This window comes from Myroides odoratimimus, from assembly GCF_001485415.1.
GTDB lineage: Bacteria > Bacteroidota > Bacteroidia > Flavobacteriales > Flavobacteriaceae > Flavobacterium > Flavobacterium odoratimimum.
In genome coordinates this window covers 1-115343 of the sequence record NZ_BCMQ01000006.1, presented here as the reverse complement: position 1 = coordinate 115343, position 115343 = coordinate 1, and the positions used below count along the sequence as shown (strand labels likewise).

Below are 115343 nucleotides of genomic sequence, written 5' to 3'. Positions count from 1 at the left end.
GGATACGGTAAGGCTCTGTATATTGATCATCCTAATGGACAGACTACTGTTTATGGGCATTTAGACTCTTATGCTGGCGATATTGCTACTCTTGTGTTGAATAGACATTATTCAGAGAAGAACTTTGAGATAGAGATTTTTCCTCGTAAGAATGAAGTATTAGTAAAGAAAGGTCAAATCATTGCATATACCGGGAATACAGGTGGATCTGGTGGACCTCACCTTCACTATGAGATTCGTGACACAAAGACACAGAATATCATTAATCCTTTAAAAGAAGGAATGGATAAATTGTTAACAGATACTCAAGCACCTACCGTTAATGGGCTTTATGTATACCCTGTTGGTGTTGGAGCTATGGCTAATGATAATGAGACTCCGCAGCAGTTATCTTATGTGACACAGTCTGATGGTAGCTTTTTGACCTCTCCTGTCAAGGCAAGAGGAGATATTAGTTTTGGAATAGATATTCATGATACAGCTAATTTTAATGCAAATAAGAATGGGGTGTATATGGTAGAGACTTTTGTGAATGGCAAGGCTTTGTTTTCTTATAAATTTGATACTTTTTCTTTTTCTGAGACAGGTTATGTCAATGCTTTAATTGACTATGAACGCTATGTTTCAACAAAGAAAAAAGTACAAAAACTGTTTTATGAGAAACCTTACAGCTTATCAGTTTTAAAAGTAGATCCTACTAAAGGGATTATCTCTGTAAAGAGTGGACAGAACTATAACTATAGTATTGTGTTGTCAGATTATCATGGAAATAAGAAAACGATTAATATCCCTGTAGAATATACAGATGCTACTGCTAAAGTAAAGAAATCAGAAGCAAAAGGAGAATACAAGATAGTTACGGATAGAGACTATATTTTTGAGAAAAAGAATGTAACAGTGAGTTTTCCTATTAAGACATTCTATAATGACTTCTTGATGGATATGTCTGTAGAAGATGATGTATTAAAGTTGCACAAACCTGTTGTTCCTCTAGCTAAGAATATCCTTGTGTCATTTGATACGTCTTCTATGAATATCTCTAATCGTGATAAAGCATTTATTGCTAGAGTAGATGGAGGTAAAAGAGATTACTTTAAAACGGCTAAGAAAGGTAATCTGTGGTCGATTTATACCAAGAGCTTTGGAGACTATAAAATCTTAGTGGATGAAAAAGAGCCTGTTATAGAGAAACCAAGTTTCACAGAAGGGCAGTGGTTAACTAAAGAATCTCAGATCTCTTTCTTGATTAAAGATGATTTGTCAGGTATTAATACCATTACAGGTTTTATCAATGGCAATTGGATATTATTGGATTATGACTACAAGACACGTAAGATTGTTCACAAGTTTAGTGATGGCAAAGTAGTGACAGGTAGAAATGATGTAGTTATAAAAGTAAAGGACAATGTTGGAAACGAAGGAACCTTTGAATCACACTTCTTTAGAGGATAATGGATTTCGTATTATTGACTATAAAGCTTTGTTGAAAAAATGCCAAAGTAGTGTTGTGTACAGAAACACTAATTATGTATCTTTGAAGTATTAAATTTTCTATTATGAAAGTAAGAATAACCCTGTTTTTAAGCGCATTAGTTTTAGTAACAGCTTGTAAACAAGAAGGCGAAAAACCAAAAGTTATTTATAAAGATGACGGTACCTCTGCTGCTACGACTGAAGTGGTAAAAGAAAGAGACCGTTCAGAAGATATTCGCATTGCTGATCTTCCTATTCTGATGGGCAAATCAGATCACCTGATTCATCCTATAGGAGAGATTAGAGTATATAGCTATTCTTCTAAAAGTGGTATGAGTAAAGTAAACCAAACTTCTTATACCGTATCTAACTATGCGCCTTTTGAACTAACAGGGTATCTAGAGAACCTTATGTTCCAACATAAAGACTCTTTACAGATCAGACCATTAACAGATAAGAAAGTGCAGATACAGAATGTATCTTACCTTAATACAATAGCAGAGAAGACAAAGAAGAATATATTAGTATATAGCTTATTCGATGCAGATACGAATAGAGATGGTAAGGTAGACTCTAATGATATCAAGACCTTGTATATTAGTAGGGGAGATGGTACACACTTTAAAAAGTTAAGTGCTGATCTACATGAACTGTTAGATTGGACAGTTATTGATAGTCAGAATAGATTGTACTTTAGAACAATAGAAGATATCAATAAGAATGGTGCTTTTGACAAAGATGATAATGTAAACTACTACTATATTGACTTGTTGAGTAAAGATTGGGAAGTTATCAGTTATGACCCACTTCATATCAATGCAGAAATAGAAGTAGATAAATAAAAACAAAACTCGTGAATTGCTTCACGAGTTTTTTTATGCCTTCTCAGCTCTGTTCTTTAAAGCGATATTCATAGCTTCAAAGCCTTGTTGAGTTTCAGTTTGTAGTTTCTTTTTGAATAGGGGAACTAATATTCCACTGAAGTCCTCTCTATGTATAAATAAGCAATGTTGCTCATCTAGCTGTTGTATTTCGAATTGATGATATCCATCGAATATCCCTTTTATACCTAATTTTCCCTTCCAACTAAGGAGTTGTTCTTTTTGATTAGTTAGAATTATAGGCTTAAACTTCATCGTAGGCAGGCTAATCTTGATTTGTCTTCCTACTATTGGCTCACCTGTGATGGATAGTATAAAAGGATTCCATTCAGGATATTCAGAGAAGCTCATTAATACTTGCCATATTACTTCCTTCGTAGCTTTAATTGTGATACTCGTTTCTATTGTCATAAGATTGTAAATTAGATAGACAAAGGTTGTATATCTCTATTTATCACCTCTTGACATTTATCAAGAAAAGTAATCAGATAAGGGAGCTAAGCTTTCTGTAGAATAAAGTCATCCTGAGGAGTGGCTCCCAGATTAAAGTGAAAGACTTCATTATAATCTACAGGTACTTTAAAGGTGTTGTTGATTGGAGTTTGTAATAGGTAGTTCCACATACATCTTATCGGTCCTGCATGAGTGACTAGTAATACTTTTTTATACTCTGCTTTGCGCAAATCATCTAAGAAAGAAGCTACTCTATCTTGTACTATAGATAAGCTTTCTCCATAAGGAGGACAAGTTTGTGCGAGGTTGTCCATCCAGTTTTGTAAGTCATCTTTTGGTATTTCGTCCCATTTTTTCATCTCCCATTCTCCGAAGCTCATTTCTAAGAGTCTGTCATCCGTAGAGTACCATTGAGAGAAGTGATCGGCTATAAAAGTACACCTCTTTAGAGGACTAGAGATAACCGTGTCGATGTCATTTGGGATTCTATCTCTGAAGGTAGTTATTTCATCAGGATAGTCATTGAGTAGATTGACATCAGTCTGTCCATAACAGTGGCCAGGGGGAACGTCTACTTTCGTATGACGGATTACAAAAATTTCCATAGTGTTAGTGTTGTTAAGTAAAATAAGACTTCACATACTTGCTGTATCGTGCCAAGACAGTCACCAGTATATCCGCCTATATGTTTTTTAAAGTACATCGTCAGGTACATTTTACCAATGTAGCTAACAAAAAAAGCTATGATAAATAACCAGTTGTCAAATAGGATGTAAGGGATTATCGCTAGAATCAGAGAAAACAGTAAGGATGAATAAGACAGCTTTTGATTAGCCATCGGTTTAGACTTACTGTCATCTGTATCTCTTACATATCGATGAGTATATATAGCTGTAGCAGCGTGAAATCTACTCGTGGTATGCCCATTTAGCATCACTACAAGTAAAAAGGAAGTAGATAACTCGGCAATATTATGCAAGGCAAGAAACTTCAACAGAAGTAATAAAACAATACCGATGACACCATACGCTCCTATACGACTATCTTTCATAATCGTCATAATCTTCTCCTTGCCATATCCACCGCCAAAAGAATCACAGACATCTGTAAATCCATCTTCATGAAATGCCCCAGTCAGTAATACTGTGCTCACCATAGAGAGTACGATAGCTATATCTGCAGAGAATAAATAGGAGGTAGCCCAATAGACGAGTATTGCCATACTACCTACTAGATAACCTATCAGAGGGAAATATTTCTGAGACTTATTCATGATCTCATGGCTATAAGGTACTTTAAAAGGAATAGGTATTCTCGTAAAGAACATGACAGCCGTCAGAAAGTAAGTGAGCTCTTTTCGGATCATTTGTTAGAAACATTTGCAGATTCGAAACTAGCCATTTCGTTTAAGAATGCTACAGCACTCTGTATAAGAGGATATGCTAGAGCACACCCGGTACCTTCTCCTAGGCGTAAGTTCATATCTAGAAGTGCCTGTTCATTAAAAGAGCGAATCAATAGGTAATGACCTATCTCATCAGATTTATGGCAGAAGATTGCATTATCAGTTACCTTTGGCTCTAAGTTAGCCGCACATAAGAATGCACTCGATGCGATAAAGCCATCTACTAATATGATCATATTATGTTTGTAAGCTTCTAGCATAGCAGCACACATCTGAGCGATCTCGTATCCTCCATATTGTTCTAGAGCATCTTTTGCATTCGCAGGTTTGGGATGAGTATTGATAATATTGGTAAGGATATCTTTTTTTCTTTTTAACCCTTCATCATCTAGACCAGTTCCTCTCCCTACACATTTATCTATAGGTAGATCTAATAGAGAACTCATCAGCAGAGAAGCAGAAGAAGTATTCCCTATTCCCATTTCTCCGAATCCTATAATATTAGTTCCTGTAGCAGCGATATCTTTCACTATTTGCTCTCCAGAAGTGAAGCAGAAGGCTAGTTCTTCTTTAGTTATAGCTGGGCCAGAGATCATATTATGTGTACCATGACCTGCTTTAGCTTGGATTAAGTCAGGATGAGTGGCAAAGTCTTTACTCACACCAGCATCTACTACTTTTAGATTGATGTTGTGTTGCTTACAGAATACATTGATTGCAGCACCGTGATTTAGAAAGTTAAGTACCATCTGATAAGTTACTTCAGCAGGATAAGCACTCACACCTTCTTTTGCTAAGCCATGATCAGCTGCGAATACGATGATGGTAGGAGATACTAGACTAGGTGTAAGTGTCTGTTGTACCTTTCCTATTTTATAAGCTATCTTTTCTAATAGTCCTAGTGCTTGTAGAGGTTTTGTCTTTAAGTCTATCTTCGTTTGTAGTTGTTGTTCAAAATTCATTTTTATAGTGTTTTGGTTCACACAAATATAATAGAATTAGTATAGTTCCCACAACGAAGAGAATAGCAAGCTTGACTAACTTGATTATCGAAGTGTTACTGCTTTTTTTCTTATTCTGCTCAGTGTTTCGGGGGTCATATCTAGCATAGATGCGATATATTGATGAGGCACTTCATTAAATAAGAAACCCAGCTGCTCCATGAAGTGAAGGTAGCGCTGCTCTGCTGTTAACGAGATGAATTGAAATATTCTATTTTCCATCTGTATGAAACAATGTCCGATGAAACCTCTCTCTTTTTCTGTCCAATTAGGTATCTGTGTTGCTAATTCTTTATAGTCTGTAGGAGTGATGCATAGCGCTGTGACAGGTGTAAGCGCTTCTATTGTCCACTTAATAGGGGTGTCAAATAACCAATTAGACAGATCAGTCATAAAGTAGCCCGCTCCACTGATCCACTGTGTGACCTCTTTATCATCTACTAGAGCATAGATACGGATATACCCTTCTGTGATATAGTACAGAGGAGCACTCTTCTGAAGAGGAGTAATAATAGTCTCACCTCTATTGAATTGTATAGTATAGAATAGTTCTTCTGCTATAGAAGTTTCTTCTGTAGAGAGCTGTAAGGATTGTTGTAATTGAATAGCTAATGACATGGATAGTAAACATACAAAAAAAACGCCTATAAGGCGTTTTTTGATTATTCTTGAACTTCAGTAGTTGTATTCTGAGTAGTCGTCACTTGTGCTTCTGATTCTTTTCTCTCTTTGATATACTCATTCAGTTGCTTTCCGTATTTACGAGCAGTTACTTCAGGAGATAGAGAGTTATAGATCGTGTCTAATAACTTAGTATGAGCGTTGTACAAATCTGTCAATGCGATATAAGGACTCGCATCAGAGTCTTTATGATTAATAGCAAAGTTTACAGCATTAAGATACTTTCTGATGGTAAGTTTCTTAGATAAGTTATTAAGGCTGTCTTTTTTGGCAGCGTTTTGTTCTTTTTCAGCATTAAAGATGTCTACTAATAGACCATTCTGTTTATCTGTGATTAGCGAACGAGTTTTTAAGTATTCATCATACACCTCTTGAGATTTCGATCCAGTTACCTTAGCATCACTATAGAAATTCTTAAGTGTAGTATTGATTGTCATCTTACCTGGTTCAGCGAAGAACATAATCTGATTATCCTGAGAGTTAGAATGACCGCGGTCTAAGGTTAAATAGAATACTTCAGGAGAGTCAATATTTAAGTCAAACTTAAAGTTAGCATCTCCTTTTACATTTAATGAATCTATTGCTTTAAATATAGTATCTTGAATCTGAAATAGGTATAACTTACCTTGTTTAAATCCATCTACTTTTCCAGTAACAGTAAGGTTCCCCTTAGTTTCTTCTTTATTACAAGACACGAATAACGCTCCAGTAGCAAGTAAAAGAGCACAAACAATTTTTTTCATAATATTATTTAAATAGATCTAGTCCAGGGATATTCGGCATTCCATCTTTAGCTGCCGCAGCTAATTCTGCTTCATTGATAGCAGAAGCTTTTTCGATAGCACGGTTAAGTACCATGACTAAGTAATCTTCTAGTTGTTCTTTGTCCTCCATTAGTTCATCACTGATAGATAAAGAACGAATAGTTCTATTAGCAGTCATCGTCACTTGTAGTAACCCATCATTACTCTGATCATCTACTAATACGGTGTCTAGTCTCTTCTTTGTTTCTTCTATCTTAGCTTGGGTCTCTTGTAGTTTACCCATCATGCCCATTAAGTCTCCAAACATGTTTAATACATTTTAGTTAGTGGCGCAAAAATATTAAAATCTTTTTAAGATAAATGATTTTGTTATAGAATAGTTAATAACAACTGAAGGATATTCTATATTATAACAGTGTATGAGGGAATTTATGGCTATCAAAACGCAGTAGTCAATAGGATATAAAAAAAGTGACCTAGTTATTTGGGGGTAACCAGGTCACTTAAGAAAAAGAAAGTTTTGTTGTTTTTGTTGTGATATGTGTTTTACATATATCGTGCCAAAAAATATAAATACATGAAAATTTATGTTTTTTATTGAGATAAAAAGTTGGTTTTCTTTCTTTGAATAGTTAAAAAGTCTTTTAAACAAAGGGATTTCGACGGTATTAAAATTATATTAGTACGGGATAGATAGGTATGATCTTTGTGTAGAAAAGTACAATAAACTTAATCTAGGTCAAGTCTAGTAGAAGAGAATTAGTTCTAATTTTGTAATAGAGTAGAATTAACCACGTAAACGTATAGGATATGAAAGAAGAATTTGTAAATTTAGAAGTAAATAAAAATGCTGATACTAACCGTTTTGAATTAACAGTAGATGGGCATACTGCATTTATAGATTATGCTGAAGAAGGTAATATTATCAAACTTATTCATACAGAGAGCCCAGAAGAGCTAGCAGGTAGAGGAGTGGCTACTGCTCTGATCGAGAAGAGTCTGATGTATATAGAAGAGCATAATTATGAGTTGTACCCATTATGTCCGTTAGTATATGCTTATATTAAGCGTCATCCAGAATGGAAGAGAATAGTATCTAGAGCGTTTCCTGCATACGATAAACTATAACAATAAATAAGCTATGAGAATATTAGGATTTGCAGCAAGTACATCGAGTACTTCTATTAATAAAAAGTTAGTTGAGTATACCGTGCCTTTGTTCCCAGCAGGAGAAGTGGAAGTGATAGATCTGAATGACTATAAAGTACCTCCATTTTCTGTAGATCAAGAGAAACAAGGTTTTCCAGAAGGAGCGAAGTTATTCTTAGAAAAGATAAAGCAGTCTGATGCTATCATCTGTTCTATGTCAGAACACAATCGCAACTGGACAGCTTGTTTTAAAAACTTGTTTGATTGGTGTTCTAGAATAGAGTTAAAGCTATTCCAAGAGCGACCGATGTTCTTAATGTCTACTTCACCAGGAGGATATGGAGGTCAGAATTCATTAAACCTTGCTAAGACGGTGTTTCCTTCTTTTGGAGGACAAGTAAAGGACAGCTTTGCATTGCCTAAGTATTATGAAAATTTTGATGAGGTGAATGGTATTATAAATGGTGAGCTCGCAGCAGAACTAAAAGAGAAAATCGAAAAGTATAGAAGTGAATTAAATGAAGTAGCTGTATAAAGTAAGGATATATACTTAGTGAATAATATAAAAGGTCAAAGAGATAATCTTTGACCTTTTTTTTGTTTTTTAATTTCTTTTTTGGGCAATTTATATACTTAAAAGTCTTTTTAGAAGATACTTTTTTTTGTTTTTCAGCCTAATTTAATGGGTTTTGAACTATTTAATTGAAAAAAGATATCTGTTTTTTTTAAGCCTATTAACTACTGTTTTTAATTTAACTTATTGATTATTAGTTTGTTGTTTGTTTTGTGTGTGTTGTACCTCATTATGTATTATACCTGCTGACCGTAGTATTTATGGCACTTGGAGCGAATTCCTTCGACAATTCATGGACAATACCTCGAGATTAGTGGAGGGGAGGACTTGTTTGTCGAAGAATGCTTCTTTTGTATATCAACTATTCTCCTAGAATGTGCTGTAAACAAAAGAATAGGATAAGAATAGAATATTAAGTCATATAATAGAGGGCGGTAGAAGAGATAAAGGAGGATTTTAGCAGTGTAAGCATAGTAGTAAAGTTGCTTAAAAATCCTTTGTTAATCTAGGTTAAGTGGTTTTGGGAGAGGATGTGATAATTTTATACTTGTAATCAGAAAGGGAGTTAGACTATCATTTATTGAATTTATAAAAGGCCTTATAAATACAGTCTGTATTCTTTTTTTGTTACAGTGTATAACATTTCATTTTCTTCTAGCGAACACTGTTTTATCTCCAATAAAAGAGAGACTATAAGACAGAGAGACTAGAAGTGAATGCATCATGATTAAATAGTAAAAAAATAAAGTTATGGCAAGTTTACCAATTAGAGACAAAAAACAAGATCACTTATTAACAGGTGAGAACGCAGCATTAATCGTTATTGATTATCAACCAGTACAAGTAAATTCTATCGCTTCTATGGATAGACAGTTACTACTAAACAATATTAGAGGAACTGTAAATGCAGCTAAACTGTATGATATGCCTATTATTCTATCTACAGTGAATGTAAAAACAGGATTAAATAAAGAGACTGTTCCTCAACTAAGAAAACACTTAGAAGGCGTGCCTTCTTATGATAGAACGACGATTAACTCATGGGAAGATAAGGAGTTCGTAGAGGCTGTAAAAGCTACAGGTAGAAAAAAATTAATCATGACAGCACTGTGGACAGAAGCATGTCTTACATTCCCAGTGATGGATGCGTTACAAGAAGGATATGAGGTATATATCGTGGTAGATGCTGTAGGAGGTACATCTAAAGAGGCACATGATGCTGCGATTATGAGAATGGTACAGGCAGGTGCTAAACCAATTAGCGTAGTACAGTTATTCTGTGAATTACAACGTGACTGGAATCGTACAGAAACTGCAGAAGGATTCATGAAGTTATTTACAGAACTAGGAGGTACAGCAGGTATTCAGTTTGGATATGATCTAGCGGAGTAATCATTAGCTGTATATAGAGGTTAGAATACGCGTATTTATTTACTTTTTTATTAGCGTTATAAGTCAATAAAGCACGAGTTCTAATCGCTTTTAAAAAACGAGGTTTATACACACTGTAAGGTGTGAAGTTATTTAGTTATTCAGTTATTTTCGAAAAGGTCAGAGACGTATGTTTCTGACCTTTTCTATTTTATAGGTGGTTGATTGACAGTAAATAGCAAAGTTATTTTAGTGTTAATAGCTTAAAAGCTCTGTGGTGTTATCAATATATTTAGAACATAAAACATCTAATTAACGATATAATGAAGAAAATTTTTGCACTGTTTACACTATTGATTTGTACTGTTTCTTTTGCTCAGCAAAGAGAGTTGAAAGAGGTAAGTTCTGAAAGTCTAATACATGTATGGGGACTAGTCAAGTATAAACACCCTAATGTAAGTAGAGGTGGTTATGATATGGATCAAGAATTCTTAAAGGCATATACTACTCTAGAAACGATAAAGAGCGAAGAGGCTTTAAATACCTTCTTAAAGCAATGGATAAAACAGTTTGACTCTTCTAAACATCCTCTAAAAAAGGATGGTATAAAAGTAGTTGAAGATAAATTATTTACAGTTAATGCTAGATTTGAATGGATAGACAGTGACCTCTATGATAAGGAATTAAAGTCTATTTTGATAGACTTAAAAGACAATACTAATTATGGTAAGTATTATCTAACTAATCGTAAAATATCTTCTATCGTAAAATTTGATCACGAAAAGCCGTTGCCTAATTTTAGCAATGGGAATGAAAGCCACCGTATGTTGTTTTTATCTTCTTTTTGGAATAGTATCCGTTATGGCAACGTGAATATATATCTAGCTGATACGCCATGGGATGAGGTATTGACTGATTTCGTTCCGAGGTTTAAGACGAAAGAAGGAGTAGAATTTGAGTATCTAAAAGATGAGCTTTTCGTAAAGTTGAATGATTCACATAGTGACTATCAAGCAAGTTATTATCTCAATACTAAAGTTAAACGTTTTAGTACCTATGGGACCAAAAATATAAATGACTCCTTAGTGATAACGACTATTTATGACCCTATCGAGGCTAAAGAGAGTAATATAGAGCTAGGAGATGTGATTTTTAGAGTCGAAGGAAAGTCTGTAAAGGACTATAGAGAAAGTACAATAGGAAAATATGTAAGTGTATCTAATCCCAATTATTTAAAAAGATTTGAGAGTTTTTATTTTCCTGCTTTAGGAGATCAAGAATCAATGACAGTAAGTATAAAAAAGAAAAGTGGAGAGATTATAGAAAGAACGGTTCCTCTATTAAAGGGAGAAGAGTTTAAGAATTTTAAAACAATAAAGTCACTTTTTAAAGAACAGAAAGCTCCTGAGTTAGGTGATGATATAGGATATCTTCATCTAGGTAGAGCGACAAAGAAGAGACTGAAGAGTTTCTTTAAGGCTAATAGTAGTAAGCAGAGCATTATCTTAGATCTACGTAATTATCCTGAGAATATAAGCCCAGAGCTTATTACATCTTACCTATTACCTCATAGAACTACTTTTTTTAAAGCATTAGGTTGGTATGGGCCAGCGTTAGGAGAATGGGATAGTAAGGTGGGCATTGCTAAGATTATAGATCCTTTCAAGGTGGGCAATGAGAATAAAGATTATTATAAAGGAACTGTAGTCCTACTTGTGGATCATACTACGCTGAGTGCTGCTGAATATATGGGAATGGGGATTCAGCAGGCACCAAGATGTATTACTATAGGTAAGCAGACAGGAGGAGCTGTGACTAATCGTGTACGGGTACTTTTAAAAGATGATACTACAATAGACTTCTCAGGTTATGGAGCTTTCTACCCAAATGATAAAGAGTATAATGTGCACCGAAATGGTTTAAAGATAGATCATATAGTATCTGAATCAGCAAATGATTATAATGCGTATGGGATGATACAGTACGCAGTGGACTTAATTAATAAAAAGAGTTTAGGTAAGTAAGACAAACTGCTAAAGAGTGTTTTTTTAGATTAATTAAAAATATTCTTTAGATGAGGTTAGTTAAGTTATTATATTTGCTTTTTGATATTTAAATAAATAAAAACATGATAAAACTTCGAGGTATTATAGTAATAATGGTTTTATTTTTACAGGTTTTTGCATTTGGGTAGAAAAAAGTGAAAGACTTTACTAAAGATAATTACTTAGCTGATTTTGATTTTGTAGTTAAGGCAATAAAAGAACAGCATCCTAATCCATTTCGATTTATAACAGAAAAAGAATTTGATAAGAAGGTAAAGGAACTACGTCATACTTTAGAGCAAAAGCCAATTTTAGAGAATTTTGTCTTATGTAACCCTGTTGCATTAATACGTGATGCTCATTCAAGTATTGAGATGGATGATATTATTTATGAGGATTATATTAAGGTCAGTCATTTCTTTCCTATTGCGACTAGTGTATATGACAATAGAGTGTTCGTTAATCAGTACACTCTAGATATCCCGATGGGAGCTGAGATTATCAAAGTAAATAATGTAAGTATTGCTGACTTATTGAATAAAATACCGAATAAGGTAGATGGAGGAGTAGAGGCTAGTTCTAATAAGAATTTCTCTAATTATGCTTCTTTAATATTTCCAGAAGCCAAAGAGTTTATCATTGAGTATAAAGAAACTGTGGAGGCAACCCCTAAGACGATAACGCTGAAAGCAGTGAACTTTAATGACTATGAGTATCATGCTCAGAAGAGTGTTCTACCACTGAGTACTGTTGCCTTCTCTAAAGGGATCTATGGATATCCATTAAATGATGATACTTATATTTTGAAAATAACAACATTTAGTGTATCAGAGACATATGCTTATTATATCTTGAACAACGTATTTCAAGACATCAAAGACAAGAATATTAAAAAGCTAGTGGTTGATATTCGTGATAATGGAGGAGGTCTATTGTCTAATATTCCTTTGTTTTATTCTTTTATTAGTCCAGAGAAGAGTTTTAAAAATATTTATAAATATGCGACTAGAGTTCCTAAAGTGAATATGAAAGAGAATCTATTGGATGGAAATGGTAAGTTGGCAAATACAGCTGATATTATTAGCCAAGACAACTTTATGAGTCAGCGATTTGATTATAATGAAGAAGATCAGTTTTATTATGGAAACAGTCGTCTAGACGATTCTTATGTAGAGAATTACCCACAGGATAAAAATGCGTTTACAGGTAAAGTAGTTTTATTGTCAAATAATAATACTGTATCAGCAGCAGCTTATTTTGCACATTTGTTCCAATTGAATAAGCGTGGTGATATCGTAGGTCAGGAGACTAGAAGTTGTAGTGACTTTACAACGGCAGCCTGGTTTTTAAGTTATAAATTACCGAATACAGAATCTGTATTATCATTGCCTAGAAGTGAGGTATTCTTTAATGCAATAGCAAATAAAGATCGCACTTGTAGAGGAGTATTGCCTAATCATACTATTAAAGCAGATGATTTCCAAAAGGGATTACAGCAAGCACAAGATGCTGAGATGAATTTAGCATTAGAACTCTTGAAGAAATAGAGATTAATACAACGATATAGAAAAGCCAAAGATGGGAGTCTTTGGCTTTTTTGTTTCTACTCAGTTGAGTCAATAAATGGACGAGTAGGTCATTAGTATTCATTTAAACCATGCTAACATTTATTTAAATATTAAAACCTTACTTTTGTGTTTTAACATTTGAAAATGAATAAAGATATACAAGCGCCAATAGCTACAGTGAGACCTCACGAGTTAACAGCACACAATCATACACGTATCGATAACTACTTCTGGTTAAACAATAGAGAAGATCAAGAAGTGATCGATTACCTAAATGCTGAGAATGCATACTATGAAGGACAGACTGCACATACTAAGGCTTTCCAAGCAGACTTGTTTGAAGAGATGAAGAGCAGAATAAAAGAGGACGATAGTTCTGTACCTTATTTCTACAACGGATATTATTATATCACTCGATTTGAGAAAGGAAAAGATTACCCTATATTTTCTCGTAAACAAGGAAGCTTAGAGGCTGATGAAGAGATCATGTTTGACTGTAATGTGATGGCAGAAGGACACTCTTATTTTCATTTAAGAGGGATTAATGTATCAGAAGATAACCAATGGGTTGCTTTTGGGGTAGATACTGTATCTCGTAGAGAATACACACTGCAAGTAAAGAACTTAGTAACAGGTGAGATATCTCCTATCTCGATAGAGAAAACAACAGGTAGTTCTACTTGGGCTGCTGATAATAGGACTTTGTTTTACTCTCGTAAAGATGAGGTAACACTGCGTGCAGATAAAATCTATAAACACAAATTGGGAACTGCTATCACAGAGGATGTGATGGTGTACTTCGAAGAGGATGATACTTTTGATACTCATATCTTTAAAGAGAAATCGCGTAAGTATTTAGTGATAGGAAGTGAGAGTACGCTGACAAGTGAGTACAGAATCTTAGAGTCTCATAATCCTGATGGAGAGTTTAGAATATTCCAAGAGAGAGTGCGCGAGGTAGAGTATAATATCTCACACTATGATGGACATTTCTATATCATGACAAATCTAGATGAGGCAGATAACTTTAAGTTGATGCGTTGTCCTGAGGACAAGACTACTGTGGAGCATTGGGTAGAGCTTATCCCTCACAGAGAAGAGGTACTATTAGAAGGAGTGGACATCTTTAAAGATTATTTAGTGATCTCAGAGCGATCTAACGGATTAGTTCATTTGAAGATTCAACCTTGGGATGATAGCCAAGAGGCATATTATCTACCATTTGACAGTGAAACATATAATGCGTATACAGGTACGAATTTAGACTTTGATACAGAGATACTACGCTATGGATACCAGTCTATGAACACGCCTTCTTCTGTAATCGACTTTAATATGCGTACGCGTGAGAAAGAAGTGAAGAAGGAACAAGAAGTATTGGGGACTTTCGACAAGAATAATTATGTAGAAGAACGCATCTGGGCTACTGCAAAAGACGGAGTGAAAGTTCCGATGTCTATCGTGTATAAAAAGGGAATGAAGAAAGATGGTACTAACCCATTCTTACAATATGCATATGGATCATACGGATATTCGATGGAACCTTATTTCTCTACTACTCGTTTAAGTTTATTAGATAGAGGATTTATCTATGCGATAGCACATATTCGCGGAGGTGAAGATATGGGACGTCAGTGGTATGAAGATGGTAAGCTATTAGAGAAATGGAATACATTTGACGATTTTATCGCTTGTTCAGAGCACGTGATTGCTGAAGGGTATACTTCTCCAAAACATTTATATGCAGAAGGTGGCTCAGCAGGAGGTTTATTAATGGGAGTAGTGGTGAATAAACGCCCTGATTTATACAATGGAGTTATTGCTCAAGTACCTTTCGTAGATGTGATGACGACTATGCTGGATGATACAATACCATTGACAACAGGAGAGTATGACGAGTGGGGAAATCCGAATGAGAAAGAGTATTATGACTATATGCTGTCTTATTCTCCGATAGATAATGTAGTCGCTCAAGATTATCCGAATATGTATGTATCAACAGGGTTACACGATTCTCAAGTGCAATACTGGGAGCCAGCGAAGTGGGTAGCGAAGTTACGTGTGATGAAAACGAATGATAAACAACTGTATTTAGACACAAATATGGAGGCAGGACACGGAGGAGCTTCAGGACGTTTTGAGGCTTTAAAAGAGGTCGCAAAAGAGTTTGCTTTCATGTTCGATTTAGAAGGGATAAAAGAGTAGTCTCTTTGTTTTTTTAGTAAATTTGTTAGATAACAGTGGTAGATGAGATAAAGAACATCTATCCATAGTAAATAAGATATTATGAAAGAAGAAATTCAAGCGTATGATAATGTATTGGCTCTTGTAGGGAAAACGCCAATTGTAAAATTGAGTAAAGCAACAAAAGAGTTAAAAGGGAATTTCTATGGTAAAGTAGAAGCTTTCAGTGCTGGACAATCTGCAAAAGATAGAATAGCAATGCACATTATCGAGGCAGCTGAGAAAAAAGGAATATTAAAGCCAGGTAGTACTATCGTAGAGACTACATCAGGTAATACAGGATTTAGTATTGCGATGGTGAGTGCTATTAAGGGATATAAATGTATCTTATCTGTGAGTGATAAGTCTTCTCCAGATAAGATAGATATGCTACGTGCGATGGGAGCTACGGTATATGTATGTCCTGCTAATGTAGCGGCTGATGATCCTCGTTCATACTATGAGGTAGCGAAGACGGTGCAGAAAGAAACGCCAAACTCTATTTATATCAATCAATATTTTAATGAGCTAAATACAGAAGCACACTATCTATCTACAGGACCTGAGATATGGGAACAAACAGGAGGTAAGATTACACACTTCGTTTGTTGTTCTGGTACGGGAGGTACTATATCTGGTACAGCTCGTTTCTTAAAAGAGATGAATCCAAACATTCAAATCTTAGGTGTGGATGCTTATGGTTCTGTATTAAAGAAATATCACGAGACAGGAGAGCTTGATCCTAATGAGATAGCTCCTTATAAGATAGAAGGATTAGGAAAAAACTTAATCCCAACTGCTACAGACTTCTCTGTTATCGATAAGTTTATGAAGGTAACGGATAAAGATGCTGCACAAACAGCACGTGAGTTGGCACGCACAGAGGGATTATTCTTAGGATATACTTCAGGTGCTGTACTACAAGCTACAAGACAATATGCTGCAGAAGGAGCATTTGACGAGAATAGTGTAGTAGTTATGTTATTCCCAGACCATGGTTCGCGTTATATGAGTAAGATCTATAGTGATGCATGGATGGAGCAACAAGGCTTCTTAGATGGAGAACCTAAAAATGAGATTACTTATATCAAGTAATTCACTCTACTAAAATATAGAAAACACCTCTCTTTAGGATGAGGTGTTTTTTTATTTTTGGTAGCTCTGTAATTGTTTTCACATAGTTCAATGTCTATTTATTTTCTGTATCTTAGAGATGTAAATATTCTTTAAATCAGTTTATTATGAGAAAGTCTGTGTTTTTCGTTTTGTTAATTCTTGTTGGGGTGAGTTGTAAATCTAAGCAAGTATTAGAAAACAAGGTAACTACTGTGAATGAGATAGGAACTTTTGAGTATGGCTACACACCTGAGAATCCTATAAAAGTAGGAGGGGTAAAGACAAATGAAGGGCCTAAAAATCAGAGAGAGTACTTAGATGATCTAACTGATTTAGAAGGAAATAATTTATCTTTCTACAGAGTAGGTAGTTGTTGTCATTTTGACACTCCTAATGGACTGTTTAACGGTAGAGGAGTACTCGATATATATGCAGTTTATATAAAGGGAAAACAAGATACTGTTCGTCTTTATTTAAACCTATATGATGAGGATAAGTTATATGCACCACGAGGATTTAAATTTAAATTGTAATTTTTTTTATGAATGTTAATTTTTTGGTCTAATACTTGTATTAGTATCTTCAAAAGATTAAAAAAATGAATAAAGTAATCAGTTTTAGTGACTTTACAGAGGATGTAACTACTTATGTGGACTATGTAATGGACAGTGGTAATGAGTTAATCGTAAATGAAAACGAACATAATGGAATCGTAATTATTCCTATCGAAGAATATAATTCATTAAAAGGTATTGACTGCGAGTTATCACCAAATTAAAGAGATTAAGTAAACAGCTTGTAATAAGAAACGTTTTACACAAAAAAACACCTCATTAGAGGTGTTTTTTTATAGGTGATAGTATCATATGATACTATCAATGTCTATAATCTAGAATAGAAAAGGACAATAGATGAGGTAGTCCTTTATTTTTTGTCTTTAGGTAGATTAAATATAATAGCAATTATAAAGAATCCTATTCCTGTAATGGTTGGAGGTAACATATCATTGTTTAATCCTAAAAAAATAAGATAACCTCCTAGAATAGCAAGTAATACAGATAGTGATATTTTTAGCATAATAATAGTGTTTTTTAAAATTGTAGTGGTTTAAACTCAAATATAAAGAATTAACTCTGATAATAGGCTACTGGAATATATCAATCTAATTGTTTTCTAATAAGTTACTGTTGAAAAGCTTAGAATTGATTAACAATCTTTTGCTTTCAGCATTGACATTGATAAGTAAGATTTGTTTGTTTTGTTCTTGATATTTATCGATTAGTTTTTTCAAAGCTTCTATAGCAGACATATCTACTATTCTAGATTCTTTAAAATCTAAGTATACCACAGGAGTGTCTGTAAGAGGAGTAAATTTCTCAATAAAAGAAGTAGTACTCCCAAAGAATAATGGGCCATAAATAGCGTAGACTTTATTGCCGTGAGGGTCAAAAGATTTTCTAGCTCGTATACGTATGGCATTGTCCCAGGCAAATACTAAAGCAGAAACGATTACACCGATTAATACAGCTAAGGCTAAGTTATGTGTGATTACAATAATGATAGTAACTAGAAATAAAACAAAGATATCGGCTTTAGGCATTCTGGTCACTAACTGAAAGGATACCCACTTAAATGTAGTAATCGCGACAATCATCATCACTCCTACTAATGCAGCTAGAGGTATCTGTTCAATGATAGGAGCGCCAACTAATATAATGGCTAAGATGGTAAGCGAGCCAATAATAGCAGCTAGTCTACTTCTAGCTCCTGCATCTAAGTTAACTAAAGTCTGTGCTATCATGGCACAACCTCCCATACCTCCAAAGAATCCATTTGTGATATTAGCTATACCTTGGGCTATAGATTCTTTATTACTATTCCCTTTTGTATTGGTGATTTCGTCTACGATACTTAAGGTTAGTAAAGATTCTACTAAACCTACTCCTGCCATAACCAGAGAAAAGGGCAAGATGATCTGTAAAGTCTCTAGTGTAAAAGGGAGTGAAGGAATATGAAAGCTAGGTAAGCTACCACTGATATGAGCGATGTCCATAACTTTTCGAGTGTCTACTTGGAAGAAAAATACAACTGCTGTAGTCACAATTATAGCAACAAGAGTAGCAGGTACTTTCTTAGTGATTTTAGGAAAGATAGTTACAACTAGTATGGTTAATAGTGTTAATCCTATCATTATGTATAGAGCCATTCCGCTAAGCCATGTATTAACTCCCTCTATATCAATTTTGAATTGGGCTATTTGTGCAAAGAATATTACAATAGCTAATCCATTCAAGAACCCATACATGACAGGCTGAGGTATGAATCGTACAAACCTTCCTAACTTAAGCACTCCTACTAATACTTGTATAATACCAGCTAATACTACTGCTGCGAATAAGTACTCTATTCCATACATAGCAATAAGTGATATCATGACAATGATAGTAGCACCAGCTCCTCCTGAGACCATACCTGGTCTTCCTCCAAAAACAGCTGTTATAATCCCCATAAGAAAGGCAGCGTATAATCCTGTTAATGGATGTAAGCCAGCTAGTATGGCAAAAGACAGTGATTCTGGTATCATGGTCATAGCTACGGTTAGACCGGCTAGTATTTCACTTTGAATTCTGATGTTTTGATTTTGTAAACCAAATAAGCGTTGTAACATTTAATAGGTGTTTAGAAGGTGTAAAAGTAAGGTATAAATGATAAAGTTATATTTATTGAAACAATAGAAATTATGATTTAAAGTCAATGGAAGTGTGATATGCTTAGTATAATGTATGATTGTAAATTATGAATAAAAACACACTTGTTAAAAAAAGATTAAAAAATAATGTAACATAATTATACTTTTTGCTACTTATGATATAGAACCAAAAATGTGATTATGAAATTAGTTATTAAAAACTTGAACAAGACCTATAAAAATGGGGTTAAAGCAATAGATAATTTAGACTTAGAGATAGGAGCAGGGATGTTCGGTCTGTTAGGACCTAACGGAGCTGGTAAGTCATCTCTGATGCGTACCATCGCTACTCTTCAAAAACCAGATAGTGGAACAATTCACTTCGGCGATATTAATATATTAGAACAACAAAGTGAGTTCAGAAAACTGTTGGGGTACTTACCACAAGATTTCGGTGTATATCCTAATATGTCAGCAGTAGATCTATTAGATTATTTCGCTCGATTAAAAGGGATATCAAAAGCTGCTGAAAGAAAGGAAATAGTAACGAAAGTATTAGAAGTAACGAATCTTTATGAAGTTCGTCGTAAAAGTGTGAGTGGATATTCAGGAGGTATGAAACAACGCTTTGGGATTGCTCAGTTGTTATTAAATGATCCTAAGTTAATTATAGTAGACGAACCTACAGCTGGACTAGATCCTGCAGAGAGACACCGCTTCTTAAATGTACTTAGAGAGATCGGTAATAATAATACAGTGATATTCTCGACCCATATCGTAGATGATGTAAATGAGCTATGTCATGAGATGGCTATTCTAAATGGAGGAAATCTATTAGAAAGAAGTACACCTAAGCAAGCTGAACAGAAATTGGAAGGTAAGATCTGGACTAGAGAAACTACTCGTGAAGTAGCAGAAGAACTGAATAAGGAGCTTATGATACTGTCTGGAAAATATAATCAAGATAATAAGCTAAACATTAGAGTGTATTCAGAGGATTCGCTTACAGAAGCAGGTTTTGTATCAGTACAGCCAAGTTTAGAAGATGTTTATTTTGTGGCACTTAAAAACGGATAAACGATGTTTGGAACTATTTTTTCATTTGAAATAAAACGCTGGTTAAAGAATTGGGTATTTTATCTATACCTAGTGTTATTCTTTTTGCTAGGTTTTTTAAGTATGGCTAGTGCCGTTGGAGTTTTTGATGTAGTGAAAGTAACGTCTAGTTCTCTAATGAAGTTTAATTCACCTTATGTATTGGCTAATTTTATAGAAGGTTTTAATAATTTACTTTATTTCTTATTTCCTTCTATTATCGGGGCTTCTATTTATAGAGATTTTCGTTATGAAGTACATCATATTCTATTCTCGTATCCTTTTTCTAAAAGAGAATATTTAGCAGGAAAATTCTTAAGTTCATTTTTAGTAACCTTATTCATTAGTTTAACGATAGGTATTGGTATATTTCTTGCGACATTACTACCGTGGGCTAATCCTAATTTATTAGGAGAGAATGTGCTTTGGAGTTATGTACAGGTGTATTTATTGACTATTATTCCTAATATGTTATTCTTTGGTAGTATTGTATTTGTTGTAGTGACAATGTCTAGAAGCGTGTATATCGGTTTTGTCTCTATGGTTATATTATTGATTATACAAGGGGTATTAGGGGGCTTAGGAAAAGATATGGATAATAAAGAGTTAGTCGCTTTATTAGATCCATCAGGAAGTTCGGCTTTAAGATATTATACTGAATACTGGACAGTGGATGAGATAAACAATAATAATCTTCCTATAGAAAAGTGGTATCTATTAAATAGAGGAATTTGGTTAGCGGTATCTTTATTGTTCTTAGGGGGGCTTGCAAAGTTCTTTACGTTTACACAGCAAGCATTTACTTTTAGTAGAAAGTCTAAGAAATCAGAACGCGTGACGAAGAATAATTTCGGAGGAATAGTACGTATTGAATTACCTAAGGTTAGCTATAACTTTTCATTAGGAACACAGTGGAGTAATATATTTAGTTTCGCTAAAGGAGAGATAAAATATTTAGCTAAGAATAAAGTGTTTATGATCCTTGTGGGATTAGGTGTTTTAATGATGTTGTTAGTCTCTTCTTCAGCGACTTCCTTATATGGGACTACAGTATATCCAGTTACTCGCTTGATGTTAGGAATACCAGGATCTACATTTCAGTTGGTCATCATCATTATTACTTTCTTAGGAGCAGGGTTATTAGTACATAGAGGAAAGTTGTCAAGAATGGACTTATTAATAGATGCTACTCCAACTCCTAACTATGTATTCTTCTTTTCTAAGTTTATAAGTTTAATAGTAGTACAGTTATTCTTGTTATTAGTTATTATGATAGGAGGGATTATTGTACAAATACACAATGGTTATTACAACTTTGAGATAGGACTTTATTTTAAAGAGTTAATAGGAATAAGTTGGATATGGTATATGATTTGGGCAGGTTTAGCTATTGCGGTTCAAACTTATTTTAGAAACTATCTAGTAGGATTCTTTGTTTTATTTGTGTTCTTCTTATTTGGAGGACAATTGTCAAAGTTAGGTATTGAGCAACGTATCTTCTTTTTTAATAAACTACCAGGAACACCCTATTCTGATATGAATGGTTTTGGTTCTAACCTAAGTAGATATTATATCTATGCTCTTTATTGGGTAATGTTTATTACTTCATTAAGTGGATTGACATTATTGTTCTGGAGAAGAGGTATAGTGAATAATTTGAAAGAGAGATTATACTTTGCTAGAAAAAGAGCTAACAAAGGTATAGTAAGCGTTATTGTACTTTTTGGTATAGGATTCTTTAGTTTAGGTGGATATCTGTACTATGAAAATACTGTATTAAATAAGTATACTTCAGACAAAGAAAATGAGCTATTAGGGGTAGAGTACGAAAAGATTTATAAGAAATATGAGAATATGACTCTTCCGCGTATTATAGATATAAAAGTAGATTTTGATTTATATCCAGCACAAGGGGACTTTTTAGCAAAAGGACAGTATGTACTAGAGAACAAGAATGAGAAAGCAGTAGATAGCCTTTATGTAAACTATGTTAAAAGATATATTAATGTCATCACTGTTGATGGAGCAAAAGAAGTATTAAATGATACTGTAATTGGTATTAGATTATACAAATTAACTAAGCCTTTAGCTCATGGAGAAAAATTGGTATTTAAGTTTGAAGTAAAGAATAAAGAAAATACCGCTATTCGCAGTAATTCCTCTGTACTAGAGAATGGTACATTCATTAATAATGGTGAGTTGTTTCCTTCTTTTGGGTACATAAGTCGATTTGAGTTATCTGATGATGAGGTGCGTAAAAAGTATGGTCTAAAACCAAAAGAGCGCATGGCTGAGCAAACAGATAAGAAAGCATTACAAAATACATATATAAGTTCTGACTCAGATTGGGTAACATTTGAAACTACTGTAAGTACATCAGCAGATCAAATAGCGATAGCTCCTGGATACCTACAGAAAGAGTGGACAGAAGGGGATAGACGCTATTTCCATTATAAAATGGATCAGAAAATGCTGAATTTCTATGCTTATAATTCTGCTAGATATGAAGTGAAGCGCGATAAATGGAATGATATTAATATAGAGATATATTACCATAAAGGGCATGAATATAATATCGATCGCATGGTAAATGGGGTGAAGAAGTCCCTAGCATATTATGAGAAAGAATTTAGCCCATACCAACATAAACAAGTTCGTATTATTGAATTTCCTAGTTCAATGGGAGCTTTTGGACAGTCATTTGCGAATACAATACCCTTCTCAGAAGCTATTGGATTTATTGCTAAAGTAGATGAAGAAGCCGATAATAAGGTAGATTATCCATTCGCGGTAACTTCACATGAGGTAGCACACCAATGGTGGGGGCATCAAGTGATAGGGGCTAATGTCCAAGGTGCAACGATGTTGTCTGAGAGTTTAGCTGAATATAGTTCTTTAAAAGTATTAGAAGCAGAATATGGAAAAGGACAGATGCGTAAGTTCTTGAAAGAAGCATTAGATAGATACTTAGGAGGACGTAGTGGTGAGAGTAAAAAAGAAAAAGCATTGATGTATAATGAGAATCAACAGTATATCCATTATCAAAAGGGCTCTTTAGTATTCTATACGATGAGTGATTATCTGGGAGATAAGCAGCTTAATGATGTTTTAAAAGGATATATTAAAAAGGTAGCTTTTCAAGATGCTCCTTATACTACTGCATCTGAGTTAGTAGCGGATATTAAAGAGGCAACTCCAGACTCATTGAAGTACCTAGTTAAGGATATGTTTGAGACAATTACTTTATATGACAATTATATAGATAAAGCAGAAGTAAAAAAGTTAGACAATGGTAAGTATGAAGTGAAAATTAAAGCTATCGTAAGTAAATATAGAGCTGATGATAAAGGAGAAAAGAGCTATACGGATGCAACGACTAAAGCTGGTTCTGATCTGAATACACGTGTCTACAAATCGGATAAAGGAGTAGAAATTAAATCACTTCCATTAGCAGATTATATAGAAATAGGGATTTTTGCACAAGAAGATGTGAAAGAAAAGTCTAAAAACAGTAAAGAGAAAGTCTTATATCTGAAAAAAGTAAAAGTATCAGATATTATGAATGATTTTACTATTATAGTAGATGAGAAGCCAACAGAGGTTGGTATCGATCCATATAATAAGTTAATCGATACAAGATCTTATGATAATAGAAAAGGTGTAAATTAATATATAGGGAAGGGATTTAATTATCTCTTCCCTTTTTTTTTGACATAAAAAAAAGAGACTGTACATTGTACAATCTCTTTTTTTATAACTCTTAGAAAGTTGATTATCTTCTTCTTTCTTTGATTTTTGCTTTTTTACCAGTAAGCTCTCTGAAGTAGAAGATACGAGCTCTACGTACTTTACCTCTTTGATTAACTTCGATTTTTTCTAAAGCTGGCATGTTGATTGGGAAGATACGCTCTACACCTACGTTACCTGACATTTTACGGATAGTAAAAGTTTCAGTAGTACCTTGTCCTCTTCTTTGGATAACTACACCTTTAAAGAACTGAGTTCTTTTTTTGTCACCCTCTTTAATTTCGTAGTAAACAGTGATAGTATCTCCTGCGTTGAATTGAGGAAAATCTTTTTTTGCAACTAATTCGTCTTGAACGAATTTCATTAAATCTGCCATTGTAATAATGTATAAAAGTTATTTTTCAGAACAACATACACGGACCTCGCCAGAGGTTGGTCTAAAATCGAGTGCAAATATAAAAAATAAAACAGAATAATAACTAATTATTTTAAGTAAAAGCATAGTTGTTATTCTATTGATTTCTATTTCGTTATAATATAAATGTGCCTAATGTAAGAAGCTCTAGAGCTTCAAGTTTCTCTATAATGAATAAAGGTAATAAGTATATAGTGTGTGTGCTGTTATTATTTATGTTTTTAACTTTTTTTACATCACTAGGAGGATAACCATAAAATTTTTTAAAAACTGTACTAAAATGATTCTGTGATTTATAACCTAGATCTTCTGCTAGCTCCGAAATTGTAATATCTGAATTTTGTAATCGTTCTTTTGCTTTATTCATCTTGTGCTCATTTAGATACCCAAATACTGTTGAGCCAAAGAGTTCTTTAAAATACTTTTTCAATTTAAATTCATTTGTACCTACTTTTTTAGCAAGAGTTGATAGAGTATATGGATGTTTAATATTTTGAGTCAATAGTTTTCTAGCAGAGTGCATTCTTTCAATGTCTATATTGGATATATAAGATTTTGATTGGTCTTGATTGATGTATTCTAATTGTAGAAACAGTAACTCTATTATTTTATTTTCTAAATAAACTTGTTTGAATGAACCATCTCTTTGACAGGAGCATATATCCGTGATTACGGATTTCATTTCTGGAGAGATGATTTTGTTCTTTTTTATTAAATCGTCTAGTTTTAAAGTGCTAGGTAGTTCTTCAGCTTCAAAATCTATTAATAAATCTTGTTTTAGTTTTATTATAATCTCTTTAGGTATTAAAATGGAAATATAGCGAGTTTCTTGTTTTGAGGAATCTATTTTAAGCATATAGTTCTCTTTATTTACTTTTCTTATTAGATGATGAGAAAGTTGTTGTTCACCTTCAAGTAAGAACAGCATTAAAATACCTTTAGAGTTTGGAGATAGAGAAATGGTGATGGGGCTATTCAACATAAACTCATAGTAAGTTATAAAGTAACGCCCTACTTTTTGAGTTTTTTCTAGAAAGTAATCACCATCATTAACTGTGTACTCTATAATTGATTCTCCTTCTGTTTTCTTTGTTGTTTGTTGACCGCTTATTTTGTCTATATAGTTAGTAGTTAGTTGCATATAATAGAATGAAATTAAGATTGTAAATATAGATATTAATTAGATTTAATAAAAATAATCCTTGATGTGTATTTAATTATCCTTTTTTGAAAGATAAAAGGCTTAATGCTTAAAGTAATTTTGCATTACAGAATTAATAAGTGGTATACCTCTTATTAAAAATGGTTTTTATTAAAAAAAATATATTGAAAGGTGTTTAGAATCATTAGTATAAAAAAATATTGGGGTACAAAAAAGAGTGAAAAAGAAGTGCTAGGTAGTTATAGAAATAATACTTGGAGTAAATATGTTATTTATATTTTAATGCTACTTATACCTATGTTCATGGTTGCTCAAAAAGGAGTTTTATCAGGAGTAATAAAACTAAAAGATGGGAGACCTATAGCATATGCCGTTGTTAGCTTAGATAAAGGAAACTTGTATAGTGAGACAAATGATGAAGGAGAGTTCTCTATTCAAAATGTTGATTATGGTCAATATGTATTAGATGTGAAATCTATGGAAATAGTTGATTTTAAAGTAAAAATTGACTTTAAAGATTCTAAAAGTAATTTATTGGTTACAGTAGAAGAATCTAAAGGACACAATCTAGAAGAAATGCTTATTTCAGTCAAAACAGAGAAACGAGATCTTGAAACTAAAGGTTTTGCAGTGAGTGTTATAGAAATGAAAGAAGCATCTCTGATGTCTTTGCAAACGAATGAAATACTTGATAGAACTGCAGGAGTTAAAATAAGACAAGATGGAGGGTTAGGTTCTAGAGTAAATTATAATTTAAATGGTTTGTCTGGAAACGCGGTGAGGGTATTTATAGATGGAGTACCAGCAAGTAATTATGGTAGTTCATTTTCATTGAACAGTATTCCTCCAGCTTTGATAGAGCGTATAGAAGTATATAAGGGTGTAGTGCCTACTTATTTATCACAAGACGCTTTAGGAGGAGCTATCAATGTAGTATTAAAACAGAAAATGACTAATACTTTGAGTGCTAGTGGCTCTTTTGGCTCTTTTAATACACACCAGTATAATGTCAATGGAGGATATCGAAATGATAAAAATGGACTGACTGTTAGAGCTAATGCATTTTATAATTATAGTGATAATGATTATAAAGTCTATGGAGATCATATTAGGTATGTGGATTATCAAGGAAATGTAAGTTATCCAAAGAATGGAGCTAGGCGTTTTCACGATGGTTATAAATCTTATGGAACTAAAGTAGATGTAGGTTTCACAGATGTGAAATGGGCGGATAAATTTTTTATTGGAGGCATTGTTTCTGGAAATAGAAAAGAGATTCAGCATGGTATTACTATGGAGAATGTATACGGGGATAGAAATACTAAGAGAGAATCTTATGTAGCAACACTTAATTACGAAAAAAAGGATTTATTAGTAAAAGGATTAGAGGTAAAGCTAGATTTATCTTATAGTGATTTAACTAGACAAGTTATCGATACAGTTGGTAATATGTACGATTGGAGTGGAAATGTAATAAGAGATCCTTTAGGGAAACCACTGAAATATACAAGTGGTGCAGAAGTAGCGTCTCAAAAAACACTAGAAAAGAACAAAGATGAATCTTGGGTTGTTCGTGCAAATGTAGGGTATGAATTTATAACTAATCATAAGCTGAGTGTTAACTATTTCTATAACAGTTTTGAAAGAGGAATAACTGATGTTTTGCAACCAGTAGCTGTTATGAGATTAGTTAATACAAGAGATTTGACTAAGGATATACTCTCGTTTAGCTATGAGAATAAACTTTTTGACAATAGGCTTCAAACCAATTTATTTTATAAACTATATCATCAGAAGGCAGTCTCTAATGAACCTTATAAAGATACGAATAAGCCATTAGTTGGTGATTTATATAAGACTAAGAAAATAAATAATAGTATTGATCATAATGGAGTGGGGGTAAGTGTGTCTTACAAATTGTTAGAACCATTGTACTTATTAGGTTCTGCAGAAAAGGCAATTCGCTTGCCAGAAGAATCTGAGCTTTTTGGAAGTAATGCAGATAATCTATTGCCTTCATTTAGCCTTGATCCTGAGAAAAGCACAAACTATAATATAGGGTTTATAGCAGGGCCATTTAACTTTAAAGATCATTCAATGAGCTTAAATGCTACTTACTTTTATCGAAATGTAAAAGGAATGATTAGGGAGAGTATTGACTCAAAAGGAATCTTTACTAGGTATGAAAATTTAGATGATGTATTAAGTAGAGGTTTTGATATAGAGTTAAACTATTCTTTTAGACAACGTTTAGCGTTCAATCTAGCACTATCTAAGTTTGATGTATTATTTAATAAGCAATTTGATAAAGATGGCAATCCATATTTATACTACAAAACGCAGATAAGAAATGAGCCTTCATTTAAACTAAATGCTAATCTGAGTTATAAGTTTAATAATGTTTTATCGAAAGGAGATTTCTTTTCTGTGAATTACAATGTTTACTATGTAAAGAAATTTTTGAGGAACTGGTCTAATGTAGGAGGAACTAATTTAGATGAAATACCTTCTCAATATCCTAATGACATTGGAGTGATATATCAGTTCTCTAATAAAAAAGCAACAGTAAGTTTTGATATGAAGAATATTTTTAATCAAAGGATATATGACAATTTTGGTTTGCAGAAACCAGGAAGAGCTTTTTATGGAAAAGTAACTTATTCAATTTTTTAATATATAATAAATACTATGAAACGTAAATTTTTTAAAAGCACATTATTATTTGCAGGGCTAGCATTAATGACAATAGGATGTTCATCTGATGATAATTCTAACCCAGATACAGGAGAGGAATTTAAAGGTAAGCAATTTCAATTAGCTTATGCTAGTGGATCGGGATCACAGTCAGCTACTTATTTACAAGGGGTAGATAAACTAACGGAAGGAGAAATAAGTTTTAGTAAAAAAGGATTCCAAATGCCTTCATCCCGAACTTCTCGAATATATGTATCAAAAGATGGAAAGTATGTATATAATTTAAATTATACTGTGGGAGATTTACGAAAATATGAACATAAAGGTGGACAAAATTACACTCAAGTAGGTCATATTGAATCTGCTCCTGTATTAGGGACAAAAACAGGTAGATTTACTAAAATTAATGAAGATATGGGGTCTGTTCATTATATAACTGCAGCGCCTCAACATGCCGGAGAAAATGGAGAAGGTGCTTATTTAGGGCATAAAATTACTGCAAGTATTGCTCTTATAGATTTAAATAAATGGTCATTTTTGCCAGGAGCACAAAAAGAAATTAATGTTAAACTTAGTGACGAATTTACTAAAAAAGGATATTACATAAGTAGGATTGATTCGCCTGTATTAGTTGATAATAAACTTTATTATGGTGCTGCTGTTAGCCTTTATGATCCAAGTACTGGAAAAAGAAAACCTACAGATAAAACTTTTACTTTAGTTGTTGATAAAAATAATTTGTCTAAAACGGATGTAATCACAACAGAGCATGTTGTAGGAAGTACTAACGGATATCGTACACCAACTTTATATGTAAATAACCAAAAAGAAGTTCTTCAAATGGTAAATGGAACTGATAAGACATATATTGCAAAAATTAAAGATGGTAAATATGATACTACATTTAAATTCGATTTAGGTAGTGCCTTAGGTGGAAAGAAAGTTTCTAGTAATGGATGGTTTTATATAGGAGATGGTATAGGTTATATGCCTTATGAGAAACTTGATGCACCAGAGATCGAAATGGGAGTGGATCCTAATGGTAAACCAACAACTACTCATGCATGGGGATTAGCACGTATAGACTTAAATAATAAAACTGCGGTGGATTTAGAAGTGCCAGCTAACTTATGGTTGACACAATATCAGACATCAGTTGTAAGAGGAGGAAAGTTCTATATTGCTTTAGCACCTGTTTCAGGAAAAGGAAATGTTTACATTTATGATATTAAGTCAACAGCTAAAAAAGGACAATTAGGAGCAACAATAACAACTGGAGTAGATCAGTATTATATAGGTGTATATTAGGATAGAAAAGAATAAAATGTAAATCATTTTATCAATGAAAATAGGGATAATCAGTATGTGATTTATCCCTGTTTTTATTAAGTATTTTAAGAAGTGGAGAGATAATTTAGTCTTCTCTCTCTAATAAATCTGGTCTTCTTGTCTTTGTGTGTTCATAAGCCATATCTTCTCTCCACTTATCTATAGCAGCGAAGTTTCCACTTAGTAACACATCTGGAACTTTCCATCCCTTATATTCAGATGGTCTAGTGTATATAGGAGGGGCTAATAAGTTATCTTGAAAGCTATCAGTCAATGCTGAAGTTTCATTAGAAAGTACTCCTGGGATAAGACGGATAATAGCATCGCATAAAATAGCTGCCCCTAGCTCTCCACCAGATAAGACATAATCTCCTATAGAGATTTCCTTTGTGATGAAATGGTCACGTACACGTTGGTCTACTCCTTTATAGTGTCCACATAGAATGATAATGTTTTTAAGCATAGACATTCCATTGGCCATTTGTTGATTTAAGGTTTCGCCATCAGGAGTCATATAGATTATTTCATCATATTCTCTCTCGGCTTTTAATGCAGTAATACATTTATCTATCGGCTCTACACTCATAACCATTCCTGCTCCACCACCGAATTGGTAGTCATCTACATTCTTATGCTTATTAGTACTATAATCACGTAAGTTGTGAAAATGTACTTCTACTAGTCCCTTCTCTATTGCTCTTTTTAGGATAGAAGCTTGAAAAGGGCTCTCTATTAATTCTGGTAAAACGGAAATAATGTCTATGCGCATAATTACTTTTGATATTTTGGCAAATGTACAATTGTATTCTGTAACCTACAAAATTGTATTAGTGGGCTTGGCTTTTTGAAAAAAGCTGAATGATTAAGACTCCTGTAATTATAAATGCAATTCCTATTAAAGCAGCAGTATCGAGTTTTTGTTTGTATAAAAAGTAAGCCGCTATAGTGACCAACACAATTCCAATCCCTGACCATAAAGCATATGCAATTCCAATAGGTATAGTACGTAAGGTCAAACTCAATAAATAAAAAGCACCTACATAACCAAGTAAAGTTATAGTGGTAGGAACAAGTTTAGTAAATCCTTCACTAGCTTTAAGAGTAGTTGTAGCTATAGTCTCTAAGAGTATAGCAAGAAGTAAGAATAGTATATTCTTCATTTTTTAATGCAAAAGTAGCTTTTTATTAGGTCTATTAAAATTGTGTAAGGCAAAATACTTTATGATATATGATTTGAAAATTACTTTCTTAGAAGTAATGGATATAGATTATTGAAGCTAATAATGAATATTAGAAAAGAAGTTATTTGATAGTTATGAATTTAAATTAAAGAGATAGGCTATTGTAGTACTTCTAATTTTACTGTAATTATTATAATTTCTTATGTTATCTTAAGATTTCTACATCTGAATTAGTTTAAATTTGTATCTATGAGTTTATCAAAATCAAATGTGCTATTTATGGCAGCGATTACAGGTTTAATCGTTGCTAATTTATATTATTGTCAACCATTAATTCCTTTGATATCAGAAGAGTTTGGTGTGTCTGAAGCTTCAGCAGGAACACTTACCTATCTGACTCAGGCAGGGTATGCTGTAGGGATGTTTTTAATGATTCCTTTAGGAGACATGCTCGAAAGGAAAAAACAAATTATTATAACAACAATATTTGCTACTATTGCTTTAGCCCTAACTGCAATTGTACAAAATTTCTTTTTATTACAGATTATTAGCTTTGTCTTAGGAGCGACTTCTATTGTCCCTCAGTTAGTCTTGCCATTAGCTGCTAGTTTATCTTCTGATGAGCAACGCGGAAAAGTAATCGGAACAGTAGTGAGTGGATTACTTATAGGGATATTGTTTTCTAGAACGCTTAGTGGCTTTGTAGGTGTATGGTTAGGATGGCGAGGTATGTTTTGGATAGCTACTATAGTAAGTATTATTATCGTAATCATGATTCAAATTAGACTACCCTATAATAAACCTACCTTTAATGGAAAGGTCAAAGACTTATATAAATCTCTTTTTGTCTTAATAAAAGAACAACCTGTATTAAGGGAATCAACAGGAGTAACAGCTTTAGCTTTTGCTCAGTTTGGAACTTTTTGGACTACGATGGTATTACTTTTACACAATGAACCTTTCGGATATGACTCTGCTGTAATTGGGGCGTTCGGATTGATAGGTGCATGTGGTGCTTTTGCAGCTCCTTTAGTAGGAAAAATAGGGGGAGCAGGAGGAGCTAGAAAGTTGATACTATATGGCATATTCATGACATTCATAAGTTTTGTAATATTTTATTTTTCAAGTGCTTCAGTGATAGGGCTTATTATAGGTATTATTTTGATAGACTTAGGATTACAGACTATACATGTATCTAATCAAACGCGTATTTATTCTCTTTTACCTGAAGCTCGCAATAGATTAAATACTGTCTATATGTCATTTAGTTTCCTTGGAACTGCTTTTGGCTCGGCTTTTGGACTATATTTGTGGAAGTTTTTTGGATGGAGTGGAGTATGTATAGGAGGTATGTGTTTAGCATTATTATCTCTAGTAGTGTATCTTGCTGCAAATAAGAAATCATAAAAGAAAGAATTAGTCTTAAGACTAAGTGAAGTAATTCAAAAACGATAAAAATTAGAACAATGGAAAACGGTATTTACGCTAAGTTCAACACATCAAAAGGAGCAATATTAGTAAAGCTTACAGAAGAATTAACACCTGGTACAGTTGGTAACTTCGTAGCTTTAGCAGAAGGTAATTTAGAAAATAGTGCACGTCCACAAGGAAAACCATACTATGACGGTCTTAAGTTTCACAGAGTTATTCCTGACTTTATGATCCAAGGAGGTTGTCCATTAGGTCAAGGTTCTGGAGGTCCAGGTTATAAATTTGATGATGAGTTCCACCCAGCTTTAAGACATGATGGTCCTGGTGTATTATCTATGGCTAATGCAGGTCCAGGTACTAACGGGTCTCAATTCTTTATTACGCATGTTGCTACACCTTGGTTAGATGGTAAACATACTGTTTTTGGTAAAGTTGTTGAAGGACAAGATATTGTAGATGCAGTAGCACAAGGAGATATTTTAGAGTCTGTAGAGATTGTAAGAGTAGGAGAGACTGCTGAGAAATGGAATGCTATTGAAGCTTTCAGAACTTTTGAAGGAGCTAGAGAGAAAAGAGAAGCTGAAGCTAAAAAAGCTGCTTTAGTAGAAGTAGAGAAATTATCTGCTGGTTTTGAAGAAACTCCAAGCGGATTAAGATATCAAATGATTGTTAAAGGTACAGGTAAGAAAGCAGAGAAAGGTAAAACTGTTTCTGTACACTACAAAGGTGCTTTAGCAAATGGACAAGAGTTTGATAGTTCTTATAAAAGAAAAAAACCTATTGAATTCCCATTAGGACAAGGTTATGTAATCGAAGGATGGGACGAAGGAATTGCTTTATTAAACGTTGGTGATAAAGCTAGATTCGTTATCCCTTCTTATTTAGGATATGGAGAAGCTGGTGCAGGTGGGGTTATTCCTCCAAATGCAACTTTAGTATTTGACGTAGAGTTAATGGACGTAAAATAATAAGTTATATAAAAACTCTCAACTTACAGTTGGGAGTTTTTTGTTTAAATGATTACATTTTATGAAAGAGGATTTCTTAGCTTGTTTAGAACGTATTCGACCATATGCACGTTATACTCCAATTATGGAGTCTGGTCAAATAGAAAACTTTTTAGGTAACGATTTGTACTTTAAGTGTGAAAATTTTCAACGTGCAGGTGCATTTAAGATGAGAGGTGCAGCCAATGCTATTCTTCAGTTGACAGAAGATCAGAGAGCAAAGGGAGTGATCACTCACTCTTCTGGTAATTTTGCGCAGGCTTTAGCTCTTGCTGCTAAATATCTTGGAGTGAAATGTTATATCGTAATGCCAAAAGATGCTCCTGATGTTAAGCGTAATGCAGTAATGGCTTATGGAGGAGAGATTATAGACTGCATTGCTACATTAGAGTCTAGAGAACGTATTTGCAATCAAGTGATAGAGGACACAGGAGCAACATTTATACATGCATCTAATAATATAGATGTTATTATGGGGCAAGGTACTGCCGCTATGGAATTGTTAGAAGCGTACCCTGACCTAGATGTTATTATCACTCCAGTAGGTGGAGGAGGCTTAATTGCAGGCACTGCATTAGCAGCAAAAGCTTTTGGTAAGGATACTATTGAAGTAATAGGAGGTGAACCTTTAGAAGCAGATGATGCCTATCGTTCTTTAATGAGTGGGCAGATTGAGTGTAATGAGACTACAGATACTATAGCTGATGGTTTGCGTACCCAATTAGGGGATATTACTTTTCCTATTATCAAAGACCATGTATCTAAAATTATACGTGTACGAGAAAATGAAATTATTAGTTCGATGCGATTGATATGGGAACGTATGAAGATTGTTGTAGAACCAAGTAGTGCTGTTGCTTTAGCAGTATTGATAAAAGAAAGACCTTCTTTTGCAGGAAAGAAAGTAGGGATTATTCTTTCTGGAGGTAATGTTGATTTGAATAATTTACCTTTTGAATAGATTATTACAAAAGGGTGTCAAACTAATGACACCCTTTTTTATATCGGTTTCTTTTTTAGTACAGGCAGTTTTATTTCTTTTCTACCGAAGTAAAGTCCAGCTACGATTAGTATACCTCCTAATATCTGTAAGAACCCTAATACTTCATCATCTAATAATCCCCAACAGAAAGCTACTAAAGGCATTAGTAGAGATACAGACGAGGCAAAACTAGCATTGGTCTCATGGATAAGTTTATAGTAATAGATATTAGCTAATGCACTACCAAATAAAGCCAATAAGAAGACAAAACCAAGTCCTTTCAATGCTTCAGGATGTTCACCGATAGTTTGAAAGAAGCCTGATGATGTTAATACAATTAAGGCAGGTATAAGTAAGACTAGTTCTATAAATGCTGTCCAGACAATAGGAGGAATATTACCCATGTATTTCTGAGTTAATAATCCACTATAAGCATACATTAAGGAAGCGATTACTAATAATAAATGATAGAACCACTCATCCGATACAAGACCTGTAGATTCAGGAGACTGTAATAATAAAATGACTCCAATAAAAGAGAGGATAACTCCTGTGACTTCTCCAAGGTGAGTTTTGTACTTAAAGAATAAAACACCTAATACAATTACGAATATCGACATTAAGGCATTTAATATTCCGGCTATAGAACTATCTAGGTGTACTTCTGCTATTGGGAATAAAAACATAGGAATAAAGCTTCCTACTAGAGCAGTAAGAAATAACCAGTGAAATGTTTTCTTAGGTAACTTTTTAATATGCTTTAGAGAAATAGGCAATAAGAATAAACCTGCAAAAGTAATTCTAAGTGCACCTACTTGTATAGGAGTAAAATATTCTAAACCTCGTTTGATAAGGATGAAAGACGATCCCCATATTAAGGAAAGGATAATGAGTGTTACCCAGTGTTTTGGTTTAAGTTTCAAGGCGTTTATTATTATGTTGTTTTGATAGGGCTAATATAAAAAAAGACCACAATAACTTTGTGGTCTTTTATATAAACGAAGCTTAGTCAGCTTATTATTTTACTTTTCTAGTATCTAAGTTACCGAAGTACATTTCTTGGAAACTTTTAATCACTCCGTGATCGATACGTTTGTAGAATGTTTTAGGATTAACTTCTTGAGTATTCTCATATCCACAAGCACTGATGAACTCTCCTAAAGCTTTCATTGTGTTTTTATGGAAGTTAGCAACACGCATTCTCTTATCTGTTACATCTAATCCTTTGTATAATGTCTCATCTTGAGTTGCAATACCTACTGGACAGTGACCACTATCACATTGTAAAGCTTGGATACATCCTAAAGCGAACATCATACCACGAGCACTATAACAAGCATCTGCACCTAAAGCCATTGTTTTAGCAATGTCAAAAGCAGAAATGATACGTCCTGATGCTAGTATTTTTATTTTATCTCTTAATCCGTTTTCGATTAATGTTTTATTAGCGAATACTAAAGCATCATTTAATGCCATACCCATGTAGTCAATAAACTCTAATGGCGCAGCTCCTGTTCCTCCTTCAGCCCCATCGATAGTGATAAAGTCAGGGTGAATACCAGTTTCTACCATTGCAGCTACGATATCTAAGAACTCATCTTTCTTACCAATACAGATTTTAAAACCAATTGGTTTACCATTTGATAGTTTTCTTAATCTAGCGATGAAGTGAACTAATTCAGTAGGGTTAGAGAAAGCTGTGTGTCCTGATGGAGAGTGTACTGTAGTGTGAGGAGTAATACTACGGATTTTAGAAATCTCTAGTGTATTTTTCTCAGCAGGTAAAAGACCTCCGTGACCAGGTTTAGCTCCTTGAGATAGTTTTAACTCAATCATTTTTACCTCTGGGTAGTTAGAACGCTCTTCGAATAAAGTATCGTCAAAGAAACCTTTTTCATTACGACATCCAAAGTATCCAGTACCGATTTGCCAAATTAAATCTCCTCCAGAACGGTGGTATTGACTAATACCTCCTTCTCCTGTATTGTGTGCAAAACCACCTATCTTAGCTCCTTCATTAAGAGCAGTAATAGCTTTTTTACTTAATGCACCATAACTCATCGCACTAATGTTGTAAACACTTGCACTATAAGGTTGGCTACATAAGTCGCTACCGATAGTAGTTCTAAAGTTTGTATCTGATATATGTTTAGGGTATACTGAGTGAGAAGCCCATTCGTAACCGATACGGTTAGGGTCATCTTGCATACCGAAAGAAACAGTTTGTTTCTCGTTTTTTGCTCTTTGATAAACAATAGAACGCTCACGTCTATTGAATGGTTTACCGTCTAATTCTCCTTCCCAAAAGTACTGACGCATCTCTGGTCTGATTGATTCAAACATATATCTGAATCGTGCAAAAATTGGGTAGTTTTTACGAATTGTATGTTTGTTTTGTATTTTGTCGATTATAGCAAGTGTTGCAAGAAAACCTGAAATAACGATATTTACTATACTAGCAGTTGATTGGTATAATACAAATGAAGTAATTGCGTAAATAAGGTAAAGGAAAACGACAGCCATCGTTAATTGTCCAAATGTAAACCGATTTAAAAATTTTTTGTGAAACATAAAATAGAATTTTAATGCAATCTTTTGTTGTTTAGTTTGTAATAGAATTAGCGTTTATTTTGTTATTCTTTTTCATAAGTTATTTTATGAAGATTGCCCTAATTTCTTAGTCTCAAATCAATCAATACCTTATGAAATTTACGAAGCAAAGGTAGCAAAGATTTTGAATTTACCTCGTTTTTGTAATTATAATTTTGTGAATATAAAGCCTTGAAAATATCATATTGATAATTTAATACTAAATTACTAGTAGTACTTTGAAAATATGCTATTTATCCTTTGATTATATACGCTTATTTCAATTTTAGATCTATTATCTTGTTCTTGTTTTTGAACTGTTCACTATATATACTTTGTTTCCCTGATGTAAAATAGGCTACAAAGCATACTACCGCTAGTAATATAGCATATTCTATGCCAAAAAGTTCTATGCCCATAAATGTACAAGCAAGCGGCGTTTTAGTAGCTCCAGCGAAAACAGCTACAAAACCTAATGCAGCCATTAGGCTTATTGGTAATCCTACATAAAGAGAGAGGTAACTACCTAGTGTCGCCCCTATAAAGAATAGAGGTGTAACTTCACCTCCTTTAAAGCCTGCCCCTAAGATTAATGTGGTGAAGACTATTTTTAGTATAAATACTTCCCAGTTCATTTGTATAGTGAAGGAGTCTACGATAGTTGGAACACCTAGTCCTAAGTAGCTTTCATTACCTATCGTATGGATTAAGAGTATAAAGAGTAGCGCTCCTATAAAAGGTCTTAGGGGAGGGTAGGTGATAGTTGTGGTAAATAGCTTTCCCCATTTTTGTAAAAACAGGATGAATAGATAAGCTGTTAGACCAAATACTACTCCTATTACTCCACATTTCAGTAACGTAGTTATAGTATGTGAGATAGGTATATCTACAGTGTATATGGTATGATGTATTCCCCAAGCGATACAAGTGTAATGACTTATATAAGCTGTCAGAATAACAGGTAATAGACTATTAAGTTTAAAATTTCTTAGGAGCATTAATTCGAATGCAAAGAAAATACCTGCTATTGGAGTTCCAAACACAGAGGCAAATCCAGCACTAACTCCCATCAGAAGAATAGTCTTTCTAGCTTCAGCACCTAGATGTAAGTATTTATTAAGTTGATCTGCTATAGTACCTCCCATTTGTACAGCAGTACCTTCACGACCAGCAGATCCTCCAAATAGATGAGTAACCCAAGTTCCTAATAGAACTAAAGGGAACATTCTAAATGGTATTGTCTTAGAAGGAGTGTGGTATTCTGATATGATTAGGTTATTCCCTTGATTAGCTTCTTTGCCATAGTAGTGATATAATAATCCTATTAAAAAACCACCAAGAGGTAAAACATATAATAAGTAAGTATGAGAGATTCTTAACTCTGTTACTTCTTCTAAGATATAAAGGAATAGGGCAGATATGCTACCTATTATTGTCCCAGAAAGGAGAATAGCAATGAACCATCTTATCAGTAGAGAAAAAGAAATATTTTTTGGATTAAAAGCTTGTTTAAAGCTTGAGAAATTTAAATGCATAGTCTATCATTCAGTTTTACGTTAGTATACTATTATGTTAGACGTCATCAGCATTCTATAGAGAAGCGGTTCGAGGCAGACATCATTGCCTATGATTTATAAGTCAAAGATATAAAAAAAGTCCGAGTTGAATAACTCGGACCTATTTTATTTTGTGTGTTTCTATTAAATATCGTCAAAACTAACATCAGTAAATGAACTTACCTCATTCTCTGACTGATATTCTTTTTTGAAATCTTTTTGATGTCTCTCAGAAATAACTTCTTCTCCCTTGTGATCTACTACGAATTGAGTCATCTCATCTAATATCTCTCTAAAAGCACCGAAATCCTCTTTGTATAAATAGATTTTGTGTTTTTTAAAGTGAAAAGATCCATCTTCTTCCGTGAACTTTTTACTCTCAGTAATTGTTATGTAATAGTCATCTGCCTTTGTAGATCTAACATCAAAGAAATAAGTTCTTCTACCCGCTCTTAGTACTTTTGAAAAAATTTCTTCTTTTTCTAACATTTCGTTATCTCTCATAATTCCTTCTTATCAATTAATTGATTTGTTCATATAGCATTCAAAAGTCTAAAAAAAAACTTAATAAACCAACTATTTATAATAATTCTTTTTCATTTAATTGTTTTTGGTATAACTCTCTATAGTATCCTTCAGTATGAATAAGTTCGTTGTGTGTACCCTGTTCTACGATTTGACCGTGGTCTAGTACGATTATTTGGTCTGCATTCTTAGCAGAAGAAACTCTGTGTGTGACAATTAGTGTCGTGATTTCTTTGCTGTGTTCTTCTAGATTTTGCAATATTTTCTCTTCAGTTTCTGTATCTACAGCAGATAATGCATCGTCTAAAATTAGAATAGGAGCATCCTTTATCAGTGCTCTAGCGATAGAAACACGTTGTTTCTGACCTCCGGATAGCGTAAGCCCTCTTTCTCCTAGCGTAGTGTTATATCCCTCATTGAATTGAGTGATATTATCGTGTACAACAGCCTTTTTAGCTACTTCGATGATTTCTTCTTCAGTAGCATCTTCTTTACCAAATCTAATATTGTTACTGATGGTATCAGAGAATAAGAAAGCATCTTGAGGTACTACAGCGATACTGTTTCTCAGATCCTTTAGATTACAGTCTTTGATAGGTGTGTTATCTATATAGATATTTCCGCTAGTGACATCGTACATTCTACTGATTAGCGTAAGTAGAGTAGACTTACCAGACCCCGTTTTACCTAATATAGCAAGTGTCTTTCCTTTTTCTAAAGTAAAAGAGACGTCTTTTAGAGCCTGTATACCTGTATCTTCATAAGTGTATGACACTTTGTCAAAGGTGATATTCCCTTCTACGTTAGTTGGGTTAGGATTCGTATTGTATATCTCAGGTTGTTCGTTTAAGAATTCATTGATACGCTTCTGAGAAGCTTCTGCTTCTTGGATCATTGAAGATACCCAGCCAATAGAAGCAATAGGCCATGTCAGCATATTAATGTACAGGATAAACTGAGCGATAATACCGATGTCTGGTATACTACCATTGAAGAACATTAAGGCTCCGACAGCGATCACTACTAAGTTACTTAACCCGATTAAGAAGATCATCAGAGGAGCTATTAAAGCACTAGACTTCGCTAAGTTTAAGTACTTGTCTTTACTCTCTTGTGTTAGTGTTCTAAACTCGTCTTGCTTTTCTTGTTCTATAGAATAAGCTTTGATTACTCTTATTCCAGAGAACATCTCTTGTGAGAAAGTAGTTAGTTTAGATAGATTAGCTTGGAAGATAGAACTTCTCTCATTGATCTGTTTACTTAATTTGTAGATAAAATATCCTAGCAATGGAAGTGGTACTAACGAATACAGGGTTAACTGTGGAGAGATTAAGTACATCTGTGTCAGTACTACAGCAAAACGGATTAATGTATTGATAGAGTACATTACAGCAGGTCCCACATACTGCCTTACCTTACCGACATCTTCACTGATGCGGTTCATTAAGTCTCCAGTTCTATTTCTTTTATAGAAACTCTGAGATAGCACCTCATAATGTTTAAAGACATCATTCTTTAAGTCAAACTCGATATGACGTGACATCACGATCAGTGTTTGTCTCATTAAGAAGGTTAGGAATCCTGCTATTAATGTAGTGATTAGTATCCACAGAATATTATTTAGTAGGATAGAGGTCACTTCCTCTTTGTCGAAGACAGTCATCTGTTCTAATGTACGGATAGAGTCCCCGACTAGTTTAGGGGTGTATAATGTAAATATCTGTGCTACTATAGTAATAATAACACCTATTAAGAAACGATATTTATATTTATAGAAATACTTATTTAATTGACTTAATGCGCTCATACTTGGGATAAATGCTATATAGAAGCATTTTTAATAATTGATAAAACTAGGCAAAAAAAGCTTGTCTAGCTTTGCAAAGATAAAGGATTATTAGAGATCCTAAATTTTAGAGTTTTAAATAAATTATTAAAATTCAAGTTAAATTATATAGTTCTATTAAATTTCTGATTTGATTAAAAGTATATTTTTATACCTTTGCCCTCGTTATACAAACAACATATAATTTATTTTTTTTAAAGTTCTTAAGTAGCATGTTAAACAGAAGACACATTCGTATAAAGGTTATGCAAACGCTTTATGCAATGCAACAAAGTAATTCTGAACAAATTCAGTCAGGAGAAAAGTTTCTAATCAATAGTATAGAGAATATACAAGATCTATACTTATTAATGATTACAACCTTAGTAGAGATTAGAAAAAAAGAAGTCGAGTATATCTCCTTAGCACAAAAAAAACATTTAGCTACTGCCGCAGAACGAAACCCAAGCAAGCGTTTTATCGAGAACAGAGTTCTAGACCTATTAGAAAGCTCTACTTCTATATCGAATAAGATAGAGGAGAAGAAGATAACTACATGGCAAGTACACGATAACTATATCCAAATGTTATTGGACGAAGTGAAAGAGAGTACTTTCTTTAAAGCTTATATGGCTAAGAGTGAAGTAACTTTTGAAGACGATCGTCAGTTCGTATGTGACATCTTTACAGAAGTTATCGCTCCTAATGAGAAAATCTATGAGTTCTTAGAAGATAGTAAGTTAACTTGGTTAGACGATATTCCTGTGGTGAATACCATGATCCAAAAACAACTTCGCAAGTTAAAAGAAAGAGATGTACAGTTCATCGTACCTAAGGTTTATAAAGATTCTGAAGACCAAGAGTTTGCTATTAATCTTTATAGAAAGACGATTTTGAACTTTGCAGAGTTAACAAAAGAGTTTGAAGATAAAACACCTAATTGGGACCCTGAGCGTATTGCAGAATTAGACACGATTATCTTGAGAATGGCTATCTGTGAATTCTTAAAATTCAGCTCTATTCCAGTAAAAGTGACAATTAATGAATATTTAGAGATTGCAAAAGAGTATTCTACAGCAAAAAGTAGTATTTTTATCAATGGAGTATTAGATAATATTTCTAAAGTTTATAACGAGGAGAATAGACTTAATAAAATCGGTAAAGGATTGCTATAACCTTTCTAAACTAAGTAAAGAACTATGAGAAAAATTTTATTATTAACATTAGGGTTAGCTTTTACAGTAGTTTCTTGTAAAGAGAACAATGCTGCTTCTAGCTTGATTGACAGAGAGAATGCAGCTAAAGTAGAAGGTACTAGAACTAATGGAGAGTATCCTGAGATTGTTTTTGACAGAACAGTACATGATTTCGGTAATATTGCAAATAATGAATCTGTAACTACTGAGATCGAATTAAAGAATACAGGTAAGGCTGATTTAGTTATTATTAATGCTACAGCATCTTGTGGATGTACAGTTCCAGAATATCAAAAAACACCTATTAAGCCAGGAGAAACTTCAAAATTAACTGTTAAGTTTCAAACAGGGGCAGAAGGACAACAACAAAAAACAGTAACTTTGGTTACGAATACAAAAAAAGGAAATGAGACACTTACGATTAAAGCTAACGTAGGTCTTCGTAGTAATTAATAATCTATAAATAATACCAAATGGAAAATTTACAACAATTTTTACCTATAGTTTTAATGTTTGTGGTAATCTATTTCTTAATGATTCGCCCACAACAAAAGAAAATGAAACAAGAGAAAGCTTATGAAGCTAGTATTAAAGTAGGTGATCGTATTGTTACTAAGTCTGGAATTCACGGTAGAATCAATGAGTTACACGAAACTACAGTAATTATCGAGACGATGGCTGGTAAGCTACAAATGGAGCGCTCTGCGATCTCTATGGAAATGAGTCAAAAATTAAATGAGAAGAAGTAATTCTCATTGCACTATAAAAAAAGCGTTATCAATATATTGATAACGCTTTTTTTATGTCTTTTTTTAGATGAAAATTACTTCTTAATCTTTTCGAAATAAGTAATCAAGTCTATCAACCTAGAAGAATAACCGATTTCGTTGTCATACCATCCTACTACTTTTACCATTTTGTCTAAGACAGAAGTGAGTTGAGAGTCGAATAGACACGAGTTTGTATTCCCTAAGATATCTACAGAGACTATAGGATCTGTAGTATAGGCTAAGATTCCTTTTAACTCTCCTTCTGCTGCTTTTTTGAATGCAGCATTGATTTCCTCTATTTCTACTTTTCTTTTGACGATACAGGTTATGTCTGTCAATGATCCATCCGGTACAGGTACGCGTATACCACCCCCACCAATATTGCCTTCGTATTCAGGAAATATTTTAGTCAGTGCCTTCGCTGCTCCTGTAGTAGTAGGGACTATAGACTGAGCAGCCCCTCTAGCTCTTCTCAGATCTTTATGAGGTTGATCGTGTAGACTCTGGTCAGTAGTATAAGAGTGTACTGTAGTGATATAAGCATGTTCTATACCACATAGTTCTTTAATTACTTTGACCATAGGAGCAGCATTGTTAGTCGTACAGCTCGCATTAGATATGATAAGTTCCTCTCCTGTCAAGATATTGTGATTTACACCGAGTACGATAGTCTTGATAACATTGTCTTCTGGTGGTACAGATAAGATGACACGTTTAGCTCCTTGCTGGATATGTTGCTCTAATAGGGGATAGGTTTTTCTACGTCCAGTAGCTTCTATGACATAGTCTATATCTAACGTTTTCCAGTCTAGACCAGATATCTCACTTTCTCTAAAGAATGCTATTTTCTTACCAGCTACGATGATATGGTCCTTGTCATAACTTACCTCTTTATTCAGTATACCATGTATACTGTCATATTTTAGTAGATGTGACATAGTCTGCGTATCAGCCAGATCATTTATAGCGACTACCTCTATGGTAGGATGATCTAAAAGGAGTTTAAAAAGGTTGCGGCCTATACGACCAAAACCATTTATTGCTATTTTTATTTTACTCATAAGTGTAAAAAGAAGAAGGTCGCGAAGAACGCGACCTTATTTATATTATAAAAGGTGTTTTTGCGCTCGGTAAGATGAGCGAACTAAGGCACCACTTTCTACGTGTCTGAATCCTAATTCTAGCCCTATCTTTTCGTATTTCTCGAATTGCTCAGGAGTGATAAACTCCTTCACAGGTAAGTGCTTTTTACTAGGCTGTAGATACTGTCCGATAGTTAATACGTCAAGGTTAACAGCTCTTAGATCATGCATAGTTTGGATTACTTCTTCTTCCGTTTCTCCTAGTCCTAGCATGATACCAGATTTAGTTCTATTCACTCCTTTTTCTTTTAAGTATCTCAGTACTTCTAGGCTTCGATCATATTTAGCCTGAATACGTACCTCACGAGTCAGTCTTCTAACCGTCTCCATATTGTGAGAGACAATCTCTGGAGCTACTTCTATGATTCTATCTATATTTCTCTCTATTCCTTGGAAGTCTGGTATCAGGGTTTCCATTGTAGTACCAGGGCTGATTCTTCTCACTGCTTGTACAGTTTCTGCCCAGATAATAGATCCTCCATCTTTAATGTCATCTCTATCCACACTAGTGATTACAGCGTGTTTGATAGACATTAATTTGATCGAGCGCGCTACTTTCTCTGGTTCATCCCAGTCCACCGTCTCAGGACGTCCTGTCTTTACACCACAGAATCCACAAGAACGCGTACAGATATTTCCTAATATCATAAATGTAGCAGTTCCTTCTCCCCAGCATTCTCCCATATTAGGACAACTACCTGAAGTACAGATTGTGTTCAGTTTATATTTATCTACTAAACCTCTAAGTTCAGTGTACTTCTTTCCAGTGGGAAGTTTTACACGAAGCCACTTTGGTTTAGCTTTAGGTTCTATATTTGAGTCTAAGATTGTATCCATAGTATGAGTTTATGAAAGTACAAATATACTTAATCTTAAGAGTTATACATTATTAATATATGCTAAAAGTTATCATGTTGTCACTGATTCATAATCTGTGACTTTACACTAGTGTATTTCTGTTCGCTATGTCCTTCTGTGTATGTGAAGAATCCCACCGTACACATTTGTTCTCATTGTCTTTCTCAGCTTTCGAAGAATCCATCCTACACATCCGCTCTTATTGTCCTTCTGAGTCTGCGAAGAACCCCATCCGATACATCTGATCCCGATGTCATTTGGCTTGCACTTTCTAGGGGTTTGCTAGGAGTATCCTTGGGGTTTGCTTGCCTAGAAGGCCATTTTGTCGAAGGAATGTGCAAGAATACCCCTAGCAATGTGCTAGTATAGTAAGACGAAATAGAAAAATTAGCTAGTGAGGGCTATAAGGTGATGATGAGTATTTACTAACGGTAGTTTTATTGGCGAAAATAACAAACTTTAAGACAAAAAAAATAAAAGTAGTGTTTGTATAATTTTGGCTGTTATTCCTTTGAAAAATAACAAGACAGGCTAGAATATGATAGCCGTAGAGTTTCTTTATTTTTTAAACAGTCTACGAAAAGGTTAGGAGATATTTTTTGGATTGATAAAAAAAGTAATGTTTTTTTGTATTAAGAGCAAGGAGTTTAAGGAACAATTCTATTTTATTGTTAAATGTGAATTATTTAAAATAAAAAGTTTATTGCTGATGTAAATTTAGTTATTTTTAAAAAACGCAGTATAAATTTGTGTAAAATGCGGAGAAAATATATATTCGCTATTATTTATTTTACAACATAATGGAAGATCAAATTAGAGAGACACCTGCAGACAAGTGGATTGCAAAACCCATGAGTAGATTCATGAGCAAATCTACATCTGGTGGGGTAGTATTATTTTTAGCTGCTGTATTTGCTATTTTTATGGCAAATTCACAATGGGCAGATGCTTACATGAGTTTTTGGGATGATAACCATATTGGGTTTTCATTAAATGATATGACTTTAAACCACTCTTTAAAACATTGGGTGAATGATGGTCTGATGGCTATTTTCTTCTTTGTGGTTGGTTTAGAATTAAAACGTGAGTTAACTACTGGAGAATTATCATCACCTAAGAAGGCGATGTTACCTATTATCGCTGCTATCGGTGGTATGGCTGTACCAGCTCTAGTATATATTGTGTTTAACGGAGGTACTGATGCAGCACATGGATGGGGAATCCCGATGGCTACAGATATTGCCTTTGCATTAGGAGTATTATATTTATTAGGTGATAAAGTGCCTACTTCGTTAAAAGTGTTTTTGACAGCGTTAGCGATTGCAGATGATTTAGGAGCAGTATTAGTTATCGCAATGTTCTATACAAGTGATTTATCTTTAGCTAATCTAGGTATGGGATTAGGATTCTTCGGATTATTAGTAATCAGTAATCTAGTGGGAATTAGAAACACGATATACTACGCGATCATCGGTATCGGTGGAGTGTGGTTATGCTTCTTATTATCAGGAGTACACGCTACTATCGCAGCAGTATTAGCGGCATTCGCTATACCGAGTACAGCGAGAGTACACGAGTCATACTTCGTAGCAAAATTAAACAAGTTAAGAGACCGTTTCAGTAAAATAGATCCAGACGATAAGATTCCTAATCTTACAGGAGATCAGATGGAATGTGTCCATGATATTAAAGATTTGGCTACAGATGCGTTACCAGCATCTATTCGTTTAGAGCACAGCATGCATAATTTCGTAGCATTCTTTGTGATGCCTGTGTTTGCGTTAGCTAATGCAGCTATTCCGATTAGTATCGGAGATGGTGGATTAAGTGCTGTGACATTAGGAGTAGCATTCGGTTTATTAGTAGGAAAAGTGTTAGGAGTATCAGGACTAACAGCGTTATTAATTAAACTTAAAATAGTAGCAATGCCTAAGGGGATGACGTATCTTAATTTATTAGGATTAGGATTCTTAGCTGCTATTGGGTTCACGATGTCGTTATTCGTTACTGAATTAGCATTTGATATCAATCTGCATCCAGAGTTCCCAGATCAAGCAAAATTAGGTATTCTAATTGCTTCAGGACTTGGTGGTATCATAGGATATGTACTACTATTTATGTGTGGTAAGAAAACGGGAGTTCAAGAAGAAGCCTAGTGATGATACTATAAAGATATATGGCTCTGTAAATTTAGTTTTACAGAGCTTTTTTTATTAATTAAAATGTAGTAGATGGTACTTAACAAATACTATATTTGCAACTTAATTCAAAACAGATATACAGAGTTACATGATTACAGTTAACGATATTTCAGTTCAGTTTGGTGGTACTACTTTATTTAGTGGTGTCAATTTTTCAATCAATGAAAACGACAAGATTGCCTTAATGGGAAAAAATGGGGCAGGAAAATCTACTTTATTAAAGATAGTAGCAGGAGCGAATAAACCTTCTACAGGGAATATCTCAGCACCAAAAGATGCTGTTATTGCTTATCTTCCACAGCATTTATTGACTGAAGATAACTGTACTGTAATGGAAGAAGCGTCTAAGGCGTATGCAAGTATCTTCTCTATGAAGAAAGAGATAGATGATATCAATGAGCAACTGACAGTGCGTACTGACTATGAGAGTGATGCTTATATGAAGCTAATCGAGCGTGTATCTGAGTTAAGTGAGAAGTTCTATTCTATCGAAGAGGTGAACTATGAGGCAGAGGTAGAGAAGATATTAAAAGGATTAGGTTTTACTAGAGAAGACTTTAATAGACCTACATCAGAGTTTAGTGGTGGATGGAGAATGCGTATCGAGTTGGCAAAAATCTTATTACAAAAACCAGATTTGATTTTATTAGATGAGCCTACGAACCATATGGATATCGAAAGTATCGAGTGGTTAGAAGACTTCTTAATCAACCAAGCTAAGGCGGTGATGGTTATCTCTCACGACCGTGCATTCGTAGATAATATTACCAATCGTACGATTGAAGTAACGATGGGTAAAATCTATGATTATAAAGCGAAGTATTCTGATTACTTAGTATTGCGTCAAGATAGACGTGCTCATCAGCTAAAAGCGTATGAGGAGCAACAAAAGATGATCGCAGAGACAACAGAGTTTATTGAACGTTTTAAAGGAACGTATTCTAAGACTTTACAAGTACAGTCTCGTGTAAAGATGCTTGAGAAACTTGAAATCATCGAAGTGGACGAAATTGATAATTCTGCACTTCGTTTGAAGTTTCCACCAGCAGCACGTTCAGGACAGTATCCTGTGGTAGTAAAAGAGATGTCAAAGTCTTATGGAGATCACGTTGTATTTAAAGATGCAAATATTGTAATAGAGAGAGGCCAGAAGGTTTCGTTTGTAGGAAAGAATGGTGAGGGTAAATCTACTATGATTAAAGCGATCATGAAAGAAATAGATTTTCAAGGTGAAGCTGAGATTGGACATAATGTACAGATTGGTTACTTCGCACAGAATCAAGCTTCTTTATTAGATGAAGATTTGACTATTTTCGAAACAGTAGATAGAATAGCAGAAGGAGATATCAGAACACAGATAAAAAATATCTTAGGAGCATTTATGTTCTCTGGTGATGATATTCATAAAAAAGTAAAAGTGTTATCAGGAGGAGAGAAAACTCGTTTAGCGATGGTGAAACTTCTGTTAGAACCTTATAATGTATTGATTCTGGATGAGCCAACGAACCACTTAGATATGAAAACGAAAGATATCATTAAAGAAGCTTTGCGCGACTTCGAAGGAACCGTGATTTTAGTGTCTCACGACCGTGATTTCTTAGATGGTCTTGCAGAGAAGGTATTTGAGTTTGGAAATAAACGAGTGAAAGAACACTTCGAAGATATCAAAGGATTCTTAGCACATAAGAAAATGGAGAACTTAAGAGAAATCGAAAAATAAAATCGTAAAAGAGCAGTCAGTAAGGATTGCTCTTTTTTTTGTACTCTAAAGTTTAGTTTGTGGATATTGATAGAGTGGCATATGTTTTGAGTTTTATTATTTTGATAAAATAGTTGTATTCTACATAGATACATAGTTTTAGATATAAGTAATGGGTTGATTACTACAGTGATGAGGTCAGTATTTTATATACGGTCTCTGATGCAGATGTTTTATTCAATAAATAAGACTGCTATATAGTGTACAGCTTATTGCTAAAAAGAGCGTTTAATCATTTTTAATTGTATTAAAAAAGTTTAAATTTATAGGTAATTTTACGTAAAATATAATATTAGGAGTATAGTCTCTATATTTGCAATATATAAATAGAAAGTATGTTCATGAAGCGATTAGATTTAAGGGATTATTTCTCTGTAGTAGGAGGAGTATTATTCTTTATAGGTATGTCTAGTTCTGTGTATGCACAGGAGAGTCTGTCATTTACAGATGCGTATAATAAGATGTATCAAGATAATAGTCTTATTAAGGCAGTAGAGAAACAGGAAGAAGTACACCATTATAAATGGCAAGCTACTAAGGGGCTACGCTATCCTTCTGTGCGTGCTTTCGGAGGAGGACTATATCTTAGCAAATCGTTAGGAGTAGATCTAAATGGGTTGAAAAATGGAATAGGAGATTTTATTCATTTACCTAATCCAGATGTCTTAGGTAACTGGTCTAAGTCATTTAATAAAAAAGATATGGTTTTCGGTGGTTTTATGGCTACTTGGCCTCTTTATACAGGAGGAAAGATTAACGCAGCTATAAAGGCACATGAGATAGAGAGTAAAATAGGAGAGAAAGATTTAGAAAAAACGAAGAATAAGTTAATCACTGAATTAGCACAACGTTATTATTCAGTGAAGTTAGCTGAAGAAGCTGTGGCTGTAAGAAGAACAGTCTTAGAGGGGATGAATAAACATCTACACGATGCGACTAAGCTAGAGGAACACGGTATGATAGCAGCTGTAGAAAAGATGAGTGCTGATGTGGCGGTATCAGAAGCTAATAGACAGCTAGATGGAGCGCTAAAAGATGCTAAATTAGCAAGGTTAGCCTTAGCAAATACATTAGAAGTAGATGAAGTTACAGCTACGTTAGATAGTGATTTCTTTTCGATACCTCAGTTAGAGAACGTTGACTTCTTTCAAGGTTCTGCTGTAGAAAATTATCCAGAACTACAAAAATTAGTATTGCAAAAAGAGCTAGCTGATCAAGGGGTAAAAGTAAAGCAATCTGCTAATTATCCAACAGTATTTGGATTCGGACAAACAATATTAGCACATAATAACCCTATCTTAATAGGAGAGAAAGATAGTAAGCCGTGGGTAGTAGGGATAGGTGTTAGTTATACGTTATTCGAAGGATTTAAAAACAAGAATGAGATTAAAGCTGCTAAAGCAACTAGAGAAAGCGTAGAATTATTCGAAACAAAAGCGAAGAGTGATGTGAAGATGCTAGTAGCTAAGCTGTATCAAGATATTCAAAAACAAGAAGATCAGATTAAGAATCTTAATGTACAAGAGAAATTAGCAGTGGAGTATCTACGTGTTAGAACTAAAGCATTCTCAGAAGGTTTTGCAACATCAACAGAGGTAGTGGATGCTGAGATGAATTTGTCAGGAGTAAGATTAATGAAACTACAAGCCAATTATAATTATGCTATAGGGGTGGCATCCCTTTTCGAAGTAGCAGGATTAAGTCATAATTTTTTACAATACACAAAATAATATAAGCTTTAAAAGATGAAAAATAAAGTTGTAAGTGCAATGGTTGCTATCGTTATAGTGCTTTTAATTTTAATTATATCACTATGGTATATGAGTGCACCATCAGAATCCTATATTCAAGGACAGGTAGATGCTACACAGATTAATGTGGCTTCTAAGATACCTGGACGTGTAGAAGATATTTTAGTAAAGGAGGGACAACAAGTTAAAGCTGGGGAGTTATTATTAAAAATAAGCACTCCTGAGATAGATGCTAAACTACTACAGGCGGAATCAGCTAAACAGGCTGCACAAGCTATGGATGCTAAAGCTAATAAAGGAGCAAGAGGTGAAGAAGTCTCTGCGACTTATAATATGTGGCAACAAGCAAAAGCAGGAGCAGAATTAGCAGAGAAGACTTATAATCGTGTAGAGAATTTATATAAAGAGAAAGTAGTACCAGCTCAAAAAAGAGATGAGGCATATACACAGTTTAAGGCTTCACAAGAAGTAGAGAAAGCGGCATATGCTAAGTATCAAATGGTACAAAAAGGAGCTCGTGTAGAGGATAAAGCTGCAGCATTAGCTATGGTAGGACAAGCACAAGGTGCTGTAAATGAAGTGTTGTCTCTGAAAGGAGAAGGTGATGTAAAAGCTCCACAACAAGGAGAAGTATTGACTATCATGCCTAATAAAGGGGAAATAGTGAATTCTGGTTATCCTGTGGTCAATCTAGTAGATTTGTCAGATGTATGGGTATATTTCAATATCAAAGAAAATCTAATGCCTAAGTTTAAGATGGCAAGTAAGTTTATGGCTAAGTTTCCTGCTTTAGGGGATGAGATGGTAGAGCTAGAAGTACAGTATATCGCTGCTCAAGGAGACTATGCTACATGGACGGCTACGAAAACAAAAGGTGATTTTGATATGAAGACATTCTTAATTAAAGCTTACCCAACTAAGAAGGTAGAAGGTCTTAGACCAGGTATGAGTGCTTTAGTATTAGAAAGTAGTTTGAAATAAAGGGTGTAATGACTAAAACAGGTTTTTTATCTATATTTATTAGTGAATGTAAAAGGATGTTTACATCACCGCGGTTGCTTGTCTTGATGATAGGTGTGCCTATGATGCTATTCTATTTTTATTCATCACTGCTGAGTCAGGGGATTTCACGAGATCTCCCTGTTACGTTACTAGATTTAGATAAAAGTAAATTGTCTCGTCAGTTAGGACGTATGATTGATGCTACAGCTAGTATGGACATTGCTTATGAAGTAAGTGATGAGCTAGAAGGTCAACAGACAATTAGAAGAGGAGATTCTTTTGCTCTAATTATCATACCAAAGAATTTTCAGAAAAATGCTCAGAAAGGTGTTTATACTAATGTAGTGTGTTACTACAATGGGCAGTATTTATTACCAGCAGGATTAATACAAAGAGATTTCCAGATGGTAGCAGGTAATCTAGCTGCAGGGGCAAAGATCATGAGTTTACAACAGAGTGGACTGATGGCAGAACAGGCTGTGGCTACTGTAGTGCCTACAGGTACTAATAGCCATGTGCTGTATAATCCTTATACAAGTTATGGGTATTATCTGACACTTGCTTTTATGCCAATGTCATTTCAGATTATTATTATGGTCATCTCTATCTATGTTTTTGGATCTGTGTTGAGATATAATAAAGGGAAACAATTATTAGAACAGAGTAATGATAAAGTATTCGTAGCTGTGATAAGTAGAATATTACCTTATACGTTACTGTTCTGTTTAATGGGGTTCATGATGAATAGTTTACTTTATTACCGAATCGGAGTTCCTTTTAAAGGAAATTTCTTCGTTATAAATTTATTCTTTTGTTCTTTCGTAGTGGTATGTCAGAGTATGGCTTTCTTTATGGCTTCTATTATGTCTAGCCTTAGAACAGCACTGACTATAGGAGGGTCTTATGCAGCTCTAGCCTTTTCTTTTGCTGGATATACGTTTCCTCCAGAAGGGATGAGTGCATTCATAAGAGGGTTTAATTATATTTTTCCATTCCACTCTTATATGCGTTTTACAGTTGATTATGCTATTAAAGGATTTCAATATAATAATACACAACAGAATTACATCATAACGCTAGCTATATTTGTATGCGTAGGATTGTTGTGTATTCCGTTGTACTATAAAAAATTGAAGAAAGGAGGATACGATGTTTAAAGGTCTAATAGCTAACTTCGCTTTAATTACAGAAGCGTGTAAACGAGAGTTTAAACTAATCTTTTCGGATTCGGCTGTAGTGATGTCCTATATGCTATCTTTTATGTTAGTAGGATTCTTCTATTCTTATGTCTACTCACATGAGAACTTTGATGACTTACCTGTAGCAATTGTAGATCACGATCAGGCTAAGTTAGGGCAGCAGGTTAGTAGAATGATAGATGCTACACATCAGTTAAAGGTAGTATATCATACAAGTGATTTTGATGCAGCTAAGGAAGTATATGATAAAGGTGAAATTAGAGGTATTATAATGATACCAAAAGATTTTACTCGTGATATGCAAAAGGGAGAAGTCCCTTCTATCTCAGTATATGCAGATGCGTCTTATATGCTCTATTATAAGCAAACTATAGGAGCTGTGATGGTCTCTATGGGAACGTTCAATGCGCAAGTAGAAGTGAACAAGGCAATGGCTAAAAGCACACCAATGGATCAGGCTATTGCTACTAGACGTCCATTTAATGTCACAGCTGTACCTCTTTATAATATTAATGTTGGATATGCTACATTCGTTATCCCAGTAGTGTTTATTATTGCATTACAGACATTACAGTTAACAGGTATGGGGATTATGGGGGGGACACTTCGTCAGAATGGGATGTTTGCTCAGGTCTTTTCTTATGCTGAAAAAAGACGTTTTAGCAATGTCTTTTTAACTTTAGGAAGAGCCTTGACTTATTTGATTATATCAATGATATTACTTTTAGTAGGGGTGCTTATTATCATGCATGTTTATAATTTGCCCCAACGAGGAAATATATTTGAGATTATGATCTTTTTGATTCCTGTTATCTTGTCTATTACCTTTATGGGAATGACTTTAGTAAACTTCTTTAAGAGAAGAGAAGAGGCAATTATGAGTGTTACAGTATTCTCTATTCCAGCTCTAATGCTTAGTGGTACTTCATGGCCTACAATAGCCTTTCCTGCTTGGATAAAAGGTGTTTCTGTATTGGTACCAAGTACGTTAGGAGTAAAAGGATTTATATCTCTTACACAGTTCGGAGCATCACTGACAGAAATTAGCGATGTCTTTATTAAAATGTGGGGTATTTGTATTTTTTATTTTATCTTTGCGGTCTGGACCAACAGAAGGTTAAGACAAACGAAAACAACTAATTCAATATAGCTTTAGAGCTAATAAAATTAAAAAAGCAGAAGTATTTACTTCTGCTTTTTTTGTTCAGATATAAAGGGAAAATTTAATTCTTAATAGATAGTTTGTATATGCCTGATTCATTTTTGTCATTATCAGGATCTTCACATAGTAAGAACTCTAAGTTTTTTCCTTCTTGACTATATAAGGTTAATCCTTCGAATTTATGTGTGTTACTTATGGTTAGTGTCTTTTCTACTTTTAGTTTTTTGGTATCTATACGGCCTAGTATAGTTCCTTTTATTTCTCCATCAGCATAGGTTGATTGACCATCTTCTGCAGCAGCTAAGAAGTATATCTTGTCTTCTACTTTAATAGCGTCTGTAAAGCTAGTCTGTACTTTATTAAGTTTTGGTAATTTCATAGGAGTATAAGTGATTTGAAAATCATTTAGAATGTTGTTACCCTTTACAACGAATACTCCATTAGCACCTTTAGGTCCATTTCCTCGATTAAAAAAATACCATAGATCATTGTCAAAAATTACCCCTTCTATATTAAAGTCAGCATCACTTAGATTAGCAAAACTCTTCATAGAATCATATAGTATGTCTAGTTCGTTTTCTGAAAGGACTTCGTGTGTCAGTCCGTTTACTTCTACTAAGTTTATTCTATTCGGTTTAGAGCCAGAACCAAAAATATAGTAGTTTAACCCATCTGTAGTGATTGCTTCATAATCAGGTTTAATAGCTTTCTCTATATTCTCTTGACTTAGATTGTCACTTGATAAAGACGTTTTATAAAGATGATTATTCTGTAAACTATAGTGATAGAAGTAAGTAGAATTGTCAGAAATGATATGGAGTTGGTTGTCATCATACACTAAGCCAGATGCAGCTCCAATGCCTAATATCTGGAAAAGTAGTTCTAGTGCAATTTGTTTCATAGAATAAATGTTATGTAAAAGCGGAGTAAATTAAAATAAAATAGTAATTTAAGCTTAAAAATTTCTGAGAATGAATATAGAAGAAAAATATAGAATAGACAATAAAGTTGAGCTAGAAAAATTATCAACTGTACCAGATTTAAATCTATCTATGACCAAGGCATTTCGAAAAGTGGAAAAACTGAGTCGTAACTTAGGTAAATTTCAGGATGTGATGTATGCTCATAATCGTTATAGTGTACTTATCTGTATACAAGGAATGGATACAGCTGGGAAGGACAGTTTAATTAGAGAAGTTTTTAAGGCTTTTAACGCTAGAGGGGTAGTGGTGCAAAGTTTTAAGAAACCTACGTCTTATGAACTAGAGCATGATTATATCTGGAGGCATTATGTGACCTTGCCTGAGAGAGGAAAGTTTACTGTGTTTAATCGTAGTCATTATGAGAATGTATTGATTTCTAGAGTTCACCCACAAGTAGTTTTAAATGAAAGAATACCTGGTATTAATAAAGCAGAAGATATAACAGATGAGTTTTGGGACAAACGTTACGAAGAGATTAATAACTTTGAGAAACATATCAGTAATAATGGAGTAATAGTCTTGAAGTTCTTTTTGCACCTAAGTAAGAAGGAGCAGAAGAAAAGAATATTGCGTCGATTAGAAAAAGAGAAACACAATTGGAAGTTTGAACCTAGTGATATTAAAGAAAGAGAGTACTGGGATAACTATCAAAAGTATTATGAAGAGGCTATTAATAGGACTTCTACAGCAGAATGTCCATGGTATGTATTACCTGCTGATGATAAGGCTTATTGTCGTTATGTGTTTGCTAAAATACTAGAAGAAGTATTTAGTAAATATGACGATATCAAATTGCCTAAACTAGACCCTGAGATTCAAAAGGATCTGGATATGTATATTGAGAAATTAAAGAATGAAGAGTAAGATAATGATAAAGCCAATTCAATTATTGAATTGGCTTTATTGTTCAGTTATGTTTCTATTTCTATTTCTTTTTGCTTTTCTTTTTTAAAGAAAATCCGTAGGCTACACGGACAGCAAGTTGATCAGTGTTATAATCATTGTAATTTTCATAACGAAGACTTACATCTACATAGCGATTAGCAAAACCAATAGAGGGTGACCAAATAAAGGTATTTCCCATTCCTGAGTGCGTACCAATACCTACTCCTAATTCTCCCATAGCATAGATGTTTTTGTTTAAAAACTGTTTAAATCCTGCTTTTATTGGAACTAATCCTAAATCTCCTTCATCTCCATTAAATAAATGAGTATAACCTGAAGTTAAAGTAAACGAGGTTTTTTGACTAACGTCATATTGGATTCTTGCATCTACACCAAGTGCGGCATCATATTTAGAATCTAAAGGCATACCTCCGTTTAGACCAAAACCTACTCTAAATCCCTGAGGGTAATAAGGCTTGTCTTTCTTTTGAGCTGCAGCTGGCATTGCAACTAAAATAGCACTTAGTGCTAACACTGTAAGTGAAATTTTTTTAGTGAGTTTAATCATGAGGATTGTGTCTTTATTTTGTTGTTTGAGAAAAATATACTGCAATAAACTTGCCGTTTGAGAATATGTTTTTGTTTATTCGTGTAATTAAGAGAGTGAGTTTCCGTATACAGTAGTTATATTTGCACAAAATTTTTGTCAATGAATTTATCAGTATACTATAAAGAATTTGGGTATAATATACGTTTAGCTTATCCTATTATATTAGCAATGCTTGGTCATACAATTGTGGGGGTGATTGATAATATTATGGTGGGGAAAATCGGAGCTACAGAATTAGCAGCAGCTTCTTTAGCAAATAGTTTTGTTTTTATAGCAGTGGCTTTAGGTGTCGGATTTTCAACAGCTTTGACTCCATTAGTAGCTCATAGTGATGCAGAAAAAGATGTAGAAGGTGGAAGAAGTATTTTTATTAATGGGCTGGCATTATGTACTATTTTAGGAGTAGTGTTATTTAGTATTATCTTTTTTGCAAAGCCTCTATTAATGCACATGGGGCAGCCAGAGGAGGTAACGATCCTTGCTAAACCATTCTTAGATATTGTAGCTTTATCTTTGATTCCATTAGTAATGTATCAATCTTATAAGCAGTTTGCAGATGGTAAATCACAGACAAAAAATTCTATGTATGCAACGATAATTGCAAACTTAACTAATATAGTATTTAACTATTTGTTGATATATGGTGTGTGGATTTTCCCCGAATTGGGTATGCTAGGGGCAGCTTATGGTACACTTATTTCGCGTATTGTGATGATTATTTATATGCATTTCGCTTTGAAGAGACAAGAGATGTTTAAGCCTTTCTTATCACATATTAAGTTTCATGAAATCAAAAAGGAGATGTTACTGAAAATTACAAAAATTGGAGTTCCTTCAGGAATGATGAGTTTCTTTGAAGTAGCACTTTTTGTTGGAGCAGTATGGTTATCTGGAATGATAGGTACAGAGGCACAGGCCGCTAATCAGATCGCATTGAGTATGTCTTCGATGACTTTTATGTTTGCAAGTGGGCTAAGCGTAGCTGCGATGATTAGAGTAGGGAATCAAAGAGGATTAAAGGATTATGTGAAGTTAAGAGTAGTAGCGAGGTCTATTATCTTAATGGCAGTTATTATTTATACAGGCTTTGCAATTCTTTTTGTTTTATTCCATCAGTATATTCCAATGTTGTTTTTAGATAATAATGACATCGAAAATGCGGTAATGAATCAAGAAGTGATTAAATTAGCAGGCACGTTATTACTTGTAGCGGCAGTATTCCAAATATCAGATTGTATACAAGTAGTAACATTAGGAGCACTTAGAGGACTTCAAGATGTAAATATGCCTATGGGAATTACTTTTGTATCTTATTGGATTATTGGTTTTCCTATATCTATTTACCTTGGATTGTATACTAGTGTAGGAGCAGCTGGGATATGGATAGGTTTATTAGCAGGATTAACTACTGCTGCAATATGTCTATACTGGCGTTTTCATAAATTGTCAAACAGATTAATAAATAATAATTAGAATTAATATGGAGTTACCAAAATTCGTACTAGCTGATAATACTGAGTATCCAGAGGATATTTTTATTATACATTTAGAATTCCCTAGATTTATCATCAACTTAAATACTGATGAGGTAGAGTTCTTAGAAACAATAGAAGAGTCTGAAGAAGCTGAGATAGAAGCTGAGATGGAAGGATTGATCGTAAAAGCTGGTGAGTTTTACGAAAGAGAGATGGAGCGTTACGTAGATGACGAGGAACTAGACGAAGAAGATTAATATAGAACAAGCTAAATAGTTCAATACTATTTAGCTTGTGAGTTAAAATATAGATCTAAGATTTTATGAGCAGCTGCGAAAGGTGATAATTCACTGTTTTGCACTGCTTTTTTGTTTTCAGTAAGCATTGCTTTTATTTCTGGGTGATTGTAGAAGTTCATTAATATGTTTTCGTTTATAGTCTCCATCATCCAATATTGGTTTTGTTCTTGACGTCTGTTGTCGAAATAACCATTTTCTTTGGTCAATGTGGTGTATTGAGTGATGATGTCCCAAATTTCTTTTATTCCTGTGTTTTCAATAGCACTACAGGTACTTACTTTTGGTGTCCATCCAGAAGGCTTCTTAGGGAAAAGATGTAAGGCTCTATTGTAATCAAGTTTAGCCATATGAGCTCTTTTTATATTTTCACCATCTGCTTTATTGATAATAACAGCATCCGCCATTTCCATAATCCCTCTTTTGATTCCCTGAAGTTCATCACCAGCACCAGCTAGATTAAGTAATAAGAAGAAGTCTACCATACTCTGTACCGCAGTTTCGCTTTGTCCAACCCCCACTGTCTCTACTAGTATAGTGTCAAAACCGCAAGCTTCGCATAAGATTATACTTTCTCTTGTTTTTCTAGCTACACCACCCAAGCTGTCTCCAGAAGCTGATGGGCGTATAAAAGCATTCTCTTCTCGGACTAGTTCTTCCATACGTGTCTTATCTCCTAAGATACTTCCCTTAGTGATACTGCTACTAGGATCAATAGCTAATACAGCTACTTTTTTACCCATTTTAGTCAGTAAGAGACCGAAGGCTTCTATGAATGTACTTTTCCCAACTCCAGGTACACCTGTTATACCAATGCGGACAGATTTATTAGCATAAGGAAGACATCCTTGTACTATTTCGTCTGCTTGTGCGTGATGCAGTGGATTTAAACTCTCAATAAGTGTGATACCTTGACTTAAGGCTACTTTATCATTGTTAATGATTCTCTGAATAATTTCAACAGTAGATATCTTCTGTCTGCGTCTAGCTTGAAACTTAGCTATAGCATCTTGATCCGTAGTATTAGGTTGTTCAATACCTTCGTTTTCAGTTAACGCTGATTTATTATAATTATGCTGTGACATTTTTAAGAATCTATTGGGTTGGTGTAATGATAAAAGGTAAAAGTACTAAAAATAGGCATATTTCGAAATTTATTTGAACGGTTAGGACAGTATATGTACAACCTATTATATTTGGGCTTAACGAAAAATGACGTAATGAATACTAAACTTTTTGCACCCAAAACATTAGTAAACAAAATCAATGAACAAACAGTAAATCAAAAAACAGTCTTTCCAATTCTATTAGCAATAAGCTTTGGACACTTATGTAATGATTTTCTACAAGCTATAGTACCAGCGGTCTATCCTCTATTAAAGACTAACTATAACTTAACATTTGCACAAATCGGAATGATCACTTTTTGTTATCAAGTTTCTTCCTCTTTACTTCAACCTTTAGTAGGAACTTATACAGACAAACATCCAAAACCTTATTCACAAATGATTGGTATGATTTGTTCTATGCTTGGAGTGATTTTACTTAGTTACGCCCCTTCTTATGCAATGGTACTATGTGCTGTTATATTAATAGGAATAGGATCTTCTATATTCCATCCAGAGTCATCTAGGGTATCTTATGTAGCTTCAGGAGGGAAACGTAGTTTAGCACAATCTATTTTCCAGATTGGAGGTAACACAGGAACAGCTTTAGCACCATTATTAGTAGCTTGGGTTGTATTACCAAAAGGACAACAACATTTACTATGGTTCTTAGTTGTTGGTTTTATTGCTCAATTTGTATATGCTTTTATTGGTGGATGGTATAAAGATGTATTAAAGAGTCAAGTTGGTAAGAAGAAGAAAGTTATTCGTATTCCTGAACTTTCTAAGTTAAGAGTATGGACATCTATTGTAGTTTTATTATTACTTATCTTTTCTAAGTATTTCTATGTAGCTAGTATTTCTAGTTATTTTCAGTTTTATACAATGGATAAGTTTGGTATAAGTGAAGTACAAGCTCAGGTTTATCTTTTTTACTTCTTGTTAGCTGTGGCAGCAGGAACTTTAATAGGCGGTTTCTTTGGAGATAAGGTAGGACGTAAATATATTATTTGGTTCTCAGTATTAGGAGTAGCTCCGTTCACGATGTTACTACCTTATGCTTCTTTAGAGTGGACAGGTATATTAATTGTGATTATCGGTTTAATCCTATCCTCAGCATTCCCATCTATATTAGTGTATGCACAAGAGCTATTACCACGTAAAATAGGGATGGTATCAGGTTTGTTTTATGGCTTTGCTTTTGGTATGGGAGGTTTAGGATCTGCTGTTTTAGGATGGTGGGCTGATCGTACTTCTATTGAGAATATCTATATGATTTGTGCCTATTTACCTTTAATAGGGATTATAGCAGCTTTGTTACCAAATATGAAAAAAGTCAAATTTAGAGAAGAGGAGTAGTATCTATTAATTTAAAGTTTATCTTTAAGAGAATCAACCTTTAAACTAGATAGTATGAGAGTAGCGTATATTACACTATCAATAAGTATATTATTTATTTCTTGTGGAACAAAAGATAAATTGACTTCAGATAAAGACAAGTATAAAAAAGAGTATGAGCAAGCTCTAGTTAGTTATAATAAAAATAATGAGCCTCAGATTTATAATAACTCTAATGCTCCTGTATTAGAAGCTGAAAAACCTCTTACCTTAAAGTAAGGTTATATAAAAAAAGCGAGTAAACACAAATGTTTACTCGCTTTTTTTTAGTTATACTTATTTATTATAATATCTTTCCTGATAAGAACATTGCTGCTATAGAGAAGTAGATTATTAATCCAGAAACGTCTACTAGTGTAGCAACAAACGGAGCTGATGCAGTAGCAGGGTCCATTCCAAACTTTCTTAGTATAAATGGTATTAACGAACCTGATAAGGTACCCCATAACACAATGAATAGTAAAGAGACTGATACACTTAGTCCGATAGCAATCCAATGCTCTCCGTAGTCATAGATACCTGCTTCTTGCCAAATAAAGATTCTCACGAAACCTATAATTCCTAAGATACCTCCTAGCATAACTCCTGAGGCAACCTCTTTTCGCATTACATACCACCAATCACTTAACTTTAGCTCTCCTAATGCCATAGCGCGTATAATAAGAGAAGCTGCTTGTGAACCTGAGTTACCTCCACTAGATATGATTAAAGGAACGAATAGTGCTAATACAACTGCCTTTTCTATCTCATCTTCAAAATGTCCCATGGCTGAAGCAGTTAACATTTCTCCTAAAAATAAGATGATTAACCAACCAGCTCTTTTTCGTACTAATTCAAATAGTGGTGTATGTGTATAAGATAAATCTAACTCTTCCATACCCCCGAACTTTTGGATATCTTCAGTATCTCTATCTTTAATAGCATCTAAGATATCATCGAAGGTTACTATACCCACAAGCACTCCGCTTTCAGTAATAATAGGTAGTGCAGAACGATCATATTTCTCGAATATATCAAAAGCATCTTCTGTTTTTGTAGTACTTGTAATAGAAGCAAATGTATTGTCTATTAAGTCTGCTATTAGTGTATTTTCGTCTGCTAGAACTAATTCACCTAGTTTTAAGTCATCAATTAATCTATTGTGATCATCTACTACATAGATATAGTTTAATGTTTCGGCTTTTTTACCATACACCTTGATATGATCTAAAACTTGTCTAACTGTTTTGTTAGCCTTTGTTTGTATGTATAAAGGAGTCATTAAACGAGCAATACTATCTTCTTTATATCCTATTAAGTTAAGTGCAATTTGCTTTTCTTTATCATTTAATAAGTTGATAGAGTATTTAATTAATTCATCTGGGAAATCTTCTAATAACTCTGTACGGTCATCGGGTTCTAAGTTATTAAGTACATCTGCATAATCTTCTCTAGTCATGCTACGCACTATTTCCTCTTGAATATTAATATCTAAAAAGGAGAATACTTCAACTTTTAAGTCAGGTGAAAGCTTTAGAAACGCAAGGTTTCTATCGGTTCTTTTCATCTCTGTAATTGCTTCAGCAATATCTGCTGGGTGCATGTCTTTAAAAGTCATAGATCGAAGCTTATTAAGTAGTTAGTATAATATATTCTTAAAAACTATGCAAAGGTAATCTATACAAAGTGTACTTTAAAATTTCTAATGATTTTTTAATAAAATAAACTTCTCTTAATATTTTATCTATTTAAATTAAAGGTTATCAATAGCATTGTCTAAAATTTGTGAATCTAAGCTTTTCTTAGCCTTGGCGCCCATGTCTTTTAATTTTTGCACAGAAGTTATTAAGTTTCCTTTTCCTTCGCTTAATTTATTGAAGGCATTGTCATATTCATTTCTTGATTCATCTATCTTCTTTCCTACTTTTTGTAAGTCTGTAACTAGTCCAACAAATTTATCATATAGCAAGCCTGCTTGTCTAGCTATTTCATAAGCGTTTTCTTGTTGCTTGCGCTGGCTCCACATTGTTTCTATTGTGCGTAATGTTGCTAATAGAGTAGAAGGGGTTACTATGACGATGTTTTTTTCAAAAGCTTTAGTGTATAGTGTATTATCTGCGTTAATTGCTATAGAGAAGGCTGTCTCTATAGGGATAAATAGCAATACAAAATCAGGACTTGTACCTCTGTATAGTTCGTGGTAATTCTTTTCAGACAATCCTTCTATATGTCTTTTTAAAGAAATTAAGTGCTCTTGTAGATAGCGTTTTTGTTCTTCGATATCTACAGTATTGATATACTGTTCATAAGCAACTAAGGATACTTTAGAGTCAACTACCATATGTCTATTGTCAGGTAAGTAGATTACAACATCGGGTTGTAGTCTATTACCTTCTTCAGAAGTGTAGCTTTGTTGAGTTTCATATTCTCTACCTTTTTCTAAACCAGATTTTTCAAGTACACTTTCTAGAATCATCTCTCCCCAGTTTCCTTGCATTTTATTATCTCCTTTTAAAGCCTTTGTTAGATTAAGAGTTTCTTGACTCATCTTTTGGTTTAGCTGTTGTAACCCAAATATCTGTTGACGCAATGCAGCATGATGGTCAATGCTTTCTTTATGTGTTTGTTCTACTTTTTGTTCGAAGTGAAGTATTTTCTCCTGTAGAGGTGATAATAGCGTTTCTAAGCTAGCTTTATTCTGTTTAGTGAACTTATCACTTTTCTCTTCTAATATTCGATTAGCGAGGTTCTCAAATTCTTTTGTGAACTTCTCTTGAAGATTAGTAGTCTCTTGTTGTTGTGATTCTAATCGTTCTTGTAAATTAATGTATTCTGTATCGCGAATAGATATACGTGCTATTAGTTCCTGATTATCTAATCGGATAATTTCTAAGTTTTCTTCTATTGTTTTCTTTTCACTTTTGAGCTGATCTATCAGTTTATCTTTAAAGTCGCTGTCTGCTTGTAGTCTAATAAGATCTCCAGATGAGGTAGTTTCTTTTTTACCTGATTTACCAATGAAAAAAGCAACGATAATTAGAATAGCTAATAAGCCAATTAATATTTCTTGTGACATGATTTTTGACAATGAAGTTAGATAGTCAAAAGTAGTAAATAATGTCTGTATAACAGAGTGTAGTATTGCTATGGATTTTAGCAAAACTATATTATGGATATAAATGTTTGTAATTTAGGTTTTTGTATTCTTAAATGTTATATCTTTAATATTAGACTATAATTTTAAAGATATTTATTATGAGAAACTTTTTATGTGTATGGTTATTACTTATGGCCTCAAGTTTATTTGCTAATTCTTTTGTCTCTATTCCTGTTAATGATACACTTATACAGAGTGATATTAAGCAAGAAGCAAAGAATAAAAAGAAAAGAGATTTAAAAGAAAAACTAACTCAGATGGATGGATATATTGCTTGTAATTTTACACAAGTGGATGAAACACAATCTATCGCAGATGGGAATGTTTTTATGAGCCCTGAAGCTATGACAAGCCTTAAGAAGTTTGTGATGAAAGATCGAAATGTATTACTTAGCTCTATTTTTATAATTTCAGCTTATGACTCTATAGAATTTGGAGAGTATGAGGTATGTGCAGGCGGTATTTATTATAAATATTATAATAGTAGAGTAGATAAAAGAGAAGGATACTCTAGAAATAAATAAAAAAAGCCCACTTGATAAAAGTGGGCTTTTTTAGTATTATCTACTTAAGTACATTTTTCTACGAGAATAGATTTCATAGAATTGATCGTCTCTTAAGTTTTCGATAAACAAGATACTTTCTCCTGTAGATTTCATTTCAGGTCCTAATGCTTTATTTACATTTTTGAACTTGTTGAAAGAGAATACTGGAGTTTTGATTGCGTATCCGTTTAATTGTGGATTAAAGTCAAAATCAGTTACCTTGTTGTGTCCTAGCATTACCTTAGTAGCGTAGTTTACATAAGGTTCTCCATACGCTTTAGCGATGAATGGAACTGTTCTAGATGCTCTAGGGTTAGCTTCGATGATATATACAATATCATCTTTGATAGCGAACTGAATGTTGATTAAACCAACTGTTTTTAAAGCTACAGCAATTTTTCTTGTGTGGTCTTTAATTTGGTTTAACACATATTCACCTAAGTTAAATGGAGGTAACATAGCGTGGCTATCACCAGAGTGAACTCCACATGGTTCTATATGCTCCATAATACCGATGATGTGTACATTCTCACCGTCACAGATAGCATCTGCTTCAGCCTCAATAGCTCCTGCTAGATAGTGGTCAAGTAATAATGAGTTACCAGGAATAGAGTTCAGTAATTCGATTACGTGCTCCTCTAATTCTTTTTTGTTGATAACGATCTTCATTCCTTGTCCTCCTAATACATAAGAAGGTCTTACTAATAGAGGGAAGTCTAATTGATCTGCTAATTTATTAGCTTGTTCAGCTGTTTTAGCAACACCGAATTGAGGGAATGGGATGTCTAATTGCTCTAATAATTCAGAAAAACGCCCTCTGTCTTCTGCTAAGTCTAATGCGTCAAAGCTAGTTCCTAAGATCTTAATACCATTCTTCTCTAGTTTTTCAGCTAGTTTCAGCGCTGTTTGACCACCTAACTGTACGATTACTCCTTCTGGTTTTTCGTGTTGGATGATGTCATAAATATGTTCCCAGAATACTGGTTCGAAGTATAATTTGTTCGCTGTATCAAAGTCAGTAGATACTGTCTCTGGATTACAGTTAATCATAATCGTTTCATAACCACACTCTTCAGCAGCTAATACTCCATGTACACAAGAGTAATCGAATTCAATACCTTGACCGATACGGTTAGGTCCTGAACCTAGTACCACTACCTTTTTCTTATCTGTTACGATACTTTCGTTAGAGACATAACGTGTACCGTCAGGTCTTTCGATTTCAGCCTCGAACGTAGAGTAGTAGTAAGGAGTCTTAGCAGGGAATTCTGCAGCACAAGTATCTACTAATTTAAACACACGTTGAATGTTCATTGTATCACGTAAGTCGTGTACTTTACTCTCAAGTGTATTTAGCATATGAGCGATTTGTCTATCGGCAAAACCTTTTTGTTTTGCTTCTAGTAATAAATCTTTAGGTAGAGTTTCAAGTGTATATTTAGAAATCTCTTTTTCTAACATATATAGTTCTTCGTATTGTTTTAAGAACCACATGTCGATTTTAGTGATTTCGTGTATTCTACTTAATGGAATACCGTGTTGGATTGCATCATAGATTACGAAAACTCTATCCCAACTTGCGTGAGTAAGTTTATCGATAATTTGATCATAGTTAGTGTATCCTTTACCGTCAGCTCCTAGACCATTACGTTTAATCTCTAATGATTGAGTTGCTTTGTGTAAAGCTTCTTGGAATGAACGTCCGATACCCATAACCTCACCTACAGATTTCATTTGAAGACCTAATGTTCTATCAGCGCCTTCAAATTTGTCAAAGTTCCAACGAGGTATTTTAACGATTACATAGTCTAAAGTCGGCTCGAATAAAGCAGATGTAGATTTAGTAATTTGGTTTTGTAATTCATCAAGTGTATATCCTAATGCAAGTTTAGTTGCAATCTTAGCGATAGGGTAACCAGTCGCTTTAGAAGCTAATGCAGAAGAACGAGATACACGAGGGTTGATCTCAATAGCTACGATATCTTCTTTTTCGTCTGGTGATACAGCGAACTGTACGTTACATCCTCCAGCGAAGTTACCGATACTACGCATCATCTTGATCGATAGATCACGCATTCTCTGGAATGTTCTATCTGATAATGTCATAGCAGGAGCTACTGTGATACTATCTCCTGTGTGGATACCCATAGGGTCCATATTCTCGATAGTACAGATGATTACTACGTTATCATTTTTGTCGCGTAATAATTCTAATTCGTATTCTTTCCATCCCAATAAAGCTTTGTCAATTAAAACTTCGTGGATAGGAGAAGCTTCTAATCCATAAGTTAATAAATCGTCGAAGTCTTCTTCTTTGTGAACGAAAGCTGCTCCAGTACCTCCTAAGGTAAATGAAGGACGAATAACTAATGGGAAACCAAATTTTTGAGCGATCTCTTTTCCTTCTAAGAATGAGGTAGCTGTACTTGCAGGAGCTGCAGGAACATCTATTTTTTCTAGAAGTTGTTTGAACTGCTCACGATCTTCAGTGATGTTAATAGCGTTGATATCAACACCGATTAGGCGAACTCCGAAGTCTGCCCATATACCTTTCTCATCGCATTCTAAACATAAGTTTAGTGCTGTCTGACCACCCATAGTAGGTAATACAGCATCAATCTCAGGATGAGCTACAAGAATCTCAATAATAGATCTTGCTGTCAGTGGTTTTAAGTAAATATGATCTGCCATAGATGGGTCAGTCATAATTGTCGCAGGATTAGAGTTAATCAAAATAACTTTAATTCCTTCTTCTCTTAAAGATCTTGCTGATTGTGAACCTGAGTAATCGAATTCACAAGCCTGTCCGATAATGATTGGTCCAGAACCAATGATTAATACAGTTTTGATAGAATTGTCTTTGGGCATTTTAATTGTGTTGTTATGTTAAATACTTCGTTGTGAGTGAAGTAAGTTTAGTGTTGTTGTGTGTGATAGATGGTATGTTTTACGACAAAGTATAAAAAAAGGCGTTACGAATAATAGTAACACCTTTATTTATGTTTGAATCAAACATTATTTTTTATGTCTTGTTTCACAAGAAACAGTCAATTTATGTCTTCCTTTAGCTCTTCTAGCAGCTAATACTTTTCTACCGTTAGGAGTAGACATTCTATCCATGAAACCATGTTTGTTTCTTCTTTTTCTATTCGATGGTTGAAACGTTCTTTTGCTCATTGCTTTTATCTTTAAATCTTAATTTTACTAATCTAACTGGTTTATTTGAATTAGCTGTTGCTTAAAAACCGAGTGCAAATATATAAAAGTCTTTTTACTCTTACAAAACGTTTTTGAAAAATATTTTCATTCTTTTCATGATTAGATTTTTTAAGTGATTGTTTTCTACTTTAACAACTTCAAATCTATCCAATCTAATATTTCTTTATCTTTTGTAGTATCGAATTTTCTTGCATAAAGAAAATTGTCTGAAGCTGTTTTTAAAAACTCCTTATCTTCGATTGTAAAAGTAACTGGTAGAGGAACATTCGTTCTATCCCAATCTATATATGTTAGTAAAGATTCGACTTTAATATCGATATCATCTTTCATAACTTGTACTAATAGAGTTTGAAAAAAATATTCATCAGAACAAAACGATACTTTAAAGAAATTATAAAATTCATCATAATTAGAATTGTATAAATCTACTATTTTTTGCAATGTATCATATCTCAATGACCACCATTGAGAGCCTTTGTAAAACGTTATAGATGGATTGAGTTTTTTTTCTGTAAAAAAATACTTTAAGTATTTAAATTTAAAGCACCTTTTAAGTAGTGATTTGTATATACCTGTAAAGTTATGTTTTTTAAAAATTACATAATCACCTCTTTTATCACTTCTGTTAACTTTGTAACCTTTGAAGTTTAAGTAAGGGCGGTAATGTTTTTCTTTAGCTACAAAAAATTCAATGAAATCTTTTGATATATTCTCAGAGTAAAATTTTGTAATCTCTTTTGCGTTTTTTAGGGGGTAATCTTGTCCACTAATTAAGACTATTCTATCTTCTGGTTGTACAGGAAATAGTTTTAAATTTTGTATTAGATTAAGTGTTGCTTGAACTTGTGAAAAATCTCCCCAAATACAGTTAACTCTGTTCTCTATGAAATGTATGTTTTTTTTATAACTAATTTCTTTAAATATATCGATAGAAGTTTTAGAATCAATGTGAATTAGAAAAAAAACTTGATCATCTGTCAATTGACTTATCATACGTTTTAACTGTGATGGATTTGTATGAGCTTGTACTAAATAATATATTTTCATATTGAAACAATAAAAAATTATAACTTCATATTGAAGTAAATGAAATCAATATGAAGCTGTTATTGAAGAGAGTTAACTTATCTTTCGTTTTTGATTAGAAATAATAATGAAGACAAAAGATTTTACTTAATTATACTTTTTTAAACTAAAACAAATATAGTATAGTTTTGAAATAAAATATCTTTTATGATAATATAATAATTATATTTTATCTGATGCGAATTATAAATATACAGGAGATAATCTGTTTTGTAATACTAAGTCTTATAGATTCGGTCTAAATGACTATAGTTATATGGTTGACTCTGTGGGGGATAGTGGCGATTGAGAATGATAAAACATATTATTATACTTGGGTAGGAAGTGATAAGCGAAAGCCGAAAGTACAACCAGAAATGGGAGAACATGGACAGTATATGCTGAATAAGATGAAAGCTTTTACCACTATGCAGACGGTAAAGATATACGAAGATATACAAGCTCATCAAATGAGCAGAACAAAATAATAAAGAGCTCCATTAAGGAGCTCTTTTCTGTTTATATAATCGTTGATTTGTGATACGGGATATTATCTTGATATCGATATCCTGTTCTGTATCGAATATGGTTACAGATATAGTCACCGATATCAGATGTAATAAATTTAGAAGTCTTGTCTAAGTCAGTAGTTAATACTCCTGCATTGATACAGTGTAGTACTGCATCCTCTATAGCTTCAGCAGCTTCGTGTTCGCCTAAATGTTCTAGCATCATAGCTCCACTTAATATGGAAGCAATAGGATTAGCGATTCCTAGTCCTTTTGCCTGTGGATAAGAACCGTGAATAGGCTCGAATAAAGCGCTTTCTTCTCCGATAGATGCAGAAGGCAATAATCCAATAGAGCCACCGATAACACTAGCTTCATCAGAAATAATGTCTCCAAACATATTTTCTGTTAGAATAACGTCAAACTGTTTTGGGTTTAAGATTAATTGCATAGCCGCGTTATCTACAAACATAAAGTCTAGTTCAACTTCTGGGAACTCCATAGCAATAGTCTTCACTACTTTTCTCCACAGCCTAGAAGTTTCTAATACGTTTGCTTTATCTATAAGTGTCACTTTATTATTACGTTGTTTCGCTGTTTTAAAAGCTAGACGAGCGATGCTTTCTATTTCTTCTTGATGATATGAACAGATATCTACTGCTGACTTGCCGTCAGCAGAAGTACTTTTGTCTCCGAAGTAGATACCGCTAATTAATTCTCTATAAATTACCATATCAGTTCCCTGAATGATGCTTTCTTTTAAAGGGCTTTTATTGATCAGCTTATGATACGCTTTTACAGGGCGTACATTAGCATAAAGGCCTAATTCTTTTCTAAGAGCAAGTAACCCTTGCTCAGGGCGTATCTTCGCAGACGGATCATTATCGTATTTAGGATCCCCAATCGCGCCAAAAAGCACAGCATCCGAAGCCTTGCATTTAGCTAATGTTTCCTGTGGCAAAGGATTGTTTGTTTCGTCTATAGCAATAGCTCCGATTAATGCTTCGTGATATTGTAATTGGAACACATAGGTCTGTGCCGCTGCGTTTAATACTTTTATTGTCTCGTGGATTACCTCAGGGCCTATACCGTCTCCCGATAATACCGCTATATTGTATTTGTTCATCATGTCTAGTACGATTTAGTTTGTTCAAAGGATTTTATTGCATCCTTTTTAGCAATTAAGAAGTCTATGTCGTCATATCCATTTAGCAAACAGATCTTTTTATACGGATCTAGTTCATAGTGCTCTTTTTGATTATTGACTGTAATAGACTGTTGTTCCACATCCACATCTATCTCTACATTAGGGTTATTTTGTACTTCATTAAATAAGTAAGAGAGATACTCCTTACTTACCATAATAGGAAGTACACCATTGTTTAAAGCATTCGTTTTAAAGATATCTGCAAAGTAACTACTCACAATCACTTTAAAACCATAATCAGATAAAGCCCATGCTGCGTGTTCTCTACTACTTCCACACCCAAAATTATTACCAGCGATTAATATTTCACCAGCGTATTTAGGGTTGTTTAGAGAGAAGTCTTTTTTCTCACTACCATCATTGTTATATCTCCAGTCTCTAAATAGATTATCACCGAAGCCTTCTCTGTTTATACTTTTTAAGAAACGAGCAGGTATGATCTGATCTGTATCTATATTCTCTATAGCTAATGGAGTAGCGGTAGATGTTATCTTAGTTAAGGCTTGCATATTCATTCATTTTAGAGTAAGTAATCTTTCCTTCTACAGCTACGATAGCTGCTGTTAATGGGCTTGCTAATAAGGTACGAGCTCCTTGTCCTTGTCTTCCTTCGAAGTTTCTATTTGAAGTAGAAACACAGAATTCGCCTGATGGTATCTTGTCTTCATTCATCGCTAGACAAGCAGAACAGCCTGGTTGTCTAATTATAAAACCAGCTTCTTGGAACACTGTGTCTAGTCCTTCCTCTTTTATCTGAGCGACTACTTTTTGTGAACCAGGTACTATTAGAGCATTGATGTCTTTAGAGATTTGCTTTCCTTTAATATAAGAAGCAGCTACCCTAAAGTCTTCTATTCTCGCATTCGTACAACTACCTATAAAAACGTGTTTAATCGGTATCGTATCAATAGCCTGACCAGGTAATAATCCCATATAATTAAGAGCTTTCTCTTCTGATTCATTTTTATTGAATGGAATGAACGTATCTATGTCTATTCCCATACTTGGGTTAGTACCATAAGTAATCATCGGCTTGATATCCTCAGCATTGAAGTGATATTCACAGTCAAATTTCGCATCCTTATCTGTTGGTAACGTTGACCAATACGCTACTTTTTGATTCCACTCTTCTCCTTGAGGAGCAAAGGTTTTATTTTTTACATAGTCAAAAGTAGTTTTGTCAGGAGCTATCATTCCTCCACGAGCTCCCATCTCTATACTCATATTGCAGACCGTCATTCTCCCTTCCATACTCATCTCTTCAAATACGTTACCAGCATATTCACAGAAGTATCCCGTACCCGCATCTGTTCCTACCTGAGAGATGATATATAAGATCACATCTTTTGGTTGTACATGAGCATTAAGCTTACCACTTACAGTGATACGCATAGTCTTTGGTTTATTCATTAAGATACATTGACTAGCGAATACTTGCGCTACTTGGCTCGTCCCGATACCAAATGCTATAGTTCCGAATGCGCCATGAGTAGAAGTATGACTGTCTCCACAGACCATACTCATACCTGGCTGAGTAATACCAAGTTCGGGTGCGATAATATGCACTATTCCTTGGTATGGGTGTCCTAAATCATAGTAAGTAATGTTGTTTTCCTTACAGTTAATTGCTAATTGTTCTACTTGCTGTTTTGATAAAGGATCTTTTATTGGTAATTCTTGATTTAGAGTAGGTACATTGTGATCCACTGTAGCGATGATTTGTTGAGGTCTAAAGACAGGAATCTCTCTCTTCTTTAGTTCATCAAAGGCTTGTGGACTTGTTACCTCATGAATTAGATGTTTGTCAATATATAATATATCCGGACCGTTCTCAATACTTTCTACGACATGGGCATCCCATACCTTGTCAAATAATGTTTTTGGTGTTTTACTCATTTTCTTTGTTTGTTTAGGCGTGTTTAATAATCTGGTTTTGTGTATACATATTCATAATGGCAAATAAGTCTACTTCGGTTACTTCTTTTTTAGTATCTGCTACGCCTAAGAAATATTCGTATAAAGTATCTAGTTCTGTTTTAGTGACATCATATCCGATATTCTTGAAGCGATATGCTAAGGCAGATCTACCACTACGCGCTGTTAGAATGATAGAAGAAGCGTCTACACCTACATCTTTAGGGTCAATAATCTCATAAGTGTCTCTTCGTTTAATCACTCCATCTTGATGAATACCAGAACTATGAGCAAAGGCATTCGCACCTACGATAGCCTTATTCGGTTGTACTACCATTCCCATCGTAGAAGAAGTCAACTGACTTAAGTGGTTTAACATCGTCGTATTAATATCTGTATGAAAGCCTAAATTTTCATGTTGTTTTAAGATCATGACTACTTCTTCTAGAGCAGTATTACCTGCGCGTTCACCTATACCATTGATAGTACACTCGATCTGTCTAGCTCCATTGATTATTCCAGCGATAGAATTAGCAGTAGCCATTCCTAAGTCATTGTGACAATGACATGATAAGATGACGTTTTCTATTCCTTTGACATGATCTCTTAGGTACTTGATTTTGTTTCCATAATCTGTAGGTAGACAGTATCCAGTAGTATCTGGGATATTGATCACTGTCACCCCTGCTTGGATCACTGCTTCACAGACTTTCGCTAGATAAGCATTATCAGTTCTACCAGCGTCTTCTGCATAGAACTCTACGTCGTGTACATACTTCTTAGCATAAGCTACAGCTTCTGCAGCACGATCTATAATGGCCTCTTGTGTTGAGTTAAACTTGTATTTTATATGTGAGTCAGATGTACCGATACCTGTGTGTATTCTTGGTTTTTGTGCAAACTCTAATGCTTTAGCTGCCGAATCTATATCTTTTGTATTCGCACGAGTAAGTGCACATATTTTAGCGTTTTTAACGATTTTACTAATCGCCTGAACAGCTTCAAAGTCACCAGGACTAGAAATAGGAAAACCTGCCTCAATCACATCAACACCTAATTCATCGAGTTGCTGAGCAATAGTTAACTTTTGTTGTTTATCTAGTTTACAACCAGGTACTTGTTCTCCGTCTCTTAATGTGGTGTCAAAAATCTCAATCTTTTCAGTTTTCATATTTTTATGTTTTTAAATAACTTTAGACAAAAGTGTATAAAAGCTTTTTGTTAACTTTATCAAAAAAACAAAAACTACAATGTTAAAAAACCAATTTCAATATCTAAGTTGTTGTTTTTTAGTTTGTTAAAATATTTTTTATTACAATGTCAAATTGGGGGAAAGACTGGTTATTTATATTGATAAAATCTTTGACAAGGTCAGAGAAACGTCAATTTACTTTATATGTGAATAGGTTGCAGAATAATGCTGATGCTAAATTCATCTCACTATTTAATGCGATGGATAAGATGGAGGAGTATGATGAGCAAGTTATTCTCAAACAAAAAATAACGAGTAAACAACAATTATCCAACTTAAAAGCAAATCTGTATAAAGCTATTTTGGCTAGCCTTCGTATGAATCCTAGTAAGAAAAATGTAAGAATACAGATACGTGAACAATTAGATTTTGCAACCATTTTGTATCAAAAAGGATTACATAAACAAGGATTAAAGATATTAGACAAGGCGAAACAAATCGCTTTAGATGTAGAGGAGAAGAGCCTGGCTCTAGAGATTATAGAACTAGAAAAGGTAATCGAATCTCAGTATATCACTCGTAGTATTACGGGGCGTGCAGACGAGCTTATCGCACAGTCTAATGACCTGATTATACAGAACTATTATGCGACTAAGTTATCTAATCTATCACTGAAGTTCTATAACGAGATGCTTACCTCAGGGTATGCTAAGAGCGAGGAAGATAAGCAAGAACTAATTACCCGATTTAGTGATCAGCTCTTAGATATAGATGTGAAGGTGCTTAACTTTAGAGAGAAGTTGTGGTACTTTAAAGCACATGTGTGGTTATGTTTTCTAATCCAAGATTATCACAACGCTTATAAATATGCTAAGCTATGGGTAACGCTATTCTATGAGCATCCTAAGATGATACAGAGTCATCCTATATGGTATTTAAAAGGGAATTCTTATTTATTTAAAATTTTATTGTTGTTTAAATCAGTGGATAAATACATCTATTGGAATTCTAAGTTAGAAGAACAATTGGCTTTAGAGAGTTTCCCTCAGTCTATGAATATAGATTCTCAGCGATTCTTATTACAGTTTAGTAATAAGTTGAATATAGAGTTTATACAGCAGACTTATAATGGCAGTTTACTTTTTGTCAAGCAATTACAGCGTGGTATTAATGAATATCGAAATATGATCGATGAGCATCACTTCCATATTCTATATTTTAAAGTAGCTTCTTTGTATTTCGGATACAAGAAATATGATGATTCTCTTGCCTATACAGAACGGATTCTCAATAAGTCTGATTACTCTGTACAGGAAGATTTACTATTCCATACCCGTATTTTATCTCTAATGGCACAGTATGAGTCTGGGAAAGATCAGCATTATGAAGACTTTATTAAAGCCAATAGAGCCTTGATGAAAAAGATGAAAAATAAAACACAGATACACGATACCTTTATGAGTCTATTCGAAGGACTATTAGGGGCATCGGTTAAAGATCAGAAGCTTGTGTTAGAGCGATTTGTAAAAGAAACTGAAGAGCTCTATACGAATAGATTTTATGTGAGAAGTATTCTCTATATAGATGTCCTAAATTGGGCAAAGAAGAAAATAGCTTAGTGTAAATATATCGACTTATGCAATGATAAAAGCCACATAGACTTCTTAGTTTATGTGGCTTTGTTTGATTAAAATGTGTTGGATGTTTCAAAAGAATTACTATCTTCGCCACAGTATTAGAAAATAATACAGTATTAATTCCATAGAAATAGGTTATACTTAGTTGTATATGAAAAGGGAATCGTGTGAGAATCACGAACTGTCGCGCAACTGTAAGTAACTCATTAATTTTTTATCCAAGTGATCCACTGTTATTACTTAAGTAATGGGAAGGACGATAAAAAATAGTTACAAGTCAGGAGACCTGCCTAATTCTGTTTATAGACTATGCTTTCGCGGTTTAGAGCTTTATGTCAAGTTGGAATGTGTTTATTATTTAATCCATGAGATTATAGTCTATATAATCTAGGATAAGCGCATTATATCTTTTCATTTAATTCCAAATCATTTTCTCGAATAGCAGTTTGATAGATTTCTATCTAGTCTATAGTATTGTCTGAATACTGTAGGATTAACGAATATAACTATGTTAATAGAAGCAGAGATAGAAGAACGCAAATCGAAGGCAATCACAAGTGTCTTTAAGGTAGTATTTCCAGATACTACTAATCATCATAACACGATGTTCGGTGGACGAGTAATCATGATGATGACAGAGACAGCATTTATGACTGCTACGCGTTTTTGTAGAAAGAACTTTGTGATTGTTAGCAGTGATAAGATTGACTTCAGCAAGCCGATACCAGCAGGCTCATTAGTAGAGATGGTAGGCGAGGTAGAGTCTATCGGTAATACGAGTATTCGCATCCGTGTCAATGTGTACAGAGAGAAGATGAGAGAGGATGAACGCATCCAAGTAGTGACAGGAGTATTTACACTCGTAGCATTAGATGATAATTTCAAACCGATATCTATATTAGACTAGGTTTTATACAAGTAAATTTTGTAAGCATCTTACATTTTTTAGTTTTTGGTAGGGGGATAGACAGGTTAGTGTTTATCCCCATTTTTTTTGACTCCTTTTAACCCAGAATCAGTGATAGACAGATAAACGAAAAGTAATTATACAAAATAGCTCTGAATTAGTGATACAAGCATACTATAGTATGGTTTTAGAGCTAATGAAAGAGATATGAAGTAGAATTGCTTTGTAGTATTTGGCTAACGCTTATTCTGGGTTTAATCTAGTCTTTGAGATCTAAACATTGGTTTCATTATAGCTATCTAACTCCATTTATAAACCTTTTATAAGAGGTATAATCTTAAAAATAATAAACTCATTTTTTTACTTTTTGATTCAAAAATTGACCTTTTATAACGAGTTTTTATAGAGTATACTTCCTTTTTTTTGATAATTAGCTCTGTAAAGACCTATAATTAGTTCTTTTTGAAAAAAAAGATGTCATTTTTTTTAGTAACTAATTTTGTTTAATGTGTTGATTAATAGCGGTTTGTTTGTTTTTTGTGTAGAATGAATAGTTTCTTTATATCCCCTTAAAGCCTTATAAACAGTAGTTTGACTGCAATTCCTTCGACAGTTGGTGGACAATAACCCGTATTTAGTGGGTAAAAGAGGTCGTTAGTCGAAGAAGTGTCCTTTTATTGACCATGTATTTTCCTTGGATATAAGGTTAAAATAAATTTGAGAAATAGTGAATCTGTCAGATAATGTCTAGGATTTTGGAAATGGACTTTATAGTTTTGGATTCACTTGTAAAAAACCAATAAACATCACGCATGAAAGGATTGTTAAACATTGTATTAACAGTGGTATTAGCTACTACAACTATGACTGTATATGGTCAAAAAAAGAAAAGAAATGTAAAGCAGTATAATAGTGTTGAGGTATATCGTGCCAATGATGTTATTCAAGATTTATTAAAATCAGGAAGAGATACGGTTTTTACGAGACATTATTTAAGCAGCTTCTTAGTAGACTCTACGCGTTTATGGAAAGAAGAAGTAAAGTATACAGGAGAAAAACTGGACGATAATAAATATAAGCTGTCTGCTCAGAGTAGGCTTAAAGAAAAGAATTCGGATGAGCTAAAGCTAAATACCGAAAGTGAGAAGGTATATCATAAGAATAAATCAGATGCTGTTTATGTATTGAATAAAAGATATCTAGTGGATGGATTAGTAGAAGAGGTAGTTCATCAGAATAAACAATATGTTGTCAAATGTATAGATAAGGAAGGGAACGTGTTGAATGAAACAGGATGCCTTCGCTACTCTCAGACACCTTTCCCAGTTGAAAAAACAGAAAAGTTTCAAAACAATCTACAAAAAACAATAACTAATCTAGTAAGTAAGAGTAAAGGTAGACTACCTCGTTATATCATATTGGCTATTGAAGCAGATTATGAGAGCCAACGTTGGAATCTAGCTTTAGACTTTCCTAAAGAGTATAAGTTAGGCTCTGATATGCACACTAGTTTAGTAGCTGCTATAGCACATGTGTTAAATAATGAGAAACTAGAAGAATATCATTTTGATAAAGATATTAATGGTAATTATTATAATAGAACTATGTTTATCCCATTATCTTTTAGATGATAAGAATAGTTAGAGATTAAAGAACTCTAGAGTATTGAAAATATAATGTTTTGAAGAAGGAATGATCTAAGAGAATAGTAATAGTTATCTAGGTGATAGGTCGTTTAGAACAAGAGTAATCTTAAATAGAAAGTATTTATACAATAAAGTAGGTGAAAAATACTTTTATAGTTATATGTAATTAAATTATAGAATAAAGAAATAGATATGATAATGAGACAAATGCAATTAAATAGAATAACGGCGTTAATACTTTTTTTAATTTCAGTATTAGGATATGGTCAGGGGGGACCAGCTTCTGATGCGCTTATAATTAATAGGTAGCTTTTAAGTGGATATGATATTGTAAAAGAGTTAAATAAGCAAGAGAAAGATACATTGTTTACTAGATACTTTAACAGTATTAATGCTGTTGATTCTGTATCTACGTGGGACAGAGTAGTGAAGTATACAGGGAAAAGCCTAAAGGATAATCAGTATTTACTAATGACTAAGACTTATAAGCTTGATATAGAAACAAGAAAATTAGTTAAAGAGGAAGAAAGCAAAAGAACTTTATTAGATAAGAAAGGAAAGAAACAGGTCTACATAAGAAAGCAATTCTTAAAAGGGGGGGCTAGTAGAAGAGTATAAGAGTGATAAAGGGAAGGAGACCATTAGCTGTTATGATAAAAATGGAGCTAAGTTAAACGATAAGGGATGTCTGCTATATAGTTATTCTAAATTTCCAGGACATAAGTTTGAGGCTTTATCTATAGATGTAAAACAGGGAATACAGAATCTTCTGTATAGTTCTAAAGGAAAAATACCTTCTTACATCTTACTGAATATAGAAGCTGATTATTTAAGTAAGAAATGGTTTGTAACATTTTCTTTTCCTGAAGACTATAAAGTGAGTAATCATTTGTACTCGGGTTTAGTGATTAATATTCTTAATGCCCTAAATAGTTTAAAAATAGAAGAGTATCACTTTAATAAAGATTTATATGGTAATTTCTATAATCGTAACTATACTATTCCTTTGACATTTATAGCTCACCATGGATAGTTATAGTGTGTTAAATGATAGAATGTAAGTTTTGTATGAAATATTAATAATAAGTTAAAGTTTTATCTTTTTTGTCAGATAATGTCTAGGATATACGGAGTGGACTTTCTAGTTTTGATTTTATATGTAAAATATTAAATCAAACCTCAATGAAAGTATTATTTAAATCAACGCTATTATTTGTAGCTATAGTTATATCTTCACTTGGTTATAGTCAGACTACACCAGGCGGAAGTGCCCTTAGACAGAGTCGAATGAAATTTACGGGGAATGATATTATTAAGAGTATTCTAAAAAAGAATGAGAATATAACTTTTACACGCTATTTCAACGGTGGATTTGAGGTTGATTCTACTCGTTCTTGGACAAATAGAGTGGTCTATACAGGTAGTGTATTAGCTGATAATAAGTATGAGTTTAAATCAAAAATATATAAGAGAGATTTAAATACTAAAGAAGAAACTCTTTATATGGATAGGGTTGTAACCTATCTTAATAAAAAAGAAAAGGGTTCTACACTTGTTACTAAGCAATTTTTGTTGGATGGATTGATAGAAGAGATTACAACTGTAAATAAAGAAAAAGTGATTAAATGCTATTCTAAAGATGGAAAAGTTATTAATACTGATGGTTGTTTGTTATATACTAGATTTAAGTTTCCAAAGGATAAAATGATAGATTTATCTGAAAAAGTGAAGGCAAAAATAACTAATACTATTTATACTAAGAATGGTTCTGTGCCTAATTATATATTAGTAAATATTGAATCTGATTATAAAGCTCAAAAGTGGAATCTGGCATTAGATTTTCCTAGAAATTATAGTTCAGATAATGCTATGTATACTGAATTAGTGACAGATATTATGTATGCTTTAAAAAATGAAAAGTTAGAAGATTATCATTTTAATAGAGATATTAATGGAAATTACTATAATAGCAATTTGATTGTTCCAATTACTTTTAATAAAGCAGTGAATAAAAGATAAGATATTAACTTGGTATAATATGATTGGCGATATAAACTAATTGAGTGTAACATTCAATAGGGAAGAGATAGAAATGAATACGCTCTGATGACTAGTCATCAGAGCGTATTTTTTATACTATTTAGAGTTGTTGCTAAAGAAATAATAAATCACATATAACCATCCGAGAAAGAAATGGACAATGGCCCAAAGAATAGATTTATTTCTCGTCCAAGATAGGAATACTGCGATAAGCGAACCTAGTGTAAGTCCACCTCCCCATATCTTGATGGAGGGACTATCTGCAAAGGCTGAGGTCGTGATAAGGATCATGGCCGTGATCCAAAATGCATGAGATTTGTTCATAATGATTTTGTTTTTTGTGTTAATTACCTATAAAGTTAATAAAAAATAATTTTATAACTAATTGTAATTTAGAGTTGTAATGGAAATAAGGATTGTATTACAACGAAAGGTCAAAAACAAAAAGCTCAAGAATCCTTGAGCTAGTAGAGGTTTATGGCTATGGTAATACATGAAAAAAGCTACTCATAGAGAGTAGCTTTATATGTTGCTTAGTGCTTATGCAAGAATGCTTGTCTTTGTAAAAGAGTTTCTTCACTTTCGACATGGTTGTCGTCAGGAATACAACAATCTACTGGACAAACTGCCGCACACTGAGGTTCTTCGTGGAATCCTTTACACTCTGTACACTTAGAAGGTACGATGTAGTAGAACTCATCAGAAACAGGTTCTTGAGCTGCTTCAGCATCAACTTCAGTACCATCAGGTAAAACTACCTTACCTGTTAAGGCTGTACCGTCTTTATATCTCCAGTCATCTGCTCCTTCATATATCGCTGTGTTAGGACATTCAGGTTCGCAAGCTCCACAATTTATGCATTCGTCTGTTATAATGATTGCCATAGCTTATATTTTGTTTTATATGTATTAACTTTGTATGCAAATTTACACCCAAAACAATTCACAAACAAGTCAATATGAATTTAGATGTTAAAAAAAATGCATTTGTTAAGTTAGGTCAATTTTTGAGCCAATTCGCTGCAAATGAATTTGTAAAAAACAATGATGTATGTCATAATGATGAATTTTTTTCAAAGTTTGAAGAGCTGATTCACAGCTCAGTAAACTACAATGGATGGTTCACATTAGAACAAGTAGTGATCTCGATCAACTCTTGGGCAAGTGCGTTGACACAAGATAATTTAGAAAAGTGGACTTCAAAATATGATTTTTCTACTGAGCCTAATAAGCGAGTAGGATTGATTTTAGCAGGTAATATTCCTTTAGTAGGATTTCACGATTTTATCAGTGTATTGATTTCGGGTAATATTGCTAAGGTAAAAATGTCTTCTAATGACCAAAAATTACTTCCTTTTTTAGCGAATTACTTAGTAGCTGTAGAGCCTGGATTTGCTAGTCGTTTTGATTTTATTGAAGGGAAGATGGAAGGATTTGATGCAGTGATAGCTACAGGAAGTAATAATACAGCTCGTTATTTTGATTATTACTTTAATAGTGTTCCTAATATCATTCGCAAGAATAGAAACTCTGTTGCTGTCTTAGATGGTACAGAGAGTCATGAGGATATGGTGGCTTTAGGTAAAGATGTGTTTACATACTACGGCTTAGGATGCCGTAATGTATCTAAGATATTCGTACCAGAAGGTTATGTATTTGATAGTTTTTATCAAGGTATGTTTGAGTACAAAGATGTTATAGAATATGAGAAATATTCTAATAACTATGATTATAATAAAGCTGTATTCTTAATGAGTGAGTTTAAGATTCTAGATAATGGATTCTTAACTGTGAAAGAGGATAAGGGATATGCTTCACCTATATCGTCTGTATTCTATGAATACTATACTGATATTAATGAGGTAAAAGCGAGACTAGCTGAGGATGTGGATAAGATACAATGTATCGTGTCTAATAATCTAGTAGATGGCAGTATTGCTTTTGGACAGACACAAGAACCACAGTTATGGGATTATGCTGATAATGTGGATACTATTGAATTTTTGTTAGGATTGTAATGATTAGAGATGGCACGGATTATAAATCCGCGCCAACTGATATACGGAACAGGTTACAAACCACACCAGCATTAGTAGAGACGCAATATTTTGCGTGTCACAGTTAATGTTTATAGAACATGGCACGGATTATAGATCCGTGCACACTGATATACGGTACAGGTTATAAATCTGTGACAGCAAGTAGAAACGCAATATTTTGCGTGTCACAGTAAGTAAAGGCACGGATTATAAATCCGCGCCAACTGATATACGGCGCGGGTTACAAACCACATCAGCATTAGTAGAGACGCAATATTTTGCGTGTCACAGTTAATGTTTAAAGAACATGGCACGGATTATAAATCCGCGCCAACTGATAGATTAATTTTAGGATTATAGACTGAACAATTTCACGATATCACAAAAAAACGACATTACAAAAAAACGATTTCACAGTTTCACAAATTCACAGTTTCACAGAAAAAACAACAAAACATGATTAAAGTACATAATTTCTGTGCAGGGCCATGTCTATTACCAGATGAGGTATATAAAGGAGCTGCAGATGCTGTATTGGATTTTAATGGAAGTGGATTATCTATACTTTCGATTTCTCATCGCAGTAAGGAGTTTATAGCTGTACTAGAAGAAGCACAGCATTTGGCTCTGTCTCTGTTGGGACTAGATGGGAAGAGGTATTCAGCTCTATTCTTACAAGGAGGAGCAAGTATGGAATTCTTAAGGGTTCCATATAATCTAATGCAGAAACGAGCAGGATATATCGATACAGGTAATTGGTCTTCTAAGGCTATAGCACAGGCAGAAACATTCGGTCAAGTTGAGGTATTAGCTACTTCTAAGGATAGAAAATATGCTTATATCCCAGAAGATATCGTTATTCCTTCGGGGCTAGATTATGTGCATTATACTTCTAATAATACAATATATGGTACGCAGTTTAGCGATGTGCCTAAGGCAGACTGTCCGATAGTCTGTGATATGAGTTCGGATATTTATTCTAGAGTATATGACTGTGATAAAATAGACCTAATCTATGCTGGAGCACAAAAGAATATAGGCCCAGCAGGGTTAAGTGTTGTTTTAGTAAAAGATAGTATTCTTGGTAAGTCAGGTCGCATGATACCTCAAATGATGGATTATGCTGAGCATATCGATAAAGGTAGTTTATATCACACAGCTAATGTGTTTGCTATATACACGAGTTTATTAAACTTGAGATGGTTACAACGTTTAGGAGGTGTAGAGGCTATCGAAAAGATTAATAATCAAAAAGCAGCTACTCTATATCGTGCTATAGATGAGTTAGATTATGTAGTAGGACTAGCTGATGTAGCATATCGATCAAAGATGAATATGACTTTTGATTTTAAAGAAGAGACAATGAGAAGGGTCTTCGATACATTGTGTATGGAGGCGAATATCACCAATATAAAAGGTCATCGAGTAGCTGGAGGATATCGCGCTTCTCTGTATAATGCCTTGAAACAAGAGAGTGTGGATGCTCTAGTAGAAGTGTTACATACGATGAAATCAAAGATTTAATAAAGAACCAAATAACGCAGATGAGAATATTAGCGAATGATGGTATCCCAGAAGAAGTAAAGAACGACTTAGAGGGATTGGGATTTGAAGTAAAAGAGGTTCGTGTAGCTCACGAACAGTTAGTTAATTATACAAGTAAGAATGAGATAGAGATTCTGTTGTTACAACAGGGAACTTTATTGAATAAAAAAATGATAGATGAGATGTCCCATCTAAAAGCTATTGTTTTTGCAGGTACTTCGATAGACTTAGATAGTATAGATTATATCAAAAGTTGTGGTATTAAGGTAATATGGGCAGAAGAAGCATTGTCTAATGCTACTGCAGAGTTAGTATTTGCACATTTGTTTTCGGGATGTCGTTTGTTACAAGAGTCGAACCGCAATATGCCTTTAGAAGGCGATGCTAGCTTTAAATCTCTACAGCAGTCTTATAGCAATGGGATTGAATTAGCAGGTAAGACACTTGGGATTATAGGTTTAAATACAGCAGGAGAGAAGGTGGCTCAAAAAGCGTTGGCTTTAGGAATGAATGTGTTGTATACAGATGCCTCAGTACCTGAGATTAAAGCTGACTTTGTATTGCCAAATGGAATACACTTTAGAGTAGATTTGGCTTCTACAGATATGCATAGATTATTACATGATTCTCATTTTGTCACTATTCATACTAAACATTATCAAAAGTATATCTTAGATAAAGAGGCATTTAGTCATGCTCATAACTTGATAGGAGTGATTAACTGTGCTTATCCAGAAGCGATTAACGAAGTAGATTTAGTGGATGTAGTAAATGCTGAAACGGTATTGTTTGCTGGGATTGATCGATTCGAAGAGGAGCCTCATCCCGCTATTCAAGTATTGATGCAACCTGCCTTTTCTTTATCTCCTAATATTAATGCTTCTACTGATGAAAGTAAAGTGTTAATATGGGATGAAATTTTTGAGAAAATGCAAGTATTGCGAAAATAATAAGTAGTTTTATACATCTAAAAAATAAAACTATGTTAGAGCAAATTACAAAATTAGTAGAACAGATTAGTTCTAGTGAAGTGGCTAAAGGTGGGATCACGTCAGATCTTACAAGTGCAGTTACTAAAGAAACAGGAGACAGTATTATCAATGGATTAAAGGATAGTGTTAGCTCTGGAGATATTAGTGGATTGACTAATTTATTATCAGGTCAAGCTTCTAATATTGCATCTAATCCTATCGTAACAGGTATGATAGGTAACCTTATCAGTGGATTAGTTGGTAAATTAGGTTTATCAGAAGGTGTAGCTGGAAGTTTTGCTAATGGTGTAGTACCGCAAGTGGTATCAGCTATAGTAGCTAAAATACAAGGAGGAGAATCAGGTTTTGATATGTCTACAATCCTAAGTGGACTAGGACAAGGAGGAGCACAAGATATGCTAGGGTCTTTACTAGGAGGAAAAGAAGGATTAGGAGGAGCAATCGATAAATTAAAAGGATTGTTCTAGTCGTTATAACGCATTAATATAGAGGCGATTATTCATACAATGAATAATCGCCTTTTTTTATTATTTAGATTTATTAAAAATAAATACTCGCATAACTTGATTTTATGTTAAGTTTTACTATATATTTGCACTTATATAAAATTAGTCTAAATAAATATAAATTATGAAAAAATATTTACGATCACTTTTAGTGTTAGGTTTAATGGCAAGTATTGCTTCTTGTAGTAGTGATGACAATAGTTCTCCAAATGATGAAACAGAAGAAGGAGGAGGAGAAAATCAGAAAGTAGAAAGATTTGTTATTGCAGCTTCATCAGTAGAGCATACAGATATCGCAGATTATTTACTTACAGTAGAAGATATTGAGAAAGGTTCTGTTAGTTTAATTAATAACGGTATAGAGCAAGATGGGGCTTATCGTTATTATTTAACAGCTAAGAATAAGTTTTACAGTTTACTATATGGTCAAGGTAATCCAGGGGCTGTAACGGCTTATGCTTTAAATAAAAATGGAAAGTTAGAGAAGACTAATAACTTTGTGACTGAGACAGTACAAGTATATGGAGCTATAGATAATGATTTTGTAATGTGGAAAGTTCCGCGTTCAGGAGTAGAAATTGCACCTTGGTATATTGTGAATACAGACTCAGATGTGATAACTAAACAGGGAGTAATTAATACAGTAGAACTTGCAAATAATGGAGAAAGAGCTCACTTCAGTGGATTAACTCAGATAGGGAACAAGTTAGTAGCTCCTTATTTCTCTATGAGAGGTATTACTGGAGATGTTTGGGGAACATCATTTCCTAATACAGCATGGGCTGCAGTATACGAATACCCAAGTATGAAATTAGAAAAAGTAATTAAAAGTGATAAGAGTTCTTACATAGGAGGGTATTTTAAAAATGGATTAATTCAAGACGAAAAAGGAGATGGATATGCATTCTCTAGTGCTAATGTTACAGAGAAAGGAAAATTACTTAGTAAAAACCCATCAGGTATTTTGAAAATAGATGGTAAAACATTAGAGTTTGACAATACTTATTTCTGGGATATAGAAAAATCAACTAATGGGTACTTTGTGAATAATTTTATCTATGCAGGTAAAGGTAATTTCATTGCTAGACTTGAAAATAATAAATTAGAATCAGGAGATGTACGTTACGCAAGTTTAAATGTGTATACAAAAACATTTAAATGGGTAGAGGGATTACCTGAAGGGATTAAAGATCTTGGGTTCTCAGATAAAGGAAATTATGCGGTAATGGATGGTAAAACTGTATATGTAGGAGTTACTACTAAAGAAGGTAGTTTTGTATATAAGATGGACGCAGAGAAAGGTACTGCTACTAAAGGTATAAAGGTAGAAGGTGGAACTATTACTGCTATTACTAAAGTAGCTTCTAAATAATACTATAATTTATAAAACATACTAAAGACAACCATATCAATAGGTTGTCTTTTTCTTACATCAATATTTATAATAATACATATGAGAAGTTTTATAAAGTATTTTATAGTTGTCTTCTTAGGTACGATTCATCTAGGATATGCACAAGAATTAGTTAGTATTCAGGGAGTCGTTAAAGATAATTCTGGAGAAATTGTTATAGGAGCGACTGTAGTAATAAAAGAGAACAATAAGTTCGGGCAGACTGATTCAAATGGGAGGTACATCATTCCTAAATTACAATCAAATAAACAGTATACTGTTGAGGTCAGTTATATTGGTTACACATTTTTCTCACAAAAGGTAACAGTAAATGGTGATAAAGTATTTAGCATTACACTAACGCCTGATAATTATAATCTTTCAGAGATTAATATACAGGGAAAAAGTAAAGTACAATTAGTTAAAGAAAAAGCATATAATGTTGCGGTAGTAGATGCTGTTAAATTACATAATAGAGCGCTTGATATAGGTCAAGCCCTTGATAAAACTAGTGGTGTCCGCGTTAGACAAGATGGTGGAGTAGGTTCGGCAATGAATATTTCTTTAAATGGATATAGTGGTAACCAAATTAAATTTTTTATTGATGGAATACCAATGGATAATTTCGGTTCTGCTTTTCAGATGAATAATATTCCAATAAATTTAGCAAATCGTATAGAGATATATAAAGGAGTTGTTCCTGTTGGATTAGGATCAGATGCATTAGGAGGAGCTGTAAATATCATTACTAACACATATGATAAGACTTCTTTAGATATGTCTTATTCATATGGTTCCTTTAATACACATCGTACAAATGTAAACTTTGTATTTGTAGATAAAAAGTCTGGTTTCTTTACCCAATTAAATGCGTATCAGAATTACTCTGATAATGACTATAAAGTACGTGTAAATGTAAATGATATAACAAGTGGGAAAATAATCGGACAAAATATAAAGGTAAAACGCTTTCATGATAAATACCATAATGAGAACTTTATAGGACAAATAGGTTTTATTAATAAGTCTTTTGCGGATCGAATTGCGTTTGGTATTAATCTTGGACAAAGTTATAAGGAGGTGCAGACAGCTGCAAGGATGGAAGCTGTATTTGGAAACTTACATCAAAGAGGTGATATAGTTATGCCAACTTTTGTTTATAAAAAGAACAATTTATTTACAGAAGGATTAGATGTAAGTGTCAATGCTAATTACAATCTAGGAAGTGATCAAGTGATTGATACAGTCTATAGAAGATACAATTGGCTTGGAGATTACGTGGATTTTGAAGAGATGTATGGAAAAAAAGGAGGTGAAAGGAATCGAACCATGTATAAATATAAAAATAATAATGGGATGGTAAATACTATTGTTAATTATAAACTTGGTGATAAACACAACTTCTCTTTAAGCAATACGATTAATTTCTTTAAACGAAAAGGGAAAGATGAATTATATCCAGACGATGTATTAAAAAATAAACCTTCAGAGACAACTAAGAATATTAGTGGATTGAGTTATCAATATACTCCTTCTACTATATGGGGAGTAACTGTATTTGGAAAATATTATAATCAACATATTAAATATACAGACTCCTATAATCCATCAGGTCAATGGGGAGATTATGCATATCGAAACTATAGTAAAGATACTAATGATTTCGGATATGGGATAACTGGTTCTGTGTTTGTAAGAGAAGATTTACAATTAAAGACTTCCTTTGAGAAAAGTGTAAGACTACCTGCTTCAAGTGAACTTTTTGGAGATAAGGTTAATATTACGGGGAACTTTGGATTAAAACCAGAGATAAGTTATAATTATAATATTGGAGTTACTTATCAACCGGAGATAAGTAAAAACCATTCATTTATTTTAGATATTAACGGTTTTTATAGAGATTCAAAAGATTTTATTTATCAAGAACCTTCAGGAACTAATAAGAATGAAACAAAATTTGGGAATTTAGCAGCAATTAAGAATACTGGAGTAGAAGGAGAGATTAGATATTTCTTTAAGAGAAATTTTAATATTGGAGTTAATGGTACCTATCAAAATTTAATTAATACTAATAAATATGTAGGAGGTGTTGAAAGTATTTTATACAAAGATAGATTGCCTAACATACCTTACCTATATGGAAACATAGATGTTAATTATACTTTTAATAAAGTATTTAAGGATGATAATTTGACATTAGGATATTCGGTGTCTTACATTAAAGAGTTCTATTTGTATTGGCCATCATTAGGAAAGGATAAATTCAATATTCCAGATCAAGTATCTCATGATTTTGTTATCACATATAGTTTTGGAAAAGACACAAAGTATCAGTTCACTTTTGAAGGACGTAATATTTTAGATAAAATGATTTATGATAATTTTAGTTTACAAAAACCTGGGCGAAGCTTTGTAGGTAAGTTTAGGTATTTCTTTTAAATAAATTAGTTAGCGTGTTTTGAATTAGGCAAATTCAGAGTATAATAAGTTGTTGAAGCAGTAATCACGGAAACGTGATTACTGTTTTTTTGTTTATCTTGTATTGTAAAATTATTGACTTAATAAAATGAGTATATCAGTTATCATTAGTGATTTTATCCATTATATACGACAACCTCATACTGAAGTATTAGATATTAGCAAGAAAGAGAAAGTAAGAAGAAGCTTGGTATTAGTTGTTTTTACATTAATAGTGATAACAGTTTATATATTCAGTATTAATAAAATAGTTCCATTACCTAAGACAGCTAGATTACTTGATTTTATAGCTGACAAAGGACTGTTAGTAGCTATGTTGTTTATTGTATTATTAGGACCTTTAGCAGAGGAGGTTGCTTTTAGATTAGCTCTAAGGTTTAAGAGTTGGTATTTGTTGTTAAGTACTCCTCTTACATTAGTATATAGCCTTTGGATCTTGTATAGGTTTAATCTGAGTATAGCCTTCATAGTAGGAGGGGTATTCTACGTGATACTGTGTGCCTATCTTTATCTACATAGAAATAATATAGTGATACTTAAAGAGAGACATGAGAAGTATTTTGGGTATGTGTTTTACAGTTACACATTTTTGTTTATGATTATGCATATTAGTAACTTTTATACGATTAATACTGAAGTACTGGTATATAGCCCTTTGTTGTTTCTTCCTCAGTTCATAGGAGGACTTCTACTCGGATATATACGGATGAGATTTGGTTTTGGTTATAATTGTATGATACATATAATCTATAATACTATTCTTATGTTATTATTGTATGGGACTGGTGTTATTAAATAGATAGGTATTCTTAGAAGGTTACATTAAGTGAAGAGGATTTAACTATAAATGATTAATGTGTTTTAAATAAAAATTACAATATGTTAATTTGTAATAATTATCTTTGAGTAATAGACTTTAAAATATTGAGTTATGAATAGTATCCATTGGCATACCAAAGCTTTCGATGAGTTGACAGTGAGTGAATTATATGATATTATGCGTTTGCGTACAGATGTGTTTGTGGTAGAACAAAACTGTCCCTATCCTGAATTAGATGGTAAGGATAAGAAATGTTTACACATTTATGCAACGAAGTTAGATCAAGTCGTTGCTTGCGCTCGTATTGTCCCTCCTGGGCTTAGTTATCCAGAAATAGCAATAGGAAGAGTAGCTGTCCATGCAGACTATCGCAAGGATGGTTATGGTCGTATCTTAATGCAACATGCTATAGATAAGATAGAAGAGGAGTTTGGAGCTCAAGATATTCAGATTGGAGCTCAGTGTTATTTGAAGAAATTTTATAGTTCATTTGGATTTGTAGCCTCTTCTGAAGAGTATTTAGAAGATGGTATTCCACATGTGGATATGATTAGAAAAGCATCAGAATATACTAAATAGATAAAATGCCTTAATATCATCTGTTAAGGCGTTTTTATTATACTTTTTTCTGTTTCCATTTACCTCGCCTAAATAAAATAAAGGCAAGAATAGCTATTACTAATTCGGCAGAAGGGATAGCGATAAAAGCTCCTGTAGAGCCCAAATTAAAATGATAAGTCATTAAATAAGCAAAAGGTATCTGAAATAACCAGAACCCTACTATGTTTATTATTGTTGGGGTAACAGTATCTCCAGCTCCATTAAAGGCATTCATCAAGGTCATTCCTGCTCCATAAGCTATAAAACCAATAGCTCCTATATACATTGCTTCTTTAGCGACTGTTTTAATAGCTTCATCAGCTGTAAAGAAGGAAGCTAAAATTTCGGCCATACTAAAGAATATAATCGTGACAATAGCCATATAGAAGACATTGTATTTTAAAGTTGCAATCACTGATTTATATGCCCTGTCGGGATTGTTATCTCCTAAGTTTTGACCAACTAAAGTAGAAGCCGCATTGCTCAATCCCCATGCGGGAAGAATAAAAAATACAAGAAGGCGTAAACATGTCAAGAAACCTGACGAGCCTATTTCTCCTCCGCTTTGCGCTACTATGCGTGCAAGAATAACCCAACTACAAGTGGATATCATATACTGTACCATACCTGGTACTGCGATTTTAATGATATTCCAGGTCATATCCCATTGTATTTTGAAGTACTTTAGTTTTAACTGGATAAGTGAATCTTTTTTAGACAGATAATACAACTGATACACTACCCCCATACTACGTCCTATAGCTGTAGAGTAAGCAGCTCCTTCTAATCCCATTTCTGGAAATATCCACCATCCTCTAACCATAATAGGGCATAGGATGATATTGATGATATTACCAAAACCAAGACTTTTCATGGCTATGGCCGCATTACCTGCGCCTCTAAATATTCCATTAATAAGGAATAAGAGCATGATGGATACACAGCTGACTAATAAGATTCTGGTATATCCGTATCCATATTCTGCTGAAGCTTCTGATGCTCCCATCCACAGTAACCAATCTTTTGCATAAATAAAACCAAGTATACTTAATACAATAGTGATTAATATTGAAAGTGTGATGGCTTGTGCTGCATTTTGCGCTGCCTTTTCTTTATCTTTTTCACCTATACGCCTTGCTACGATAGCTGTGGCAGCCATACTAATCCCTATACATATAGCGTAAATAATAGATAGTAGAGACTCTGTTAGCCCGACACTTTGTATAGCGTAGGCACTCTCTTTTAAATGACCAACAAAATATAAGTCAACTAAAGCAAACACTGACTCCATTAGCATCTCAAACATCATAGGAATAGCTAGTAGAAAAACAGCTTTATTAATGGACATATTAGTCAAGTCAAAGTTTTCATTAGAAAAGGATTGCTTGATTAAAGAAAATATATTGTTTTTTGATTTAAATGTTGTTGTTGACATATTTAATGAATTGTCTAAGGGTATTTAAGGGCTCAAAGATAAGTTGATTATGTAATTAAGATATAGGTTAGTACCTTTTTTATTCCAATGGTATTTATAAATAGACTCTGTTATTTATGTTTTTTAAGTAATTGAAAATAAGGGTGTTATTTTGATTTAGATAATTTTTTATATTTAAACTATTTAATTAGTTGTAAAACTAATTAAATAGTTGTTAGTTTGGATAACTATTTATTAGTGATGATAAGTTAGTTTTTGTTGTTAATGATTTGAATATATTTATTAATTTTTAATTATTAGTGTTATATTTATTTAGTATGGCCGTTCTGAAAATAATATAGATGTTAAATAATTTAAATCATAATTAGTATAAACCATAAATAACTATAGTATATGATTAAAAGGATGTATCTAACAGTAGCAGCATTATGTAGTGTGATGTTAGCTAATGCACAGGAGAAAATAGATGTAATGAGGTATGAGTATCAACTAACACTACCAGCAACTACCGCTACTGGAGATGAAGAAGCTCTTCAGAGTAGTACTGAAATTATTTATTTAGATGTTAAGGGAGGTGAGTCTAGATTTGCTAGTGAAGGAAATATTAGAAGAGAAGAGACTTTGATGGAATATTCTACTGGGGCTAAGAAAGATGCAGATTTTGCTGTGCGTATGCAAGCTTTAAGTCAATTTAAGAGTAGAGTAAAATGGGCAGTATATAAAAATGGAGCAGAATTAAACACTTATGCTTCTTCTGGTATAGAATCGTATAATGTTGGAGAAACTAATGATCTAGTGAAATGGAGTATCTCTGGAGATATAGAAGATTACAATGGGATGAAAGTACAGAAAGCAATAGGTGAGTTGAGCGGACGTACTTGGACTGTGTGGTTTACTCAAGATATCCCATTGATAGACGGACCGTATAAGTTTAAGAATCTACCTGGATTTGTAGTCAAAGCAGAGGATAGTACAGGAGACTACAAGTTTGAGTTCTTAAAGAGTGAGAGAGCTACTACTGATTTTTGGTTATCAAATAGACAAGAGAAGGCGATGAAAATAGATAAGAAACAATGGGATAAGATTAGAAATATGAATTCTAATAAAAGTTTCTCTCAGATTATGAACGAAAGAGGAGGTACAGCTACTTTTAAAATGGTAGATGAAAAAGGGAAGGATATAACCGATGAGATGACTAAAAAGAAGATGGGAAAAGAAAGTAAGCCTATAGAGTTCTATTAGTATGTTTACTGTACAAGTGTAATAAAATCAATGGATTATGAAGAAAATGTTAGTGATAAGTATAGTCGCGTTTATAACTAGTATAAGTGGATTAGCTCAAGAGAAAATTGAGGTAATGCGATATGAGTATCAGATGACCATGCCCTTAGCCAAAACGACTGATGATATTAATACTTCTAATAGTGCAACTGAAATAGTATATCTAGATGTGCAGAATAGCGAATCTAGATTTGCTAGTGAAGGAAATATTAAAAGAGAAGAAACACTTATAGAGTACACTACAGGAGCTAAAAAAACAGCAGATCATACAGCGCGTTTCCAAGCTTTAGGTCAATTTAGAAGTAAAGTAAATTGGATTATCTATAAGGATCAAGCAAACTTAAATACTTATGAAAATTCAGGAATAGAAACGTATAATGTAGAAGAACCTAGTAATTTAATTAAGTGGAATATTTCTGGAGATATAGAAGATTACAATGGTATGAAGGTACAGAAAGCGGTAGGAGAGCTGAGTGGACGTACTTGGACAGTATGGTTTACTCAAGATATCCCTTTGATAGATGGACCTTATAAGTTTAAGAATTTACCTAGATTTGTAGTCAAAGCAGAGGATAGTACAGGTGATTATAAGTTTGAGTTCTTAAAGAGTGAAAAAGTCACAGCGGAGTTTTGGCTAATGGATAGACATAAAAATGCCATGAAAGTCAATAAGAAACAATGGGATAAGATTAGGAATGTCAATGCTAATAAAAGTTTCTCTCAAATGATGAGTGAGATAGGAGCAGGTACTATTGTAAAGGTAGTAGATGAAAAGGGGAATGATATAACCAATGATAAACTAAAAAAGAAGACAGGCAAAGAGGCTAAACCTATTGAGTTCTATTAGTATAAAGTGATTAAGTTATGAAGAAGTATTTATTTAGTATTACAGTTACTGTTTTAACTGTTTTAGGAGTAGTAGCTCAGGAGAAAATAGAGGTCATGCGATATGAATATGAGGCAACGTTTAAACCATCTATTAAGTCAGACGAAATGTTTACAGAGTCTGTATTCTTAGATGTATGGGATACTTCTTCTCGTTTTTATTCTAAAGGATATGCTAGCCGTGTAGAACGTTTAGCTAAAAAAGAGAATAGCGGACTAATAGGTAAGTCGTTTAGTATGGCTGGTGAACAGACACGGCTTGAAGCAGTATTAGTAAAGGAAGCTAATAAACTATTTTATGTACAGAATGTGAGTGGTACTATGTTGAAGATAGAAAGTCCAGTTAATCAGGTCAAATGGAATATAGATGATACTGTAGAGGAGTTTGAAGGTATGAAGGTACAGAAAGCTATAGGTGAACTGAATGGGCGTAATTGGACAGTATGGTTTACTTCTGAAATTCCTATCATAGAAGGGCCATATAAGTTTAAGAACTTGCCTGGATTTGTAGTCAAAGCACAGGATGATAAGGAAGATTATGTTTTTGAGTTCAGAAAGAGTGAGAAAGTAGAAATACCAGTAGACTTCAACGAATATAAACAGGCTGGATTGTATAAAACTAGTGAGTTAGTCAAGCTAAGAGAGGTTAAGGCGAATATGACAGTTAAGCAGAATTTAGATAGTCAAGGTATGATTGTTTATTTTGAAGATACTGTTGAGAATCAACAGATGCTAAATAAGAAAGTGGGAAATAGTAGTAATTACCTTGAATGGTTAAAAAAGTAAGGTTATGAAGTATTTAATAGGATGTGTTGTACTATTTTTATTATCTATTCATAGTATGGCTCAAGAGAAAAAAGACTTTATGCGTTATGAGTACTCATTGACTTTTAAGCCTTATGATGTAAAAGTAATGCCTGATAGTCTTCCTATCACAGAGAAGTTCTATCTGGATATAGACGGGAGTAATTCTATGTTCTATGATGAGTTTACTTACCAAGAATTTGTTGCTGAATTAGAAGAGATAGAAATAGATATTCCAAATTCTCAAGTGCCTTGGATGGTTGCTAAAGACTCAGGGAACATTATTCTTTATGAGATGATTAATTCGTTAGAAGCTTATAAAGTAAAACAGCCTCTTAATCTTATTCAATGGACTATCTCAAGTGAGATAGAAGAGTATCATGGTATGAAAGTACAGAAGGCAACTGGAGAACTAAGTGGACGTAATTGGACAGTATGGTTTACTACTGAGATACCTATAATAGAAGGCCCTTATAAGTTTAAGAATCTGCCAGGTTTTGTAGTAAAAGCAGAGGATAAAAATAAAGACTATGTATTTGAGTTTACTGAGAGTATGAGAGTACATAATTACTGGGTTGAATTAAAGGAATTAGATTTTTTCAAGGAAGTAACAGGTAAACAATTAAATCGATTAAAAACATTAAACGCCAATAAAACTTATATGCAACTCATACAAGAAATAGGAGGAAAGTTAATGAATGATGACAAAGAACCTTCTGATTTTATGACTAAGAAATTTGGCAAAGAGCCTAATCCTATAGAGCTTTATTAGTAATTAACCAAACGACCTTATTAACGATGAAATATGTAATATATATACTTTTCTTTATAGTAGCCTTGCCTTTACAGGCACAAGTAGTTCTGAAGGGAAAAGTAAATGGTGAGAATAAACAAGCATTATCTAATGTAATTGTTTCTATACTTAATCCAGAGACTAATGCTGTAATAGCTTATGAGATGACGGATAGCAAAGGGACTTATCAGATACCTATCAAGTCTTCTCTAACAACATTAAAGATCAAGGCATCTATAGTGAACTACAGTGTATTTGAAAAAGTGATTGAGAATAAGTCTCAGGATATTCAAATTCAGTTAGTAGATGAGTTTACACAATTAGAAGAAATATTCGTTAAAGCTTCTCCTATTACTCAACACAATGATACTCTAGTATTTGATCTTAGCAAATTTGCAGGGAAGAATGATAGAGTACTAGAAGATGTGATAAAGAAGATGCCAGGAATGGAGGTGAAGAGTAATGGAGAAATAGAATATCAAGGTAAGCCTCTAAATAAGTTTTATGTAGAAGGGAAAGACTTGATGCAAGGAAGATATGGTGCTATTACTAAAGCCTTGCCTAATCTTCATGTTAGCAAGCTAGAGGTAATAGAAAACCATCAGCCGATTAAGATGCTAGAGGGAAAAGTACCTTCAGAGAGTCCTGCTATTAATATTAGATTAAAGAATAAAATAAGTTTAAGTGGTAGTGCTAAGATAGGAGTAGGTGGTGATCCCTTTTTATGGAATAGTACTATATCTCCGATGTTTTTTAGTAAAGGATTACAGTACTTAGTAAGTTATGATACTAATAATACAGGAGAAGACCTTACTAATAAATTTAGAGCATTTGGCTCTTTTGGTTCTTTTGATGTTTATAATTATACGAAGAGTACAGGCCAGGCGCTGTCTATGAGTACAACGTCTGCTCCTGGTATTGCTAAATCACGTTATTTAGACAATAGATCTCATTATGTTTCTGCTAACTTCTTAGTGAAGTTTACAGATAAGATAGAGATGAATACGAATGCTTTTTATAACAATGATGAGGTTAAGCAATCAGGAGCACAATCTACAGAGATTAGAAACTTAGACGCAAATGGCAATGTCAGTGATGTAATTAGATATAGTAGAAAAGATGAGAACAGATACTTTAAAGAAGCATTTAACTCTAAGTTTACGATTACGAAGAATACAAAAGACAATTACTTAAAAGATTATATAACGATTAATGTAAGTAGAAATAAAGAAAGAGGACTATTATTACAGAATAACGATCCTATTAATCAGAGTGTATTATCTCCTTCTTTTAGCTTACAGAATTCATTGAGTACCCTAGTACCAGTAGGTAGTAATAAGTTTGCTAACTTTAAGTCTATTATTGACTTTACAAGAGATAAACAAGATTATGATGTGGTAGCGAATGGCAATGTGAACTTCCCAGATCAATATTTGAAGAAATACGATTTATTAAATCAGTCATTCTTAGACAATACTTTCTATACACAGAATGCTTTATCACTTTCGTGGAAGTACAGAAAGTGGACTTTTACAGAAGAGTATAGTTTATTGTATGAGAATAAGCGTTTTGAGACAGACTTATACGGATATGATACTCAGTCTGTTTGGCTAGGGGATAATTATCAGAATGATTTGACTTACAATAGATTTGTAAATCGTTTAAACTCTAGTTTTAATTTTAAGGGAGTGTCGTGGGATATGACATTTACTGTGCCTATTATATGGTCATCTATGAAGCTAGATGATAAGTCTATAGATACGAAGACTACAAAGAATGTAGTAGATTTCTCACCATCATTATACCTGTCATATAAGATTAATAATATGTGGACATTAAGAGGAGGAAGTAACTTGAGTACTAGTTATACCCCTCTTGACCAACTGTACAGTCACTATATTTTTAGTGGACTAAACTTTACAGCATATAAGGCGAAGATAGAAGACACACAGAGTATTTTTTCTTGGTTTAGGTTTGAGTTTAAAAATCCTTTTAATGGAATATTCTTTAATGGGTCTTTAAATAATAACTACCAAGAGAGAAAGATTATATTATCACAGACAATTGATGAGAATGGACAGTCTGTTTTAGAAGCTTTAGAGCAAAAGAACATTTCAAATAATCAAAGTGCTAATATTAACCTAGGTAAGTTCTTTAGTGAGTATAGCTCTAATATTAAAGGAAGTTTCTCAGTTAATAAAGGTAAGTCAGAGATATTAGTAAATGAGTATCTAAGAGATGTGAATACCTATAACTATAATTATGGATTACAATTGACGAATAATTATTTTGATTGGTTAAACTTTACTTATGATTTTAATTATATGGAGATAGAGCGAAAGGATATGAAGCAGTCAACACATTCTTATGGCAACTCACATAATCTGCGTATAGACCTTATCCCTTTTAAATCACATAGTTTTATTTGGAAGCTAGATTATAAAGAAAATGTATTTAATAATCAGAAGTTTACTAACCGATTTATGGATGTTATGTATCGCTTTAAGTGGAATAAGAAGAAGATAGACTTTGACTTCGAGTGGAATAATATCCTGAATACAAAAGAATACGAACAAGTAGTAATCAATAGTATACAGACATCAACAACTAACTTTAAACTAAGACCTTCACAATTCTTAGTATCAGTGCGATTTAATTTTTAAATAGAATATAAAAAACCTCCAATCTTTAATAATTAAGATTGGAGGTTTTCTTTTGTGGTAAAGTGATATTATAAAAACTATTTATTGAAATTTTCTAAATCACGTACATTCTTTTGAACACTCACAGCAGCGAAAAGTGATAATAAATAAGAGATAGCATAGAACCCTTTCTCACTTAAAGTCATTTCTGCATTGATTAGCCCAATAGTTAGTAATGTTATACTTGCTAAGGTACCAATCCATCCTAATGTATAGAAAATAGGGGTAACAGGTACACCTTCTATCTTATCTCTTACACTCTTTTGTAAAGCAACTACTGCAAATAACCCAAATAAAATAAGGGTAAAGTAAAAACCTTTCTCACTTAATAAAATCTCTGCATTCCACAGACCTATACAATAACTAGTAATACCAAGTCCTAAAGCTATCCATGCAACTAATGTATATATCGCTGAAGGTTTAAATCTCTCTAGATTAATAGTGTCATTTTGTAAGTGTGCTCTATTAGTAGTACTAGATGACGTTGTATTTCTTGTTTCTGTTTTTTCTTCTTCTATCATATTTTTTGTATTAAAGAAGTAAATATATGTATAAATTTTTATAAAATTTAATATTGTATTTTTATTTTATTATGTATTGTGTTGTTTAATTGTTTGTTGTTTGTGCTTTTTATATGAATACTAATAAGGTTGTGTTGTTTTTAGTGATTGTCTTTATTGCTTTTTTATCTTTGTCAGATGTTAGAAATCCTTTACCAAGACGAGTATATAGTAGCGATTAATAAGCCACGTGATTTATTAGTACACAAATCTTTTATAGCAAGTGATATTCAGGAGTATGCTATTCAGATCTTAAGAGATCAGATAGGGCAGTATGTTTATCCAGTACATCGCTTAGACAGAAAGACATCAGGCGTATTATTGTTTGCTTTGGATAAAGAGATTCTAAAACAGCTTAATGATGACTTTGCTACCCGTAGTGTAGAGAAGAAGTATATCGCTATCGTGAGAGGATATACGATAGATGAAGAGACAATTGATTATGCTTTGACCAATGACAATGGTCAAGTACAAGAAGCAAAAACATATTACAAAACCTTGCAGAGAGTAGAGGTAGAAATGCCATTTGGTAAGCACTTGACTTCTCGTTATTCCTTGGTAGAAGCTTATCCTGAGACAGGAAGACAACACCAATTGCGCAAGCATTTTAAACATATCTTTCACCCTATTCTAGGGAGTCGCCCACATGGCTGTAATAAGCAGAATAAGCTTTGGCTTGACAGACATGGATTAGGAGCGATGTTATTACATGCTTTAGAACTGAAATTTACACACCCTGTTACAAAGGAAGTCATAGAACTTAGAGCAACTATCGATGAGCAGTATCGTAAGTATAACGCTGTACTGGACTTTGACTTAGAACAGTATTATTAGGTTGGCAGTTAACGGTGTATATTACGTCCACTACATAAAGTAAATACGCAATATCTTGCGTGTCACAGTAAATAAGATAATAGTGTTATAAAGACTCAAAGTCAGTAGACTTTGCGTAGCGAGAGTACAAACCATCCCAACATAAAGTAGAGATGCAATATCTTGCGTGTCACAGTAAATAAGATAATAGTGTTATAAAACCTCAAAGTCAGGAGATTTTGCATTGAGAGATTACGTCCACTACATAAAGTAGAGACGCATATCTTGCGTGTCACAGTAAATAAGATAATAGTGTTATAAAGCCTCAAAGTCAGGAGACTTTGCATTGAGAGATTACGTCCCCAACATAAAGTAAATACGCAATATTTTGCGTGTCACAGTAAATAAGATAATAGTGTTATAAAAGCTCAAAGTCAGTAGACTTTACAGCGAGATATGATAGACTAAACAGTATCACAACATCACAACATCACAACATCACAATATCACAAAAAAACGATTTCACAAAAAAACATTACTCATATCTCAGTGCCTCCACAGGATCTAGCTTAGCAGCTTTCATCGCAGGGTATAGCCCTGATATTATCGCAACAACGAAGGTAGTGGTAAAAGCAGCTATGATAGCTGTCCACGGCACTGTAAAACTAAAACTCATAACCTGGGCTAAGGCATAAGCTGTTAGGATACCAAGTAAGGTGCCTAATAGCCCACCTAACTGACCGATGATGATTGTTTCAGTAAAGAACTGTATTGCTATTGTTTTCTTTTTAGCACCTAGAGATTTGCGTACACCTATCTCACGAGTACGTTCAGTGACAGATACGAGCATGATATTCATCAGCGCTATAGACGACCCTAGTATTGTGATTAGACCGATTACCCAGGCTGCTACATTCAGCATATTCACCTGTTTCATCATAGAGCGTATCAAATCATCACTGCGTTCGATACCAAAATTAGATGGTTGAGCAGGAGTTAGTTTTCTGATATTTCTAAAGTCTATAGTAGCCTGATCTATGGCTTGATTAAGTAAGTTATCTTGTAATAAGCCTATCTTGATATCATAGTTACCATGTGCAGTATTAAATATAGAGCGAGCAATCTTTATCGGGATAAAGATTCGTTGGTCTTCATTTTGACCAAAAGTACTTCCTTGCTCTTTCAGCATCCCTATTATTCTAAATTTGTACCCTCGGATAGAGATAACCTGACTTATCGGATTCTGATCTTTAAACATCTTTTTAGAAAAGTCAGAACCGATAACACATACGAAGTGATCATTAGCAATATCAGTATAACTGAAGTTTCTACCCTCCGTGACAGTTAATCCACTATTGGATAAGTAGTTCTCATCACATCCGATAATAGGGATTTCAGGGTCTGTTTTCATGAAGTCATTTTTGACTTCGATATTCGAGGCAGCGTTAAAAGACAGAGACACATTAGCGAAAGGAAACAAAAACTCTCTTTTAAATGCCTGTGCTTCACTATAGGTAATAACAGGATTAACCTTTTGTACAGACTTATTCTTAGCCATTCTGTCTGCGACATCGTATCTCAATATCGTAAATGTATTTGCTCCCATAGAGGCAAAGTCATCTAATATTGTATTGCGAAGAGCAGATACTACAGCTAATATTCCTACTAATGCCCATATACCGATCGCTATGATAAACACAGTGATACAAGTACGGAGTATCTGACTCTTAATACTTGTCAAGGCGATTCTCATGTTTTCGATTCCGATTTTAAACATATAGTAGTAGCAGTAATTAATATAGTTGTTAGAAGTAAAAATACACAAAAAAGTTTAAACCTCACAGTTATCTTCTTTTCTTAAAATAAGTGACAAATACTCATACTTACCCCTCTGATTCAATAGGAGGATTTTAAAAAAAGTAGTAGTTTTGTCTAATAATAATACATAAAAATTAATTAGAGATGGCAAAGAAACCTGGAATTCCAAAAGGTACAAGAGACTTTTCTCCAACAGAAGTAGCAAGAAGACAATACATCATGCAGACTATCCGACATGGATTTGAGAAATTTGGATTCCATCCCATCGAGACTCCTTCTTTCGAAAACCTTGATACACTACTTGGTAAGTATGGTGAAGAGGGTGATCGTTTAATTTTTAAGATTTTAAACTCAGGGGATTACTTAAGTAAAGTAGATGAGACTGTATTAGAGAGCAAGAATAGTTTAAAACTAACGAATCAAATCTCTGAGAAGGCATTGCGTTATGACTTGACTGTGCCTTTTGCTCGTTATGTAGTAATGCACCAGAATGAGTTAGACTTCCCTTTTAAACGTTACCAAATGCAACCTGTATGGCGTGCAGACCGTCCACAGAAAGGTAGATATAGAGAGTTCTATCAGTGTGATGCTGATGTGATCGGATCTAAATCACTGTGGCAAGAGGTAGAGTTCGTTACACTATATGACAGAGTATTCACTGCATTAGGAGTACATGGAGTAACTATAAAACTAAACAATAGAAAGATATTAGCAGGTATTGCTGAGGTGATTGATGCAAGTGATAAGTTAATTGACTTTACTGTAGCTCTTGATAAACTAGATAAGATAGGGGAAGATGGAGTAAAAGCAGAAATGATCGAAAAAGGTATTGCTGCAGAGTCTATTGAAAAAGTAAAAGCATTGTTTAACTTCACAGGTACTTTTGAAGAGAAATTAGCGAAACTACGTGTGATGTTAGCTTCATCAGAAGAAGGATTAAAAGGAGTAGAAGAGTTAGCATTCGTAGGAAGAGAAGTAGCGCTTATCGGGCTACAGACAGCGAAATTAAACTTAGATGTGACTTTAGCTAGAGGACTTAATTACTATACAGGAGCGATCTTTGAGATTGGAGCACCTGAGACAGTACAGCTTGGATCTATAGGTGGAGGTGGTCGTTATGATGACCTTACAGGTATCTTCGGGCTTAAAGATATGAGCGGCGTAGGTATTTCATTCGGTTTAGACCGTATCTATTTAGTGATGGAAGAGTTAAATCTATTCCCAGAGACAGTAAGTGCATCTTCTAAAGCGATGTTCTTAAATATGGGAGAAGAAGAGATGAGCTATGGAGTACAAGCAGTGATGAAGCTAAGAGATGCTGGTATCCGTACAGAAGTTTACCCTGATAAAGCTAAAGTAGGTAAGCAATTCCAGTTCGCAGATAAGAAAGGAATTCCTTATGCAGTGTTAGTAGGATCTCAAGAAATGGCAGATCAGAAATATACACTAAAAGAATTAGCATCAGGTGAGCAGGAGGTATTATCATTAGAAGAGCTGATTGCTAAATTAAAATAACGAATAGTTTATTTTGAAATATAGAAGGTATGTGTTTACTTACACATACCTTTTTTTATGCCAATGAAGAAGAAGCTAAGAACACTAAGAGTAGATAACTCGGAGTACCTATATAGTATAGGAGGTACTTATATCGCTGATACAGAGGAGAGCATTTTCATTATGCGCATCTTTGTAGATAAGTATAGTAAGTATGCTTTATTCGTCCACTTCCGTGTGTTAGATGACTATTATGTAGGTAATCCACTTAATCATGGTGTGCTATTATATAATACAGCGTTAGAAAAAAAAATAGTAGTGAATTTAAATCGACCATTATTTATCCGTTTAGCCTTAGATTATGGATTAGAACAAGGGTGGAGGCCAACGCAAGAAAGACTAGAGTTAGATGGTTTAGATCTATTAGTACAGCATGGTTATCAGATCGATAAGCTATTAAAAAAGACTTATAGCAAATAAGGTGATAATACTCATCTTTTAATTGTTGTAATTCCGTAATTTTAAACTTGCAATACATTAATAATATTTCAATAAGATATGGGAAGTAAAAAACTAGGTAATAACCCGAAGATGATGATGTTTAGATTGTTATTTGAACAGAAGCCATCTATAGACCTACAAGCAGTATTAGAAGAATTAAAACAAGTGTTTCCTAATGTAACCTTTGCAAAAGAGGCTAATGTGTTTACTTTCCCTGATTGTGAAGTAGAGTTCGAAGAGGGTATTGTGCCTGCGCAGTGTGTCGTGATGCATGCAGAGGATGACAGTGTTAAGAAGATTGACCAGAAATATACAGAACAGAATTGGCATTGGGAAGAGGGAGCAGAGGTATTGAAGAATTGTCAATATGAAGTGTTAGTGACTGATTTTTTGAGTAGAAGTTTAGAGCCTCGCATACGTATTGTATTAATGCAGCAGATGCTTTTTGCGATGGCTAAAGTAGCTCAGCCTACTATCATTGTTTCTGAGCACGGTGAGAAGTTGATTGATCCAGAAGTATTTATGAGAGACTGTCTAGATCCTAACTACGTTGCATTAGACTTAATGATCAATGTTCGTTTATATAATGTGAATCAGCCAGAGTATGGAAGTTTGTTAATGGATACAGTAGGGTTACATGCGTTAGGTATTTCTGATTTTCAGTTTTTCTTTGATGATGATACGATAGTGAATGAGGTAGCAGGTCGTCTATGGGACTATGCTTATTATTTAATGGAAGCAGGGGATGTCATAGAAGATGGAAATACAATAGAAGGATTTGAGCCAGGAAGCAAATGGACTTGTCATAAGGAGTTCTCTTCATCTCAACCTAGAAGAACAGTGATCAATGTAGTCATGAGTTAGTCAAAAAAGTAGACACTTACAATTGAATATATATAATTGAACCCTGAGGAGTAATAGTTTTTAAAAGATTATTGCTCCTTTTTTGTTTATACAGAGAAGCAGTATGATAGAGAGATTGCAGGTATTATAGTACATTGAGGACTAAACTTGTTTTTTTATGAATAAATAGTAGGTGATATAGAGGAATCTATAATAGATAGTATTTATGATAAATAGTACCTATGATAGAATAAAATCTATCGTTCGTAAAGACTGACGTACCGTTGAGGGGCATAATATATTTGTGATGTAAAGAAAAAATCTAAACAACAAATATTAATTTTATGCTTAAACGTAGTTTTTTGATATCTGCATTAGTAGTATCATCATTTATTCAAGCTCAAGTTTTGACTACGAATACAGGTAGCCCTGTAGGAAGTAATCAACATTCTAAAACCATTGGTAATAATGGACAAGTATTATTAGAAGACATCCATTTAATAGAGAAGTTAGCTGCTTTTGACAGAGAGCGTATTCCTGAGAGAGTAGTACACGCTCGTGGAGCTGGAGCATTCGGAGAGTTTGTAGCGAGTGCTGATTTTTCGGATGTGACGATGGCAGACTTTTTATCACAAGCAGGTAAGACAACGCCTGTGATGGTAAGATTCTCTACTGTGACACATCAGCAAGGGTCACCAGAGACGTATAGAGACCCACGTGGTTTTGCGGTAAAGTTCTATACAGAGCAGGGTAACTATGACTTAGTAGGAAATAACCTTCCGGTATTCTTTATTAGAGATGCGATTAAGTTCCCTGATATGGTACACGCTTTTAAACCGTCTCCTTTGACTAATGGGGCATCAGATCCGAATAGGGTATTTGACTTCTTTTCTAATTTGCCAGAATCTACTCATATGTTTACTTGGCTGTTCTCTGATTACGGTATACCAGCTAACTTTAGACAGATGGAAGGGAATGGAGTACACGCATATAAATGGGTGAATGATAAAGGAGAAGTAACGTATGTAAAATATAAATGGGTACCTCGTCAGGAGATTAAAAACCTGACACAAGAAGAGGCTAACGCTATCCAAGCAACTTCAGTAGAGCATGCGACTTTAGACTTATATCACGCAATAGATAGAGGTGATTATCCTATCTGGGACTTATATGTACAGATGTTAAAGAGAGAAGACTTTGATGCCTTAGACTTTAATCCTGTAGATGTAACGAAGATTTGGCCAGCTGAGATCGCGAAGTCTGTAAAAGTAGGTACAATGACATTAAAGGCTAATCCTACGAACTACTTCCAACAGGTAGAACAAGCTGCCTTTGCACCTAGTACATTAGTGCCTGGTATAGAGCCTTCTGAGGATAAACTGTTACAAGGAAGATTGTTCTCTTATGCAGATACACAACGTCACCGTTTAACAGGGAATTTCCAACAAATACCTGTTAATGCACCTAAGAATACAGCGACTACTTATAACCAGAATGGGTATATGTCTACACGTGTACAGTCTGGTGATGTGAACTATCAGCCATCGACTAATAAACCTGAGGTAGTAGATAATGCTAAGTTTATGTACTCTAAGTCTGAGTTCTTTAAACCTGTTAGTACTACACAGCATGTGATAGATAAGGAGAATAACTTTAAACAAGCTGGTGATCTATATCGCTCGTTCTCTAAAAAGGACCAAGATAATTTAATCAAGAATTTGAGTGGAGCATTTAAGACGATTAAGAATAAGGTGATTGTACATAAGATGATTGCTTATTTTTATCAAGCTGATAAAGAATATGGTACACGTCTATTAAAAGCAGTAGATGTGAAGCTAGATGAGATAAAACCTTATTTAGCTCAATAATAGATATAGTATAAACAAGGATTCAGCATAGATACATTATCTACTCTATATGGCCCCACATCATATTTTATCAAGAGTATAGAAGAACAGATTTAGGTACAAGCTTATATTTTTATATTATTTACTTTCTACCATTGTTCTGTACCTAGATTTGCTTCTATGGATATGTATTTGTGTTGAATCTATTTTTAGTGTTAGTGATGAAACAATGGATGATATTAGGACTGTTGTTATGTAGTGTTCAGATTAGTTTTGGACAAGATATATTTACAGCCGCAAGAGAGAATAATACAGAGGAGGTAAAGCAGTTGATCAGTCAAAAGATAGATTTAAATCAAGTCAATGATCGTTCTTTTACTCCCTTAACGATAGCAGTGTATAACGATAGTAAGGAGGTAGTGAAGGTATTACTAGAAGCAGGAGTAGACCTAGAGAAACAAGATACTATGGGCAATACAGCCTTGATAGGAGCTGTGTTTAAAAAGAATTTGACTTTGGTTAATTGGTTATTAGAGTCAGGTGCAGATGTCAATAGAAGGAATAGTAATGATGCTAGTCCTCTTATTTTTGCAGTAACTTTTGGGACTACTGATATTGTAGGTGCTTTACTAAAGGCAGGTGCAGATAAGACAGTAAAAGATAATAGAGGAAAGACAGCATTAGACCATGCCGTATTACAAGATAATAAAGAGATGATCTCACTCTTACAGTAAAGAATAAGGATCTAAATATAAGCGAACAATTACTTTTTAAATAGTAGAAAAGTAATTGTTCGCTTTTTTATTTTTAGTTGTATTTTTATCATTCGTATTAGAATAAAAAAAGTAAGGAGATATGGAAGTGAGTAGTGTTGATTTTCAAAGTTTTATAGATAATTATTCTTCGTCTGATAGTGAGTGGTTAGCCCTAGATTGGAACGGAAAGTATGGAGCTAAGTTTAAAGATGATAATTACCTTTTTAGAATTCAGATAGCAGAGTTAGTTTGTCAGCAATTAGATACTGTAGATTTGCCTCTATTAAGAGAGTTATTTATCCATATTGGGACAGTGTCTAAACTTAATTTTTCAGTGTATAATAAGTTTCATTTATTAGCACAGACTTTATTAGAAAGAGGAGGGAAAGAGTATTTATTTGATTATCTATGTGCAGCTCATATTTCTTTTGATACTTTTTTGAGTACAGCTAATATAGAATTGAGTCAAGAGAGAATAGAAGAATTATTAGTGCACTTCGATTATTTAAAAGAAACGGAGTCAGATCTAGAAGTACAGAAACTACTGTCGGAGCACATGCGCGATAGATTAGAAAGATTAAAAAAGAAAATAAAAATATGAAAAGAATATTAGCAGTTTTATTCCTAGTGATGGGATTAAGTGGGTATAGTCAGGAGAGTAATCTGTCTGATGCTTCGGTAGAACGAATAAAATCCTTAATCACTTTGTTTGAGAATGAAGATAGAGAAGGTATTGCCAAGAGAATAGTTTATCCTCTGAAGCGAGAATACCCTTTGCCACCAGTGACTTCCGAGTTCGAATTTGTGAGTCGTTTTGAAGAGTTTTTTGTACCCGAGTTTTCAGCTAAGATAGCGAACTCTGTAATAGAAGAATACAGTCATATGGGATGGCGCGGTATTATGTTTGACTTGGGGAGAATGTGGTTGACAGAGAGCGGGGATATTTATCGCATTATCGATCAGACTGAACTAGAGAAGAAGATAAGAGAAGAAATGATTCAGGCAGATAAGAAGAGATTGCACAGAAGTGTGAATAAGTTCTTAGAACCATATGCTATTATTAAAACGGGACAGGATATCTGGCGTATAGATAGAAAAGATGAGAAAGTAATGCGCTTAACAATATGGAACGACGGTAAGCTAGTATCTGATGTCCCTGACCTGATTCTAGAAGGAACTGAAGATATACAAGGAACGATGGGCAATAGAGTACTGTATTTTAAAGATAAAAAAGCGAATGACATGATCACGATCTTAATGGATAATCCTGAGTCAGAAGTAGCACATGAAGTAACTATCATTACAATAGATAGTGAAGGAAATGAAGTAAGCCTAAAAGGACAATCTGATAATTAGATCCTAAACCATCTAATATAATGAAGCTGTAACAGAGATGTTACAGCTTTTTTTGTTCTGTAGTATTAGCTTTATAGTAAACTAAGTTTAGTCTAATAGCAGATATTTCGATATTGTTTATGGTTTAAGTAAGTATTGCCTCCGTTTTTTTATTTGATTTAACGGACACACTACGGACTCATAACGGACTCACTACGGACTCACCTCAACTCATTTTAAGAGGAGATAGGAAGCAGAGTAGTGTAAAATAGGTATATAGATTACAATAAATTAGCCTAGTTATATTACAAGTGTAATATAACTATAACAAGGAAGTAATAATATAAATAAGTAACCCTACTAGTCCTCCCACTAGAGTACCGTTGATGCGGATATACTGTAAGTCTTTACCTACTTCTAGTTCTAGTTTATCACTCAGTTCGCGACCATCCCAGCTATCTACAGTATTTCTGATTAGTTGCCCTACTTCTTTTGTGTTTTTAAGAGCTACTTTATAGATGGTGTGTTGTATCCACTTATTGATCTTTATTTTATTCTCCTCGTTATTCTCTAAGTCTAGTGCTATTTTAGACAGGCTATTAGAGATATACTTGCGCAGTACTGAGTTATTGTCCTCTAGTTGTACGAGTAGATTTTCCTTCGTAGAGCGCCATAGGTCTTGCATATACGTATGAATAGTATCATCAGTAATGAATTGACCTATGATTTCATCGAACTTAGCTTTCCACATAGGAGAAGCTTCTATATCTACAGCGAGCATTTCTAACCTTAGGGTAATCTCTTTTCTTATTTTGTGATGAGGGTCTTTTTCTATATCACTTAAGAAGGTATTGATACCACTGATAAGTTGATTCGTCACCGCTTTACCTCCGATAAGCCCTAAGATAGGTTTTTTCTCTACGACATTGTCATATATTTCTTGGCGGTGTTCTTCTACATAGAGTTGTGCCTTAGGCAAGATAATGTCTAATAATCTGTTGTGTTCATTCTTTTCGATAGCATAGGTGACTCCTTGTGATACAAAGCTTTGGATATTAATAGCCGCAATACCTTCTTTCGCTTTTGAAGTCATCAGTGCAATGATTGTTTCGTCCTCTAGTTCAGCGAGTATTCGTTTGGCAAGTGAAGTAATCTCATGCTCTAAAATGATTTGATTATTAGGCTTGTTTAGCCAAGTAGAAATCATATTCGCTAAATCAACTTTCTCCACATAAGGTCTGATATTCTCTGACGTCAAGAAGTTATCTGTGACAAAGTCTCCTAGGTTATCTCCAATCTTGTTTTTGCTATTGACAATAAGATTAGTATGCGGAATGGGCATGCCCATCGGATGTCTAAAAAGAGCTGTCACTGCAAACCAGTCTGCTAGTGCCCCGACCATCGCAGCTTCTGAGAATGCCTTGACATATCCCATCCACGAAGCAGGTGAATGTCTGATGGCATATACCATAGAGATATAGAGGATAGCCATAAGTATAAATAGACCAGTAGCTATGCGTTTATGCTTTTGTAACTGTTTTTTCTTTTCATTCATAGTGCTGTATTTATAGCTAATGTAATGAAAAAAGAGAGCTTAGAAGCTCTCTTTTATGGTAAATGTCATTAATTCGTATGTCTTTGGATGTCTAAAAGTGATACGCTCTGCATGTAGATATAGTCTGTCTGCTTTGGTACCATATAGGTCATCACCTACTATAGGTGTGTTTAGTCCTTTTGGGTGTGAGGCATGCATACGCAGCTGATGAGTACGCCCTGTGATAGGATAGAAGTACACTTTCGTCTTACCATCTTTTCGTTCTATCACTTCGTATCTAGTCTTGGCATACTTGCCATATTCATAGCATACCATCTGTCTAGGTCTATCGTCAAAGTCTATTCTCAACGGTAGTTCTATAATCCCTTCGTCTTCTGCTATGATACCATCTAGTATAGCGACATATCTCTTCTCTAAGCTCTTCTTTATAAACTGGCTCTGTAGTGCTTTATGCGAGTCTTTATCCTTAGCAATGATTAAGATACCTGATGTAGGCATGTCTAATCGGTGTACGATAAGAGGCCCTGTAGCATTAGGGTAGCGAAGTTTCATACGTTCATATACAGAGTCTAGTATATAAATACCAGGTACAGATAAGAAGTCTTCAGGCTTATTTACAATAGCAAAGTACTCATCCTCATAGACTACCTCAATAGGTCTGTTAAGAGCAGGGTTGATCAATAGTGGATTATCATCTACTTCTAAGCCTTCTAGCATATGTCCTAAAATAGGCTCACACTTACTGCGACAAGAAGGGTAGAAGTGCTGATGCTTGCGAATCTCTGACTTCGGAGACTCTCCCCACCAGAATTCTCCTAAAGCAATAGGCGTATAATTATGCTCATAGGCGTATTGCATCAGTTTAGGAGCCGCACAGTCTCCAGCAGCAGCAGGTGGCTGTTGTAATACTGTCTTCTCGAAGATCTCTAATAAGCTTTGTTCTTCTCCTTTATAATTTAAGAATTTGTAAGAAGCGAATAGTTTTTGCTGTAGTCCATTAGACTTTTGTTTGCGTTCTTCTTTTAGGTTATTTAGCTCCTCTTCTATACTTGTCGTGATATCTCTAGTTGTCGTGATTTGCTCTTGCCAATATTCTGTCAGTACGCGCAACTCATATTTATCTCTTAAACTCTGTTTGACTAGGTCATCATTTAAAAGCTGAAATTCTTCAGGAGAAAGTATGACTTCTTGTTCTTTTCGGATGGCTTTTCGCTCGTTTTTTTGTTTTTTATGCTGTACTTTCTTTTCTTCGATGGCTGTTTTTTCTTCAGCTATCTGTTGTTTCAATAAAGCTTTGGCATTGCTATATACAGTATCTGCTTCTAGTTTTTCTATTTTGGCATTGATAGCATTAATTGCTTTTACCTCTACATCTTCTCTTGCAAAAAAGCCGTTCTCATTCCATAGGTCAAAGATTAGTGGTACGTATCCCTCTAGGTCTGTATGACTGCCTAGCTTACCAGAGAAGCCTGCTAAGTAGCCTAGTTCTCCTTTTTCATTTTTTACTACTAGTACACCAAACATCTTACCTGTAGGTAGACAGTTCTCATCCTCTGTGTCAAATAGCGGTGCTATAAGCGGATGTGTGCTTAGTTCACGTTGTAACTCTTCTGCTGCTAGTATGGTTAGGGGATGAGGTTCGTAATAAAAAGGGAAAGTAAACTTAGTCGGCAGTGCTATAGACTGCACATCACTGGTAAACTTTCTGAAGATAGCTTTAGGCTGAGACATGTAATTCTAATTTTTAGACTGCAAAATTAAGGATAAAAGGGAGATGGGAAAGAGCATTGTTTTAAAATTAAACGCTATTGTTTTATTATACTTACTTATCAGCCTCTTTCATCACTTGTACTATTTTCATTACAGCTTGTTGTGCATTGGCAGTACCACTGTTTGCCATGATGATATAGGCGGTATTCGTGATTCCGTCTATCTGTGTATAGGTAAAGAATGTACCATCAGAACCGGCGTGGTCATATAGCTTAGTAGTTTCATTGATAAGATTCCCCCAGCCTATAGCATATTTGCTTTGACTATTAAATAAGAAGTCATAAGTACTTGCTTTAAGGGCGTTGTTTTGACCTGCAAGACCTTGTAGATTGAGTTGGATGTATTTGATATAATTCTCTATATTCATACTTAAGTCACCAGCAGGCTCTATAAGGGTTAATGCATAGTTATAAGTAGGAGGTACAGATTCTAGTACATCATACTGTAGGGCATGTCCCCAAGGTTGGTTTTCTAGATTGCGATTTGGCCAGCCGATGACGAAGTCTATATCTAGTTCATTGGTTAGAATTTCTTTTGCTAGTTCTTCCCAAGATTTGTTAGTTACTTTCTCTAACATAGAAGCTGCTATACTATACCCTGCATTAGAATAGGTATATCCATCTGGAGTTTCTAGTGGAGCCATCGTTAATACATGTTGAGCGAAAGCTTGTCTCTGTTGTTGTTTTGTCCCTTCGAGCTTTGGAAGACCAATGCGTTCCGTACCACTAGTGAAGGCATGTACTTTAGCTCTGTGAGAGAAGAAGTCCTTCAGTGTAGCAGTGTAGTATGCAGAATTAGCAGATTCTTTTGCTTCAGGGAATAGATCAAAATAGGTAGTATTCCACTTGATTTTGCCTTGTTCTACTAGTTTGGCTGCTATAAACCCTGTAATGGCTTTAGAGTTAGAACCTAAGTGAAAGTAGTTTTTTAGATCAGCATTAGAAGGTGTGTTCTTTTCGCCGAATTTGTGATGTCCTGAGATTCCTTTTTGAATAGTTTGATCTTTTGTTACAATGGCATAGGCGACTTCAGGAACGTTGTATAGGTTGCGTATACTATCTATTTTAACGTGTAAGTCTTGACTGTATATTGTTTGACTACATGATAATATGAAGGCTGAGGTTAGTATAAGTAGTTTTTTCATGTTTTGGATTTATTATAAAAACTAAGGTAATGATATTCGGTTTATAAATAAGTTTTTCTCCTTTGAAAAGGTTCGGTAGAGGGAAGGTAATTGGTGATAAATAACCGAAATAACAAATAATTTTTAAAAAAGTATGTTTTGTTGCTTTTGCTTTTTGTGACTTAACGAGTTAAATAGTATCTTTGGCGACTCAAAGTATTAAAATAATACCGATATGTTTGATAATTTAAGTGATAAATTAGATAAAGCCTTTCATATCCTTAAGGGACACGGCAAGATTACAGAAGTCAATGTAGCAGACACTCTAAAAGAGGTTCGTAGAGCTCTATTAGATGCCGACGTTAACTTTAAGATTGCTAAAGATTTTACTAATATAGTAAAAGAAAAAGCCTTAGGACAAGAGGTACTTACAACTTTACAACCAGGACAATTGATGATCAAAATCGTTAAGGACGAGTTGACTCAATTAATGGGAGGTGAGGCTGCAGGTATTAACTTATCTGGTAATCCTTCAGTTATTTTAATGTCAGGTTTGCAAGGGTCAGGGAAAACAACATTCTCTGGTAAACTAGCAAACTTCTTAAAGACAAAGAAAAATAAGAAACCTTTATTGGTAGCGTGTGACGTATATCGTCCTGCAGCTATTAATCAGTTACACGTAGTAGGTGATCAATTAGGTATAGAAGTATATTCAGAAGAAGGAAATAACAATCCTGTACTAATTGCAGAGAATGCTATTAAGCATGCGAAAGCAAATGGATTCAATGTAGTGATTGTCGATACAGCTGGTCGTCTAGCAGTAGACGAGGAGATGATGACGGAGATCGCTAATATTCACAAAGCAATTACACCACATGAGACGCTATTCGTAGTGGACTCTATGACAGGACAAGATGCCGTAAATACAGCGAAAGCTTTTAACGATAGATTAAACTTCGACGGAGTTATCCTTACTAAGTTAGATGGGGATACACGTGGAGGGGCTGCAATCTCAATTAAATCAGTAGTAAATAAACCGATTAAGTTTATCGGTACTGGTGAGAAGATGGAAGCGATAGATGTGTTCTATCCAGATCGTATGGCAGACCGTATCTTAGGGATGGGAGACGTTATCTCGTTAGTAGAGCGTGCACAGGCTCAATACGACGAAGAAGAGGCTCGTAAAATCCAGAAGAAAATCGCGAAGAATGAGTTCGGTTTTGATGATTTCTTAAATCAGATTCAGCAAGTGAAGAAGATGGGGAATATGAAAGACTTGATGGGGATGATACCTGGAGTTGGAAAAGCAATGAAAGATGTAGAGATAGAAGATGATGCGTTTAAACATATCGAGGCTATTATCTACTCAATGACACCTGCAGAACGTTCTAAACCATCCATTATAGATGTAAAACGTAAGAACCGTATCGCTAAAGGATCGGGTACAGATATACAACAAGTGAATCAATTGCTTAAGCAGTTCGATCAAATGAGCAAAATGATGAAGATGATGCAAGGGGCAAAAGGAAAGAATTTGATGAGAATGATGGGGCAAATGAAAGGCATGCAAAGATAATTAAAGAAGAAGGTTTAAGGTTCATTATGAGGTTTAAACCTTCTTTATTTACATACACACAACACACATTTTATTTTAATGCAACTACTAGACGGAAAAAAGGTATCGGAAGATATCAAGAATGAGATCGCTGTTGAGGTTCAACAGATGAAAGCTCGTGGAGAAAAAGTACCTCATTTAGCAGCAGTTATTGTTGGTACTAATGGAGCAAGTTTAACTTACGTAGGAAGTAAGGTTAAGTCTTGTGAGAAAGTAGGTTTTGAATCTACACTAGTTTCTTTGCCAGAAGAAACTACAGAAGAAGAGCTTTTAGCTAAAGTAAAAGAATTGAATGCTGATCCTGCTATAGATGGATATATCGTTCAATTACCTCTTCCAAAACACATTGATGAGCAAAAGATCTTATTAGCTATCGATGCGGATAAAGACGTAGATGGGTTCCACCCAACGAACTTCGGTCGTATGGCTTTAGAGATGGAGACATTCTTACCAGCTACTCCTTATGGAATCATGGAATTATTAGAGCGTTATAAAGTAGAGACAGCAGGTAAAAACGTAGTAGTTATCGGTCGTTCTCACATTGTAGGTCGTCCTATGAGTATTTTGTTAAGCCGTAAAGGTTACCCTGGAGATGCTACTGTGACATTAACGCATAGTCGCACTAAGAATATTGCTGAGATTACTAGAGAAGCAGATATTATCATTTCAGCATTAGGAGTACCTTACTTCTTAAAAGGAGATATGGTGAAGGATGGAGTAACTGTAGTAGATGTAGGTATCACTCGTGTACCAGATGAGACTAATCCTAGAGGATACGTTATCGCAGGAGATGTAGACTTCGATGAGGTTAGTAAGAAAGCTGCTTTTATCACTCCTGTACCTGGTGGTGTAGGACCAATGACAATAGCGATGTTATTAAAGAATACTTTATTAGCTAGATCAAGAAGAGCTAAAAAAGGGGAATAAGAATTAGACTATTCTATTTATATATGAAGAGAGATGAGAGATCATCTCTCTTTTTTTGTTTTATATTAATTGTCTTTACTGATGTGTTATATTGGAGATGTATTGTGTGACATGCAAAATATTGCATCTCTACTGATATGTTATATTGGAGATGTATTGTGTGACACGTAAGGTGTTGTGTCTCTATCGATGTGTTGTCTTGGATATGTATTGTGTGACATGCAAAATATTGCATCTCTACTGATGTGTTGTATTGGATATGCATTGTGTGACACGTAAGGTGTTGTGTCTCTACTGATGTGTTGTCTTGGATATGTATTGTGTGACACGTAAGGTGTTGTGTCTCTACTGATGTGTTGTCTTGGATATGTATT

Annotated in this window: 102 protein-coding genes and 2 riboswitches (1 of these 104 running past the window's edge); of the genes, 62 read left to right on the top strand and 40 right to left on the bottom strand. The window is 33.9% G+C overall.

Annotation, left to right across the window (positions count from 1 at the left end; genetic code table 11):
* A protein-coding gene (locus tag MODO_RS07820; protein WP_006263017.1) for a M23 family metallopeptidase crosses the window boundary here: on the top strand, window positions 1-1452 show its 3' portion. Its footprint begins 315 nt before the window's first position; the window shows 1452 of its 1767 coding nt (coding positions 316-1767); the start codon falls outside the window, past its left edge; the stop codon is at window positions 1450-1452.
* Between the two features lie 104 nt (window positions 1453-1556).
* Window positions 1557-2315 (top strand): hypothetical protein, encoded by a 759-nt coding sequence (locus tag MODO_RS07815; RefSeq protein WP_006260710.1) that lies wholly within the window; start codon window positions 1557-1559, stop codon window positions 2313-2315.
* Window positions 2316-2348: 33 nt separating this feature from the next.
* Here the strand turns inward: MODO_RS07815 and MODO_RS07810 are convergent, their stop codons facing one another.
* The 7 genes from MODO_RS07810 to MODO_RS07780 form a co-directional block, all read right to left on the bottom strand.
* Entirely contained in the window at window positions 2349-2765 is a 417-nt protein-coding gene (locus MODO_RS07810) for an SRPBCC domain-containing protein (protein ID WP_006260711.1), read from the bottom strand.
* An 86-nt stretch (window positions 2766-2851) separates the two neighbouring features.
* Window positions 2852-3412, bottom strand: coding sequence for a histidine phosphatase family protein (locus tag MODO_RS07805; protein ID WP_006260712.1), 561 nt, complete (start codon window positions 3410-3412; stop codon window positions 2852-2854).
* Window positions 3397-4173, bottom strand: coding sequence for an adenosylcobinamide-GDP ribazoletransferase (locus MODO_RS07800; RefSeq protein ID WP_006260713.1), 777 nt, complete (start codon window positions 4171-4173; stop codon window positions 3397-3399). The genes MODO_RS07805 and MODO_RS07800 overlap by 16 nt, the downstream gene beginning before the upstream one ends.
* Entirely contained in the window at window positions 4170-5174 is a 1005-nt protein-coding gene (gene cobT, locus MODO_RS07795) for a nicotinate-nucleotide--dimethylbenzimidazole phosphoribosyltransferase (RefSeq protein WP_006260714.1), read from the bottom strand. Before cobT ends, MODO_RS07800 begins: the two co-directional genes overlap by 4 nt.
* Window positions 5175-5258: 84 nt before the next feature.
* Window positions 5259-5831 (bottom strand): Crp/Fnr family transcriptional regulator, encoded by a 573-nt coding sequence (locus tag MODO_RS07790; protein WP_006260715.1) that lies wholly within the window; start codon window positions 5829-5831, stop codon window positions 5259-5261.
* Window positions 5832-5875: 44 nt separating this feature from the next.
* A complete protein-coding gene (locus tag MODO_RS07785; RefSeq protein WP_006260716.1) occupies window positions 5876-6637 on the bottom strand; it encodes a DUF4369 domain-containing protein in 762 nt (253 codons plus the stop codon).
* Window positions 6638-6641: 4 nt separating this feature from the next.
* Window positions 6642-6965 (bottom strand): YbaB/EbfC family nucleoid-associated protein, encoded by a 324-nt coding sequence (locus MODO_RS07780; RefSeq protein ID WP_006257023.1) that lies wholly within the window; start codon window positions 6963-6965, stop codon window positions 6642-6644.
* 503 nt (window positions 6966-7468) lie between these two features.
* Here MODO_RS07780 and MODO_RS07775 point away from each other — a divergent pair.
* From MODO_RS07775 to MODO_RS07735, 9 genes are all read left to right on the top strand, one after another.
* Window positions 7469-7786, top strand: coding sequence for a GNAT family N-acetyltransferase (locus MODO_RS07775; protein WP_006260717.1), 318 nt, complete (start codon window positions 7469-7471; stop codon window positions 7784-7786).
* 13 nt (window positions 7787-7799) lie between these two features.
* On the top strand, window positions 7800-8342 hold the full coding sequence (locus MODO_RS07770; RefSeq protein ID WP_006260718.1) for an NADPH-dependent FMN reductase: 543 nt from the start codon (window positions 7800-7802) through the stop codon (window positions 8340-8342).
* 789 nt (window positions 8343-9131) lie between these two features.
* Complete coding sequence (locus MODO_RS07765) at window positions 9132-9773, top strand: hydrolase (protein ID WP_006260719.1); 642 nt, start codon at window positions 9132-9134, stop codon at window positions 9771-9773.
* Window positions 9774-10075: 302 nt separating this feature from the next.
* The gene (locus tag MODO_RS07760) at window positions 10076-11776 is read left to right on the top strand and encodes a S41 family peptidase (RefSeq protein WP_006257019.1); all 1701 of its coding nucleotides are present in this window, start codon (window positions 10076-10078) and stop codon (window positions 11774-11776) included.
* A gap of 176 nt (window positions 11777-11952) precedes the next feature.
* Window positions 11953-13344: a S41 family peptidase gene (locus MODO_RS07755; protein WP_006257018.1), complete on the top strand. Its 1392-nt coding sequence runs from the start codon at window positions 11953-11955 to the stop codon at window positions 13342-13344.
* A gap of 165 nt (window positions 13345-13509) precedes the next feature.
* Window positions 13510-15570: a S9 family peptidase gene (locus MODO_RS07750; protein ID WP_006257017.1), complete on the top strand. Its 2061-nt coding sequence runs from the start codon at window positions 13510-13512 to the stop codon at window positions 15568-15570.
* A gap of 81 nt (window positions 15571-15651) precedes the next feature.
* Window positions 15652-16683: a cysteate synthase gene (gene capA, locus MODO_RS07745; protein WP_006257016.1), complete on the top strand. Its 1032-nt coding sequence runs from the start codon at window positions 15652-15654 to the stop codon at window positions 16681-16683.
* A 146-nt stretch (window positions 16684-16829) separates the two neighbouring features.
* The gene (locus MODO_RS07740; protein ID WP_006257015.1) at window positions 16830-17237 is read left to right on the top strand and encodes a hypothetical protein; all 408 of its coding nucleotides are present in this window, start codon (window positions 16830-16832) and stop codon (window positions 17235-17237) included.
* A 65-nt stretch (window positions 17238-17302) separates the two neighbouring features.
* Window positions 17303-17482, top strand: coding sequence for a type II toxin-antitoxin system Phd/YefM family antitoxin (locus MODO_RS07735; RefSeq protein ID WP_006257014.1), 180 nt, complete (start codon window positions 17303-17305; stop codon window positions 17480-17482).
* 146 nt (window positions 17483-17628) lie between these two features.
* On the opposite strand, the gene MODO_RS19455 is transcribed toward MODO_RS07735, so the two are convergent.
* Together MODO_RS19455 and MODO_RS07730 are read right to left on the bottom strand one after the other, a co-directional pair.
* Complete coding sequence (locus tag MODO_RS19455; RefSeq protein WP_006257013.1) at window positions 17629-17781, bottom strand: hypothetical protein; 153 nt, start codon at window positions 17779-17781, stop codon at window positions 17629-17631.
* A gap of 85 nt (window positions 17782-17866) precedes the next feature.
* Window positions 17867-19372: a SulP family inorganic anion transporter gene (locus MODO_RS07730; protein WP_006257012.1), complete on the bottom strand. Its 1506-nt coding sequence runs from the start codon at window positions 19370-19372 to the stop codon at window positions 17867-17869.
* Between the two features lie 222 nt (window positions 19373-19594).
* On the opposite strand from MODO_RS07730, the gene MODO_RS07725 reads away from it, so the two are divergent.
* Together MODO_RS07725 and MODO_RS07720 are read left to right on the top strand one after the other, a co-directional pair.
* Window positions 19595-20470, top strand: a complete 876-nt coding sequence (locus MODO_RS07725; RefSeq protein ID WP_006257011.1) for an ABC transporter ATP-binding protein — start codon at window positions 19595-19597, stop codon at window positions 20468-20470.
* Between the two features lie 3 nt (window positions 20471-20473).
* On the top strand, window positions 20474-24157 hold the full coding sequence (locus tag MODO_RS07720) for a M1 family aminopeptidase (RefSeq protein WP_006257010.1): 3684 nt from the start codon (window positions 20474-20476) through the stop codon (window positions 24155-24157).
* A 103-nt stretch (window positions 24158-24260) separates the two neighbouring features.
* Here the strand turns inward: MODO_RS07720 and rplS are convergent, their stop codons facing one another.
* Window positions 24261-24611, bottom strand: coding sequence for a 50S ribosomal protein L19 (gene rplS, locus MODO_RS07715; RefSeq protein WP_006257009.1), 351 nt, complete (start codon window positions 24609-24611; stop codon window positions 24261-24263).
* 154 nt (window positions 24612-24765) lie between these two features.
* Complete coding sequence (locus MODO_RS07710; RefSeq protein WP_006257008.1) at window positions 24766-25791, bottom strand: helix-turn-helix domain-containing protein; 1026 nt, start codon at window positions 25789-25791, stop codon at window positions 24766-24768.
* A gap of 192 nt (window positions 25792-25983) precedes the next feature.
* Here MODO_RS07710 and MODO_RS07705 point away from each other — a divergent pair, with 192 nt between their 5' ends.
* Together MODO_RS07705 and MODO_RS07700 are read left to right on the top strand one after the other, a co-directional pair.
* Entirely contained in the window at window positions 25984-28485 is a 2502-nt protein-coding gene (locus MODO_RS07705) for a TonB-dependent receptor (protein ID WP_006263035.1), read from the top strand.
* Between the two features lie 15 nt (window positions 28486-28500).
* Entirely contained in the window at window positions 28501-29814 is a 1314-nt protein-coding gene (locus MODO_RS07700; RefSeq protein WP_006257006.1) for a DUF4374 domain-containing protein, read from the top strand.
* 106 nt (window positions 29815-29920) lie between these two features.
* Here MODO_RS07700 and trmD read toward each other — a convergent pair whose 3' ends face one another.
* Together trmD and MODO_RS07690 are read right to left on the bottom strand one after the other, a co-directional pair.
* Window positions 29921-30604 (bottom strand): tRNA (guanosine(37)-N1)-methyltransferase TrmD, encoded by a 684-nt coding sequence (gene trmD, locus MODO_RS07695; protein ID WP_006257005.1) that lies wholly within the window; start codon window positions 30602-30604, stop codon window positions 29921-29923.
* A 58-nt stretch (window positions 30605-30662) separates the two neighbouring features.
* A complete protein-coding gene (locus tag MODO_RS07690; RefSeq protein ID WP_006260721.1) occupies window positions 30663-30995 on the bottom strand; it encodes a DMT family transporter in 333 nt (110 codons plus the stop codon).
* 270 nt (window positions 30996-31265) lie between these two features.
* Here MODO_RS07690 and MODO_RS07685 point away from each other — a divergent pair, with 270 nt between their 5' ends.
* The 3 genes from MODO_RS07685 (at window position 31266) to MODO_RS07675 (ending at window position 34415) form a co-directional block, all read left to right on the top strand.
* Window positions 31266-32423 carry an MFS transporter gene (locus MODO_RS07685; RefSeq protein WP_006260722.1) on the top strand — a complete coding sequence of 386 codons (1158 nt, stop codon included), beginning with the start codon at window positions 31266-31268 and terminating at the stop codon, window positions 32421-32423.
* A 59-nt stretch (window positions 32424-32482) separates the two neighbouring features.
* Window positions 32483-33415, top strand: a complete 933-nt coding sequence (locus MODO_RS07680; protein ID WP_006257002.1) for a peptidylprolyl isomerase — start codon at window positions 32483-32485, stop codon at window positions 33413-33415.
* A gap of 61 nt (window positions 33416-33476) precedes the next feature.
* Window positions 33477-34415, top strand: coding sequence for a pyridoxal-phosphate dependent enzyme (locus MODO_RS07675; protein ID WP_006257001.1), 939 nt, complete (start codon window positions 33477-33479; stop codon window positions 34413-34415).
* Window positions 34416-34453: 38 nt separating this feature from the next.
* Here MODO_RS07675 and MODO_RS07670 read toward each other — a convergent pair whose 3' ends face one another.
* The 5 genes from MODO_RS07670 to MODO_RS07650 form a co-directional block, all read right to left on the bottom strand.
* Complete coding sequence (locus tag MODO_RS07670; protein WP_006257000.1) at window positions 34454-35359, bottom strand: DMT family transporter; 906 nt, start codon at window positions 35357-35359, stop codon at window positions 34454-34456.
* A 94-nt stretch (window positions 35360-35453) separates the two neighbouring features.
* Entirely contained in the window at window positions 35454-37007 is a 1554-nt protein-coding gene (locus MODO_RS07665) for an FMN-binding glutamate synthase family protein (RefSeq protein WP_006256999.1), read from the bottom strand.
* Between the two features lie 293 nt (window positions 37008-37300).
* Window positions 37301-38560: a chloride channel protein gene (locus MODO_RS07660; protein WP_006256998.1), complete on the bottom strand. Its 1260-nt coding sequence runs from the start codon at window positions 38558-38560 to the stop codon at window positions 37301-37303.
* Between the two features lie 31 nt (window positions 38561-38591).
* Window positions 38592-38659: riboswitch (Fluoride riboswitch) on the bottom strand.
* A 66-nt stretch (window positions 38660-38725) separates the two neighbouring features.
* Window positions 38726-39085 (bottom strand): PUR family DNA/RNA-binding protein, encoded by a 360-nt coding sequence (locus MODO_RS07655; RefSeq protein WP_006256997.1) that lies wholly within the window; start codon window positions 39083-39085, stop codon window positions 38726-38728.
* A gap of 76 nt (window positions 39086-39161) precedes the next feature.
* Window positions 39162-40913, bottom strand: a complete 1752-nt coding sequence (locus MODO_RS07650) for an ABC transporter ATP-binding protein (protein WP_006256996.1) — start codon at window positions 40911-40913, stop codon at window positions 39162-39164.
* 251 nt (window positions 40914-41164) lie between these two features.
* On the opposite strand from MODO_RS07650, the gene nusB reads away from it, so the two are divergent.
* From nusB to yajC, 3 genes are read left to right on the top strand one after another with little or no spacing between them, the layout of a single operon-like run.
* Window positions 41165-42106, top strand: coding sequence for a transcription antitermination factor NusB (nusB, locus tag MODO_RS07645; protein ID WP_006260725.1), 942 nt, complete (start codon window positions 41165-41167; stop codon window positions 42104-42106).
* A 24-nt stretch (window positions 42107-42130) separates the two neighbouring features.
* Complete coding sequence (locus MODO_RS07640) at window positions 42131-42580, top strand: DUF1573 domain-containing protein (RefSeq protein WP_006256994.1); 450 nt, start codon at window positions 42131-42133, stop codon at window positions 42578-42580.
* Window positions 42581-42600: 20 nt separating this feature from the next.
* Window positions 42601-42876, top strand: a complete 276-nt coding sequence (gene yajC / locus MODO_RS07635) for a preprotein translocase subunit YajC (protein ID WP_006256993.1) — start codon at window positions 42601-42603, stop codon at window positions 42874-42876.
* Between the two features lie 74 nt (window positions 42877-42950).
* Here yajC and gap read toward each other — a convergent pair whose 3' ends face one another.
* Both gap and lipA read right to left on the bottom strand, forming a co-directional pair.
* Complete coding sequence (gene gap / locus MODO_RS07630) at window positions 42951-43958, bottom strand: type I glyceraldehyde-3-phosphate dehydrogenase (RefSeq protein WP_006266485.1); 1008 nt, start codon at window positions 43956-43958, stop codon at window positions 42951-42953.
* Between the two features lie 45 nt (window positions 43959-44003).
* Entirely contained in the window at window positions 44004-44876 is an 873-nt protein-coding gene (gene lipA, locus MODO_RS07625; RefSeq protein WP_006256991.1) for a lipoyl synthase, read from the bottom strand.
* 821 nt (window positions 44877-45697) lie between these two features.
* On the opposite strand from lipA, the gene nhaA reads away from it, so the two are divergent.
* The 6 genes from nhaA (at window position 45698) to MODO_RS07595 (ending at window position 53959) form a co-directional block, all read left to right on the top strand.
* Window positions 45698-47053, top strand: coding sequence for a Na+/H+ antiporter NhaA (gene nhaA / locus MODO_RS07620; protein ID WP_039328956.1), 1356 nt, complete (start codon window positions 45698-45700; stop codon window positions 47051-47053).
* Between the two features lie 133 nt (window positions 47054-47186).
* On the top strand, window positions 47187-48818 hold the full coding sequence (locus MODO_RS07615) for an ABC-F family ATP-binding cassette domain-containing protein (RefSeq protein ID WP_006256989.1): 1632 nt from the start codon (window positions 47187-47189) through the stop codon (window positions 48816-48818).
* Window positions 48819-49198: 380 nt separating this feature from the next.
* Window positions 49199-50587 (top strand): TolC family protein, encoded by a 1389-nt coding sequence (locus MODO_RS07610; RefSeq protein ID WP_235279891.1) that lies wholly within the window; start codon window positions 49199-49201, stop codon window positions 50585-50587.
* 15 nt (window positions 50588-50602) lie between these two features.
* Entirely contained in the window at window positions 50603-51589 is a 987-nt protein-coding gene (locus MODO_RS07605; protein WP_006266487.1) for an HlyD family secretion protein, read from the top strand.
* 56 nt (window positions 51590-51645) lie between these two features.
* On the top strand, window positions 51646-52767 hold the full coding sequence (locus MODO_RS07600) for an ABC transporter permease (RefSeq protein WP_232297427.1): 1122 nt from the start codon (window positions 51646-51648) through the stop codon (window positions 52765-52767).
* Window positions 52760-53959 carry an ABC transporter permease gene (locus MODO_RS07595; RefSeq protein WP_006256985.1) on the top strand — a complete coding sequence of 400 codons (1200 nt, stop codon included), beginning with the start codon at window positions 52760-52762 and terminating at the stop codon, window positions 53957-53959. The genes MODO_RS07600 and MODO_RS07595 overlap by 8 nt, the downstream gene beginning before the upstream one ends.
* A 73-nt stretch (window positions 53960-54032) precedes the next feature.
* Here MODO_RS07595 and MODO_RS07590 read toward each other — a convergent pair whose 3' ends face one another.
* A complete protein-coding gene (locus MODO_RS07590) occupies window positions 54033-54872 on the bottom strand; it encodes a DUF6929 family protein (protein ID WP_006256984.1) in 840 nt (279 codons plus the stop codon).
* 70 nt (window positions 54873-54942) lie between these two features.
* On the opposite strand from MODO_RS07590, the gene MODO_RS07585 reads away from it, so the two are divergent.
* Window positions 54943-55818 carry a PPK2 family polyphosphate kinase gene (locus tag MODO_RS07585; RefSeq protein WP_039328961.1) on the top strand — a complete coding sequence of 292 codons (876 nt, stop codon included), beginning with the start codon at window positions 54943-54945 and terminating at the stop codon, window positions 55816-55818.
* A gap of 61 nt (window positions 55819-55879) precedes the next feature.
* Here the strand turns inward: MODO_RS07585 and MODO_RS07580 are convergent, their stop codons facing one another.
* Window positions 55880-56407, bottom strand: a complete 528-nt coding sequence (locus tag MODO_RS07580) for a hypothetical protein (RefSeq protein WP_006256982.1) — start codon at window positions 56405-56407, stop codon at window positions 55880-55882.
* A 141-nt stretch (window positions 56408-56548) separates the two neighbouring features.
* On the opposite strand from MODO_RS07580, the gene MODO_RS07575 reads away from it, so the two are divergent.
* Together MODO_RS07575 and MODO_RS07570 are read left to right on the top strand one after the other, a co-directional pair.
* Window positions 56549-57922, top strand: coding sequence for an MATE family efflux transporter (locus tag MODO_RS07575; RefSeq protein ID WP_006266491.1), 1374 nt, complete (start codon window positions 56549-56551; stop codon window positions 57920-57922).
* Window positions 57923-57929: 7 nt separating this feature from the next.
* Window positions 57930-58181, top strand: coding sequence for a DUF8828 family protein (locus MODO_RS07570; protein WP_006256980.1), 252 nt, complete (start codon window positions 57930-57932; stop codon window positions 58179-58181).
* Window positions 58182-58207: 26 nt separating this feature from the next.
* On the opposite strand, the gene meaB is transcribed toward MODO_RS07570, so the two are convergent.
* The gene (meaB, locus tag MODO_RS07565) at window positions 58208-59305 is read right to left on the bottom strand and encodes a methylmalonyl Co-A mutase-associated GTPase MeaB (protein WP_006256979.1); all 1098 of its coding nucleotides are present in this window, start codon (window positions 59303-59305) and stop codon (window positions 58208-58210) included.
* Between the two features lie 135 nt (window positions 59306-59440).
* Here meaB and MODO_RS07560 point away from each other — a divergent pair, with 135 nt between their 5' ends.
* Together MODO_RS07560 and MODO_RS07555 are read left to right on the top strand one after the other, a co-directional pair.
* On the top strand, window positions 59441-60685 hold the full coding sequence (locus MODO_RS07560) for an MFS transporter (protein ID WP_006260731.1): 1245 nt from the start codon (window positions 59441-59443) through the stop codon (window positions 60683-60685).
* A 54-nt stretch (window positions 60686-60739) separates the two neighbouring features.
* The gene (locus MODO_RS07555; RefSeq protein WP_006256977.1) at window positions 60740-60943 is read left to right on the top strand and encodes a hypothetical protein; all 204 of its coding nucleotides are present in this window, start codon (window positions 60740-60742) and stop codon (window positions 60941-60943) included.
* Between the two features lie 64 nt (window positions 60944-61007).
* Here MODO_RS07555 and mgtE read toward each other — a convergent pair whose 3' ends face one another.
* Both mgtE and MODO_RS07545 read right to left on the bottom strand, forming a co-directional pair.
* Window positions 61008-62321 (bottom strand): magnesium transporter, encoded by a 1314-nt coding sequence (gene mgtE, locus MODO_RS07550; protein ID WP_006256976.1) that lies wholly within the window; start codon window positions 62319-62321, stop codon window positions 61008-61010.
* Between the two features lie 135 nt (window positions 62322-62456).
* The gene (locus MODO_RS07545; RefSeq protein WP_006256975.1) at window positions 62457-63779 is read right to left on the bottom strand and encodes a DNA recombination protein RmuC; all 1323 of its coding nucleotides are present in this window, start codon (window positions 63777-63779) and stop codon (window positions 62457-62459) included.
* Between the two features lie 179 nt (window positions 63780-63958).
* On the opposite strand from MODO_RS07545, the gene MODO_RS07540 reads away from it, so the two are divergent.
* Window positions 63959-64384 carry a hypothetical protein gene (locus tag MODO_RS07540; protein WP_006256974.1) on the top strand — a complete coding sequence of 142 codons (426 nt, stop codon included), beginning with the start codon at window positions 63959-63961 and terminating at the stop codon, window positions 64382-64384.
* Between the two features lie 36 nt (window positions 64385-64420).
* Here the strand turns inward: MODO_RS07540 and carB are convergent, their stop codons facing one another.
* From carB to MODO_RS07525, 3 genes are all read right to left on the bottom strand, one after another.
* Window positions 64421-67273 carry a carbamoyl-phosphate synthase large subunit gene (gene carB / locus MODO_RS07535; RefSeq protein ID WP_006256973.1) on the bottom strand — a complete coding sequence of 951 codons (2853 nt, stop codon included), beginning with the start codon at window positions 67271-67273 and terminating at the stop codon, window positions 64421-64423.
* Between the two features lie 147 nt (window positions 67274-67420).
* On the bottom strand, window positions 67421-67582 hold the full coding sequence (gene rpmH / locus MODO_RS07530) for a 50S ribosomal protein L34 (protein WP_006256972.1): 162 nt from the start codon (window positions 67580-67582) through the stop codon (window positions 67421-67423).
* 165 nt (window positions 67583-67747) lie between these two features.
* Complete coding sequence (locus MODO_RS07525) at window positions 67748-68671, bottom strand: beta-1,6-N-acetylglucosaminyltransferase (protein WP_006256971.1); 924 nt, start codon at window positions 68669-68671, stop codon at window positions 67748-67750.
* A 281-nt stretch (window positions 68672-68952) separates the two neighbouring features.
* Here MODO_RS07525 and MODO_RS07520 point away from each other — a divergent pair, with 281 nt between their 5' ends.
* On the top strand, window positions 68953-69177 hold the full coding sequence (locus MODO_RS07520) for a hypothetical protein (protein ID WP_006256970.1): 225 nt from the start codon (window positions 68953-68955) through the stop codon (window positions 69175-69177).
* A 31-nt stretch (window positions 69178-69208) separates the two neighbouring features.
* On the opposite strand, the gene leuB is transcribed toward MODO_RS07520, so the two are convergent.
* The 4 genes from leuB to MODO_RS07500 are packed head-to-tail and all read right to left on the bottom strand — an operon-like array spanning window position 69209 to window position 73490.
* Entirely contained in the window at window positions 69209-70327 is a 1119-nt protein-coding gene (gene leuB / locus MODO_RS07515; RefSeq protein WP_006256969.1) for a 3-isopropylmalate dehydrogenase, read from the bottom strand.
* Between the two features lie 2 nt (window positions 70328-70329).
* Window positions 70330-70914 carry a 3-isopropylmalate dehydratase small subunit gene (gene leuD / locus MODO_RS07510; RefSeq protein ID WP_006256968.1) on the bottom strand — a complete coding sequence of 195 codons (585 nt, stop codon included), beginning with the start codon at window positions 70912-70914 and terminating at the stop codon, window positions 70330-70332.
* Window positions 70898-72301: a 3-isopropylmalate dehydratase large subunit gene (gene leuC / locus MODO_RS07505; protein ID WP_006256967.1), complete on the bottom strand. Its 1404-nt coding sequence runs from the start codon at window positions 72299-72301 to the stop codon at window positions 70898-70900. The genes leuD and leuC overlap by 17 nt, the downstream gene beginning before the upstream one ends.
* A gap of 13 nt (window positions 72302-72314) precedes the next feature.
* Window positions 72315-73490: a 2-isopropylmalate synthase gene (locus tag MODO_RS07500; RefSeq protein ID WP_006256966.1), complete on the bottom strand. Its 1176-nt coding sequence runs from the start codon at window positions 73488-73490 to the stop codon at window positions 72315-72317.
* 146 nt (window positions 73491-73636) lie between these two features.
* On the opposite strand from MODO_RS07500, the gene MODO_RS07495 reads away from it, so the two are divergent.
* The 5 genes from MODO_RS07495 (at window position 73637) to MODO_RS07475 (ending at window position 79720) form a co-directional block, all read left to right on the top strand.
* Window positions 73637-75130 carry a hypothetical protein gene (locus MODO_RS07495; RefSeq protein ID WP_006256965.1) on the top strand — a complete coding sequence of 498 codons (1494 nt, stop codon included), beginning with the start codon at window positions 73637-73639 and terminating at the stop codon, window positions 75128-75130.
* 133 nt (window positions 75131-75263) lie between these two features.
* A riboswitch (cobalamin riboswitch) is annotated at window positions 75264-75456 on the top strand.
* Window positions 75457-75656: 200 nt separating this feature from the next.
* Window positions 75657-76055, top strand: coding sequence for an acyl-CoA thioesterase (locus MODO_RS07490; RefSeq protein WP_006256964.1), 399 nt, complete (start codon window positions 75657-75659; stop codon window positions 76053-76055).
* Window positions 76056-76867: 812 nt separating this feature from the next.
* Entirely contained in the window at window positions 76868-77686 is an 819-nt protein-coding gene (locus MODO_RS07485) for a hypothetical protein (RefSeq protein ID WP_006256963.1), read from the top strand.
* A 378-nt stretch (window positions 77687-78064) separates the two neighbouring features.
* Complete coding sequence (locus tag MODO_RS07480) at window positions 78065-78319, top strand: hypothetical protein (RefSeq protein ID WP_006256961.1); 255 nt, start codon at window positions 78065-78067, stop codon at window positions 78317-78319.
* Between the two features lie 564 nt (window positions 78320-78883).
* Entirely contained in the window at window positions 78884-79720 is an 837-nt protein-coding gene (locus MODO_RS07475) for a hypothetical protein (RefSeq protein ID WP_006256960.1), read from the top strand.
* Window positions 79721-79837: 117 nt separating this feature from the next.
* Here MODO_RS07475 and MODO_RS07470 read toward each other — a convergent pair whose 3' ends face one another.
* The gene (locus MODO_RS07470; RefSeq protein ID WP_006256959.1) at window positions 79838-80065 is read right to left on the bottom strand and encodes a hypothetical protein; all 228 of its coding nucleotides are present in this window, start codon (window positions 80063-80065) and stop codon (window positions 79838-79840) included.
* A gap of 209 nt (window positions 80066-80274) precedes the next feature.
* Window positions 80275-80625: a 4Fe-4S dicluster domain-containing protein gene (locus tag MODO_RS07465; protein WP_006256958.1), complete on the bottom strand. Its 351-nt coding sequence runs from the start codon at window positions 80623-80625 to the stop codon at window positions 80275-80277.
* A 74-nt stretch (window positions 80626-80699) separates the two neighbouring features.
* On the opposite strand from MODO_RS07465, the gene MODO_RS07460 reads away from it, so the two are divergent.
* The 8 genes from MODO_RS07460 (at window position 80700) to MODO_RS07425 (ending at window position 90092) form a co-directional block, all read left to right on the top strand.
* A complete protein-coding gene (locus MODO_RS07460) occupies window positions 80700-81758 on the top strand; it encodes an acyl-CoA reductase (protein WP_006256957.1) in 1059 nt (352 codons plus the stop codon).
* Window positions 81759-82235: 477 nt separating this feature from the next.
* Window positions 82236-83303, top strand: coding sequence for a 3-phosphoserine/phosphohydroxythreonine transaminase (serC, locus tag MODO_RS07455; RefSeq protein ID WP_006256956.1), 1068 nt, complete (start codon window positions 82236-82238; stop codon window positions 83301-83303).
* 20 nt (window positions 83304-83323) lie between these two features.
* Window positions 83324-84274, top strand: coding sequence for an NAD(P)-dependent oxidoreductase (locus MODO_RS07450; protein ID WP_006256955.1), 951 nt, complete (start codon window positions 83324-83326; stop codon window positions 84272-84274).
* A 32-nt stretch (window positions 84275-84306) separates the two neighbouring features.
* Window positions 84307-84783: a hypothetical protein gene (locus MODO_RS07445; RefSeq protein ID WP_006256954.1), complete on the top strand. Its 477-nt coding sequence runs from the start codon at window positions 84307-84309 to the stop codon at window positions 84781-84783.
* Window positions 84784-84946: 163 nt separating this feature from the next.
* A complete protein-coding gene (locus tag MODO_RS07440; RefSeq protein WP_006256953.1) occupies window positions 84947-86194 on the top strand; it encodes a DUF4374 domain-containing protein in 1248 nt (415 codons plus the stop codon).
* Between the two features lie 81 nt (window positions 86195-86275).
* The gene (locus MODO_RS07435; RefSeq protein WP_006256952.1) at window positions 86276-88654 is read left to right on the top strand and encodes a TonB-dependent receptor; all 2379 of its coding nucleotides are present in this window, start codon (window positions 86276-86278) and stop codon (window positions 88652-88654) included.
* Between the two features lie 127 nt (window positions 88655-88781).
* Window positions 88782-89492: a CPBP family glutamic-type intramembrane protease gene (locus MODO_RS07430; protein ID WP_006256951.1), complete on the top strand. Its 711-nt coding sequence runs from the start codon at window positions 88782-88784 to the stop codon at window positions 89490-89492.
* A 132-nt stretch (window positions 89493-89624) separates the two neighbouring features.
* Complete coding sequence (locus MODO_RS07425; protein ID WP_006256950.1) at window positions 89625-90092, top strand: GNAT family N-acetyltransferase; 468 nt, start codon at window positions 89625-89627, stop codon at window positions 90090-90092.
* 37 nt (window positions 90093-90129) lie between these two features.
* On the opposite strand, the gene MODO_RS07420 is transcribed toward MODO_RS07425, so the two are convergent.
* On the bottom strand, window positions 90130-91548 hold the full coding sequence (locus MODO_RS07420; RefSeq protein WP_006256949.1) for an MATE family efflux transporter: 1419 nt from the start codon (window positions 91546-91548) through the stop codon (window positions 90130-90132).
* A 393-nt stretch (window positions 91549-91941) separates the two neighbouring features.
* Here MODO_RS07420 and MODO_RS07415 point away from each other — a divergent pair, with 393 nt between their 5' ends.
* The 5 genes from MODO_RS07415 to MODO_RS07395 are packed head-to-tail and all read left to right on the top strand — an operon-like array spanning window position 91942 to window position 97974.
* Window positions 91942-92790: a GLPGLI family protein gene (locus MODO_RS07415; protein ID WP_006256948.1), complete on the top strand. Its 849-nt coding sequence runs from the start codon at window positions 91942-91944 to the stop codon at window positions 92788-92790.
* 37 nt (window positions 92791-92827) lie between these two features.
* Window positions 92828-93676 carry a GLPGLI family protein gene (locus MODO_RS07410; protein ID WP_006256947.1) on the top strand — a complete coding sequence of 283 codons (849 nt, stop codon included), beginning with the start codon at window positions 92828-92830 and terminating at the stop codon, window positions 93674-93676.
* Window positions 93677-93693: 17 nt separating this feature from the next.
* Window positions 93694-94500 carry a GLPGLI family protein gene (locus MODO_RS07405; protein WP_006256946.1) on the top strand — a complete coding sequence of 269 codons (807 nt, stop codon included), beginning with the start codon at window positions 93694-93696 and terminating at the stop codon, window positions 94498-94500.
* A 4-nt stretch (window positions 94501-94504) separates the two neighbouring features.
* Entirely contained in the window at window positions 94505-95290 is a 786-nt protein-coding gene (locus MODO_RS07400) for a GLPGLI family protein (RefSeq protein ID WP_006256945.1), read from the top strand.
* 26 nt (window positions 95291-95316) lie between these two features.
* Window positions 95317-97974: a peptidase associated domain and porin domain-containing protein gene (locus MODO_RS07395; RefSeq protein WP_006256944.1), complete on the top strand. Its 2658-nt coding sequence runs from the start codon at window positions 95317-95319 to the stop codon at window positions 97972-97974.
* Between the two features lie 77 nt (window positions 97975-98051).
* Here MODO_RS07395 and yiaA read toward each other — a convergent pair whose 3' ends face one another.
* Window positions 98052-98534 (bottom strand): inner membrane protein YiaA, encoded by a 483-nt coding sequence (gene yiaA / locus MODO_RS07390; protein ID WP_006256943.1) that lies wholly within the window; start codon window positions 98532-98534, stop codon window positions 98052-98054.
* A 177-nt stretch (window positions 98535-98711) separates the two neighbouring features.
* Between yiaA and MODO_RS07385 the strand changes: the two genes are divergently transcribed.
* Window positions 98712-99407, top strand: a complete 696-nt coding sequence (locus tag MODO_RS07385) for a pseudouridine synthase (protein WP_006256942.1) — start codon at window positions 98712-98714, stop codon at window positions 99405-99407.
* A 514-nt stretch (window positions 99408-99921) separates the two neighbouring features.
* Here the strand turns inward: MODO_RS07385 and MODO_RS07380 are convergent.
* Complete coding sequence (locus MODO_RS07380) at window positions 99922-101163, bottom strand: ABC transporter permease (protein ID WP_006260735.1); 1242 nt, start codon at window positions 101161-101163, stop codon at window positions 99922-99924.
* A 185-nt stretch (window positions 101164-101348) separates the two neighbouring features.
* On the opposite strand from MODO_RS07380, the gene hisS reads away from it, so the two are divergent.
* The 7 genes from hisS (at window position 101349) to MODO_RS07345 (ending at window position 108000) form a co-directional block, all read left to right on the top strand.
* The gene (hisS, locus tag MODO_RS07375; protein ID WP_006256940.1) at window positions 101349-102719 is read left to right on the top strand and encodes a histidine--tRNA ligase; all 1371 of its coding nucleotides are present in this window, start codon (window positions 101349-101351) and stop codon (window positions 102717-102719) included.
* Window positions 102720-102782: 63 nt separating this feature from the next.
* Complete coding sequence (locus MODO_RS07370; protein WP_230456710.1) at window positions 102783-103178, top strand: hypothetical protein; 396 nt, start codon at window positions 102783-102785, stop codon at window positions 103176-103178.
* 78 nt (window positions 103179-103256) lie between these two features.
* Window positions 103257-104063 carry a DUF4261 domain-containing protein gene (locus MODO_RS07365; RefSeq protein ID WP_006256938.1) on the top strand — a complete coding sequence of 269 codons (807 nt, stop codon included), beginning with the start codon at window positions 103257-103259 and terminating at the stop codon, window positions 104061-104063.
* A gap of 323 nt (window positions 104064-104386) precedes the next feature.
* Window positions 104387-105910, top strand: coding sequence for a catalase (locus tag MODO_RS07360; RefSeq protein WP_006256937.1), 1524 nt, complete (start codon window positions 104387-104389; stop codon window positions 105908-105910).
* A 200-nt stretch (window positions 105911-106110) separates the two neighbouring features.
* Window positions 106111-106623, top strand: a complete 513-nt coding sequence (locus MODO_RS07355; protein WP_230456711.1) for an ankyrin repeat domain-containing protein — start codon at window positions 106111-106113, stop codon at window positions 106621-106623.
* A 121-nt stretch (window positions 106624-106744) separates the two neighbouring features.
* Entirely contained in the window at window positions 106745-107245 is a 501-nt protein-coding gene (locus MODO_RS07350; protein WP_006256935.1) for a hypothetical protein, read from the top strand.
* Window positions 107242-108000: a hypothetical protein gene (locus MODO_RS07345; RefSeq protein WP_006256934.1), complete on the top strand. Its 759-nt coding sequence runs from the start codon at window positions 107242-107244 to the stop codon at window positions 107998-108000. The genes MODO_RS07350 and MODO_RS07345 overlap by 4 nt, the downstream gene beginning before the upstream one ends.
* Window positions 108001-108301: 301 nt before the next feature.
* Here MODO_RS07345 and MODO_RS07340 read toward each other — a convergent pair whose 3' ends face one another.
* The 3 genes from MODO_RS07340 to MODO_RS07330 form a co-directional block, all read right to left on the bottom strand.
* On the bottom strand, window positions 108302-109534 hold the full coding sequence (locus tag MODO_RS07340) for a DUF445 domain-containing protein (RefSeq protein WP_006256933.1): 1233 nt from the start codon (window positions 109532-109534) through the stop codon (window positions 108302-108304).
* Between the two features lie 39 nt (window positions 109535-109573).
* The gene (locus MODO_RS07335; protein WP_006256932.1) at window positions 109574-111265 is read right to left on the bottom strand and encodes an RluA family pseudouridine synthase; all 1692 of its coding nucleotides are present in this window, start codon (window positions 111263-111265) and stop codon (window positions 109574-109576) included.
* A gap of 91 nt (window positions 111266-111356) precedes the next feature.
* The gene (locus MODO_RS07330) at window positions 111357-112448 is read right to left on the bottom strand and encodes a serine hydrolase domain-containing protein (protein WP_006256931.1); all 1092 of its coding nucleotides are present in this window, start codon (window positions 112446-112448) and stop codon (window positions 111357-111359) included.
* A 214-nt stretch (window positions 112449-112662) separates the two neighbouring features.
* Here MODO_RS07330 and ffh point away from each other — a divergent pair, with 214 nt between their 5' ends.
* Both ffh and MODO_RS07320 read left to right on the top strand, forming a co-directional pair.
* The gene (gene ffh / locus MODO_RS07325) at window positions 112663-114003 is read left to right on the top strand and encodes a signal recognition particle protein (protein WP_006256930.1); all 1341 of its coding nucleotides are present in this window, start codon (window positions 112663-112665) and stop codon (window positions 114001-114003) included.
* A gap of 78 nt (window positions 114004-114081) precedes the next feature.
* Window positions 114082-114969 (top strand): bifunctional 5,10-methylenetetrahydrofolate dehydrogenase/5,10-methenyltetrahydrofolate cyclohydrolase, encoded by an 888-nt coding sequence (locus MODO_RS07320; protein ID WP_006256929.1) that lies wholly within the window; start codon window positions 114082-114084, stop codon window positions 114967-114969.
* Window positions 114970-115343: the final 374 nt, after the last annotated feature.

What these genes read in the sequence shown, in the direction of transcription:
- MODO_RS07555 (WP_006256977.1), top strand. Translation starts at nt 60,740, where the DNA reads ATGAGAGTAGCGTATATTACACTATCAATAAGTATATTATTTATTTCT.
- MODO_RS07590 (WP_006256984.1), bottom strand. Translation starts at nt 54,872, where the DNA reads ATGAAACAAATTGCACTAGAACTACTTTTCCAGATATTAGGCATTGGA.
- MODO_RS07760 (WP_006257019.1), top strand. Translation starts at nt 10,076, where the DNA reads ATGAAGAAAATTTTTGCACTGTTTACACTATTGATTTGTACTGTTTCT.
- MODO_RS07700 (WP_006257006.1), top strand. Translation starts at nt 28,501, where the DNA reads ATGAAACGTAAATTTTTTAAAAGCACATTATTATTTGCAGGGCTAGCA.
- MODO_RS07350 (WP_006256935.1), top strand. Translation starts at nt 106,745, where the DNA reads ATGGAAGTGAGTAGTGTTGATTTTCAAAGTTTTATAGATAATTATTCT.
- MODO_RS07785 (WP_006260716.1), bottom strand. Translation starts at nt 6,637, where the DNA reads ATGAAAAAAATTGTTTGTGCTCTTTTACTTGCTACTGGAGCGTTATTC.
- carB (WP_006256973.1), bottom strand. Translation starts at nt 67,273, where the DNA reads ATGCCCAAAGACAATTCTATCAAAACTGTATTAATCATTGGTTCTGGA.
- MODO_RS07395 (WP_006256944.1), top strand. Translation starts at nt 95,317, where the DNA reads ATGAAATATGTAATATATATACTTTTCTTTATAGTAGCCTTGCCTTTA.
- MODO_RS07600 (WP_232297427.1), top strand. Translation starts at nt 51,646, where the DNA reads ATGTTTACATCACCGCGGTTGCTTGTCTTGATGATAGGTGTGCCTATG.
- MODO_RS07685 (WP_006260722.1), top strand. Translation starts at nt 31,266, where the DNA reads ATGAGTTTATCAAAATCAAATGTGCTATTTATGGCAGCGATTACAGGT.
- MODO_RS07640 (WP_006256994.1), top strand. Translation starts at nt 42,131, where the DNA reads ATGAGAAAAATTTTATTATTAACATTAGGGTTAGCTTTTACAGTAGTT.
- leuD (WP_006256968.1), bottom strand. Translation starts at nt 70,914, where the DNA reads ATGCAAGCCTTAACTAAGATAACATCTACCGCTACTCCATTAGCTATA.
- yiaA (WP_006256943.1), bottom strand. Translation starts at nt 98,534, where the DNA reads ATGATAGAAGAAGAAAAAACAGAAACAAGAAATACAACGTCATCTAGT.
- MODO_RS07680 (WP_006257002.1), top strand. Translation starts at nt 32,483, where the DNA reads ATGGAAAACGGTATTTACGCTAAGTTCAACACATCAAAAGGAGCAATA.
- MODO_RS07765 (WP_006260719.1), top strand. Translation starts at nt 9,132, where the DNA reads ATGGCAAGTTTACCAATTAGAGACAAAAAACAAGATCACTTATTAACA.
- MODO_RS07495 (WP_006256965.1), top strand. Translation starts at nt 73,637, where the DNA reads ATGTCAAATTGGGGGAAAGACTGGTTATTTATATTGATAAAATCTTTG.
- MODO_RS07405 (WP_006256946.1), top strand. Translation starts at nt 93,694, where the DNA reads ATGAAGAAGTATTTATTTAGTATTACAGTTACTGTTTTAACTGTTTTA.
- MODO_RS07410 (WP_006256947.1), top strand. Translation starts at nt 92,828, where the DNA reads ATGAAGAAAATGTTAGTGATAAGTATAGTCGCGTTTATAACTAGTATA.
- MODO_RS07460 (WP_006256957.1), top strand. Translation starts at nt 80,700, where the DNA reads ATGAATTTAGATGTTAAAAAAAATGCATTTGTTAAGTTAGGTCAATTT.
- MODO_RS07500 (WP_006256966.1), bottom strand. Translation starts at nt 73,490, where the DNA reads ATGAAAACTGAAAAGATTGAGATTTTTGACACCACATTAAGAGACGGA.
- MODO_RS07525 (WP_006256971.1), bottom strand. Translation starts at nt 68,671, where the DNA reads ATGAAAATATATTATTTAGTACAAGCTCATACAAATCCATCACAGTTA.
- MODO_RS07800 (WP_006260713.1), bottom strand. Translation starts at nt 4,173, where the DNA reads ATGATCCGAAAAGAGCTCACTTACTTTCTGACGGCTGTCATGTTCTTT.
- MODO_RS07615 (WP_006256989.1), top strand. Translation starts at nt 47,187, where the DNA reads ATGATTACAGTTAACGATATTTCAGTTCAGTTTGGTGGTACTACTTTA.
- MODO_RS07320 (WP_006256929.1), top strand. Translation starts at nt 114,082, where the DNA reads ATGCAACTACTAGACGGAAAAAAGGTATCGGAAGATATCAAGAATGAG.
- MODO_RS07750 (WP_006257017.1), top strand. Translation starts at nt 13,510, where the DNA reads ATGAATAAAGATATACAAGCGCCAATAGCTACAGTGAGACCTCACGAG.
- MODO_RS07490 (WP_006256964.1), top strand. Translation starts at nt 75,657, where the DNA reads ATGTTAATAGAAGCAGAGATAGAAGAACGCAAATCGAAGGCAATCACA.
- MODO_RS07450 (WP_006256955.1), top strand. Translation starts at nt 83,324, where the DNA reads ATGAGAATATTAGCGAATGATGGTATCCCAGAAGAAGTAAAGAACGAC.
- MODO_RS07815 (WP_006260710.1), top strand. Translation starts at nt 1,557, where the DNA reads ATGAAAGTAAGAATAACCCTGTTTTTAAGCGCATTAGTTTTAGTAACA.
- MODO_RS07445 (WP_006256954.1), top strand. Translation starts at nt 84,307, where the DNA reads ATGTTAGAGCAAATTACAAAATTAGTAGAACAGATTAGTTCTAGTGAA.
- MODO_RS07380 (WP_006260735.1), bottom strand. Translation starts at nt 101,163, where the DNA reads ATGTTTAAAATCGGAATCGAAAACATGAGAATCGCCTTGACAAGTATT.
- nhaA (WP_039328956.1), top strand. Translation starts at nt 45,698, where the DNA reads ATGGAAGATCAAATTAGAGAGACACCTGCAGACAAGTGGATTGCAAAA.
- MODO_RS07740 (WP_006257015.1), top strand. Translation starts at nt 16,830, where the DNA reads ATGAGAAAGTCTGTGTTTTTCGTTTTGTTAATTCTTGTTGGGGTGAGT.
- MODO_RS07440 (WP_006256953.1), top strand. Translation starts at nt 84,947, where the DNA reads ATGAAAAAATATTTACGATCACTTTTAGTGTTAGGTTTAATGGCAAGT.
- MODO_RS07355 (WP_230456711.1), top strand. Translation starts at nt 106,111, where the DNA reads ATGAAACAATGGATGATATTAGGACTGTTGTTATGTAGTGTTCAGATT.
- lipA (WP_006256991.1), bottom strand. Translation starts at nt 44,876, where the DNA reads ATGGATACAATCTTAGACTCAAATATAGAACCTAAAGCTAAACCAAAG.
- MODO_RS07585 (WP_039328961.1), top strand. Translation starts at nt 54,943, where the DNA reads ATGAATATAGAAGAAAAATATAGAATAGACAATAAAGTTGAGCTAGAA.
- MODO_RS07730 (WP_006257012.1), bottom strand. Translation starts at nt 19,372, where the DNA reads ATGTTACAACGCTTATTTGGTTTACAAAATCAAAACATCAGAATTCAA.
- MODO_RS07560 (WP_006260731.1), top strand. Translation starts at nt 59,441, where the DNA reads ATGAATACTAAACTTTTTGCACCCAAAACATTAGTAAACAAAATCAAT.
- MODO_RS07675 (WP_006257001.1), top strand. Translation starts at nt 33,477, where the DNA reads ATGAAAGAGGATTTCTTAGCTTGTTTAGAACGTATTCGACCATATGCA.
- MODO_RS07360 (WP_006256937.1), top strand. Translation starts at nt 104,387, where the DNA reads ATGCTTAAACGTAGTTTTTTGATATCTGCATTAGTAGTATCATCATTT.
- nusB (WP_006260725.1), top strand. Translation starts at nt 41,165, where the DNA reads ATGTTAAACAGAAGACACATTCGTATAAAGGTTATGCAAACGCTTTAT.
- MODO_RS07690 (WP_006260721.1), bottom strand. Translation starts at nt 30,995, where the DNA reads ATGAAGAATATACTATTCTTACTTCTTGCTATACTCTTAGAGACTATA.
- MODO_RS07770 (WP_006260718.1), top strand. Translation starts at nt 7,800, where the DNA reads ATGAGAATATTAGGATTTGCAGCAAGTACATCGAGTACTTCTATTAAT.
- MODO_RS07720 (WP_006257010.1), top strand. Translation starts at nt 20,474, where the DNA reads ATGTTTGGAACTATTTTTTCATTTGAAATAAAACGCTGGTTAAAGAAT.
- MODO_RS07610 (WP_235279891.1), top strand. Translation starts at nt 49,199, where the DNA reads ATGAAGCGATTAGATTTAAGGGATTATTTCTCTGTAGTAGGAGGAGTA.
- MODO_RS07545 (WP_006256975.1), bottom strand. Translation starts at nt 63,779, where the DNA reads ATGTCACAAGAAATATTAATTGGCTTATTAGCTATTCTAATTATCGTT.
- hisS (WP_006256940.1), top strand. Translation starts at nt 101,349, where the DNA reads ATGGCAAAGAAACCTGGAATTCCAAAAGGTACAAGAGACTTTTCTCCA.
- MODO_RS07470 (WP_006256959.1), bottom strand. Translation starts at nt 80,065, where the DNA reads ATGAACAAATCTCATGCATTTTGGATCACGGCCATGATCCTTATCACG.
- MODO_RS07485 (WP_006256963.1), top strand. Translation starts at nt 76,868, where the DNA reads ATGAAAGGATTGTTAAACATTGTATTAACAGTGGTATTAGCTACTACA.
- MODO_RS07570 (WP_006256980.1), top strand. Translation starts at nt 57,930, where the DNA reads ATGGAGTTACCAAAATTCGTACTAGCTGATAATACTGAGTATCCAGAG.
- MODO_RS07465 (WP_006256958.1), bottom strand. Translation starts at nt 80,625, where the DNA reads ATGGCAATCATTATAACAGACGAATGCATAAATTGTGGAGCTTGCGAA.
- MODO_RS07330 (WP_006256931.1), bottom strand. Translation starts at nt 112,448, where the DNA reads ATGAAAAAACTACTTATACTAACCTCAGCCTTCATATTATCATGTAGT.
- MODO_RS07605 (WP_006266487.1), top strand. Translation starts at nt 50,603, where the DNA reads ATGAAAAATAAAGTTGTAAGTGCAATGGTTGCTATCGTTATAGTGCTT.
- meaB (WP_006256979.1), bottom strand. Translation starts at nt 59,305, where the DNA reads ATGTCACAGCATAATTATAATAAATCAGCGTTAACTGAAAACGAAGGT.
- MODO_RS19455 (WP_006257013.1), bottom strand. Translation starts at nt 17,781, where the DNA reads ATGCTAAAAATATCACTATCTGTATTACTTGCTATTCTAGGAGGTTAT.
- cobT (WP_006260714.1), bottom strand. Translation starts at nt 5,174, where the DNA reads ATGAATTTTGAACAACAACTACAAACGAAGATAGACTTAAAGACAAAA.
- leuC (WP_006256967.1), bottom strand. Translation starts at nt 72,301, where the DNA reads ATGAGTAAAACACCAAAAACATTATTTGACAAGGTATGGGATGCCCAT.
- MODO_RS07420 (WP_006256949.1), bottom strand. Translation starts at nt 91,548, where the DNA reads ATGTCAACAACAACATTTAAATCAAAAAACAATATATTTTCTTTAATC.
- MODO_RS07805 (WP_006260712.1), bottom strand. Translation starts at nt 3,412, where the DNA reads ATGGAAATTTTTGTAATCCGTCATACGAAAGTAGACGTTCCCCCTGGC.
- mgtE (WP_006256976.1), bottom strand. Translation starts at nt 62,321, where the DNA reads ATGACTTTTAAAGACATGCACCCAGCAGATATTGCTGAAGCAATTACA.
- MODO_RS07725 (WP_006257011.1), top strand. Translation starts at nt 19,595, where the DNA reads ATGAAATTAGTTATTAAAAACTTGAACAAGACCTATAAAAATGGGGTT.
- MODO_RS07660 (WP_006256998.1), bottom strand. Translation starts at nt 38,560, where the DNA reads ATGCATTTAAATTTCTCAAGCTTTAAACAAGCTTTTAATCCAAAAAAT.
- ffh (WP_006256930.1), top strand. Translation starts at nt 112,663, where the DNA reads ATGTTTGATAATTTAAGTGATAAATTAGATAAAGCCTTTCATATCCTT.
- MODO_RS07780 (WP_006257023.1), bottom strand. Translation starts at nt 6,965, where the DNA reads ATGTTTGGAGACTTAATGGGCATGATGGGTAAACTACAAGAGACCCAA.
- trmD (WP_006257005.1), bottom strand. Translation starts at nt 30,604, where the DNA reads ATGCGCATAGACATTATTTCCGTTTTACCAGAATTAATAGAGAGCCCT.
- MODO_RS07540 (WP_006256974.1), top strand. Translation starts at nt 63,959, where the DNA reads ATGAGAAACTTTTTATGTGTATGGTTATTACTTATGGCCTCAAGTTTA.
- MODO_RS07365 (WP_006256938.1), top strand. Translation starts at nt 103,257, where the DNA reads ATGGGAAGTAAAAAACTAGGTAATAACCCGAAGATGATGATGTTTAGA.
- MODO_RS07385 (WP_006256942.1), top strand. Translation starts at nt 98,712, where the DNA reads ATGTTAGAAATCCTTTACCAAGACGAGTATATAGTAGCGATTAATAAG.
- MODO_RS07335 (WP_006256932.1), bottom strand. Translation starts at nt 111,265, where the DNA reads ATGTCTCAGCCTAAAGCTATCTTCAGAAAGTTTACCAGTGATGTGCAG.
- MODO_RS07735 (WP_006257014.1), top strand. Translation starts at nt 17,303, where the DNA reads ATGAATAAAGTAATCAGTTTTAGTGACTTTACAGAGGATGTAACTACT.
- MODO_RS07370 (WP_230456710.1), top strand. Translation starts at nt 102,783, where the DNA reads ATGAAGAAGAAGCTAAGAACACTAAGAGTAGATAACTCGGAGTACCTA.
- yajC (WP_006256993.1), top strand. Translation starts at nt 42,601, where the DNA reads ATGGAAAATTTACAACAATTTTTACCTATAGTTTTAATGTTTGTGGTA.
- leuB (WP_006256969.1), bottom strand. Translation starts at nt 70,327, where the DNA reads ATGATGAACAAATACAATATAGCGGTATTATCGGGAGACGGTATAGGC.
- MODO_RS07415 (WP_006256948.1), top strand. Translation starts at nt 91,942, where the DNA reads ATGATTAAAAGGATGTATCTAACAGTAGCAGCATTATGTAGTGTGATG.
- MODO_RS07425 (WP_006256950.1), top strand. Translation starts at nt 89,625, where the DNA reads ATGAATAGTATCCATTGGCATACCAAAGCTTTCGATGAGTTGACAGTG.
- capA (WP_006257016.1), top strand. Translation starts at nt 15,652, where the DNA reads ATGAAAGAAGAAATTCAAGCGTATGATAATGTATTGGCTCTTGTAGGG.
- MODO_RS07650 (WP_006256996.1), bottom strand. Translation starts at nt 40,913, where the DNA reads ATGAGCGCATTAAGTCAATTAAATAAGTATTTCTATAAATATAAATAT.
- MODO_RS07775 (WP_006260717.1), top strand. Translation starts at nt 7,469, where the DNA reads ATGAAAGAAGAATTTGTAAATTTAGAAGTAAATAAAAATGCTGATACT.
- MODO_RS07710 (WP_006257008.1), bottom strand. Translation starts at nt 25,791, where the DNA reads ATGCAACTAACTACTAACTATATAGACAAAATAAGCGGTCAACAAACA.
- MODO_RS07655 (WP_006256997.1), bottom strand. Translation starts at nt 39,085, where the DNA reads ATGAGAGATAACGAAATGTTAGAAAAAGAAGAAATTTTTTCAAAAGTA.
- serC (WP_006256956.1), top strand. Translation starts at nt 82,236, where the DNA reads ATGATTAAAGTACATAATTTCTGTGCAGGGCCATGTCTATTACCAGAT.
- MODO_RS07435 (WP_006256952.1), top strand. Translation starts at nt 86,276, where the DNA reads ATGAGAAGTTTTATAAAGTATTTTATAGTTGTCTTCTTAGGTACGATT.
- rplS (WP_006257009.1), bottom strand. Translation starts at nt 24,611, where the DNA reads ATGGCAGATTTAATGAAATTCGTTCAAGACGAATTAGTTGCAAAAAAA.
- MODO_RS07430 (WP_006256951.1), top strand. Translation starts at nt 88,782, where the DNA reads ATGAGTATATCAGTTATCATTAGTGATTTTATCCATTATATACGACAA.
- gap (WP_006266485.1), bottom strand. Translation starts at nt 43,958, where the DNA reads ATGAGTAAAATAAAAATAGCAATAAATGGTTTTGGTCGTATAGGCCGC.
- MODO_RS07580 (WP_006256982.1), bottom strand. Translation starts at nt 56,407, where the DNA reads ATGATTAAACTCACTAAAAAAATTTCACTTACAGTGTTAGCACTAAGT.
- MODO_RS07665 (WP_006256999.1), bottom strand. Translation starts at nt 37,007, where the DNA reads ATGTTTCACAAAAAATTTTTAAATCGGTTTACATTTGGACAATTAACG.
- MODO_RS07400 (WP_006256945.1), top strand. Translation starts at nt 94,505, where the DNA reads ATGAAGTATTTAATAGGATGTGTTGTACTATTTTTATTATCTATTCAT.
- MODO_RS07340 (WP_006256933.1), bottom strand. Translation starts at nt 109,534, where the DNA reads ATGAATGAAAAGAAAAAACAGTTACAAAAGCATAAACGCATAGCTACT.
- MODO_RS07575 (WP_006266491.1), top strand. Translation starts at nt 56,549, where the DNA reads ATGAATTTATCAGTATACTATAAAGAATTTGGGTATAATATACGTTTA.
- rpmH (WP_006256972.1), bottom strand. Translation starts at nt 67,582, where the DNA reads ATGAGCAAAAGAACGTTTCAACCATCGAATAGAAAAAGAAGAAACAAA.
- MODO_RS07345 (WP_006256934.1), top strand. Translation starts at nt 107,242, where the DNA reads ATGAAAAGAATATTAGCAGTTTTATTCCTAGTGATGGGATTAAGTGGG.
- MODO_RS07790 (WP_006260715.1), bottom strand. Translation starts at nt 5,831, where the DNA reads ATGTCATTAGCTATTCAATTACAACAATCCTTACAGCTCTCTACAGAA.
- MODO_RS07810 (WP_006260711.1), bottom strand. Translation starts at nt 2,765, where the DNA reads ATGACAATAGAAACGAGTATCACAATTAAAGCTACGAAGGAAGTAATA.
- MODO_RS07520 (WP_006256970.1), top strand. Translation starts at nt 68,953, where the DNA reads ATGACTATAGTTATATGGTTGACTCTGTGGGGGATAGTGGCGATTGAG.
- MODO_RS07595 (WP_006256985.1), top strand. Translation starts at nt 52,760, where the DNA reads ATGTTTAAAGGTCTAATAGCTAACTTCGCTTTAATTACAGAAGCGTGT.
- MODO_RS07475 (WP_006256960.1), top strand. Translation starts at nt 78,884, where the DNA reads ATGAAAGTATTATTTAAATCAACGCTATTATTTGTAGCTATAGTTATA.